We start from the raw sequence: 110,126 nt of genomic DNA, 5'->3' as shown, positions 1-110,126 counted from the left end.
CCGCGAGAACGTCATCGTCTCGCTGCATCCGCACAACGACCGCGGCACCGGCATCGCCGCGACGGAACTCGCCCTGATGGCCGGCGCGGACCGCGTGGAAGGTACGCTCTTCGGCAACGGCGAGCGCACGGGCAATGTCGACGTCGTCACGCTGGCGCTCAACATGTACACGCAGGGCATCGATCCCAAGCTCGACTGCTCCGACATCGAGCGCATCAAGGCGGTCTACGAATATTCCAACGAGATGGTCATCCCCGAGCGTCACCCCTATGTCGGCGAACTGGTCTACACGGCCTTCTCCGGCTCGCACCAGGACGCCATCAACAAGGGCATGAAGGCGATCAAGAAGGCCAACAAGCCGCTCTGGGAAGTGCCCTACCTGCCTATCGACCCGCAGGACGTCGGCCGCTCCTACGAGGCGATCATCCGCATCAACTCGCAGTCCGGCAAGGGCGGCATCGCCTATATCCTGCAGGAAGACTACGGCATCAACCTGCCGCGCAACCTGCAGGTGGAGTTCCGCGAGGAGATCCAGCGCATCACCGACGAGGAAGGCGTGGAGCTTCCCTCCAAGCGCATCCATGAGCAGTTCATGCAGCGCTACGTCACGCAGCCGGGCACGCGCCTGCGCTTCGTCGACCACCACACCTATCCCGACGGCGAGCAGAAGGGCACGCGCATCGTCGCGGCCGAAATCACCGACGGCGGCGAGGTGAAGCGCATCGAGGGCAGGGGCACCGGCCCGATCGACGGCTTCATCAATGCGCTGTCGATCTATCTCGGCATTCCCATGTCCGTCGCCGACTATTCCGAGCACTCGCTCCAGCACGGCTCGAACGCGGCGGCCATCGCCTATGTCGAGGTCGAGCATCCGGGCGGCAAGCTCTTCGGCGTCGGCATCAACACGAACATCGTGACCGCCTCGCTGGAAGCCATCGTCTCCGCCGCCAACCGGGTGCTGGCGACGCGCGGCTGATCGGCCGGTACGCATGAAATGACGAGAGCCCGGTAGCGTTGCTGCCGGGCTCTTTTTGTCGGCTTACGATTGTCGTGAGGGCGGCGGCCCCAAAGGCGACCGACCTAGATGGTCGTGGAAACCGCCTCGGCGATGCGCTCCAGGTTCGGGTCGGCCGAGGGGCCGACGACGACGTAGGAGGCGTTGCCCTTCTGCCAGGAGACGAGGCCGATGTCGTTGCGCATGCTTTCGGCAAGCGACGTCCTGCCGTCGACGGGCTCGCTCTGCAGGAAACAGATGGCGAAGACCTCGTTGTCGGCATCGCGGTAGAGGAGCTGCGCGGTCGGCTTGCCGCCGGCGACGAGCAGGCGGGCGCCCTCGAAGGTGAGCTTTTCCGCCGAAAGGTCGGGAAGCTGGAACTTCACGCCCGTGCTGGCCGAGAGCCATTCCACGATATGCGCCGCGTCGTTGGCCGGCACTTCCACCAGATGGCGCGCCTGGCGTGAATAGATGCGGTGGTAGTCGGCGATGTCGTCCAGCCAGGTTCGGGCCGGGGCGAACTGGTTGCTGGCGGCCTGGAAGGCGGTCTGCTTCTGCTCGGAGATCAGGTAGCCGACGGCGCCGCCGGACAGGAAGATCACCAGCGATGCGGCGAGCGCCTGCGGCCAGAAGGCGCTGCGGCGGCCTGCCGGCACGGCGGCGACGGGCGCGCCGGCAAAGCCGAGCTTCGGCGCCTCGCCCTCCTCGTTCCGGCCGGCTTCCTTGATGTTGCGCACGAGGTCGAGCGGGATCGGCTCCTGCAGCATCCTGTCGAAGGCGCGCGCGCCGAACTCGCTGCCGAGCTTGAGCTTCTCATAGACGGCGCGGGCCTCGTCGTCGGCGGCGAGAATGCCATTGATCTCTTCGACTTCGGCCTGCGGCAACTGGCCATCGAGATAGGCGGACAGCCGCACCTCGAGCGGGAGACCCTGTGTGCTTTCCACGATCAGGCCCTCCTTTCTGCCTGTTCGGAGATCATGGCCGCGAGCCTGATGCGGGCCGCCGAGAGCCGGCTCATCACCGTGCCGATGGGTATCCCGAGGATATCCGCCGCCTCCCGGTAGCTGTGCCCTTCGACATTCACCAGCAGGAAGACGCTCGAAAGGCCCTCCGGCATCGTCATGATCAATTTGTGCAACTGCTTGGCATAGACCGCCTTGTCGGCCGATGCGTCGACATGCAGGCTGTCCTGCTCGGCAACATCTACGGTGCCGGACCCTGTGCGGACCTTTCGCTTGCGGATCTCGTCCACCCAGAGATTGCGCGTCATGGCATAAACCCAGCTTTCCAGCCGGCCTTCCCCGTTCCAGAGATGGCTTCGCGTGATGGCCCTCTCGCATGCTTCCTGCACGAGGTCGTCGGCATCGCTGCCGTTGCGCGTCAGCGTCATGGCGAAACGGCGCAGCTTCGGCAGCAAATTGACCAATTCTCGCCGGAACTCATTCGATTCTGCCGTCGGACGCATTGCTTTTCCAAGGGAACGTTCGGGATCAAAACTCTATTCGCCCCCCGGCCGGGCAGCGACCGCCTGATATGAAACATTCTTCCCTTGGTCCGCAAGCATGAACGGCAATCCGGAACGCAGTTTCCCCGCGTTCCGCAACGTTTATTCCCGAGTTGGACGCGCGGTCAGTAGCTGGCGCGCTCGCCGCCCAGCGACTGGAGCAGGGCGCGGTAGGCCCAGGTGTTCTCGCCGCCGCGGTCGCGGATCTCGACGAGCTGGACGCGGGCGCCCTCGATGTCGCCCTGCTCGATCAGGGCCTGGCCCATATAGGAGCGGGCAAGAATGTAGTTCTCGTCCTTCTGCAGCGCCCGCCTGTAGTAGCTCATGCCGAGCTGCATGTTGCCGAGCTTGCGCGTGTTGTAGCCGAGATAGTTGAGGATGCGCGGATCCTCCTGGTCGCGGGCGGCGCGCAGGGCGCGCAGGGCATTTTCGTACTGGCCGGCATAGGCGAATTCGCGCGCGGCTTCATAGAGCTTGTCGTCGATCCGGCGCTCGCTCTTCTTCTGTTCCTCCGGCGTCTCGTCACCCGTGCCCTCGGCCGGCTTCATGTCTTCCGGCGCGATGCATTCCTTCTTCTCGTCGCTCCAGATCTTGCCGTCCGTGCAGGTCGTCGTGGTTTCGGTGGCGGCGGGCGGCGTGGTCGTGTCGGAATCGGCGGCGCGGGCAGCCGAAAGCGCCGTCAGCGAGACGGCGGCGCAGAATGAAAGCAGTATCGTGTGGCGGAGCATGTCTCTGATCCCTCCTGATCGGGCCGTTTGCCGGGCGCTGGCCGTGCGGGAGCGGCCGTTCATGCCGCCTTTTCGGGCGAGCCGCTCTGAGAAGGGAATACGGATGGCGGGAGGGATTTATTCGCCGTTTTTCACAGGCGCGTCGTCTCGGCAAGCGACAGGGCCAGCCCGTCCGGTGTCAGGGCATGGCGCTCGCGCTCGATGGTCCAGTTGCCCGGCGCGCCCGAGATCGAGAAGAGGTTGTAGCCGGCCGGCGGCTTGTGGCCGCCCGGCCCCTGCGAGGCCGAGGCGATGCCGACGACCGGAACCGGCTTCGTCTGGCCGGGCAGCCAGTTCACCGTGTTGAGATGGGTATGGCCGTGCAGGACGAGTTCCGCCCCGCCGGTCGAGATGGTCGCGGCGAAGCGGCGGATGCCGATCATGCGCTTGTGGAAGGCCGTCGCGCCGCGGATCGGCGGGTGGTGGATGAGCACGACGCGGAAGAGGCCGGCCTCGCCCGCCGCGCGCAGCATGTTCACCGTCTCCCGCGCCTGCCGGCTGCCGAAATAGCCCGACGCGGAAAAGGGCGGGGTGGCGACGGCCGTCGAACAGCCGATGATTGCCACCTGGCCGCGCACGCGCAGATACGGGAAGACGTGCGTGTCCTCCTGCCATTCGGCGGGGGCGGCGTCGCCGCGCATATAGGGATACCAGGCGCGCGTCGATTTCTCGTAGGCGCCGCGCACATAGGCGTCGTGGTTGCCGGGCACGACCGAGACGTTTTCCGGCGCGCCGGCCTCCGGCAGCCAGCGCTTCACCGCGGCGATCTCCAGCGAGGAGGCGAGGTTGACGAGGTCGCCGGTGATGGCGAGGTGATCGGGGGCCTGCCGCTCGATATCCTCGAGCACGATGTCCAGCGTGTTGGTGAAGAGGTGCCGGCGGCGGTTGCGATGCCAGTTCACGAAACCGGTGATGCGCTTGGAGAACAGTTCCAGGAAGGTGAGGGCCGGCAGCGGCCCGAGATGGACGTCCGATATATGGGCAAGTCTGAACATACCCTTCCTTAGAGCATAAGCCGGCCAAGGGAAACGCAAGGCGTGGATATTCCGGGCTCTTTGCCGCGATGAGCCTTGATTTGGCCGAAGGGTTCCGGCGAAGTGCCGCGATGGATGACGATGCCCCGCCGACCAGAAGCCCGTTCGTGAAGCTCGTGACGCGCGTGCTGCACGTCTATTTCGCGCTCTCGCGCGGCATGACCATGGGCGTGCGCGCGGCCTGCTTCGACGAGGCCGGCCGCATCTTCCTCGTGCGCCACAGCTATGTGCCCGGCTGGCACCTGCCGGGCGGCGGCATCGAGCGGGGAGAGACGGCGCTGGAGGCGCTGGCCAAGGAGATCTGGGAGGAGGGGAACCTCGTCATCGGCGCGCAACCGCAGCTCCTGCACATCTATTTCAACCGGCAGACCAGCAAGCGCGATCACGTCCTGCTCTACTGCTGCGATGGCGTCACGCAGACGGGGCCGCGCCTCAAGGACCGGGAGATCGTCGAGGCCGGCTTCTTTGCGCTTGACGCCCTGCCGGCCGCGACCACCGCGGCCACCCGCCGGCGGCTCGCGGAAATCGCAGGCGAAGCGCCCTTCGCGGATTTCTGGTAGGTCAGGCCGCCTTCAGCCGCTCGCGGCCATGCGGGGAGGCGAGGTCGATCTCCGGGCCGACCGGCACGATGCCCGTCGGGTTGATCGTGACGTGGCTGCGGTAATAGTGCTCCTTGATGTGGCGCATGTTGACCGTCCCGGCGACGCCCGGCACCTGGTAGAGCTCGCGCAGATACCCGTAGAGGTTCGGATAGTCGGCGATGCGGCGGATGTTGCACTTGAAATGGCCGACATAGACCGGGTCGAAGCGCACCAGCGTCGTGAAGAGCCGCCAGTCGGCCTCGGTGATGCGCTCGCCGGTGAGGTAGCGTTTCGTCGACAGCCGTTCTTCCAGGCTGTCCAGCATGGCAAAGAGCTTCGTGACATTGCCCTCGTAGGCCTCCTGCGTCGTCGCGAAGCCGGCCTTGTAGACGCCGTTGTTGACCGTGTCGTAGATGCTGTCGTTCAGCGCATCGATCTCGGTGCGCAGGGGCTCCGGATAGAAGTCCTCGCGCGAGCCGGTGATCCGGTCGAAGGCGGAGTTGAACATGCGAATGATCTCGGCCGATTCGTTCGAGACCATGCGGTTTTGCTTCTTGTCCCACAGGACCGGCACCGTGACGCGGCCGGAATAGTGCGGATCGGCCTTGAGATAGACCTCGTAGAGCGCGGACGCGCCGAACAGCGGATCGAGCGTGCCGCCGTTCTCGCCCTTGAATTCCCACCCCTTCGACAGCATCAGCGGATCGACGACGGAGACGGTGATGAGGTCTTCCAGCTTCTTCAGCTTGCGGAAGATCAGCGTGCGGTGCGCCCAGGGACAGGCAAGCGAGACATAGAGATGGTAGCGGCCGGCCTCCGCCGCAAAGCCGCCTTCGCCCGTCGGGCCGGGGGCGCCGTCCGGCGTGATCCAGTTGCGGAACTGCGAGACGGAGCGCTGGAAATGGCCCTTCGTCGATTTCGTATCGTACCAGACGTCATGCCAGACGCCGTCAACGAGCATGCCCATGATTGTCTCCTTCGCCGTTTCATCCGGCCTGAACGTGCGTTCATAGATAGCGCATGGGGCCGGGCTGGATAGGCGCTTTTTGGTGAACGGTGCGTTTTGCTCTTTGACAGATCGAAAATTTCTGCTATCCGCGCAGACCAGCACCGGCACTCCGGCCGGCGAGGAAGACGAGACGCATGTTCTATACGGGAACCCCACGACGACGCTGATGCTTCATGCTGCGCCCCCTTCGGCGGCGGCGCGATCACCCGCATCCACAGCTTCGTATCCGGTTCCCCGATCCATGAACATGCTCAAGCACGATATCGTCTACCTGACGGAAGATGCCTCCCACGACGCCGCCATCGAACTGATCAACGAGGAAGCCTTCGGCCCCGGCCGGCATGTCCGCGCGGCCGCGCGCATCCGCGAGCAGGGGCCGCACGACCTCTCGCTCTCCTTCGTCTGCACGGATGACGGCGAGACGATCGCCTCCGTGCGCATGACGCCCGTCATGGCCGGCGGGGTGAAGGCACATCTTCTCGGCCCGCTCGCCGTCAGGCCCTCGCACAAGAACCGCGGCATCGGCCGGGAGCTGCTGCGCATCGCCTGCGCCGCGGCCAAGCGGAAGGGCTCGGAGGCCGTGGTCCTCGTCGGCGACCCGCCCTATTACGGCCCGCTCGGCTTCGAGAAGGTGGCGTGGAACGCGCTGGCGTTTCCCGGTCCGGTGGATCCGGCGCGTGTGCTCGTCATGCCCTTCGCGGCGGATACGCATGAGCGGCTGAAAGGCGTCATCGCCTGGCGGGCGTGAAGGCCCCTCGCAAGGAAGACCCCTCCCTAAATCCCTCCCCACAAGGGGGAGGGACTTAAAGTGCCGCTCCGTCGGCAATCCCTTCTGGAACGGTGAGCAAGCCTTTGTCTTTCTCCCCCCCTTGTGGGGGAGATGCCGGCAGGCAGAGGGGGTGGCCCCGCGAAGCCGGGGCGTTACAGGAAGACCCCGGCAGGCAGAAGGATCTTCACCCCTTCAACTCCATGAAGCGGATGCGGTTCTGGAAGGGGTCGGTCACCGTCACCTCCAGCCGCGAGCCCTCGTCCTCCAGCCCCGGCTTCATGTAGCGGTAATCCTTGCCGATCAGCTCCTTCTGGAAGGCGCGGATGCCCGTCATGTAGACGACCATGTTGCCGCCGGGTGTGGCGTCGCCCGCATGTTCGGAAAGATGCAGCCGCAGCCCGCCGCGCGAGACCTGCGTGTAGAGCGGGAAGTTTTCGCCGTAGCGGTGCTCCCAGTCGACGGAAAAGCCGAGGAAGCCGAGGTAGAATTCATGCGCCTTCGCCACGTCGAAGATGCGCACGATGGGCACCGCCTGCTCGAAGGCGATGCCGCCTTCCGGCGGTTTCGCTTCGATCTTCGCGGAGAGGATGTTCCAGGTCTCCACGCCGAACTGGCGGGCGACGATTTCGAGGGCTTCGCTGTGGCTGATCTCGATATTGCGGGCGGCCAGCGTTTCCCGCATGGCTTTCGCCATGGCCTTGGCATCGCGAAAATCGCGCATGTCCGTTCCTTCCGTTCCGGCGAAGTCCCCGTCAGTGCCCGCATTGCCGACGCCTTCGCCCAACGATGAACGGTGGAGAAAGGTTGTTGAGGAGGCGTTCGCCATGCCTTCGGAAAAGGCGCGGGTCTGCCGGCCGCCTCCGGCCGTGCGGGGAGATTAGCGCAAATGCAGGGGAGGTCAACGCCCTTCGCGATACCACATGGCCGAGAAGGCGAGCAGCAGCAGGCCGACGCCGGCAAAGCCGGCGAAGAGCGGCAGCGAGTTGATGCCCTTCAGCACCGTCTCGTCCGTCATGTGCAGCGACAGCCGGTTCTCGTCGATGCTGCGCACCTGTCCGGAGACCGGCAGCAGCGGCGGCAGGGAGACGGCCTCGCCATTCTCGGCGACGAGCCGGCGGACCGTGCCCTTCGTGGCATCGGCGAGCGGCTTCAGCGTTTCGGTCGTCGAGATCGTCGCCTTGAATTCCGGGGCGTCGACCGCGCCGACATGGACGAGGGCGTTGAGGTCGCCATTGATGATCTCGTAGAGGCCCGTCTCGGCGGTCTGCACCTCGGCGCGGTAGAGGCCGGGCTCTGCCTCGGTGAGCGCCACGCGCTGCGTCTTGCCCGAGGGCAGCTTCAGCGTCGCCTCGCCCGGCGCGTCGCCGATGGTCTGGCGGTTGATCTGGAGCGTGCGGCCGAAGGTGCGCGCGGTCAGCGCCTCCTCCTCCAGCGCCGGTTCCTGCATCAGCCAGTGGGCGGTGCGCCGGTAGAGCGAGGCATGCGGGCCGCCGCCCTCGAAGCCGCGCGCCCAGAGCCAGCCCTGGTCGGAGAGGAGCATGGCGACGCGGCCCTTGCCGGCGCGGTTCAGCACCAGCAGCGGCTTGCCGTCATTGGCCTCCATGACGACATTGCCTTCCGGGCGCTCGACGTCGACGGTGCGGAACCAGCGGCCCCAATGGGGCGGCTCGTCGTTCGCGCCTTCGAGGCCGCGCGTGACGGGATGCTTCTTGCCCTGTTCGGAAAGCCGCGGATAGAAGGGCGCCTCGTTCATCGCGCCGGTCGGCGTCGCCGGCAGTACGGCCGAGAGCGGCGTGCCGGCGATGGAATCGTTGCCCGCATGCTCCGGCCCGGCCGCGATCAGCAGCGCGCCGCCATTCTCCACATATTGCGCGATGTTGTCGTAATAGAGGATCGGCAGCACGCCGCGGTGCTGGTAGCGGTCGAAGATGATGAGGTCGAACTCTTTGATCTTGTCGACGAAGAGCTCGCGCGTCGGGAAGGCGATCAGCGACAGTTCGTTGATCGGCGTGCCGTCCTGCTTTTCTGGCGGACGCAGGATGGTGAAGTGTACGAGGTCGATGGCCGTGTCGGACTTCAGCAGGTTGCGCCAGGCGCGCTCGCCGGCATGCGGCTCGCCGGAAACGAGCAGCACGCGCAGGTTCTCGCGGATGCCCTCGATGACGTGGACGGCGCGGTTGTTGGCGGTGGTGATCTCGCCTGTCACCGGCTCCACCTCGAACTCAAGGATGTTGTTGCCGCCGCGCGGCACGGTGAAGCCGAGCGGCTGCTCGGTGCCGGGCTGGGCGATCTCCGAGGCGATCTGGTTGCCATTGAGGCGGACGGTCACGCGGGCCGGCGTGTCCGGTCCCTTGCCGTCGTCCACCACGCGGAATTTCAGCTCCTGCTCCTCGCCGACGATGCCGAAGCGCGGCGCGCTGACCACCTCGATGCGGCGGTCGAACTCGTCCGGGCGGCCGGTGACGAGGGCATGGACCGGGGCGTCGAAGCTGGAGAAGGCGGAGGCCTCGGGAATGTCGTGCACCTGGCCGTCGGTGATGAGGATCGCGCCGCCGACGCGCGAGCGCGGCACATCGGCGATGGCGGCGTTCAGCGCGTCGAAGAGGCGGGTGGAGGGCGTGTCCGACTTGCCGTCGTCACCGGCTTCCACGATGCGCGGCTCGATGCGCGGATAGCGGGCGAAGCGCTCCTTGAGGCCTTCCAGCGCGGCATTGGTCTGAGCCGTGCGGTCCTCGTTGTCCTGGCTCTGGCTGCGGTCGACGATGACCGGCACGACGGTCGAGAGCGCCTCGCGATCCTCCTGCAGGAAGACCGGATTGGCGAGAGCGAGCACCAGGAGGGCGAGCGCCAGCGCGCGCAGGAAGGCGCCGCGCAGGCCGCGCCAGAAGCCGAGCGCGGCGAACGCGAGGCCCGCGGCGCCGATGAGGGCGATGGCGATCCAGGGCAGGAAGGGGGAGAACTGAAAGGTCATGTCACTGCCCCAGCCGTTCGAGCAGGGCGGGAACGTGCACCTGGTCCGCCTTGTAGTTGCCGGTGAGCATGTACATCATGATGTTGACGCCGGCGCGGAAGGCGTGTTCGCGCTGCACTTCGTCGGGCGGAATGGTCGGCAGGAGCGGCATGCCGTTGGCGTCGATCGCCCAGGCGCCGGCGAAATCGTTGCCGGTGATCATGATCGGCGACACGCCGTCGCCCGCGCGGGCGGGGCGTGACGGGTCCTCCTTGCGGTCGAGCTCCGCCTCGATCCACAGCGGGCCGCCGGCATAGCGGCCGGGGAAGTTGGCGAGCAGGTAGAAGGCCTTGGTCAGGACGTGATCGGCCGGGACGGGCTCCAGCGGCGGAATATCGAGATTGGCGAGGATCGCCTGCAGGCGCTCGGTGTTCGGGCTCGTCGAATTGCCGTCGAGCGAGACGAACTGGTCGCGCGTGTCGAAGAGCACCGTGCCGCCGTTGCGCATATAGGCGTCGATCCGGCTGATCGCGGTGCTGGAGGGCATTTCGGCCGAAGCGCTCACCGGCCAGTAGATGATCGGGTAGAGCGCCAGCTCGTCGCGCGAAATGTCGACGCCGACTGGCTCGCCGGGCTCCAGCGTCGTGCGGTAGGTGAGGAATTCCGTGAGGCCGGCAAGGCCGCGCTCGGAAATGCGGTCGACGTCGCTCTCGCCGGTGACGACATAGGCGAGATGTGTCGTATCGAGCCGCGACATCAGCAGCTCGTCCCCCGGCCTGGCATCGTTCGCACGGCTTTCGGAGGGCAGGCCCGCGAGCGTTCCGGCGGCGAGCGCCAGCAGTATCGCGGCGGTCACGCCGCGCTTCGGCACGCTGCGGGCCGCGGCGGCGAAGGCGCCGCCCATGAGGAGCACGATGGCGCAATCCGCCAGAAGCAGGAGGGCGGCGAGGGTGAAGAGATAGGGTTTCAGCGACCAGGTCTCCTTGCCGGCGAGCGGCTCGCGCTGGATGGAAGCGCCTTCGGGAAGCGCGAGCGGACGGATTTCATGGCCGGGCGGGAAGAGGTTGTGCGCGACATAGCCGTCCTCCGTGCCGTAGAGGCCGGGCGGGTTGTCGAAGCTGGCGATCTTCTTCGCGCCATCGACGACGAGCGGCCTTGCCTCGCCGGTCGCCGCGGCGAGCGTGCCACCCGCTGTCATCAGGCGGTAGGGCGGCAGGCCCTTCGCCTGTTCGCCGCCCTTCGCCGAGGCGCCGCTGCTGCGCGAGAGCTGCACGGTGCGGCGGAGCATTTCCACGAAATCGCCCGAGAGCGGCAGGTTGGACCAGCCGGTCTCCGCGCTGACATGGAAGAGCACGATGCTGCCGGCGCCGAGCGGGCCCGTCGTCACCAGCGGCGTGCCGTCGGCAAGGCTCGCCCAGGTGCGGTCGGCAAGGTCCGGCGTCGGCTCGGCGAGCACCTGGCGCTTGACGAGGATGTTTTCCGGCGCGCGCATGCCGAAGAAGGGGCTACCCGCCGGATAGGCCGATAGCGGCTGCGGCTCGGACCAGGAGAGCGCGCCGCCGAGCGCGCGCTCGCCCTTGCGCAGCATGACGGGCACCAGCGGGTCGTCGGCGGGCGCGGCGGCAAGGCGCGGGCCGGCGAAGCGGATCAGCATGCCGCCGCCTTCGATCCAGCGCTTCACCTTGTCCTGCACGTCGCCCGGCAGGCGGCCGATATCGGCCATGATGAGCACGGAAGGGTTCTGCTCGAGCAGTTCGGGGATCGCGACCGAGAGGTCGGCGATGCTCGGCTCGATCAGGTCGGCATAGGGCGCGAGGGCGCGGTTGATATAGTGCAGCGGCGAAAGCAGCGGCTGGGTATTGTCCACCACCTCGCCGGAAAGGAAGGCGACGCGGCGGCGGCGGAAGCCGTCGTCCAGGAGATAGGCGCCGCCGGCATTGGCGAGCCCGTCGATGGTGATGCGGGCGAAATCGTTGCGCAGCTCGAAGGGCGCGGTGATCGTGCCGGTCGTGGTCGTCGCACCGGCGGCGAAATCGGCGGTGCCGGCGGCGATCGGCCGGCCGTGGCCGTCATGCGCCGTCAGCGGCAGGCTGCGCGCCGGGCCGCCGTCGAGGCGGGTGAGGGTGACGGAAAGCGCATCCGCCCCGTTGGCCGCCGCGGTGACGGCGACGGCGGGTGCGCCATCGCCTGCGATCAGGCGGAAGTCGGCCGGGGAGAGGGTCTGCAGGGCCGCGACCGTGTCGTCGGTCGCCTCGCCCGCCATGCCGTCGGTGATGAAGGCGACGGTGCCGGGGCTTGCGCCGTCGAGCGCGGTGCGCAGCGCGGCGACGGCCGCCTTGCGGTCGGCCGGCAGCGGGCGCGGCTCGGCGGCGGCGAGGTGGTTGCGGGCCGTCACGGCATCGACCGGCACGGCATCCTGCTGGCGGTCGGCGGTCAGCACCAGCGAGACCGGCAGGTCGCGGCCTTCGGCATCGTCGATCAGCATGGAGGCGGTCTCGACGCGCTGCTTCCAGTCGGTGGCGGCGGCCCAGCTATTGTCCACGACGAGGACGAGCGGGCCGCCGGTCGCCAGCGTGCTGGTGCGCGGGTTGAAAACCGGGTCGGCGATGGCGAGGATGACGGCGGCGGCCATCAGCATGCGCAGCAGCGTCAGCCACCAGGGGCTCTGCGCCGGCGTCTCCTCGCGCTTGAGGATCGAGGCGAGGATGGCGAAGGGCGGGAAGACCTCGGTGACGGGCTTGGGCGGCGTCAGGCGAAGCAGCCACCAGATGACGGGCAACAGCACCAGCGCGGTCAGCACGGCGGGAAAGGCGAAGGCGAAAGCGCTCATCGGCCAATACCCTCCGTCTTCATCGCGGGCAAGCCGGAGAGATAGGCGTGCACGGCGACCAGCGCCTCGGAGGCGAGGCGGTCGGTGCGGTGGGTGATGAAGCTCCAGCCGAGATGGCGGAGATTGTCGGCGAGGGTCTCGCGCCGCGCGGCATAGGCGCGGGCATAGTCGTCCTTCAGCGTCTCGGCGCGGCCGGCCGTCAGCTTCATGCCGCTTTCGGGATCGGTGAACTCGGTGCGGCCGGCATAGGGGAAGAGTTCTTCCGCCGGGTCGGCGACCTCGACGACATGGCCGCGCAGGCCGCGCCGGGCGAGGGGGCCGAGGCGGTCCATCACGTCCGCGACGGGATCGAGGAAATCGCCGATCAGCACGATATCGCTGTTGCCACGGATCATGGCGGTGTCCGGCAGGCCATCGGCCGCGGGGTTGTGCATCAGGGCTGTCGCGAGGCGCTCGGCGGCGTTGCGCGCGGCGATCGGCTCCATGATGCCGGGGCAGCCGATGCGCTCGCCCGAGCGGGCGAGGATTTCGGCGAGCGCCAGCATGAGGACGAGCGCGCGGCTCTCCTTCGAGACGGCGCCGAAGGTGGACTTGTACATCATCGAGGGCGAAAGGTCGGCCCAGATCCAGACGGTGTGGGCGGCCTCCCATTCGCGGTCGCGCACATAGGTATGGTCGTCGCGGGCCGAGCGCCGCCAGTCGATGCGCGACAGGCTCTCGCCGTCGACATAGGGGCGGAACTGCCAGAAATTCTCGCCGATGCCGCGCTTGCGCCGGCCGTGCCAGCCGGCGATCACCGTGTTGGCGAGGCGCTGGGCCTCCACCATGCAGTCGGGAACGAGGGCGGCACGGGCCTGCGCCCGCGAGAGCACGTCGCGGGTCGGGGTCGGTTGGACGATCTGGCCGACGGATGCCATGCTTCTATCCTGTTCAGCCGCCCGCCTGCCGGACGAGATCGGCGATGACGTCGCGCACCGACATGCCCTCGGCGCGCGCGCCGAAGGTCAGCGCCATGCGGTGCTGGAGGACCGGCTCGGCAAGCGCCAGCACGTCGTCGACGGAGGGCGCGAGGCGGCCGTCATAGAGCGCGCGGGCTCTCGCGCAGAGCATCATCGCCTGGCCGGCGCGCGGGCCGGGGCCCCAGGCGACATGCCTGTCGGTGGAGGCGACGCCGTTGCCGGGGCGCGCCGAGCGCACCAGCGAGAGGATCGCGTCGAGCACCTTCTCGCTGACGGGCATCTGGCGGATGAGGGTCTGGATCTCGACGAGGCGGTCGGCGGAGATCGCGGCCCCCGCCTGCGCCTCGGTGACGCCGGTGGTTTCGAGCAGGATCTGCCGTTCGGCGGCAAGTTCCGGATAGTGCACGTCGACCTGCAGCAGGAAACGGTCGAGCTGGGCCTCGGGCAGCGGGTATGTGCCTTCCTGCTCCAGCGGGTTCTGCGTCGCCAGCACATGGAAGGGCTTCGGCAGGTCGTTGCGGGCGCCTGCGACCGTCACATGGTATTCCTGCATGGCCTGCAAGAGGGCGGACTGGGTGCGCGGCGAGGCGCGGTTGATCTCGTCGGCCATCAGGAGCTGGGTGAAGATCGGGCCGGGCACGAAGCGGAAGGAACGCTTGCCGTTCTCGTCCTGGTCCATCACCTCCGAGCCGAGGATATCGGAGGGCATGAGGTCGGGCGTGAACTGGATGCGGCTTGCGGAAAGGCCGAGCACCGTGCCGAGCGTGGCAACCAGCTTGGTCTTGGCAAGGCCCGGCACGCCGACCAGCAGCGCATGGCCGCCGGAGAGCACGGCGAGCATGGTCTGCTCCACGACGCTTTCCTGGCCGAAGATGACCTTGGCGACTTCCTGGCGGACGCGGGCGATATCGGAGAGCGCGCGTTCGGCGGCAGCGACCACCGCCTTCTCGTCGAGGCCCGCCTCGGAGGAATTCTGAACGCCCATGGTCGTCTCCAGTGCCGTTTGAAACCTTGGACGAATCGTGGCCCTGCCGCGCGCGTCCCTGTCCTGAGAGCTTATTAGCCCAGCCGTGGCTGACAAGCGGCCACGAAATGACTATCTCGTGTCTTAATCCACCTTTTCCTCTCGGGGAGATAGGGGTCAACCGGGACGGAACAATGGCAACAGGTGAAATTGGCGACAGCACGGATGCCGCGGGACTGGCCGCCCTGATCTCGCGCGCGAGCGCCGAGACCGGCGGACGCGGCCTGCCGCCCGTCGAGCGCTGGAACCCGCCGTTCTGCGGCGATATCGACATGGAGATCCGCGCCGACGGCACGTGGTTCTATCTCGGCACCCCCATCGGCCGCGCGCCGCTGGTGCGGCTTTTTTCCACGGTGCTGCGCAAGGACGAGGACGGGAAGACCTATCTGGTGACGCCGGTCGAGAAGGTCGGCATCCGCGTCGCGGACGCGCCCTTCCTCGCCGTCGAGATGAATGCGAGCGGGGAGGGCGCGGCGCAGGTGCTGACCTTCCGCACCAATGTCGGCGACGTGGTGGAGGCGGGAGTGGAGCATTCCTTGCGCTTCGTGATCGCCGGCGAAAACAGCGAGCTGAAGCCCTATCTCCTCGTGCGCGGCCGGCTGGAGGCGCTGGTCTCGCGGGCGGTGATGTACGATCTGGTCGAGCTCGGCGAGACGGTCGAGATCGACGGCGCGCCGATGTTTTCGGTGCGCTCGGGCGGCGTGGTCTTCCCGGTCATGCCGGCGGCCGAGCTGGATGCGTTGTCGCGATGAGCTTTGCGCCCTACAGCGCCGCGGAGTTCCGCCGCCGGGCCATCGAGCAGAGCCTGACGCTCGGCGAGGAGAGCTGGCGCGATCATGGCGACAGCCTGCTCAATCCCGGCGTCATTCCCCATCTGGAGGATATGAAGCTGCGCGATGCCGCCGTGCTGATCCCCGTCGTCGATCACGGCGAGGAGGCGCGCGTCATCTTCACCCAGCGCACGGCGACGATGCGCAAGCATTCCGGCCAGGTCGCCTTTCCGGGCGGGGCGGTGGACGCGGAGGACGAGGACGTCGAGGCGGCCGCGATGCGCGAGGCGGAGGAGGAGATCAGCCTCGACCGCCGCTTTGTCGAGCCGGTTGGCCGGCTGCCGCAGTACAAGGCGCTTTCCGGCTTCTCGATCACGCCGGTGCTGGCGGTCGTGCGGCCGGGTTTCGAGCTGATCCCGAACCCGGCGGAGGTGGAGACGGTCTTCGACGTGCCGCTCTCCTTCCTCATGGATCCGCGCAACCATGAACAGGGCAGCGGCATCTGGCTCGGTGGCGAGCGGCATTATTATCGCATGCCCTATGAAGGGCATAATATCTGGGGCATCACCGCCGGCATCGTGCGGGTGATCTATGAAAGGCTTTATGCATGACGTCTGTCTCGGGCGAGGCGTGGTTTTCCGATCCGGCGCTCGTGCGCGTACTGGCCTTGCTCAATAGCGACGGCGGCGAGGGGCGCGTGGCGGGCGGGGCCGTGCGCAACAGCCTGATGGGCCTGCCGGTGGCCGATGTGGATATTGCGACGACGCTGCGGCCGGAGGCCGTCGTCGAGCGCGCGAAGGCGGCGGGCATCAAGGCGGTGCCGACGGGCATCGAGCACGGCACGGTGACGCTGGTCATCGACGGCACCCCCTTCGAGGTGACGACGCTGCGCCGGGACGTTTCGACCAATGGCCGCCACGCGGACGTCGCCTTCGGCACGGACTGGCAGACGGACGCCGAGCGGCGCGACCTCACCATCAACGCGCTCTATGCGAAGCAGGACGGGACAGTGGTCGACCTGGTGAACGGCCTGCCGGATATCGAGAGCCGCACGGTCCGTTTCATCGGCGATGCGGCGACGCGCATCGCGGAGGATCACCTGCGCATCCTGCGCTTCTTCCGTTTCTTCGCGCTCTACGGCAGCGGCCGGCCGGATGCCGAGGGCCTGAAGGCCTGCGCGCGGGCGAAGGCGAGCCTTGCGAAGCTTTCCGCCGAGCGGGTCTGGTCCGAGACGAAGAAGCTGCTCGGCGCGCCCGATCCCGGCCGCGCGCTGCTCTGGATGCGGCAGGCGGGCGTGCTGACGGAAATCCTGCCGGAGACGGAAAAGTGGGGTATCGATGCGATCCCCGGCCTGATCGAGGCGGAAAAGGCCTTCGGCTGGAAGCCGGACGCGATGCTGCGCCTTGCCGCCATGGTGCCGGCCGACCGGGAACGGTTGAAGACGCTCGCCGGGCGCTTACGCTTTTCGAAGGCGGAGGCCGCGATGCTCGACCATTGGGCGGCCGCCCCCGAGATCGCGCCGAAACTTGCCGAGACGGCCTTCGACCGGCTGCTCTATCGCAATGGACCTTCGGGGCTGACCATGCGCCTCAAGCTGGCGCTCGCCGCCGCGCGCGCGCGCGGGCTCGGCGATCCCGAGGCGCTTGCCTTTTCCGGCCTCTGCCAGCGTCTTCTGGCGCGCGCGGAGAAATGGCGCAAGCCGTCCTTCCCGCTGACGGGTGCGGATGTGCTGGCCGCCGGTATTCCCGCCGGGCCGACGGTCGGCGCGGCGCTGTCGGCCATCGAGGACGAGTGGGTGGCCGGGAATTTTCATGAGGATCGGGCCAGGCTGCTTGCGCGGCTGGATGCCTTTGTGAAGGCTAATTAGCGCCCGAAAACCCCCTCTGTCTGCCGGCATCTCCACCACAAGGGGGGAGAAGGCAGGAGGCTTGCTCATCGTTTGAACTGGAATGCAGAGGGTGCTGCACGGTAAGCCCCTCCCCCTTGTGGGGAGGGGTTGGGGAGGGGTCTTGCCTCGCCGAATGCAATCCGGCCAGCGAAGAGCCTCCCTCCGTCAGGCGGCATCCGCCGCCTTTTCGTCGACGATGCGTTCCTTGATGTGCTCGACCATGCTTTCCCGGATGGTGGTTTCGCCATGGGCCGTGCGCATGTGCTCCACCGCGCGGCGGACGACTTCGGCGTCGTCATGGGCGCGCGTATGCCAGTCGCATCCGGGGACGAGTGAACCGCATTCAAAAAGTCTCATGACTATCTCCTGTCGTTTCAACGGGACGAGTATAGCAGATGAGGCCGTTCCGGCCAAACCGCGACGGGTCCGCGGCCGTATCGGCCGTCTTCGGAAACGGCGAAGGTTGCGTCCGGTTCCACGCCGTCAGGCGGCGTCCTCGTCCCTGGCCCAGCAGTCGAAGCAGGCGGACGAGCGGAGCGGCTCGGGCCTTGCCCTTCGCCCGGCGATGGCGTGGACGTTTTCGTGGGAAAGCCGCAGCCGGGCCTCCTCGACGAAATAGGCATGCGGCAGGTCCATGCCGCTCTCGGCGCGGATGGTTTCGGCGAAACGATCGAGAAAATCGGCGGATTGCGGGTCGAGGCCCGAATGCACTGCGTCTTGCATCGCATTGATCATGACTGCCTCCTCCGTGGAATCATGCTGGAAGCATTCTACCACGCAGGAAGGGCAAACCGTAATCACAAGCGTGCTAGGACCGATCGACATTCAGCCCATGCCGGCCTGCAAACGGCACTTTTCCGGGCTTCCGGTGCTCACGTACCGAAAGTACGCTGCGCTCCGGATCCCGGAAAAGCACCATTTTCGGCTCAGCCTGAGCTGAATGTCGATCGGTCCTAGCGGCTCACGGCCAGCGCACCACCGGGGGCATGGAGGAGAGGATGGAATCGACATTGCCGCCCGTCTTCAGGCCGAAGATCGTTCCCCGGTCGTAGAGCAGGTTGAACTCGACATAGCGCCCGCGTCGCACGAGCTGCTCGTCGCGGTCCTCCTCCGTCCAGCCCTTGTTGAAGTTGGAGCGGACGATCTTCGGATAGACCATGGCGAAGGCGCGGCCGACATCCTGCGTGAAGGCGAAGTCGGCATTCCAGCCGCCGAGCTCTTCCGGCGAATGCAGCCAGTCGTAGAAGATGCCGCCGGTGCCGCGCGGCTCGTTCCGGTGCTTGAGGAAGAAGTATTCGTCGCACCAGTCCTTGAACTTCGCATGGTCGGCGACGGGATGGCGGTTGCAGGCAATCTCCATCGCCTTGTGGAAGAGGGCGGTGTCCGGGTCGCTCATCACGCGGCGGCGGTCGAGCACCGGCGTCAGGTCCGCGCCGCCGCCGAACCAGCGGCTGGTGGTGACGACCATGCGGGTGTTCATGTGCACGGCCGGCACGTTTGGGTTCACCGGATGGGCGATCAGCGAGATGCCGGAGGCCCAGAAGCGCGGGTCTTCGCCGGCGCCGGGGATCTGCGTGCGGAATTCCGGCGAGAACTCGCCGTAGACCGTCGATGTATGGACGCCGACCTTCTCGAAGACGCGGCCTTCCATCATCGACATGCGCCCGCCGCCGCCTTCGCCGTCCTCGCGCAGCCAGTCCTTGCCGACGAAGCGGCCGGGCGGCAGATCGGAGAGGGGGCCTTCCAGCTCGTCCTCAAGGGCCTCGAAGCTGGCGCAGATGGCATTGCGCAACTGCTCGAACCAGGCGCGCGCCATGGCCTTCTTGTCTTCGATGTCCTCAGGCAGGCCCTTCGGCAGGTCTGGTCGTTCCATGATATTTCCCGCTGGGATGTTTCCCGCCGGCGGACGCACCGCCGAATCGCATTTCGGCCACAGTCGTTAAATTTGCCCTTTTTTGCAACCGCGGGGGCGAAATGAGCCGGCGGCGCGGGACTCGCAAAAGCGCGGGCGCTGGCCTATCTTCCTTTATTGAAAGTGCAGCAAGACGTTTCACGCGGCTTCGGGATGCAAGCGCCGGATCCGCCCTGGAGGAAACCTGCATGGCGCGCATTCCGGGACCGCCCCTCGAAGGCCTGAGGCGCCAGATCGAGCGCCGCCGCCGCGAAAAGCCCTTTCGCGGCGAGGGGCATTTCGTGCGCGAGACCTTCTGCCTCGAACGGCAGGCGGCGCGTGAGAAGGCGCGCGAATGGTTCGATCTCTGGCCGAAGGCCGCCTACTGGACGGAGGTGGAAAGCTGGCGGATGCTGGAGGGCGACCGCATCGAATTCACCATGCGCCGGCTGCCGAGCGCCGATTGAGGCGGGCCTGACGATACCGTGATCGGCAAGCTCGATTGACGGCGAACCCGTGCGCCCCTATCTTGCGGCCATCGTCATCAACAGAAAGGCGCCGTTGCGGTTCTCAAGCACGGCTCATAGTCCTTGTTCGAACTCGCGATCGCTGTCTTCCTCATTCTCCTGAACGGGGTTTTTGCCCTTTCCGAACTTTCCATCGTTTCCTCGCGCAAGCCGCGCCTCAAGACCATGGCCGCCCAGGGCTCGCGCGGCGCCGCATCGGCGCTGAAGCTTGCGGAAAACCCCGGGAAATTCCTCTCCACCGTCCAGATCGGCATCACGCTCATCGGCATCCTGGCCGGCGCCTTCTCCGGTGCCGCGCTCGGCGGGCGCCTGCGTGACATCCTCTTTGCCGAGGGCGTGCCGGACTGGCTCGCCGACCCGCTTGGCTACGGTATCGTCATCTTTCTCATCACCTTCCTGTCGGTCGTCATCGGCGAGCTGGTGCCCAAGCAGATCGCGCTGCGCAATCCCGAGCGCTTCGCGACGATGGTCGCGCCGGCCATGTCGCTGATGTCCAAGATCGGCGCGCCGGCCGTCTGGGTGCTGGACGCCTCGACGCGGGTGATCTTCCGCCTGCTCGGCCAGCACGAGATCTCCGAAAGCGTCGTCACCGACGAGGAGATCAAGACCATCGTCGCCGAAGCCGAGGCCGCCGGCGTCATCGAGGGCGGCGAGAAGCTGATGATCGCCGGCGTCATGCGCTTTTCCGACCGCGAGGCGCGCGGCCTCATGACCCCGCGCAACGATGTCGACTGGATCGACCTCGGCGATACGGTGGAGGAAATCCACCAGCAGCTCACCGAGAGCCCGCATTCGCGCATGCCGGTCGCCGATGGCGGGCCGGAAACCATCGTCGGCATCGTGCAGAAGCGCGAGATGCTCTCCGCCATTCTGACCGGCCAGCCGCTGGATATCCGCTCCTTCGTCCGCCCCGCGCCCATCGTGCCCGACACGATGGATGCGATGCGCGTGCTGGAGGCGCTGCGCAATTCGGAAGTGCCGATCCTGCTCGTCCATGACGAATACGGCCACTTCGAGGGGATCATTACCCCCGCCGACGTGCTGGAGGCGATTGCCGGCGTGTTCCGCGCCGATATCGAGGAAGGCGACGACGAATATGCGGTGCAGCGCGAGGACGGTTCCTGGCTCATCGCCGGCTCCATGCCCATCGATGAGATGGCCGACCGCCTCGGCCTGACTCTGCCGGCCCGCCGCAGCTACCAGACGGCCGCCGGCCTCGTCATCGAATCCCTCCAGAAGCTGCCGAAGACCGGCGAGATCACGGAAACCCAGGGCTGGCGCTTCGAGGTCGTCGACATGGACGGCCGCCGCGTCGACAAGCTTCTCGCCTCGCGGCTCGATTAAGCCGGATCGGGCTCGAGCAGTCTCGGGCCCGGGCCTTCCGCCGCCAGCGTATCCAGCGGATTGCGCAGCGGGCATTCGCGCATCGAAAGGCAGCCGCAGCCGATGCAGCCGTCGAGCTGGTTGCGCAGCTTGGTGAGCCGCGCGATGCGGTCGTCCAGCAGCGTGCGCCAGGTCTGCGAGAGCCTGCGCCAGTCCTGCGCGGTGAGCGGCCGGTCGTGCGGCAGCACGGAGAGCGCATCGGCGATCTCGGCCAGCGGAATGCCGGTGCGCTGGGCGACCTTGATCACCGCAACGCGGCGCAGGATGCTGCGCGGATAGCGCCGCTGGTTGCCGCGGTTGCGCTGGCTGCGGATCAGCCCCTTTGTCTCGTAGAAATGCAATGTGGAAACCGCGACGCCGCTGCGTTCGGCGACTTCGCCGACGCTGAGCTCGCGCGGCATGGCATCGTTCGGACATTTTTCCGTCATGGCTGTTGACCTCAACTTTACTTGAGGTTTTATACCAGCCGCTCCCTGCTTTTCCAACACGGAGCGAAACAGCATGACAGACAGACTGACCATTGCCCTCATCTATGGCAGCGGCCGGCAAGGGCGCTTTGCCGATACGATCGCGGGATGGCTGGAACCGGAGCTTGCCGGGTTCGGCCAATACGACGTCATCCGCATCGACCCGGCCGAGCTGGCCTTCACGCCCGGCGGCCTCGACGAAGCCTCGGCGGAGCGCGTCGAAAGCCAGATCCTGCAGGCGGATGCCTTCCTGATCGTCACGCCGGAATACAATCACGCCTATCCGGCGGCGTTGAAGGCGATCATCGATTGCTGCTTCCGGCCCTGGCACGCCAAGCCCATCGCCTTCGTCTCCTATGGCGGGGTCTCGGGCGGGCTCAGGGCGGTGGAGCAGTTGCGGCTGGTCTTCGCCGAGCTCCATGCCGTGGCGATCCGCGACACGGTGAGCCTTCCCCATGCCTGGACGCAGTTCGATCCCGCCGGCAACCCGTTCCGCCCCGGCCAGCTCAGCGGCCAGCTCGCCATGCTGATGAAGCGGCTGACCTGGTGGGCGAACGCGCTGAAGGCGGCGCGCATCGCGACGCGCTATGACGAGGTGGCGGCATGAGGCCCGATCAATACGCGACGGCCGAGGTCGCCCGCTCGCCGGAGGAATACCGGCGCAACGCGACGCTGCTTTTCGTCAGCACGCTCACCATCATGTCCGGCGCGACGATCTCCGCCTCGCTGCCGGGCATCGCGGCGCGGTTCGCCGAGGTGGAGAACGTCGCGCTGCTCAGCCGGCTCGTGCTGACGCTGCCGGCGGTGTTCATCGCGCTGTTCTCGCCGGCCGCGGGCTTTCTCGTCGACCGCTTCGGACGCAAGCCCCTGCTGCTCGCCTCGCTCGCACTCTTCGCCGTCGCGGGCGCCTCCGGGCTGGTTCTCGATACGCTGCCCGGCCTTCTTGCCGGCCGGGCGGTGCTCGGCATCGCCGTCGGCGGCATCATGACGGCGACGACGGCGCTGGTCGGCGACTTCTTCCAGGGGCCGGCGCGCGACCGCTACATGGGCCTGCAGCAGGCCTTCGTCGGCATCGGCGGAACGATCTTCCTGACGGGCGGCGGCTTCCTTGCGGAAATCCACTGGCGCGGGCCGTTCCTCATCTATACGGCGGCGATCCTGCTGTTGCCGGCGGCGCTGGCCTTCCTGCCGGAGCCGCAGCGCATGCGCCGGGCGGGGGCGACGGCGAGGGAGGCGAGGCTCGGCGGGCGAAGGGCGGCGCTGCTCGGCCTCCTGTTCCTCGCGGCGGCGATCAACATGATCGCCTTCTACATGATCCCGACGCAACTGCCCTTCCATCTGGAACGCCTCGGTTTTGCCGCGCCGAGCCTTGCGGGCACGGCCATCGGCGCGGGGCAGCTCGTCGGCGTGGCGAGCGCGCTCGCCTTCGCGCCCTTCAGGCGCCGGCTGGGAATCATGGGCGTCTTCGGCCTCGGCTTCGCATCCGCCGGGCTTTCCTTCCTCCTCCTGTCGATGGTGGAGAGCTATGTCGGCGTGCTTCTGGCCATGGCGGTCTCGGGCATCTGCATGGGCACGATCATGCCGAATTTCGCCGCGGCTGCGATGCTATTGGCGCCGCCCGCCCTGCGCGGGCGCGTTTCCGGGCTGCTCGTCTCCAGCATCTTCGCCGGCCAGTTCCTCTCGCCCATCGTCTCGCAGCCGCTGATCGGCCGCTTCGGATATGGAGGCGCCTATGGGCTCGTCGGGGCCGTGGTGCTGGCCATCGGCCTCGTCGCCTTCGCCGCGCGGCCGGCGCGGTCGGGCGATGGCTAGGTCAGGCAAAGCCCGTCTGGCGCAGCGCCTCGCCGCAGATCATCGCGGCGGAGAGCGCGACATTGATCGAGCGCTGGCCCTCGACCATGGGAATGAGCACCCGGCCGTCCGCCGTCTTGTGCACCCGGTTCGGCACGCCGGCGCTTTCGCGGCCGAAGAGCAGGATATCATCCGGCCGGTAGGCGAAATCCGTATAGAGGCCCGCCGCCTTCGTCGAGGCGAGCACCAGCCGGCGGCCGCTCGCCGCCCGCCATTCCTCGAAACGGTCCCAGCTGACATGCCGCGTCAGCGTCACGGCGGCGAGGTAATCCATGCCGGCCCGCTTCAGGCTGCGGTCGGAAATGTCGAAGCCCGCCGGCTCGACGATGTCCACCGCAAGGCCGAGGCACGCGGCGAAACGCAGGATCGTGCCGGTATTGCCGGCAATGTCGGGCTGGTAGAGGGCGATGCGCAGGTCGGACATGGCCTGTCGCCTAGCCCGGATGTGGCGGCATGGCAACAGGATTGGCGCGAGCGGCGATTTTGCGACAAAGCATCTGGAAAATTGCGCCGTTTCGCGCTAACCAGAGCGCATCTGAAACGCGAGACAAGGGAGGATCATGATGGATATCACGCATCGGCACCGCCTCCCGGCCGGATTCACGCCGCTTCTCGCCTAGGCATTTCGCCGCCCGGATTCCCAGATCGCCTTCATTTCAATTCGCCCTGTGACGCTTTCCGTCGCGCGGCAACCGACCGGAACCCCTTTCCGACAGCGCCCGTTTTGCGCCGTCCGCGCCGGTTCGGTCTTTCATTACGGAGAAAGCCATGTTCGGCTGGTTCGAAAGACGCTTGAATCCCTATCCCGCGGAGGCGCCCTCGCTTCCGCCCAAGGGGCTTTTCGCCTTCCTTTGGCACTATACCCGCCCCGCGGCGCCGTGGCTTTTCGTGCTCGGTTTCTGCTCGATGGTGCTCGGCATTGCGGAAGTGCTGCTCTTCCAGTTCCTCGGTAATATCGTCGACTGGCTGTCCGCGGGCGATCCGGGCACGTTCCTCGCTCGCGAGAGCGGCACGCTGGTCTGGATGGCCGTGCTGCTGCTCGTCCTCATCCCGGGCTTCGGCGCGCTGCACACCATGACCATGCACCAGGCGCTCGCGGGCAATTTCCCGATGATCGCCCGCTGGCAGATGCACCGCTACCTGATCCGCCAGAGCATGACCTTCTTCTCCAACGAGTTCGCCGGCCGCGTCTCGACGAAGGTGATGCAGACGGCGCTCGCCGTGCGCGAGACGGTGATGAAGATCATCGACGTCTTCATCTATGTGGTGAGCTACTTCGTCTCGATGATCGCGATCATCGCCTCGGCGGACCTGCGGCTCGTCGTGCCGCTGGTCGTGTGGTTCGTCTTCTATGTGAGCATCCTGCGCTACTTCGTGCCGAAGCTGATGGTGGTTTCGCGCGAGCAGGCGGATGCGCGCTCGATGATGACGGGCCGCATCGTCGACAGCTACACCAACATCGCGACCGTCAAGCTGTTCTCGCATGCCGGCCGGGAGGAGACCTATGCCCGCGAGGGCATGGACGGTTTCCTGCAGACCGTGCACAAGCAGATGCGGCTCATCACGCGGTTCAACATCCTGATCGATCTCAACAATGTCGTCGCGATGTTCCTGACCGCCGCCGTCGGCATCCATTTCTGGATGGCGGGCGACGTGACGGTGGGGGCAGTCGCCGTTGCCGTCGGCCTTTCCATGCGCATCAACGGCATGTCGCAATGGGTGATGTGGGAAGTGACCGCGCTCTTCGAGAATATCGGCACGGTCTATGACGGCATGGGCATGATGACCAAGCCGCACGACATCGAGGACAAGCCGCAGGCTCCGGCGCTGCCGGCCGCCAGGGGCGCCATCGCCTTCGACCGCGTCCGCTTCCACTACGGCAAGAACAAGGGCGTGATCGAAGACCTGTCGCTCAATATCGGTGCGGGCGAGAAGGTCGGCCTCGTCGGGCGTTCCGGCGCCGGCAAGACGACGCTGATGAACGTGCTGTTGCGGTTCTACGATCTCGAATCCGGCCGGATCACCATCGACGGCAAGGATATCGCGACGGTGACGCAGGACAGCCTGCGCTCGCAGATCGGCGTGGTGACGCAGGATACCTCGCTGCTGCATCGCTCGATCCGCGACAACATCGCCTATGGCAAGCCGGATGCGAGCGACGCGGAGATCATCGAGGCGGCCAAGCGCGCCAATGCCTGGGAGTTCATCGAGAGCCTCAGCGACCAGCAGGGCCGCTCCGGCCTCGACGCGCAGGTCGGCGAGCGCGGCGTGAAGCTCTCCGGCGGCCAGCGCCAGCGCATCGCCATCGCCCGCGTCTTCCTGAAGGACGCGCCGATCCTGGTGCTGGACGAGGCGACCTCGGCGCTCGATTCCGAGGTCGAGGCGGCGATCCAGGAAAACCTCTTCGCCCTCATGCAGGGCAAGACGGTGATCGCCATCGCCCACCGCCTCTCGACGCTGACCGAGATGGACCGCCTCGTCGTGCTCGACAAGGGCCGCATCCGCGAGATGGGCACCCATGCCGAGCTGGTCGCCAACGGCGGTATCTACGCCGACCTGTGGACCCGCCAGTCCGGCGGCTTCATCGCCGACGACACGGCCGAGGCGGACGCGGCGGCGGAGTAAGGAAACGACGGCGCCCCGCCCATGGCGGGGCGTTTTCATAACTGTTCTTATCTATTGGTATGAGCGCTTAGGAATGCTATCTTGCCGGCAAAGGAGCATTCCAATGGCGACGATCACCATTTCCCTGCCTGACACCTTGAAATCCTTCGTCGAAAGCCAGATTGAGGCGAAGGGATACGGCAATGTCAGCGAATATTTCCGCAGTCTCTTGCGCGATGCCCAGGAAAAAGAAAACGAAGCGCGGCTCGAGGTCCTCTTGCTGGAAGGGCTGGCTTCCGGCAACGGAAACGTGCCCGATGCTGCCTTCTGGTCGGACCTGAAGTCCGAGGCGGCTCAGCTTCTTGCAGCACGCCCCCGTAAAAGCGGTGTACGTTGAAAACGACTGTCCTCCCGTCCGCCCGTGCCGATATCCTCAAGCAGATCGGGTATTTCATCGATCTCGGACTGGATCCGGTGGCCGACCGCTTCCTCGCGGCCGTGCGCATGGCGATCGATCATGTCTCAAACACGCCGCATGCGGGGTCGCCGCGGCCGATGAAGAATCGCCGGCTGCTTGGCTTGAGGACATGGTCCATTGGCGGATTCGATGAGATAAAGCTCTATTATCTCGTAACGGACGACGAGCTTGTCATCGTGCGCGTCCTTCACGGGCGCCGGGACATCGAGGGTATTCTGGAGGTGTAGTCCCTTCGGCCACCTTGCCGATCTTTAATTTGCCCGCCGTGCAAAACGGCCTATATCGGGGGCATGATCTTCCGGCCGCTTTTCTCCTTCTTCGAGAACTGGATACAGCCCTTCGCGCGGCGGGATGACCTGCGGCCGCCGCAGGGGCTCTTTGCCTTCGTCTGGTTCTATGTGCGCCAGGCCAAGGCGCCGTTCGCGGCGCTTCTGGTGCTGGGCGGCATCACGGCGGGGATCGAGGCGGCGACGTTCTGGTTCGTCGGGCGGCTCGTCGACATGCTGGCGACGGTGAAGCCGGGCGAGGGGTGGGGCGGGCTTCTGGCCGCGCACGGGACGGAGCTCCTGATGATGCTCGGGCTCATCGGCGTGGTACGCTTCGTCGTCGCCTTCCTGACGGCGCTCGTCGACCAGCAGGTCATCACCCCCGGCTTCTACAATCTGGTGCGCTGGCAGTCCTATGTGCATGTCGCGCGCCAGTCGCTCTCCTTCTTCCAGAACGACTTTTCCGGCCGCATCGTCACCAAGGTCTGGTCGGCGGGGCAGGCGACGGGCGATGTCATCACCTCCTTCATGGAGAGCATCTGGTTCGTGACGATCTACACGGCCTCCACGCTCGTTCTGCTCGGCCAGCTCGACATGCGGCTGGCAGCGGTCCTCTTCGTCTGGCTGGCGGTCTTCGCGGTGCTGGCGCGCTATTTCGTGCCGCGCATCCGCGAGCATTCGCGCCTTTCGGCCGAGGCCGCCTCGATGATCAGCGGGCGCATGGTCGATGCCTATTCCAATATCCAGACCCTGAAGCTCTTCGGCCGCGACGAGGCGAACGACCGCTACATGCGCAGCGGCTTCGATACGTTCCAGGGCACGATCCTCGCCTTCACGCGGCTCCTGACGTCGCTGCGCGCCTCGCTCGCCTTCCTTTCCGGGCTGATGATCGCCGGCATGGCGGTGCTGTGCATCCATCTCTGGCTCGGCGGCATCATCAGCTCGGGCGCCGTCGCCTTCACCATGGCGCTGGTGCTCAGGCTCAACTTCCTGCTCAACCGCCTGATGACGCAGCTCAACAGCATCATGCGCAATATCGGCACGATCCAGAATTCGGCCGACCTCATCTCCCAGCCGATCGGCCTCGTCGACCGGCCGGACGCCGCCACGCTGACGGTCGCGCGGCCGGAGATCCGCTTCGAGAACGTCCGTTTCCACTACGGCCGCCCCTCGGGCGTCATCGACGATCTCTCGCTGTCGATCAGGCCGGGCGAGAAGGTCGGCATCGTCGGGCGGTCGGGCGCGGGCAAGTCGACCCTCGTCAACCTGCTGCTGCGTTTCTACGACCTGGAGGGCGGGCGCATTCTCGTCGGGGGCGAGGACATCGCCGCGGTCACGCAGGAGAGCCTGCGCGCCAATATCGGCATGGTCAGCCAGGATACGGCGCTGCTTCACCGCTCGATCCGCGACAACATCCTCTTCGGCAATCCGGACGCCAGCGAGGCGGAGATGATCGAGGCGGCGCGTAAGGCCGAGGCGCACGATTTCATCCTCGCGCTGGAAGACCAGCGCGGCCGCAGGGGCTACGACGCCCATGTCGGCGAGCGCGGCGTCAAGCTCTCCGGCGGCCAACGCCAGCGCATCGCCATCGCCCGCGTCATGCTGAAGGATGCGCCGATCCTCGTGCTCGACGAGGCGACGTCGGCGCTCGATTCGGAAGTGGAGGCCGCCATCCAGTCGAACCTGGAACGCTTGATGCGCGGCAAGACGGTACTCGCCATCGCCCATCGCCTCTCCACCATCGCCGCGCTCGACCGGCTGATCGTGCTCGATCACGGCCGCATCGTGGAGGAGGGCACGCATGGCGAGCTGGTGGCGCGGGGCGGGCTCTATGCGGATCTCTGGTCGCGCCAGTCGGGCGGTTTCCTCGGCCACGAGGCGGCGGCGCAATAGCAACGCCAGACGCCGTTTTTCCCTCGCTTTTTCAAGCCGGAAGCGCTGAAGGTTCAAGGCGATGCCTGCGGCTTGTCAAGATGCCCCGTTTTTCCCGCGACAATGTGCCCACCTCCTCTTGCCAAGGCTGGACATAATTTGCGATCAAGCATAGAACGCGCCGGATTGACGGGGAATCTATGGCCGTATTGTGTCCGGATCTTGCCGGTTTCCAAAGGGGCGTTGCGGTTTCCGCAGACATTGCGTGAGAGGATGGTTTAGCCGTGAGCGAACACGAGACAACAAGCGAATCCCTGGGCGAGCCCACTCGCCGCGACTTCCTTTACCTGGCCACCGGCATGGCGGGCGTCGTGGGCGGCGTGGCGGTTGCCTGGCCGTTCATCGACCAGATGCGCCCGGATGCATCGACGCTGGCGCTCGGCGCCATCGAAGTCGACGTCTCCAGCCTGACGCCCGGCATGTCCCTGACCGTCAAGTGGCGCGGCAAGCCCGTCTTCATCCGCAACCGCACGGACCAGGAAGTCGAGGAAGCCAAGGCCGTCGCGCTTGCCGACCTCAAGGACCCGGTTGCCCGCAATGCCAACATCGCGGCCGACGCACAGGCGACCGACCTCGACCGCTCGGCCGGGGAGAGCCGGGAGAACTGGATCATCATGGTCGGCGTGTGCACCCATCTCGGCTGTATTCCGCTCGGCCAGGCCGGCGACTTCGGCGGATGGTTCTGTCCCTGCCACGGTTCGCACTATGACACTGCCGGTCGTATCCGTAAGGGTCCGGCCCCGCAGAACCTCGCCGTGCCGACCTTCTCGTTCATTTCCGACACAGTCATCAAGATCGGTTGAGGGGACTACTGATAATGAGTGCTGAACATTCAACCTACCAGCCGACGACTGGCATCGAAAAATGGGTCGATTCGCGCCTGCCTCTGCCGCGCATGATCCATGACAGCTTCGTTTCCTATCCGGTTCCGCGCAACCTGAACTATGCCTACACCTTCGGCGCCATGCTGTCGGTGATGCTCGTCGTGCAGATCCTGACCGGCATCGTGCTCGCCATGCACTATGCGGCCGAAACGACCGTCGCGTTCAACTCGGTCGAGAAGATCATGCGCGACGTGAACCACGGCTGGCTGCTGCGCTACATGCACGCCAACGGTGCGTCCTTCTTCTTCATCGCGGTCTATCTGCACATCGCCCGCGGCCTCTACTACGGCTCCTACAAGGCGCCGCGCGAAATCCTCTGGATCCTCGGCGTGGTGATCTACCTGCTCATGATGGCCACCGGCTTCATGGGCTACGTTCTGCCCTGGGGCCAGATGTCCTTCTGGGGCGCGACGGTCATCACCGGCTTCTTCTCGGCCTTCCCGTGGGTCGGCGAGTGGATCCAGCAGTTCCTGCTCGGCGGCTTCGCGGTCGACAACCCGACGCTGAACCGCTTCTTCTCGCTGCACTACCTGCTGCCCTTCATGATCGCTGGCGTCGTCGTCCTGCACGTCTGGGCGCTGCACGTCACCGGCCAGACCAACCCGACCGGCGTCGAGGTGAAGTCCAAGACCGACACGGTCGCCTTCACGCCCTATGCGACGCTGAAGGACGCCCTCGGCGTCTCGGTCTTCCTGATCGTCTTCGCCTGGTTCATCTTCTACATGCCGAACTATCTCGGCCACCCGGACAACTACATCCCGGCCGACCCGCTGAAGACCCCGGCCCACATCGTTCCGGAATGGTACTACCTGCCGTTCTACGCGATGCTGCGCGCCATCACCTTCAATGTCGGCCCGATCGACTCGAAGCTCGGCGGCGTCCTCGTGATGTTCGGCGCGATCATCGTGCTGTTCTTCCTGCCGTGGCTCGACACCTCCAAGGTCCGCTCCGCCGTCTACCGTCCGTGGTACAAGCTGTTCTTCTGGATCTTCGTGGCGAACGCCATCATGCTCGGCTGGCTCGGCGCACAGCCCGCTGAAGGCATCTACGTCGTCCTTTCCCAGCTCGGCACGCTCTACTACTTCGGCTTCTTCATCGTCCTCATGCCGCTCCTCGGCCTGATCGAAACCCCGAAGCGCATTCCGAATTCGATCACGGAAGCGGTTCTGGAAAAGAAGAACGCTAAGCTGGCCAAGGCCTGAGACGAGCGACGAAAGGAACCATGACAATGAAAAAGCTTGTTGCAGGCATTCTGTCGCTCGCCCTCGTCGCCGGCCTCGGCGTCTCCCTCGCCACGGCGCAGGAAGACCATGCTGCTGCCGGCGGTGCGGAAGCGGAACACGCGACGCCTCACTATCCGATCCACCACCCGAAAGAGCAGAACTGGAGCTTCGCCGGTCCCTTCGGCAAGTATGACAAGGGCCAGCTCCAGCGCGGCCTGAAGGTCTACACCGAAGTCTGCTCGGCCTGTCACTCGATGAGCCTGGTGTCCTTCCGCACGCTGGAAGGCCTTGGCTACTCCGAGGCGCAGGTAAAGGCCTTCGCGGCGAACTACGAAGTGCAGGACGGCCCGAACGCGGACGGTGACATGTTCACCCGCAAGGCCATCCCGTCCGACCACTTCCCGTCGCCCTACGCCAACCACGAAGCGGCCGCCGCCTCGAACAACGGCGCGGCCCCGCCGGACATGTCGCTGCTCGCCAAGGCGCGCGGCATCACCCGCGGCTTCCCGCAGTTCGTCTTCGACATCTTCACTCAGTACCAGGAAGGCGGGCCGGACTACATCTACTCGCTGCTGACGGGTTACGACGAAGAGGTGCCGGCGAATATCGAACTTGCGGAAGGCACGCACTACAACCCGTATTTCGCTGGCGCAGCCGCGCTTGCGATGGCAAAGCCGATCTCCGACGACCAGGTCACCTATGACGACGGCTCGCCGCAGACGGTCGACCAGTACGCGCACGACGTCGCCGCCTTCCTGATGTGGGCCGCCGAGCCGCACCTGGAAGAGCGCAAGCGCACCGGCTTCATGGTCATGGTCTTCCTGGTGATCTTCACCGGCCTGATCTACCTGACGAAGAAGTCGGTCTACGCGAACAAGGAACATTGAGCGGCCTTTCCGCTCTGTCGAAAAGGCGGCCTTCGGGCCGCCTTTTTTGTTGTGGGGCACGCATGCACCTGCAATAACCGGGCGAAGCCCTCCGCAGTCGGGAAATCCCATGTCCAGTCTTGAGCAAGAACTCGTCGCCGCGATCCGCAACATCCCGGACTATCCCAAGCCGGGCATCATGTTCCGCGACATCACCACGCTGCTCGGCAATCCGCGTGCCTTCCGCCGCGCGGTGGACGAACTGGTGCATCCCTATGCCGGCATCGGCATCGCCAAGGTCGCGGGCATCGAGGCCCGCGGCTTCATCCTCGGCGGCGCCATGGCGCACCAGCTGTCGACCGGCTTCGTGCCGATCCGCAAGAAGGGCAAGCTGCCGCACGAGACCGTGCGCGTGGCCTACAGCCTGGAATACGGCGTGGACGAGATGGAGATGCACAAGGACGCCATCACGCCCGGCGAGAAGGTGATCCTCGTCGACGACCTGATCGCCACCGGCGGCACGGCGGAAGCGGCCGTCAAGCTTCTGCGCCAGATGGGGGCCGATATCGTCGCCGCCTGTTTCGTCATCGACCTGCCGGACATCGGCGGCCGCAGGAAGCTGGAGGCGCTCGGCGTCGAGGTGCGCACGCTGGTGGCGTTCGACGGGCATTGAGCGTGTTGGTCTGAATCTCTCGATTGGTTTGGGGTGTTCGGCCCCTCATCCGGCCTGCCGGCCACCTTCTCCCCGCAAGCGGGGAGAAGGAGATATGCCGCACCGGTTTCCCAAGCTTTCAACGCTGCGTGGGGCACGTCCTCTCTCCCCGCTTGCGGGGAGAGGGTTAGGGTGAGGGGCAAAAGGCGGCACGCCGGAAAAGTCCGGCCCGCCGCCGTCAGACGAACTCCAGCACCGTGCTCTCGAAGCGGATGACCGGCTCGCCGTTCTGGTTCCGGCCGGCGCAGAGGATCGTGTTCAAGCGCCGGTCCGTCCGCGAGGCGATCGCGCGGGAGCCGATGAGCGTCACCGAATAGGTGATCGTGTCGCCGGCGAAGACCGGCTTCAGCCAGGCGAGCCTGGTGAAGCCCGGGGAGGGGCCGAGTTTCGGCGGCTCGATGCCTTGGGCGGCAAGGCGCCTGCATTCGTCCGCCCAGAACGACACGAAGCATTTCATCCATCCGGCGCTGGTGTGCCAGCCGGAGGCGCAGAGCCCGCCGAAGAGGGCATTCCTCGCCAGTTCCGGATCGAGGTGGAAGGGCTGCGGGTCGAAATCCCGCGCGAAGCGCACGATGTCCTCGGCGGTGAAGGCGAGGCTTCCGACCTCGACGGCCTCGCCCGTCGGATAGAGCTCAGCCATGCGCATGGTCGGCACCCTTTCCGGCAAGACGCAGCATGTTGATATAGTCGCAGACCGCGACGATCTCGCCGCGCTGGTTCGTCACCTCGGCGCGCATGCGCACGATGCCGAGCTCCGGGCGCGAGCGCGAGACGCGGGCCTCCAGCACCTCGCAATGGCCGCCGAGCGTGTCGCCGGCAAGCACCGGGCGTTTCCATTCCATGCTGTCGACGCCGGGCGAGCCTTCCGAGGTGGAGCCGTCGAGATAGGCGTCGAAGAGCATGCGCATCATGATCGCGCTGGTGTGCCAGCCCGAGGTGGCGAGCCCGCCGAGGATGCTGGCACGGCCGGCTTCCTCGTCCATGTGCATCGGCTGCGGATCGAACTCGCGTGCGAAGGCGATGATCTCGTCCGCCGTCAGCGTCCGCTTCGTAAAATCGAAGCGGCGGCCCGGGGGAAAGTCTTCGAATGTATAATTGGCCACGTCCGGTCGTCCTGTTGCGGGCGAACAATGGCGAGCGCGGCGTTGTTTTGCAAGGGCTTGCCAGCCGGCGGGGCGTCGCTAGAGTTTGTCAGGTTCAGAATGAAACTGACAAACTCTAATGTGCGCGCAGGCGGCACGAGGAGACGGCGACACATGCAGAGCTTGAAATCCGTGCTCGACGGCGCGGCGGGAGAGGGCATCATCAGCGCCGGGCAGGCCGGCGCGCTGCTGCCCTATATGGAGGCACGCGGCGTTTTCCTGCGCGAGCCGCCGGAGGCGGACGCGCTCGATATCGCCGGCCGGGCCGAGGCGCGCGCCATCGCACCGGTCGAGGACACGGAGGCGCCGCGCTTCGTCCGCGGCTTCCATGACGTGCTGATCACCATCGGCGTCACCATCGTCATGGCGGGCGTCCTGGGCATCGGCTCCGTCCTGGCCGCGCTGCCGGTCATCGTCATCCTGGCGGAAATCCTGGTGAAGCGGCAGCGGCTTGCCCTGCCGGCGGTTCTGCTCACCGTCCTTTATGTCTATTGCATCTTCGTGGCGGTGATGCTGGCCTATGACGCGTATCTCGACGGGCAGGCGGATCCGTATCTGCGCTTCCTGCTTGTCGTGCTGCCCCTTGCCGTCCTGCTGCCGCCATTCTACTGGCGTTACCGCATTCCGCTGTCGCTGAGCCTCTGGTTCCTGTCGCTTGCGGCCACCGCGCTCGGCGTCGTCTTCCTCGCGCTGACGCGCCTTGCCGGCAGCGCCGACTTCATCGCGGACCGTCCCATGATCTCCGCGGCCATCTTCCTTGCCGCCGCGCTCGCGCTCTATGCGGTGGCGATGTCCTACGATCTGTCGGACCGTTTCCGCGTTTCGCGCCGCTCCGACATCGCCTTCTGGCTGCATCTCGTCACGGCGCCCGCGCTGCTCTATTCGACGCTCGCCTTCGTGTTCCTCGGCGACCTTGCCAACGACACGCTGTTCAGCGGCAGCAAGGGGCTGCCGGAAGCGCTGGCCGTCGTCGCCGTCGTCGTGGTGCTGATGGGGATCGGGCTCGTCATCGACCGGCGGGCCTTCGTCACCTCCGGCCTCCTGTCGCTGGGGCTCGCGACGGCGAGCCTTTTCAGGCATATGGAGGCGCCGCCGCAGAGCTATGTCTTCCTGACGCTGCTGATCGTCGGCCTCGTCGTGCTGACCATCGGCATCGGCTGGCCGCATTTCCGGCGCTGGGCGATGGCGCCGCTGCCGATCCCGCTCAAGGAAAGGCTGCCGCCCCTGCGGTGAGGGACGGCAGCCGTGGTCTCAAAGGAGCCGAAGCGCCTTACGTGTTGAAGCGGAAGTGGATGACGTCGCCGTCCTGCACCACGTATTCCTTGCCTTCGTCGCGGCCCTTGCCGGCTTCCTTGGCGCCGACTTCGCCCTTGTAGGCGATGTAGTCGTCATAGGCGATGGTGAAGGCGCGGATAAAGCCGCGTTCGAAATCGGTGTGGATGACGCCGGCTGCCTGCGGGGCCTTGGTGCCGCGCACGATGGTCCAGGCGCGGGTTTCCTTGGGGCCGACCGTGAAATAGGTGATGAGGTCGAGGAGATGATAGCCGGCGCGGATGAGGCGGTCGAGGCCGGCTTCCTCAAGGCCGAGGGCCGAGAGGAATTCGCTCGCTTCCTCCTCGGGAAGCTGGGCGACCTCGGATTCGATGGCAGCCGAGATGATGACGCATTCGGCGCCCTGTTCCTTCGCCATCGCGGCGACGGCCTCGGTATGGGCGTTGCCGGTCGCGGCGTCCGCCTCGGCGACGTTGCAGACATAGAGGACCGGGTGCGACGTCAGGAGGTTGAGGCTCTTCAGGACCTCGATCTCCTCCGGCGCCAGCGTCTTCAGGAGAAGGCGGGCGGGCTTACCCTCGTTGAGCAGCTTGATCACGGCTTCCATGACCGGAAGCTGCGCGATGGACTCCTTGTCCTTGCCGGTGGCGCGCTTGCGGGTCTGCTCGACGCGGCGCTCCAGGCTTTCGAGGTCGGCGAGCATCAGCTCGGTCTCGATGGTCTCGGCGTCGGCGACGGGATTGATGCGGCCCTCGACATGGGTGATGTCGGTGTCCTCGAAGCAGCGCAGCACATGCACGACCGCATCGACTTCACGGATATTGGCGAGGAACTTGTTGCCGAGGCCTTCGCCCTTCGAGGCGCCGCGCACGAGGCCGGCGATGTCGACGAAGGAAATGCGCGTCGGGATGATCTCCTTGGAGCCCGCGACGGTGGCAAGCGCCTTCATGCGCGGATCGGGAACCGCCACTTCGCCGGTGTTCGGCTCGATGGTGCAGAAGGGATAGTTCGCCGCCTGGGCGGCCGCCGTCTTGGTCAGCGCGTTGAAGAGGGTCGACTTGCCGACATTCGGCAGGCCGACAATACCGCATTTGAAGCCCATGGAGATGGTCCGTTCGTCTCAAGTAATTCGTTGCCACCGCTATGGGGGAAGGACGGGGCAGGGTCAAGGGCCTCGCGCCCGCGGGGCCTTGAAGTCGCCGGCCCTGCGGTGCACAATGGTCGCACATCGCTCGAAGCCAATGTTACGAGGAGCTTCCGATGAGCAATGGTGACACCGTCCTCAAGCCGAAAACCGTCACGAAGCCGAAGCTGGAGCGGCCGAGGCTCTATAAGGTCATCCTGGTCAACGACGACTATACGCCGCGCGATTTCGTCGTGCTCGTGCTGAAGGCCATCTTCCGCATGCCCGAGACGACGAGCTACCGCGTCATGATGACGGCGCACAAGATGGGCACGTCCGTCGTGGTCGTCTGTGCGCGCGATATCGCCGAGACGAAGGCGAAGGAAGCGACGGACCTTGCCAAGGATGCCGGCTTCCCGCTGCTCTTCCAGACGGAGCCGGAGGAATAGGTCTCCAGACCCCTCCTATCCCCGTCCCTAGTCGCCCTTGTTGCCGAAGAGCTTCTTCAGCATGTCGGCCATCGGGCCGCTGGTGGGCAGGGCCTTCGGCTGGGCGTGGTTGCGGGCCTGGCGGATATGGGACTGGCCGCCGGGTTTCTTCGCCGGCGTCTCCTTCTCCTCCGGCTTGCTGCCGGTGGCGAGCGCCAGCTTGTTCATGAGCTGCGAATCCTCGCCGTGCACCAGCATGTCGGCATTGATGCCCAGTTCGTCGAGCAGCGGATCGAGCCAGACGTGATCGGCCTTGGCGAAATCGCCGAGCACGTGGTTGGTGACGAGTTCCTTGGCGCCGGGATGGCCGATGCCGAGGCGCAGGCGCCGGTAGTCCTTGCCGCAATGGGCGTCGAGCGACTTGATGCCGTTGTGCCCGCCATGGCCGCCGCCGACCTTGATGCGCGCCTTGCCGGGGGCAAGGTCCAGCTCGTCGTAGATCGCCACGATGTCCTTCGGCGCCAGCTTGTAGAAGCGCATCGCCTCGCCGACGGATTCGCCCGAAAGGTTCATGAAGGTCTGCGGCTTGACGAGCAGCACCTTCTCGCCGGCAAGCTCGCCCTCGGAGATCTCCGCCTTGAACTTCTTCGACCAGGGCGAGAACGGGTTCTTGCGGTGGATGGCGTCGAGCGCCATGAACCCGATATTGTGGCGGTTGCCCGCATATTTTGCGCCCGGATTGCCGAGCCCGGCGATGATCTGCATGGAATGGTCCGCCAAAAGAACGTGGTCGGTCTTCACCACCGCGAAAGCGGCTGGAAGTCAACCGTCCGCGGTCATTTCTTGTCGTCGTTTTCAGCGGCGCGGGCGTTCGGCGGCAGGCCGTAGGCGGTGAAGATGCGGTCCTGTCCGCCGCTGAGGATCAGCTTGTCCAGCTCCGCCTGCAGGCGGGCGATGAGCGCGGGCGGCGTATCCTTCTGGCAGGCGATGCCATAGGTCTTGCCCGCCATCAGCATGGCCTTCTCGACGGGCTGGCCCTGGTTCACGAGGTTCTCGTAGGTCTTGATGGAGGTGGGCAGGAGGTCGATGCGGCCGGAAAGGAGCTTGCGGACGGAAAGGTCGATATCGGTGGCGAGGTCGATGTCCTTGACGCCGAGGTCCTCCATCACCTCCACGGCGAAGTCGCCGCGCTGCGAGCCGATCTTCATGCCGAGCGCTTCCTGCATGGTGGCCGGCCCCTTGCTGCCGTCCTTGCGCTTCAGCAGCACCATCTGGTCCTTCAGGAGCGGATTGACCCAGACGAACTGGCCTGCGCGCTCGCGGTTGTAGCCCGTCGTGAAGACGCAGTGCATCGGCTGGGTCTTCGCCATGGCGAAGGCGCGGGCCCAGGGCATGATCTCGATCGTGTAGTCGATCCCCGCGGCCTTCGTGATCGCGTCGACCTGCTCGACGCCGATGCCGGTGATCCTGCCCTCGTGCGAATAGTTGAAGGGCGGATATTCCTCGGTGACGAAATGGAGCGTTTCGGCAAGCGCGGTCGAGAGCGGGGTGAGCGAGAGGCAAAGCGTCAGGAGCAGCGTCTTCATCGTCCCGTCCCCGTTCTTCAGGAGGCCATGGCCCGGCGCTCGACCGCGCCGGGGACCGTGAATTCGCCCAGCTTCTCCAGGAGGGCGTCCAGCGGCAGGGGGCGGCTCATCAGGTAGCCCTGGCCGAACTCGACATCCATGGCCTGGAGGATGTCCCATTGCTCCGCCGTCTCGATGCCTTCCGCCACGACGGCGCAGCCCATCTGGTGCGAGATCGTGCGGATGCCCTCGACCAGCATGCGGCTCTTGCGGCGCACGTCCGGCTGGTCGGAGGAGAGCGAGCGGGTGAAGGACTGGTCGATCTTGACGATATCGACAGGGAAGCGGTTGAGATAGCTCAGCGAGGAATAGCCGGTGCCGAAATCGTCGAGCGCGATGCGGCAGCCGAGCTGGGAGAGGGCGTCGAGCACCTCGCGCACCAGCGGGTTGTCGAGCATCAGCACCGCCTCGGTGATCTCCACGACAATGCGCGACGGCGTGATGCCGTTTTCCAGGAGGAGCTGGGCGAGGCGGACGGGCAGGCCGGGTTCGAACTGCAGCGGCGAGAAATTCACCGCAAGGTAGCTGTCGGAAAGGCCCTCCAGCCCGGAGATGACCGAGAGGCTGCGGATGGACTTCGCCAGGATGCAGTCGCCGATCTGGCCGATCGAGCCGTTCTCCTCGGCGATGCCGATGATCTCGGCCGGCGGCAGCAGGCCGCGCTCGGGATGCTGGAGGCGCATCAGCGCCTCGAAGCCGGCAACGCGCCCGTCGGAGAGGCAAACGATGGGCTGGAGATGGGCGGTGAACCAGTCGTCCCGCAGGCCCTGCTCGATGAACTTCTCGATTTCCAGCCGCTTGCGGGCAATGTCGACCATGTTGCTGTCGAAGAGCTGAACGCCGTTCTTGCCGCTGCGCTTGCGGGCATACATGGCCATGTCCGACTTCTGCAGCAGGCAGGCGGCGGTGGAGGCGTGGTCGGGATAGACGGCGACGCCGATGCTGGCGCTGACCGTCAGTTCCGCGCCGTTGACGGTGAGCGGCGCGCGAAGGCTTACGATCAGCCGCTCGCTGACGTCGAGGGCGAACTGGTGGCCGTTGCGGGCCGAGAGCAGGATGGCGAACTCGTCGCCGCCGAGGCGGGCGATCACGTCGCCGGCGCGCAACTGGCGGCGCAGCAGCATGGCGACCTGGCAGAGCACGTCGTCGCCGGCGGCGTGGCCAAGATTGTCGTTGATCCACTTGAAGCGGTCGAGATCGACGAAGAGGCAGGCAAGCGGCTGGCCGAGCGTGTCGGCCTCCTCGATCATGTCGTCCAGCACGGATTCGAAGCCCTGCCGGTTGAGAAGGCCGGTCAGGTGGTCGGTGATCGCCTGGCGGTGGTTGCGGTTTTCCGCTTCCTTGAGGTCGGTGACGTCGGTCATGACCGACAGCGACAGAGGCTGGCGGCCGCTTTCCGCCGTCACGCCCGTCTCCAGGATCAGCACGTCCATCACGCTGTCGTCGGCGCGGCGGAAGCGCACCGTGACCTCGCAGATGCCGTCCTCCGTTCCCTGTTCGCGGCGGTCGCGGTAGACATCGCGCCAGTCGGCATCGACGAAGGCGGTGAATTTCTGGCCGATCACCTGCTCGCGGCAATAGCCGGTCGCCGTCAGCCAGTAGTCGCTGACGGCGGTGATGCGGTTCTGCCCGTCGATGGAGAAGAGCATGGCGGGGGTGAGGTTGTAGATGTCGGTGGCGCGGGCATGGGCGTGCTTCAGCTCCGTCTCCTCGCGCTCCAGCCTGCTCTGCATCTCGTTGAAGTTCTGGGCCAGCGCGCCCATCTCGTCGTTCGAGGTCCAGTCGACATGGTGGCGCGAGCCGAGGCGGCGCGTGGCCTCTATGGCGGCGGTCAGGCGCATCAGCGGCCGGATGATCGTGATGCGGTTGCCGATGATGGCCGCGGTGAAGAGCGTCGCCACGGCGAAGAAGAAGATGGCGAAGATCGTCATCTCGTCCGTCGAGAAGCGCGAGAATGGGCCCTCCTTGCGAAGCCAGATCTCCGCGGTGCCGACTTTCTTGGGGCCGTCCATGGCCTTGTGCAGGATATCCGTCACGACCACGGCGCGGGCCTCACCCGCGCCGGGCGCGACGGCGGGCATGCTGACGTCTATCGTGCCGGACGTGTCGCGCACGCGTACGTAGCCGATGTCGGATTCGGCCTGAAGATCGCCGACGATCTGGTCGATGCTTTCGCGGTCGAGGTCCCAGAGCGGCTTGCCGAGTGACTGCACGCTGCTCTTCAGGAGGACGTCGGTGTTCTGCAGGCGCTCGCGCGCGACGCGGTCGGAGGAAAGGACGAGGAACAGGACGAACAGCGGTGCGACGAAGACGAGCAGGGCACCGATGACGATGGCTATGAAGCGGCTCTCGACCGAATGCACTTTCATGCCGGCCGTCCCCCCGCGCTTGTCCGAAGCCAACCCATGATGCCCCTCTTTGGTCTTCGACTTTTCGCGAAATAGACTTTCATCAAAATCTTAAATGTTGCTGAAATACCGATCCGGAAAAGTGTTGAAAATTGAACCTTTCGAGGGCCGCACACGTCCCGCGGGCAAAGAAAAACCCCGTGCCGGAGGCACGGGGTTTCGAGAAAATCCCTTTGAAGAGGGGATTATTCTTCCGAAGCCGCGGCTTCTTCTTCCTTCACGCCGGCAGCCGGGACAGCGATCGTGGCGATCGTGAAGTCGCGGTCGGTGATGACCGGGCTGGTGCCCTTCGGCAGCTTGACGTGGGAGATGTGGATGCCTTCGCCGACCTTCAGGCCGGTCAGGTCGGCCGTGATGAATTCCGGGATATTGCCGGCAAGGGCGTGCAGCTCGACAGCGTGGCGAACGACGTTCAGGACGCCGCCGGCCTTGATGCCCGGGGACTTCTCTTCGTTGACGAAGTGAACCGGCACTTCGACGACGACGTGGGTGTCGCCCGAAACGCGCAGGAAGTCGACATGCATCGTGAAGTCGCGGACCGGATCAAGCTGGAAGTCCTTCGGCAGGACCTTGATCTTCTCGCCGTTGACGTCGATCGTGGCGACCGTCGTCTTGAAGCCGCCGGCGTGGATGCGCTGGGTCACTTCCTTGGTCGGGATGGCGATAGCGAGGGGGGCCTGCTTGTCGCCGTAGATAACTGCAGGAATAAGGCCGTTGCGGCGAAGTTCACGGGAGGACCCCTTACCAACCCGTTCGCGCGTTTCGGCCTTGAGCTCGTAGGTGTCGTGGCTCATGGCTTTACCTTTCGTATGTTACTGGAGAGTTTTCCCCGGCCGGAAGCGTCTCCGGCCGCGCAAAACTTGAGGATTTCGTGAAAGCCTCATCCGCCTTGCCTCCAAGGGTGTCTACGCGGACGCGGGCTCGATAGCCGAGAATGCCCGGAAATGCAAGGCCCGTGCCCGATCCATGCCCCGGATTGACATCGCGGCGCGGCAATTGGATGTTCGGGCCAAATCGGTTCGGCGCAGGAGGCCCTGATGAGAAAACAGATCCTGATGGCTTCGGCCGCACTTGCACTCGTATCCGCAAGTCCCGCTCTTGCCCAGGAGATTTCGCCTTCCGAGGCCGAAAGCATCCAGCAGCGCCTCACGCGCTACCTGCCGCAGGACATGATCGATGCGGGGCTCATCACCGTCAAGGCGGCGACCTCCTTCTACGAAATGCGCTTCAATCCGCAGGTCCTGCTCGACAAGACCAAAAGCGGCATGGTCAAGCTCGAGGGCCTGAAGCCGATGACGGCCTATCTGCGGCCTTCGGCGGACGGCACCTACCGCATCGAGGCGAACGACAGCTTCGACATCAAGGGCGACGTCGATCTTCCCGAGGGGCGCAGCTCGTTCTCCTATGTCATCGATTCGATGAAGCTCGACGGCGTCTACGACCCGGAGATCCTCTATTTCACCTCCGCGGACTGGGTGGCCCGGAAGCTCGCCTTTTCCAGCACCTCGCCCAGGGACAGCGTGACGGCGAGCTTCGGCGACACGACGATGCACGTTTCCGCCGAGAAGAAGGACGCGAACACGCTCGACATTTCCACGACCGGCGTGATGAACGCCTTCGCCGAGACGATCACCAGCGACCAGGCGGGCCGGGTGGAGATCGGCGCGGACAAGCTCGACATCGACGTCAGCATGGACGGCGCGCGCTACAAGGTGGTGCAGGACCTTACCTTCCTCGTGCTCGACAACATGCACAAGCAGCGGCTGGAGGCGCCGGAGGCCGCGCGTCTCAAGGAGCTGCTGCGCGCGGCGCTGCCGGTCTTCGACAATCTCACGGAGACGATCAAGGCCTCCAATGTCACGGTGGGCACGGACAAGGGCACCTTCGGCGCGGAGGCGGTCGACTACAATGTCGCGATGAACGGCATCGCCCATTCGACCCGCCTCGGCTTCGGTTTCGGCGTCGAGAAGCCGAAGCCGCCGGCCGGCCTGCTGCCGCCCGCCTATGAGGGGCTCCTGCCGGAGCGGGCGACCTTCAGGATGGCGGTCGCCGATCTCGACCTTGCCGGCGCCGTCAACTACCTCGTCGACCATGCGGACTTCACCAAGCCGAAGCCGCTGACCGACGAGGAGGGCAGGGAGATCGGCCGCATCGTTCTTCCCGGCGGGGCCATGACCCTCGAATTCGAGGATGTCTCGGCCGTCTCGCCGATCTACGACGTGCATCTCACCGGCAAGATGACGGTCTATCCCGACGACAAGGAACGCCACAGCGCCGACGTGACGATCACCATGCGCGACTTCGACAAGACCGTCGCCTATCTCCAGCAGAACGCTGCCGCGGTGCCGGAATTCGGCCAGGCGTCCTTCGGGCTCCTGATGATGAAGGGCCTTGCCCGCGATGCCGGCAACGGCGCGCAGGCCTGGGACCTTACGGTCGGCGAGGACGGCAAGGTGCTGATCAACGGCCGTCCGCTGTCGTTCCAGCAGTAGGATTATTTCCGAAGGCTTGCCACGAAGCGGGAGAGCGCCAGCATCAGGCCGCCCGCGATCAGCCCCCAGAAGGCGCCGGAAATGCCGGCGAAGGAAACGCCCGAGGCGGTGACGAGGAAGGTCACCGCCGCCGCTTCCCGCCCCTCCGTCTCGCGGAAGGCATTGAGCGCGGAGCCAGCGAAGGCGCTGATCAGCGCCAAGCCGGCGACGGCCTGGATGAGGATCGGCGGGGCGAGGGCGACGAAGGCGGTGACCGCGCCCGCCGCAAGGCCGAAGATCACGTAGAAGACGCCGGCATTGATGGCCGCCCAGTAGCGTTTCGCCGGGTCGGGATGGGCGTCCGAGCCGGCGCACATGGCGGCGGTGATGGCGGCGAGGTTGACCGCATGGCCGCCGAAGGGAGCCGAAAGCAGCGAGAAAAAGCCGGTGACGGCGAAGAGCGGGCCGGGATTGGGCGCGTAGTCGTTGACCTTCAGCACGGCGATGCCGGGAATGTTCTGCGAGGCCATGGTGACGATGAAGAGCGGCAAGGCGATGCCGACAAGCCCGGCGACCGTGAAGGCCGGCGTCACGAATTCGGGCTTCGGCAGCAGCGCCTCGGCAAGGCCGGCGAAGGCACCGTCGGGGATATCGATGCCGAAGGCGAGCACCGCGACGAAGGCGGCGAGCGCGGCGGGCACGGCATAGAGCCGGTTGATGCTGCCGACGACGACCCAGGCGAGCGCGATCGGCAGGCCGAGCAGCGGATTGAAGGCGATGGCCTTGACCGGCGCGAAGCAGAGGCCGATCAGCACCCCGGCCAGCATGGCATTGGCGAGCGTGGCGGGAATGGCGGCGACCATGCGGCCGAGCGGCTTCCACAGGCCCGCGACGACGATCAGCACCGCGCAGACGAGAAACCCGCCGACCGCCGTGGAGAACCCGCCCTCGACCGCGCCGGAGCTGGCGAGCAGCGCCGCGCCCGGCGTCGACCAGGCGATCGAGACGGGAAGGCGCGTCGCGAAGCTGAGCACGATGGCGCAGATCCCCATCGACACCGAAAGCGCCATCAGCCCCGAGGCGGCCTGCGCCTCCGTGGCGCCGACGCCGGTGAGGCCGTGCAGCACGACGGCGAAGGAGCTGGCGAAACCGACGAAGGCGGTGAGCAGGCCCATGAACAGGGCTTGGGCGGAAAAATCACGAAGCATGGCAGGATCGATAATGGAAAGGGACGTGCACTGGTAACAGGCGGGGCCGGGCTTGGGAACAGGGTTGTTCGTGGGGACCGTTGAGCGGGTGGGTTGCCCCTCACCCTAACCCTCTCCCCGCAGGCGGGGAGAGGGGACGTGGCCAACGCGCGGTTTTTGGTTGGGGAAACCATCGCGGTATATCCCCTTCGCCCCGCTTGCGGGGAGAAGGTGCCGGCAGGCGGATGAGGGGCTTGCCGCAGGCAAAACGAAAAGTTTTCCGGTGCCGCCCCCTTCATCCGGCCCTTCGGGCCACCTTCTCCCCGAGGGGAGAAGGGAAGGGCGGCAACGTCGAAGCCCGAATGCGATAGCCCCCCGCCCGTAGAGATGGGAGTGCCCCTAGGCACGATCCTTGTTTGAGGAAACCATCGCGGCATATCCCCTTACCCCGCAGCCAAGGAGAAGGCGGCCCGAAGGGCCGGACGAGGAGCAACGCCACCTCCCTCGCGCACTCCACCCCTTGAACCTTCGTCCGACTGGACCATCTGTGCAAAGCGGGGCTATAGTCATCAAGCGTTATATTCTGGCGCGATGATCGGTCGGATGCTTTCGGGAGGAGAGCGGATGTCTGTGCGTTTCGATCACGCAGATCATGTGCACACCGTTGCGGCCCATGCCTCGGCCGCGGCGAGTTCGCCGGTGGCGGCCTCGTGGCGGCGGTGCCTGACGCTGCATGGCCTTTCGCCGGAAGAGGCGCGCACGCCCTGGCGGCTGACCGAGGCCGAGTTCCGGCAGGCGCGCATCCGTTCCAGCGCGCTGATCGAGGAGGCGCGGGGCGAGATCGACCGGCTCTTCGCGACGGTCGGCAAGGCCGGCTGCTGCCTTTTGCTCACCGACGAGAATGGCATTGCGCTCGAACGGCGCGGCGCGGCGGGTGACGACCGCGATTTTCGCGGCGTCGGCCTCTGGTCCGGCACGGTCTGGAGCGAGGCGAGCGTCGGCACCAACGGCATCGGCACGGCGCTGGCCGACGAGCGGGCGGTGCTGATCCTGCGCGACCAGCATTTCCTGTCGCAGAACACTGGCCTTTCCTGCACGACCGCGCCGATCCGCGACCATAACGGCCGCATCGCCGCCGCCATCGACATCTCCACCTGCCGAGACGATGCGAGCGAGATGACCATGTCGATCCTCTCGCAGGCCGTGCGGGACGCCGCGGCGCGTATCGAGGCGGGCCTCTTCCGCCGCGCTTTCTCGGCCGCCCGCATCCTGCTCGTGCCCGTCGAGGGGCGCATGGCGCCGGCGCTGCTGGCCGTCGACCGCGACGATCTCGTGCTCGGCGCCACCCGCGCAGCCCGGCAGGTGCTCGGCCTCGACGACCGGCGCATCGCGACCGGCATCGCCGCTTCCGATCTCCTGCACGAGGACCGGTCGGAGGAGGGGCGGGACCTCGACGACGCGGAGCGCGCCGCACTCCGCCGCGTGCTGACGCGCGCCGGCGGCAATGTCAGCCAGGCGGCGGACCTGCTCGGCATCAGCCGCGCCACGCTTTACCGAAAGATGAAGAAGCTCTCGATCAACTGATGCTGCGGCGCAGCACAGTAGGCCCGCCGGGCCTGTCTCAAATCTGAAACAGTCACGCCCGCCATCGCCGGCCGGCCCCTACCGCGCCGGGCCGAAGCGCAGCACCATCCTTCCGACGGCCCATCCGGGCCTTTCAAGGGAGGAATTGACATGCTGCACCAGAAGATCGTCGAAAACCCGTACAAGGCGAAATACGGCAACTTCATCGGCGGCGAGTGGAGGGAGCCGCTCGCGGGCCGCTACTTCGACAACACCACGCCGATCACCGGCGGCAAGCTCTGCGAGATCGCGCGCTCGGACGCCGCCGATATCGAGCTCGCCCTCGACGCCGCCCATGCGGCCAAGGACAAGTGGGGCCGCACCTCCACCACCGAGCGCTCCAACATCCTGATGAAGATCGCCCAGCGCATGGAGGACAATCTCGAACTCCTCGCCAAGGCGGAGACCTGGGACAACGGCAAGCCGCTGCGCGAGACCATAGCGGCCGACATTCCGCTCGCCATCGACCATTTCCGCTACTTCGCGGCCTGCGTGCGCGCGCAGGAAGGCGGCATCAGCGAGATCGACCACGAGACCATCGCCTATCACTTCCACGAGCCGCTCGGCGTCGTCGGCCAGATCATCCCCTGGAACTTCCCGATCCTGATGGCCACCTGGAAGCTGGCGCCCGCGCTTGCCGCCGGCAACTGCGTGGTGCTGAAACCCGCCGAGCAGACGCCGTCGTCGATCCTCGTCTGGGCCGAACTCGTCGCCGACCTCCTGCCGCCGGGCGTGCTCAACATCGTCAACGGCTTCGGCCTTGAAGCCGGCAAGCCGCTCGCCTCCAACCCGCGCATCGCCAAGATCGCCTTCACGGGCGAGACGACGACCGGCCGCCTCATCATGCAATATGCCAGCCAGAACCTCATTCCGGTGACGCTGGAGCTCGGCGGCAAGTCGCCGAACATCTTCTTCGAAGACGTGATGCGCGAGGACGACGACTATCTCGACAAGGCGCTGGAAGGCTTCGCGATGTTCGCGCTCAACCAGGGCGAGGTCTGCACATGCCCGAGCCGTGCGCTGGTGCACGAGAAGATCTACGACCGCTTCATGGAAAAGGCCATCAAGCGCGTCGAGAAGATCGTGCAGGGCAACCCGCTCGACACGGCGACGATGATCGGCGCGCAGGCCTCCTCCGAGCAGCTCGAGAAGATCCTCTCCTATATCGACATCGGCCGGCAGGAAGGCGCGGAAGTGCTGACCGGCGGTGGACGCAACGATCTCGGCGGCGAGCTCTCCAGCGGCTACTACGTCAAGCCGACCGTCTTCCGCGGTCACAACAAGATGCGCATCTTCCAGGAGGAGATCTTCGGACCGGTCGTCTCGGTCACGACCTTCAAGGACGATGCCGAAGCGCTCGCCATCGCCAACGACACGCTCTACGGCCTCGGCGCGGGCGTGTGGAGCCGCGATGCGAACCGCTGCTACCATTTCGGTCGCGACATCCAGGCCGGCCGCGTCTGGACCAATTGCTACCACGCCTATCCGGCCCATGCGGCCTTCGGCGGCTACAAGCAGTCCGGCGTCGGGCGCGAGAACCACAAGATGATGCTCGACCACTACCAGCAGACCAAGAACATGCTGGTCAGCTACTCTCCCAAGGCGCTCGGCTTCTTCTGAGCGGCCGCTGTCCTTCTCCGCCCCTACCGGAGAAGGCCAACCGAAGGGCGGGACCTGTCCGCCCTGTCCAGCCCTGTCCCTCTCCCCGCTCGCGGGGGGAGGGAAAAGCACAGGAGGAGGCCGCGATGCCCGAAGCCCTGAACGAACCGCGCGTGGTGGCGACCGAGGCCGCGCTCGCGCTCATCCGCGAGATCCGGAAGGACTATCCGGACATCCTGTTCCACCAGTCGGGCGGTTGCTGCGACGGCTCCTCGCCCATGTGCTATCCGGCGGACGACTATATCGTCGGCGACCGGGACGTGAAGCTCGGCGAGATCGGCGGCGTGCCGGTCTATATCAGCGAAAGCCAGTTCGGCGCCTGGAAGCACACGCAGCTTATCATCGACGTGGTGCCGGGGCGGGGCGGCATGTTCTCGCTCGACAACGGGCGGGAGAAGCGCTTTCTCACCCGCTCGCGCCTCTTCGGCGGCGGGGAGGCCTGTCCGCTGCCGGAACGCTGAGCAAGGAAAAACCCCGCTGCCGGAACAGCGGGGCCTGATTTCTACACGATGACGCGATCAGTAGGCCGAGCATTCGCCCGGGCTGACGACGCGGTAGCCGGCGGCATCGGCCGAGCATGAATTGCCGAACGTCTTGCGGTCGCGGCCGCGCTGCGCGCAGACCGGCCGGTATTCCATGGTGCAGGCACGCTGGTTGTCGCGGTCGCGATCGCGGCCGTTGCCCCAGTCGCTGCCGTTGCCGCCGGGATTGCGGCCCTGGCACTCGCCGCGGCCGATCACGTCATAGCCGCTGCGGCGTGCCTCGCAGGCATTGGCGAAGGTCTGGCGGTCGCGGCCGTTCGCGCCGCAGACCGGCGCATATTCGCGCGTGCAGGCGCGGCCTTCGTCCGGGCGCGGCTCGGGGCGGCCGCCGCGGCGGCACTCGCCACGGCTGACGACGCGGTAGCCGTCCGCGCGCGCCGTGCAGGCATTGGGGAAGGTCTGGAGATCGCCGCCGCGCGCGCCGCACACCGGCATGTATTCCATGGTGCAGGCCTGCGGGCGCGGACGGGGGCGGCCGCCGCCTTCATCGACGTCGACGGAGCAGGCGACAAGTGTGCCGGCGGCAAGAAGGATGGCAATGCGTCCGGCCAGCCGGGACAGGAAAGGCGTCATCATGGAGTCCTCCAGGTGAATCTCGCCGAACCGTAACGCAAAAGTGATGCGTCCGGTATCGGGGCGAGCGGAAAAAACAGGGGATGGTTGCCAAAAGAAAAGGCCCGCGCAACCAGAGGTGCGCGGGCCTTTTCGAAAGGGTCGTGGCCGGATCAGTCGAAGAGGCTGGAAACGGACTCTTCGGCGCTGGTGCGGTTGATCGCCTCGCCGAGCAGGTTAGCGGTCGAGATCACGCGGATATTGTGCGCGGACTGGACGGCCGTCGTCGGCTGGATCGTGTCGGTGATCACCAGTTCCTTGAGCTTGGAGGAGGTGACGCGCGCCACGGCGCCGCCCGAAAGCACGCCATGGGTGATATAGGCGGTGACGCTGGTGGCGCCGTTCTTCAAGAGCGCCTCGGCGGCGTTGCAGAGCGTGCCGCCCGAATCGACGATATCGTCGATCAGCAGGCAGTCCTTGCCCGCGACGTCGCCGATGACGTTCATGACCTCGGATTCGCCCGGACGGTCGCGGCGCTTGTCGACGATGGCCAGCAGACAGTCGAGGCGCTTGGCCAGCGCGCGGGCGCGCACCACGCCGCCGACGTCCGGCGAGACGACCATGACGTTCTTCAGGTCATAGTTCTGCTTCACGTCGCGCGCGAGGATCGGCACGGCGTAGAGGTTGTCGGTCGGAATGTCGAAGAAGCCCTGGATCTGGCCGGCATGCAGGTCCAGCGTCAGCACGCGGTCGGCGCCGGCCTCGGTGATGAGGTTGGCGACCAGCTTGGCGGAGATCGGCGTGCGCGGGCCGGGCTTGCGGTCCTGGCGGGCATAGCCGAAATAGGGGATCACGGCCGTGATGCGGCGCGCCGAGGAGCGGCGCATCGCATCGATCATGATGAGCATTTCCATCAGGTGGTCGTTGGTCGGGAACGACGTCGACTGCACGACGAAAACGTCCTCGCCGCGCACATTCTCCTGGATTTCAACGAAGATTTCCTGGTCTGCGAAGCGCCGAACCGTGGCACGGCCGAGCGGAACATTCAGATAATTGCAGATCGCTTCGGCCAGAAGCCGGTTCGAATTGCCCGCGAAAACCTTCATCTATGGTCCGCCTGTTATTATGCTGATGGGGGGCGTTTAAGCGGCAAAATCCGTGAATGCAAGGGCCTTGCCCCTTCGGGAAAGCGATTCTTCGCATTTGGCTGTGATTTACCCTTTCGGACGGCTTAACCCCGCAGCGAGCCACGCCATTCGAGATAGTCCCGGATCGTCCTGCGGGCGATGTCCTCCATCGTGCGCGCAGGCACGACGGTCCAGGGATCGGCGGCGGTACCCGGCACGCTCTCCTGGCCCTGGATGCGGTGCAGCCGCGAGCCGCCGCCGTCCAGAACGTCCCAGACATAGACGACCGTGGTCTTGCCGCTGTCGTTCATGGCCGAGAAATAGCCCTTGAGAATGTATTCGGTGGAATTGTCGGAGGCGCTGCGGATCGTCAGGCCGCTCGAGCGCGCTTCGGCGCCGAGGCGCTTGGAGAGCGGCGTGACGGCCTCGACAGGCGCGCCGATGATCGGCAGGAAGCGGATCGTCCCGCCGGCCGCCGCCGCGGCGGGGGGCAGGGCCGCGACCTCTTCCGTGCCGCCCGACGTTTCGGCGGCGAGCGAGTTGCGGGCGAGATCCTCGTCCGCCGGCCCGCGGCGGCCGCCCTGGTTGCGGGCGAGCGCATCGGCCTGGCCCTGCAGCGTGCCGGCGGTGTCCTCGCCGGTCGAGCCGCCGATGCCGGAGGACGAGGTGAAGGCGGTCTGCTGCGTGGCGGTGGCGACCGGCATGGTGGTGACGGGCTTCGCCTCGGCGCTCATCTGGTCGAGATCGTTCTGCGTCACCGGCGGTGAATTGAAATTGCTGCCGACATCGACGCGCGGAATGAGCGCGTCGGTGCTGTTGCAGCCGGCAAGGGTGGCAATGAGACCGATCAGTGCCAGCCGCTTCGTCAGCTCGTGCATCGTCATCGTCCGTGTCCTCAGGAGGCTTTGGCCTCCTCTGTCCCGCAACGATTTATGGGTTCCGTCCCAAGGCCTGTCAATCGCAGGATCTTGCGGGTGTTCTCCTGTCAGACCTCGATGAAATCGAGGCCATAGCGGGACAGCGCCTTCGGCGTGTCGGTGGTGGTAAGATAGGTCTGGCCGAGCGTCATGGCCGTCGCGCTCTCCGAATCGAGGACGATCGTGTGCAGGAAGAGCGACATGTTCGGCTCGATTTCCTGCGGGTTGCCCATCAGGAACATCTGCGGATCCATCCAGGAGGGCGCAAAGCGCGCGCCGACGGAATAGCCGCAGGTGTTCAGCCGGTGGCGGGCAAGGCCGCGCTCGTCGACGATGCGGGCGAAGGTCTCGAAGACGGTGCCGAAGGTATGGCCGGGGCGCAGCACCATCTCCATCGCCTGCATGGCCTCGCGGCAGGCGCTGTAGAGTTCGCGGTGGCGGCTGCTCGGCTCGCCGATCAGCGCCGTGCGCATCATCGGCGCGTGGTAGCGCGCGCTGACGCCCGACCATTCGATGGTGAGCTGGTCGATCGCATCGAGCCGGCGGCGGCCGGACTTGGAGCGGCAGAGCAGCGCGTCGGCGCCCGAGCCGATGACGAATTCGTTCGCGGCGTAATCGCCGCCGCCGGCGAGCACCGCGTTCTGCAGCGCCGCCAGGATCGCCGCCTCGTCGGCGCCGGCGGCGATCAGCGGCAGGGCGGCGTCCAGCGCATCGTCGGAAAGGGCGGCCGCGCGCTCGACATAGGCGATTTCCGCCGGGCTCTTGATGAGGCGCAGGCGGCTGACGAGCGTTGAGGCGTCGACGATCTCGCCGAAGCTCTGGAGCTGGTTGTCGAGGAGGCGGGCATTGCGGCCGGTCAGGCCGTGCGTGTCGTATTCCACGCCGATGCGGCAGCCGAGCAGGTCGAGATCGGACAGGAGGTTCTTCAGGTCCATGGTCGGGTCCGCGTTCACGCGGTCGATCCAGACCTCGATCTTCTCGATATTGGAGGTGTGGCGCGCCTGGCGCAGGTCCGCCGAGCGGGTGAGCAGCACCATGCTTCCGTCGGCCTTTACGACCAGCGTCTGGAAGAAGAAGTAGCCGAACGTGTCGTAGCCCGTCAGCCAGTACATGCTCTCCTGCGCGAAGAGCAGCATGGCGTCGAGCTTTTCCTCCCGCATGCGGGAGGTCAGGCGCTGGAGCCGGTTGGCGTATTCCTCGCTGTCGAAGTGAAGTGCCATGGCGGTGTCTCCTTCGCTTGCGGGGTTTCAGCCCCTTATCATGATCGCTGAAATCTGGCGGCCGTAATCGGGTTCCTGCCGGTGGGTCGTGCGCCGGTAGGAGAAGAACCGCTCTTCGTCGGGATAGGTGCAGAGGTCGAGGTTCTCGGCCGTCACGCCGGCATCGGCGAGGCGCTGCGTCGTCAGCCCCGGCAGGTCGAACATGGCATGGCCGGGCTTTCCGGACGGCGTGAAGTAGCGCTCGTAAGCCTTGTCCACGCCGAGGAAGCGTTCGACGAATTCCGGACCGACCTCGTAGTTGCGGCGGCTGATCGAGGGGCCGAGGCTGGCAAGGATGCTGCCGCGCCTCGCGCCGAGCCTTTCCATGGCTGTTATGGTGTTTTCGAGCACGCCGTAGAGCGCACCCTTCCAGCCCGCATGGGCGGCGCCGACGACGCGGGCATCGGGATCGCAGAAGAGGATCGGGCCGCAATCGGCGGCGAGGACGCCGAGGACGACGCCGGGGGTGGCGCTGACCAGCGCGTCCGCCTCCGGGCGCGATCCGTCATAGGTCGCATCGACGGTGACGACATCGGGCGAATGGACCTGGTGCACCGTGGCGAGCCGGCCGGGCGCGACCGAGAACCAGCGCGCGACGCGGGCGCGATTCTCCTCGACCTTGCCGCGCTCGTCCTTCGAGCCGAGGCCGACATTGAGGCCGCGATAGATGCCTTCGGACACGCCGCCGGCGCGGGTGAAGAACCCGTGCAGGGCCGCTTTTCCGGCGCGTTCCGCAAGCAGCGGGCTTTCGATGGGCGTTGGGGGCGCTTGGTCCTTCATGGTCTCTCGGCTGGCTTCGGGCTGGGCCGCCAGGCAAGGATGTCGCCGGGGCATGCGGGGTCAAATCGGGCCGAATGTTGTCCGGCCTTGGCTTATGTGTCAATCGGGCTGACGGAACGGAAAGAGGGCGAGCGGCGCGCTGCCGACGGCCAGCACCTTGAAAAGATCGCCCATTTTCCCCGCGCCAGAACCTGCGAGACGGTCGACATCGGCAAGGATCGATTGCTGCGTCGCCTCGTCGCGGTTGCGGCCGAGCGCGGAGGCGCGCTCGCCGATGCCGAGGCCGACGAGGAAATCGCCCTGGTGCAGCATGCCGTGCACATGAAGGCCCGCGCCGACGGCGGCGCCCGCCAGCCGCTCGAAGTCCACATGGCTCGTCAGGTCCGCCTCGCCGGGATGGGCGAGCGGCGGGTCGAAATCATGCTTCAGCACGGCCTGCAGCGTATCGCCGAAGCCGGTGACGAAATGGCCGTAGTCGATGACGAGCGCGGTGCCGCCGCAGCGGGCGATGCGCTCGCCGATCGTCGCCATGACGGCTTCGCGGGCCGGGGCGATCTCGAAGATCGTGCCGTTTTCGGCCGTCCTGTGATGCTCCGGCAGCAGCGCCGGGTCGATGCCGGCGACGCCCGCGGCAAAGGTCAGTTCGTCCTCGGCATCGAGGCCGACCATGCGTTCGCGGAAGCCGGAGGCGGTCTTGATGAACTGGCGGATGGGGATTGCGTCGAAGAGCTCGTTGGCGGCGAGCAGCACGAAGCCTTCCGGCAGTTCCTCGAAACTGTCGTGCCAGGCGACGCGCGCGGCATGGGTGCCGAGCGTCTCGCGCTGGACGGTACGCAGTTTCGGGCTCGTCTCGATGAGATGGATCGTCGCGCTCTCGTAGAGATCGGGGGCGATGCGGGAGACGACGCGCAGCATGTCGGCCATCATCGTGCCGCGGCCGGGGCCGATCTCGGCGATGCGCACCGTCTCGGGCGCACCGTGCCTTTGCCAGGCATGGACGAGGAAGACGCCGAGCATCTCGCCGAAGAGCTGGCTGACCTCCGGCGCGGTGATGAAATCGCCGGCCTCGCCGAAGGGGTCGCGCGTGCGGTAGTAGCCATAGGCGGGGTCCGCGAGGCACAGGGCGAAATAGTCGGTCACGCTGATGGGGCCGTTGGTGCGGATCAGCGCCTTGATCTTGCGGGCGAGGGGCGTCGTCATGGGCGTTGGTCCGCTCAGGCCCTGGCGGGCTCGGCCCGGCGGGCGCGGACGATCGCCCACAGGCCGACGACGAGCATCGGCAGCGACAGCAGCATGCCCATGGTGAGCCACCCGCCGTAGAGATAGCCGAGCTGCGGGTCGGGCTCGCGGAAGAATTCCACGGCGATGCGCGACAGCGCATAGCCGCAGACAAAGAGGCCGGTGACGATGCCGGGCCGCTTCAGCGCGCCGAAGCGGTAGATGGCGAGCGCCAGCACGGCGAGCAGGACAATGCCCTCGAGGCCCGCTTCGTAAAGCTGGCTCGGATGGCGCGCGAAGGGGCCGGCTTCCGGGAAGACGACGGCCCAGGGCGCATCGGACAGGCGGCCCCACAGCTCGCCGTTAACGAAATTGGCGATGCGGCCGAAGAACAGGCCGATCGGCACCACGGCGGCGACGATGTCGAAGAGGCTCCAGATCGGGATGCGGTTGCGCCGGGCGAAGAGGATCATGGCGAGCGTCGTGCCGGCAAAGCCGCCGTGGAACGACATGCCGCCGTTCCAGACCTTTATGGCGCGCAGCGGATCGGCGGCGACATTCGGGAAATCGTAGAAGAGGATATAGCCGACGCGGCCGCCAAGGATGATGCCGACGGCGGCCCAGACGAGGAAGTCGTCGAGCATGGCGCGCGTCATCGGCGCTTCGCCCACCCACAGCCGCTGCGTCTCGATCAGCCGGCGGGCATAGAGCCAGCCCAGCATGATGCCGACGACATAGGCGATGCCGTACCAGTGGACGGCGACCGGGCCGATCGAGAAGGCGATCGGATCGATCTCGGGATAGGGCATGATGGCGAAGAGTTGCGCTATATTCGTCAAGGCTCGGATATTCCTGATTTGCGCGGAAGATGGCGAGGGCTTGCGGCAGGGTCAAGGCGAGAAATGGCATGCGATGGCCGCGCGGCGTCCGGATGCGCCGCGATCCACCGAAATCCGCCCCGGAAATCCCCCCGAAATCGCTTGCAAGCGGCGGCGCGAGACCCTACCTCAGTTCCAGCACGCGGGCGGCAGGCCCGCCAGGACCATCGATCCCCCAGGAGGGCAGACCATGACCACCGGTGCCAACCGCATTCTCGACGACTTCGCCAAGCTGATGACCGATGCCGCCGGCGCCGCGCAGGGCGTGCGCAAGGAAGCCGAGACGGTGTTCCGCGCCCAGGCCGAGCGCTTCATCAACGGCATGGACCTCGTCAAGCGCGAGGAATTCGAGGCGGTGCGGGAAATGGCCATCAAGGCGCGGGACGAAAACGATGCGCTTCTGAAGCGCATCGAGGCCCTCGAAGCGCGCCTCAATGCGGGTAGCTGACCCGTTTCAGGGCAGGTTTTCAACGACAGGACTCGGTTGGCGTGATTCACATCGCGCCAACCGTTTTTTTTAATAAATTTTTTACCCCTGTGGACACTTCCGAAAAGCTCTTTTCGCAGAGTCTCTTAAGCGACCGACCTGAATCTTTTTCACAACCTCTGTCCACAACCGGCCGGGGAAAACGGGAAGGCGGGGGCTGGCGTCGTGACTCCGCCGTTATACACTGATTTTAAATGATGATTCGAAACGGGCAACGCAAGCTTCGGGCAGGGTAAGTCGTCCAGATTGCGTAAAGTGCCGAGCAATCATTCAGTGTTGTATCCGGAGTACGGTTTGCCGCGTCGTGTGTGTGAGCGCGACGGCGCATGCCTTCCGGTCTTGAAGGTGATGCATGAGCTTTATGGAATTGGATATCGGGCGCCAGTCCAACCCGGTCGACATGATCGAGTTCGTCGCAGCCAACAATGACTGGACGTTTGAGCGGTCCGGCGAAGACGAGATCGCGATGACCGTCGAGGGCAGGTGGACGGACTATCACGTCTCCTTCTCCTGGATGGAGGAATTCGAGGCGCTGCATCTCGCCTGCGCCTTCGACATCAAGGTTCCCGAAAGCCGCGTCAACGAGGTGCACTGCCTGCTCTCGCATGTGAACGGCCAGGTGCTCATGGGGCATTTCGACCTGTGGCGCCGCGAGGACGTGGTGATCTTCCGCCAGTCGCTGCTGCTGGCCGGCGGCGCGGAGCCGACCAACCGGCAGGTCGAGGTGCTGCTTTCCAGCGCGCTCGAATCCTGCGAGGCCTATTTCCAGGCCTTCCAGTTCGTCGTCTGGTCCGGCATGGACGCCCAGTCCGCCGTCGACGCCGTGCTGTTCGAAACGGTCGGGGAGGCCTGAGGATGGCGGTGGCTGCGACGGGTCCCATCGTTCTCATCGGCGCCGGCAACATGGGCGGCGCCATGCTTTCGGGCTGGCTGAAGAGCGGCATTTCCGGTTCGTCCGTCATCGTCATCGATCCCGGCCCGCAGCCGGCCATGGCCAGGCTGATCGCCGATAACGGCGCGCGCCATGAAACCTCCGCGCCCGCGGGCGTGAAGGCGGGCGTCCTCTTCGTCGCCGTCAAGCCGCAGGTGATGGACCAGGTCCTGCCGCCGCTGAAGGGGCTCGTCGGGCCCGAGACCGTCGTGGTGTCGGTCGCCGCCGGCAAGACGATCGCCAATCTGGAAAGCCATCTCGGCGCGGCCGCCACCGTTCGCGCCATGCCGAACACGCCGGCGATGATCGGCCGCGGCGTCACCGGGGCCTTCGCCAATGCGCGCGTCACCGCGGCGCAGCGCGATTTCGTCCATTCCCTCCTCAAGGTCAGCGGCCCGGTCGAATGGGTCGCGAGCGAGGCCGATATCGATGCCGTCACCGCCGTCTCGGGCAGCGGGCCGGCCTATGTCTTCTATCTCGTCGAGTGCATGGCAGAGGCGGGCCGCAAAGCCGGCCTGCCGGCGGACCTCGCCATGCGGCTCGCACGGGAAACCGTCGCGGGGGCTGGTGAACTGCTTCACCAGTCCCCCGACGACGCCAGCCGCCTGCGCCAGAACGTGACCTCGCCGGGCGGCACCACCGCCGCCGCGCTCGCCGTGCTGATGGCCGAGGACGGCATGCAGCCGCTCTTCGACAAGGCCATCGCGAGCGCCCGCAAGCGCGCCGAGGAACTGGCGGGCTGAACTTTCATATGACCGGTTTGCCCCTCACCCTGACCCTCTCTCCGCAAGCGGGGAGAGGGGACGTGCCCCACGAACTGGGGGCGATCCGGGAAAGCGGTGCGGCATATCCCTTCTCCCTGCTTGCGGAGAGAAGGTGGCAGCAGCCGGATGAGGGGCTTGCAGACAGGAATTTGTCATGACCGAAACCATCACCTACGCCGATTTCGAACGCGTCGACATCCGCATCGGCACCATCGTCGAGGCGCTGCCGTTTCCCGAGGCGCGCAAGCCGGCCTACAAGCTGCAGATCGATTTCGGCCCCGAGATCGGCATCAGGAAGTCCTCGGCGCAGATCACCGTGCATTATACGCTGGAAGAGCTCGTCGGCCGCCAGGTGCTCGCCGTCGTCAATTTCCCGCCGCGCCAGATCGGCCCGGTGCGCTCGGAAGTGCTGACCCTCGGCTTCGAGGACGAGACGGGCGCGATCGTTCTTGCCGGCGTCGGCCAGGCGGTGCCGAACGGCAAGAAGATGTGCTGAGCGGGCGAGTATCCGCGGCGCCGGCCGGTCCGGCCGGGCGGCGGTGAAGTACGCTTGCCCGGCCGCAGGGCCCGTTACAGGGGCGGGCAAGGCAACCCGCCCGCCGTTCCTTCACGGTATCCGGGCGATACTGGAGGGGCCGGGCGTCTTCTTCCGCGGCGCAATATAAATCATACGATAGCACCGGAACGCCCGTAGAAGCTGAGGGATTTTTCGGCAATCGCCCGGAATTTGACCAAAGTTAGGCATCGCAAGGGCGCATCAAAACTTTTGCTTGCCAATTTGTCGCAAACACATCACTCTTGCGCCGTTCGGGCAATTTGCGAACACGGGAAGACCTTGAATAAAAGCGCGCCGGAGACGCGAAACAATTCCGGGCAGCCAACATCTGGACGGTCCTTGGACTATATGGTTGGCTGGCTGCGGTGAAAACAGGACCCTTTCCTCAACCTCGAGAACTGCCTGCCTAACGCCCTACGGGGCAAAACTGATGTGCTGCCCGCCGCCAAATATACGGGCAGAGAGAAAAGGACCTGACGCATGGCCGAAACTGGCATCGTAAAATTCTTCAACACCGAGAAGGGCTTCGGCTTCATCAAGCCCGACAACGGTGGTGCGGATATCTTCGTACACATCTCCGCCGTGCAGGCTTCGGGCCTGAACGGCCTTTCCGAAAACCAGAAGGTAAGCTTCGACACGGAACCCGATCGCCGCGGCAAAGGCCCGAAGGCGGTCAACCTGCAGATCGCCGGCTGAGCCGGAACTTTCTCAGGATTTTCAAGTTGGAGCCCGGCAGAGATGCCGGGTTTTTTCATTCAGCCTCCGTTCAGCCTCGTTTCTCTAGTTTGGTAGCATCATTCGACCGGCCAAGCCGGCGTCCAAAGGAAGTAAGGTCATGAACAAAGTCATCAAAGCCATCGTGCTTTCTGCAGTGGCCGCCGCCACGATGATCACCGCAACCGCCGGCATTGCCGAAGCGCGTGACCGTGACGGCTACTGGGGCAACGGCCCTCGTCCCTACTATCGCCGCCATCATCACAACAACGACGCGCTCGTGGGCGGCGCGCTCGGCCTTGCCACCGGCATGATCATCGGCGGCGCGATCGCTTCGCAGCCGCGTTACGAAGAGCGCCGTGTCTATGTCGAGCCGGATTACTATCCCGAGCCCGAGCGCCGCGTGATCTATCGCGAGGCTCCGAGCTACGAGCCCTGGACGCAGTCCTGGTACCGCTTCTGCTCGCAGCGTTACCGCTCGTTCGACCCGAACAGCGGCACCTATGTCGGCTATGACGGCCGCGAGCATTTCTGCACCGCCGGCTGATCGGCCGCCGGCTTGAATCGAAAGGCGGGTGCCGCGCGGCACCCGCCTTTTTCGTGTCTGCGGCGAGATTTCACGCCCTTACAGCCCGCGCAGGAAGGGATTGGTCCGGCGCTCCTCGCCGATCCTGCCGCCCGGCCCGTGGCCGCACAGGAAGCCGACCTCGTCTCCCAGCGGAAACACCTTGTCGCGGATCGATTCCAGAAGCTGCTGGTGGTCGCCGCCGGGAAGGTCGGTGCGGCCGATCGAGCCGTGGAACAGCACGTCGCCGAGATGGGCGAAACCCTGGCTGCGGTTGAAATAGATCACATGCCCCGGCGCGTGGCCGGGCGTGTGGTAGACCTCGAATTCGTGGTCGCCGAAGGAAACCCTGTCGCCGTCCTCCAGCCAGCGGTCCGGCACGACATTGCTGACTTTTATCGGCACGCCGAACATGGAGGCCTGCGCCTCCAGCCGCTGCAGCAGTTGCAGGTCGTCCTTGTGCGGGCCGATGATGTCGAGGCCGAGCGCCTCCTTCAGTTCCTTGGCGCCGCCGGCATGGTCGATATGGCCGTGCGTCAGCCAGATCGCCTTGAGGGTGATGCCGTTCTCCTCGACGGTCCTGAGGATCGCGTCGACGTCACCGCCCGGATCGACGACCACGCCTTCCTTCGTTTCGGTGTCGAAGAGGATGGTGCAGTTCTGCTGGAAGGGGGTGACGGGAATGATGCCCGCCTGAAGCATGCCCATGGGGTCCTCGCTCGATTGCCGCTCGTCGCTTCCCTATAGCCGCAAGCGCGGGCGAAGACCAAGCCTGAACTGGAGCAGGAAACCGTTCTAGCGGGCGCTCGCCATTTCCTGCGCCGGGCCGGTCGCCAGCGTCGGCGAGACGGTGGAGAAGAGCAGCATCGCCACGGCGATGTTGAAGGCGGCGTAGAGATAGACGACGGGACGGAGGCGCTTGGCGACCGGGTTCTGCGGCTTCGGGTTCGTTTGCATCGTTCTTCCTGCTGTTTCCGGCCGCTCCGGGCCCCATGCGATTTCTTCTACAACGAAGCAGGAATCCGCCCTGTTCCAACGGGAACAGGGCGCGGCGGGCGTCTGTTGCTTTCGCGCAACAGCGCTCAGAGCGGCAGGGCGGTGGTTTCCTTCAGCGTGTCGAGCACGATGGCGGTCTTGACGTGCGAGACGGATTCGTGCGGCAGCAGCACGTCGTTGACGAAGGCGGAGAGCGCCTTGAGGTTCGGCACGACGACCTTGATGATGTAGTCCATCTCGCCGGTCAGCGAATAGGCTTCCAGCACTTCCGGCAGGTTGGAGATCAGCCGCGCGAAGCGTACCGCATTGTCGCGGTTATGCGTGGAAAGCGTCACGGTGACGACGATGACGATGCCGAGGTCGAGCTTTTCCCGGTCGAGCTCGGCCCGGTAGGCGCGGATGATGCCTTCCTCCTCCAGCCGGATGCGCCGGCGCGAGCATTGCGAGGGGGAGAGGTTGATGCGCTCCGACAATTCGTTGTTCGTCAGGCGCGCATCCTCCTGCAGATGCGCCAGCAGCTTGCGGTCGAAATCGTCCATTTGCACGAATTGCCCTCCTGAATGAGTATCTGTGCACGAACATTGCATGGATTTGCCAAAGCGCAAGCACTATGCACGCACATTGCGTGAAAACCGCGCCATACTGTTCCTCACATCATTTTCGAGGAGGACGAACGATGGGCCCTTTCCCGCATGACGCACCGCCGGCCGAGATCACGGCGGAAAACCCGGCGGGGACCGACGGCTTCGAATTCGTCGAGTTCGCCCATCCGGAACCGGAAAAGCTGGAAGAGCTTTTCGCCCGCATGGGCTACAGCAAGGTCGCCATGCATCGCAGCAAGGCGATTTCCGTCTGGCGGCAGGGCGACGTCAACTATCTCGTCAATGCCGAGCCCGGCTCGCATGCCATGAAATTCGCGGATGTGCACGGTCCCTGCGCGGCCTCCATGGCGTGGCGCGTGGTCGATGCGCGGCATGCCTTCGAACATGCGGTCTCCAAGGGCGCGACGCCCTATGAAGGGGACGACAAGGCGCTCGACGTGCCGGCCATCGTCGGCATCGGCGGTTCGCTGCTCTATTTCATCGAGGCGTATGGCGCCAAGGGCTCGGCCTATGACGCCGAATTCGAATGGACCGGCGCGCGCGATCCGAAGCCCGAGGGCGTCGGCTTCTATTATCTCGACCACCTGACCCACAACGTCTATCGCGGCAACATGGACAAGTGGTGGGATTTCTACCGCGAGCTCTTCGGCTTCAGGCAGATCCATTTCTTCGACATCGACGGCCGCATCACCGGCCTCGTATCGCGCGCCATCACCTCGCCCTGCGGCAAGATCCGCATTCCGTTGAACGAATCGAAGGACGAGACGAGCCAGATCGTCGAGTACCTGAAAAAGTACAAGGGCGAGGGCATCCAGCACATCGCCGTCGGCACGGATGCGATCTACGACGCGACCGACAAGCTGGCCGGCAACGGCCTGAAATTCATGCCCGGCCCGCCGGACAACTACTACGACCGCTCCTATGTGCGCGTCGTCGGCCATGAAGAGCCGGTCGAGCGCATGAAGAAGCACGGCATCCTCATCGACGGCGAAGGCGTCGTCGACGGCGGCATGACGAAGATCCTGCTCCAGATCTTCTCGAAGACCGTGATCGGCCCGATCTTCTTCGAGTTCATCCAGAGGAAGGGTGACGAAGGCTTCGGCGAGGGTAATTTCCGCGCGCTTTTCGAGAGCATCGAGGAAGACCAGATCCGCCGTGGCGTCATCGCAGCAGAATAACAACCGCGGCACTCAAGCCAACGCGGGGAAGGAAGGGGCGGCCGCATCGCGGCCGCCTCTTTTCGTTGGATAAAACTCCGGTGCAGGAGGCGCACGGATAAATTGACAGCGGCCAAGACTCTCCGCACGTTAGGGAAGCCGAGTCTTTCGGCACCGGCGCGGGCTCCAGATCGCGGCCGGCAACGAGGCAGGTGTCCGGTCCCGGAGCACTCTTCATTCCGGGCGCACCTTTCGGAGGGGAAGTCATGGAAGCATTGATGCCCATCATCACGCAGCTCATCGCCGGCGCCATCGGGGGCAACGCCGCGGGCGCCGCCCTGAAACAGGTGGCCGTGAGCGTGATCGTGCGAACCATCGTCGGGGCCATCGGCGGTGTCGGCGGCGGCCTTCTCCTGCAGATGGTTGGTGGTGAAGCCGGTCTTTCAGGCCTTGTCGCCAATGGCATCGGCGGTCTGGTCGGCGGCGGCGTGCTCACCGCCATCGTCGGCGCCGTGCTCGGCAAGAAGGCGGCCTGAACGAGAAAGGCGGCCCGCAAGGGCCGCCGTTTTCCCCGGCGGACCCTTTTCCGCCCGCGCGCGCCATCCCGGCCTGCCGCGCCCCTTGCTTTTTCCCTTTCTTCTTTCAAGTTGATTGTTCCGCCGGTTACGGTCTAACCAGAGACGGCAGAAGCGTAATTTGCGCCCGGCAAGGAGAAATTCCGGATATTCTCCGGCACTGGCGCGAAATGGGGACGGCAAGGCATGAAAGGAAACGACAACGTGGCTCGACAGGCGCCGGAGAAGAACGGCTTGGGCGCGCTGCACGAGGACGCCATGACCGGCGACGGCCGCATCGACTTCGAGATCATCGAAGGCCTGTTCTTCGCCTATCGCGACTTCATTTCCGACCCGGATGCCATCCTGGAGAAAAGCGGCTTCGGCCGCGCCCATCACCGCGTCGTGCACTTCGTCAACCGCGAGCCGGGCATGACCGTCGCCGACCTGCTCGACACGCTGAAGATCACCAAGCAGAGCCTTGCGCGCGTCTTGAAGCAGCTCATCGATTCCGGCTATATCCAGCAGGTGGCCGGCCCCGAGGATCGCCGCCAGCGCAAGCTCTACCCGACAAGGGCCGGACGGGAACTGGCGCTCGCGCTCGCCGAGCCGCAATCCCGCCGCATCGCCCGTGCATTCGAGGAGATGAATGCGGGCGACCGCCGGGTGGTGATCCGGTTCCTCACCGGCATGCAGAACGCCCGGAACGATTGAGAATTTGACCCTGGAGGTGAAGACGATGACCGCGGCCGGTACGCCCTCCGACGATGCATCCCATCTTCTCGTCGTCGACGACGACACCCGCATCCGCGAGCTTCTGAACCGCTACCTGGTGGCAGAGGGCTTTCGCGTGACGGTGGCGGGCGACGCCGACGAGGCCCGCCGCAAGCTGCGCGGCCTCGATTTCGACCTCATCATCATGGACGTGATGATGCCCGGCGAGAGCGGGCTTTCGCTGACGAAGAGCCTGCGCGAGATCCGTCCCGTGCCGATCCTGATGCTAACGGCGCTTGCCGAATCGCGGGCGCGCATCGAGGGACTGGAGGCGGGGGCGGACGACTATCTGTCAAAGCCCTTCGAGCCGCGCGAACTGGTGCTGCGCATCAACAATATCCTGAAGCGCAACGCCACGCCGGCAACGCCGAAGATCGAGCAGGTCATGTTCGGCCCCTACACCTTCTCCATCGTGCGCAAGGAGCTGAAGCGCGGCAGCGATCCGATCCGCCTCACCGACCGCGAGCAGGAGATCATGCTGCTCTTCTCGCTGCGCGCCGGCGAGACGATCCCGCGGCACGAACTGATCGGCGAGGAGACCGAGGTCGGCGAGCGCACCATCGACGTGCAGATCAACCGGCTGCGCCGCAAGATCGAGGAGGACCCCTCCAACCCGGTCTGGCTGCAGACGGTGCGCGGCATCGGCTACCGGCTGAGCGTGGAACAGGGCTGAGCGTGGAACGCCCGGCGGAAAGCGCGGTCCGATGACCACTTTCGAGACATTGCGGCGGGACCTCGAACGCGCGCCGCTCGCCGGCTGGCGGCGCTTCGCCCGCTGGCTGCGCCGCCGCATGCCGACAGGTCTCTACGCCCGGTCCCTCCTCATCATCATCCTGCCCATGGTGCTCTTGCAGGCGGTGGTCGCCTTCGTCTTCATGGAGCGCCACTGGCAGCTCGTCACGCAGCGCCTTTCACAGGCGGTCACGCGCGACATCGCGGCGATCATCGACCTCATCGATACCTATCCGGAAGACCCGGCCTACGCCCAGATCATCCGCATCGCGCGCGAGCGGCTTGACCTGATCGTATCGATCGAGCCGGGCACGGAGCTGCCGCCGCCGCGCCGGAAACCCTTCTTCAACATTCTCGACGAGATCCTCAGCGACGAGATCGTCCGCCAGATCCGCCGGCCGTTCTGGATCGACACGGTCGGCGACAGCGGCGTCGTCGAAGTCCGCATCCTGCTCGACAAGAAGGTGCTGCGCGTCTATGCGCGGCGCAACCAGGCTTATGCGTCCAACACGCATATCTTCCTGCTCTGGATGGTCGGCACGTCGCTGGTGCTGATCGGCATCTCCATCCTCTTCCTGCGCGGCCAGATCCGGCCGATCCTGACGCTGACGCAGGCGGCGGAGAGTTTCGGCAAGGGACAGAAGATGCCGGAGGGCTTCGCGCCGCGCGGGGCCAACGAGGTGCGCCGCGCCGGCCTTGCCTTCATCCTCATGCGTGAGCGCATCGAGCGGCAGATGGAGCAGCGCACCGCCATGCTGACCGGGGTCAGCCACGACCTGCGCACCATCCTCACCCGCTTCAAGCTGCAGCTCGCGCTTGCCGGCGACAATCCGGACCTGCAGGGCCTCCACAAGGACGTCGAGGACATGCAGAGCATGCTGGAGGGCTATCTTTCCTTCGCCCGGGGTGACGCGGAGGAGGATGTCGGCGAATTGCGGCTTTCCGACCTCTTCGAGCGGCTCGCGATGGAGGCCGAGCTGCACGAGCGCGCCTTCAGCAGCGAGATCGACGGCGACGACGAGGTGGTGGCCCGCCCGAACGCCTTCAGCCGCCTTATCGGCAATCTGGTGTCGAACGCCTTCCGCTATGCCAAGACGGTGCGAGTGGAGGCGCGGCACAGCGCCAAATGGCTGACGATCACCGTGGACGACGACGGCCCGGGCATTCCCGAACGCTCGCGCGAGGATGTCTTCAAGCCGTTCTTCCGTCTCGACGAGGCGCGCAATCTCGACGCATCCGGCACGGGCCTCGGCCTTGCCATCGCTCGCGACATCGCGCGCAGCCACGGCGGCGACGTCACGCTTTCCGACAGCCCGCTCGGCGGCCTGCGCGCGACGGTCCGCGTTCCGGCCTGACGGACGGCTTCAGGCCTCCACGGCGACGTTCGCGCGGCGGGGACGCAGCAGCTCCGGCACGAGCTCGACCGCCAGCATGGCGGCGAAGATGATGGCGCAACCGGCATAGCCGGCGGGCGTGATCGTCTCGCCGAGCAGCATCACGCCGAAGGCGGCGGCGAACAGGGCCTCGCTGGAAAGGAAGATGGCGGCCTGCGGGGCGGTCGTGTAGCGCTGGGCGACGTTCTGGAAGATGAAGGCCATGCCGCTGGAGAACAGGCCGGAATAGAGGATTTCCGGCAGCGCGCCCTTGATGGCGGCGAGGCTCACGGGCTCGAACAGGAAGCCGGCCGTGCAGCCGAGCACCGCGCAGACGGCGAACTGCACGAGGGAAAGCGCGAGCGGCCGGCCGGAGCGGGCCGCATGGACGCCGACGCAGATCATCTGCACCGACCAGAGCACGGCACACAGGATCGTCAGCATGTCGCCGGCCGTCAGCGCCGCGAGCGCGCCGCCCGATAGGAGAAAGATGCCGAAGGAGGCCATGAGCGCGGCGGGCCAGACGACCCAGTGCGGCCGGCGGCGCAGCGCCAGCACGGTGAGGATCGGCGTGAAGACGACATAGAGGCCGGTGAGGAAGCCGGAATTGGTGACGGTGGTGGTCAGGAGGCCGATCTGCTGCGCGGCGGCGGCGGCAAAGAGCGCAATGCCGGTCAGCACGAAGCCGGCAAGGTCGCGCCGACGAAGGGGGCCTGCCGCGCGGGCCTTTTCCCACAGCGCGAAGGGCGCGGCGACGACGGTGGCGAGGATGAAGCGCAGGCCGATGAACCAGATCGGCCCCAGCGTCTCCATCGCCGTCGACTGGGCGATGAAGCCCGCGCCCCAGATGGCGCCGGCCAGCAACAGGAGAAGGTTCGCCTGAACGCGCGTCATGTCTCTTGACCCTGTGATGGGAGATAGGCGGGCGTCAACGCGCCCGCGGCCCTGCTAGCAGGTGCTCGACTTTCAGGCAAGGGGCGCGGGTTCAGTCCGTGGTGGTGACGCGGGAAACGCGCAAGAGCGCACCGTCGGCATCGTCCGTCAGCAGCAGGAGAGCGCCGTCCGGGGCGACGACCACGTCGCGGATGCGGCCATATTCGCCGGCGAGCATCCGTTCCTCGGCGACGATGGCGCCGCTGTCGTCCCGTTCGAGGCGGGCGACGAGCTGGTATTTCAGGGCGGCGACGATGAGGTTGCCATCCCATTCCGGGAACATCGCGCCGCGATAGACGGCGATGGCGCCCGGTGCGATGGACGGGTCCCAGTAGTAGAGCGGCTGCTCGTAACCCGCGGCGGACGAGCCGAGGTCGAATTCCGCGCCCGAATAGTGCCGCCCGTAGGAGACGAGCGGCCAGCCGTAGTTGCGGCCGGGCTGCGGGTTGTTGATCTCGTCCCCGCCGCGCGCGCCGTGCTCGGCGCTGAGCAGGGTGCCGTCCTTGGGGTCGATGGTCAGCCCCTGCGGGTTGCGGTGGCCCTTGGACCAGATTTCCGCAAGGCCCTCCGAGCTGCCGCGGAAGGGATTGCCGGCAAAGGGGCTGCCGTCGGGATTGATGTGCAGGATGGAGCCGGCATGGTCGCGCGGATCCTGCGCGCGGGCGCCGTCGCCCCTGTCGCCGATGCCGAAGAACAGGCTGCCGTCCCTGGCGATGGCGATGCGCGAGCCGAAATGCTCGCCGCGCCCGGTGAGGCGGTTCATCAGGAAGATGCGGGTCGTGTCTTCGAGCTTCGTGCCGTCGTCCGAAAGCCGGGCCCTCGCGACGGCGGTGCCGATGCCGCCGTTGCCGCGGGCGCTGTAGGTGAGGAAGAGGGTGCGGCTCGCCGCGAAATCCGGCGCGAGCGCGATGTCGAGCAGGCCGCCCTGGCCGTTTGTCGCCACTTCCGGCACGCCGCTGATCGGCGCGGAAATGTGGCCGTCGCGGATCAGGCGGAGCGTTCCGCCCTTTTCGGAGACGATATAGGCGCCATCGGGCAGCACTTCCACGGACCAGGGATTCCTGAGGCCCGTCGCCACGGTCTCGACGGAAAGCTCGGCCTTCTTGCTGGGGAAATGACGGGTTTCAGCGGCGGAAGGGGCAGGGGAGAATGCAAGGGCGAGGAGGAATGCCGCGGCGGTGACCGCCAAAGCGCTTTTCCGGTAGGTCTTTTCCTGTCGCATGCCCGTCTCCCATCCTTGTGCCGATAACTGGCCCAGACGCGGGCGGCTTTCAAGAGCGTTCGGGCCGGAGGGGGCAGGAAGACGCGAAAGCGCGGCTCACTTTTGCGTGGGTTCGACCTTTTGCGCGGGATCGACCTGGGGCGCGGCCTTTTCGATGCTGGAGGTCTTGATCGTGTCGACGGCGACGGCCGGCGGCGACATGAGGCCGACGACCATGACCACGCAGGCGGCCAGCGCCGTCATGGCGATCAGGAACATGGCGCGCGATTCCCGCGCCTTTGGCGATCTGCCGATCTTGTCTTCGTCGAGAAACATCGTTTTTCCCCTGTCTCGGTTTTTTCCCGTTGCAGTACGAAAAGGCCTGCCGAAATCGGCGCGACAAGGACCGAATTGCGGCAAGGCACGGCATTTATTGCGGCGAAAAGATGGCATGGTAAAAAAGACGGATTTTCAGCATGTTCGGCCGAATAGACGGCCGCTTCGCGCCGTTCTAGACGCCCCTCCTGCCGAACTGGCGCGCGGGGCGCTGGGGGTGGGTTTCCGCCGGGGCATGGGTGGCCTCCGCAGGCATCCGCGAAGGCGGTTCCCCGGTCTCGGGAAAGGCCGTGTTGAAGCTCGTCGGGGCGATCTCCGGCCGGGCCAGCAGATAGCCCTGCATCAGCGGCCCGCCCATCTCGCGGCAGAGCGCGATCATCTCCGGCTCCTCGATGCCGGCGACGATGGCGCTTATGCCCTTCTGGGCGAGCTGGCCGACGACGATGCGCAGCAGCGCGAGGCCCGCGGAGTTTTCCGCAAAGCCGTGCAGCCATGCCGTGTCGAAGGTCACGAATTGCGGGCGCAGGCGCTCCAGGCGGTCAAGGTCGCGGTCCTCGCCGGCATAGTCGTCGATGGCGATGGAAAAGCCGCTTTCATGCAGGCGTGCGGCGAATTCCGCCAGCCCGTCGGGATCGTCCAGCGGGTGCTCGTGGATTTCGCAGGCGATGGCCTCCGGCGCCATGCCGGCCTGATGGGCCGCGAGCCGCAGCCGCTCGACCTCCTGGCGCATCGCCTGGGGCGTGCCGTAGAATCCGGTCTGGAAATTGACCAGGAGCGCGATGCCCTGCCGGCCGAGCGCGCCCGTATTGAGGATGTGCAGGCTGCGGCATAGGCCATCCACCGCCGCGCGCTCCTCTTCCGGCACCGTGCGGAAGAAATCCGTCGGGGCGATGGGCTCGCCCTTGATGCTGGCGCGGATCAGGCCCTTGAGGGCGGCGATCTGCAGGTGCCCGTCCTGATGCTCGCAGAAGATCGGCTGGAGGGCGGACTGCAGCAGGTAGGGGCCATAGATCGCGCTGAAGGCGCCGTCCGGCTGGCGGACGAGATTGGAGAAGATGCTTCTTTCGCTCATGCAGCGCACCATCCGCTGGAACGATGTCGTGATGAAATAATAGGGCCGAGCCGTTAATGCGGGATTAATCTTTCGCGTAAAAATTTTCGGTGTTTCCCGTGGCCTCAACTTTCTGGTGTGACGGTTGCATGGTGGTGCGGCGATCCATTCGCATCGCTGATGGCGCCCATGAAATTTTGCGGTGTCGCCCGCATTTCCCGCTTTTTTCGCCCTTCGCGCTTGCAAGACCGGCCCACATTCGACATAGACCTAACCGCTATGGAGCCCGCGCTCCGGGTCCATGGCCTCAAGCCGTCTTTGAACCCGATGAGGACATCTCCATCATGGCCTTTCTTGCCGACGCTCTTTCCCGTGTGAAGCCTTCCGCCACCATCGCCGTTTCCCAGAAAGCGCGCGAGCTGAAAGCGAAAGGCCGCGATGTCATCGGGCTCGGCGCGGGCGAGCCGGACTTCGACACGCCGGACAACATCAAGCAGGCCGCCATCGAGGCGATCAACCGCGGCGAGACGAAGTACACGCCGGTTGCCGGCATTCCGGAACTGCGCGAAGCCATCGTCAAGAAGTTCAAGCGCGAGAACAATCTCGACTACACCGCCGCGCAGACGATCGTCGGCACGGGCGGAAAGCAGATTCTTTTCAACGCCTTCATGGCGACGATGAATCCGGGCGATGAAGTCGTTATCCCGACACCTTACTGGGTGTCCTACCCGGAAATGGTCTCGCTGTGCGGCGGCACGCCGGTCTTCGTCGCCACGACGCAGGAAAACAAGTTCAAGCTGAAGGCGGAAGACCTTGAAAAGGCGATCACGCCGAAGACCAAGTGGTTCATCTTCAATTCGCCGTCCAACCCTTCGGGCGCGGCCTACAGCCACGACGAGCTGAAGGCGCTGACGGACGTGCTGATGCGCCATCCGCATGTCTGGGTGCTGACCGACGACATGTACGAGCACCTGACCTATGGCGACTTCAAGTTCGCCACCCCGGTCGAGGTCGAGCCCGGCCTCTACGACCGTACGCTGACCATGAACGGCGTTTCCAAGGCCTATGCGATGACCGGCTGGCGTATCGGCTATGCGGCCGGTCCGCTCGCCCTCATCAAGGCCATGGACATGATCCAGGGCCAGCAGACGTCGGGCGCCTGCTCGATCGCCCAGTGGGCGGCCGTCGAGGCGCTGAACGGCACGCAGGACTTCATCCCGGAAAACAAGAAGATCTTCGAGGGCCGCCGCGATCTCGTCGTCTCCATGCTCAACCAGGCGACCGGCATCGAGTGCCCGTCGCCGGAAGGTGCCTTCTACGTCTATCCGTCCTGCAAGGGCCTGATCGGCAAGACCGCGCCGTCGGGCAAGGTCATCGAGACGGACGAGGACTTCGTCTCGGAACTGCTGGAAGCCGAAGGCGTCGCCGTCGTGCACGGCTCGGCCTTCGGCCTCGGCCCGAACTTCCGCATCTCCTATGCGACCTCGGAAGCGCAGCTGGAAGAAGCCTGCAAGCGCATCCAGCGCTTCTGCGCGGCCTGCAAGTAAGCCATTTCACTTCGTGAACGAGAACCCGCCGGAGACGGCGGGTTTTTTGTTTCCGCCAGTGAAATTTTCGCCTTCGTTCCCGATATAATGAAGCGATACGGAAACACCGGAGCAGCCTCATGAAAGCCACGTCTCTCTCACTCGTCGCCCTTCTCGCGCTCACCGCGGCGACCTCCGCGTTTGCCGCCGACAATTATGGCGAACGGAGCGAGGAAGCGCCGCGCGGCAAGATCGTGGTCAGCGAGCGGCCGGCCATGATGTCGGTCTGGGATTATTTCTTCAACAATCCCGAGAAGTACCGCTCCATGCGCAACGGTCCCGGCGAGTACCATGTCGGCGGCATGCGCCGCTAAAGGCCGATCAAGGTCAGCATGACGAAGGTGGCGAAGAGGATGAAATGCGTCATCCCCTCGATGGCGTTCGTCTCGCCGTCGTTGAGGTTGATGGCGGCAGCGATCAGCGTGATCGTCGCCATGACGGTCTGCGTCGGCGACATGGCCATGATGAAGGGCTGGCCGGTATAGAGGGCGATGGCCTCCATGACGGGCACCGTGAGGATGACCGTCGAGAGCGAGGCGCCCATGGCGATGTTGACGACCGATTGCATGCGGTTGGCGAGCGCGGCGCGCAGCGCCGTCAGTATTTCCGGCGCGGCGGAGATCGCGGCGACGATCACGGCCATCAGCGCCGGGGGCGCGCCGGAGCCCTTGAGCCCGGCGCCGAGCAGCACCGACATCACTTCCGCGAGCGCGCCGATCAGCACCACGCCGATGACGATGACGGCGATGGACAGGCCGGCCGGCTCGTCTTCCTCCGGCTCCGTGCTCTCGTGGGCCTCCTTCCGCCCGGCGCGCGGATAGGCGTAACTGAAGAAATAGGAATGCGCGCCGACCTGCATGCGCAGGAAGAGCGCATAGAGCGCGATCATCGCGCCGATGGTGAAGGCGGAATAGAGGTGCCAGCTTTCGCGCGGCACGAATTCCGGCACGACCATGGAGATGCCCATGGCGGTCAGGATCATCACGCCGTAGGTCTTTCCCGAATCGTCGTTATAGGGCTGCTCGCCGTGGCGGATGCCGCCGAGGAGGGCGGCAAGGCCGAGGATGCCGTTGATGTCCAGCATCACCGCCGCGTAGATCGTGTCGCGCACCAGCGTCGGCGAGGTCTCGCCCTGCATCATGATGGCGAGGATCACCACCTCAACCAGCACCGCCGACAGGGTGAGGATCATCGTGCCATAGGGATCGCCGACCTTGGAGGCGAGGATTTCCGCGTGGTGGGCGATGCGGGTGGAAACGAGGACGATCGCGACGACGAGGGCGAAGGCGGCCGCCAGCACCGGCAGGCGGCCCATCTCCAGCAGGCTGTGTTCGCTCGCATAGGCGAGGATGGCGGCGGCAAGGCCGACGAACAGGAAGCGTTCCTTCAGCAGGCTGGACAGCATGGGCAGGCGGCTCCCTGTGGTTGCATCTTGCGTAGATGTAGCCAAGACCCGCAAAAAGGAAACGCCCGCGGGGAGAAAACCGCGGGCGTTTCTGCATGGTTCTTTCGGGGATGCCTTGATCAGGCGACGTTTTCGAGGGCCGGATAGTCCGTATAGCCCCTGGCGCCGCCGCCGTAGAACGTGTCCTTGTCCGGCGGGTTGAGCACCGTGTCGTTCTTCAGCCGCTCCACGAGGTCGGGGTTGGCGATGAAGAGCTTGCCGAAGGCGACGAGGTCGGCCCGGCCTTCCTCCACGGCGTCGATGGCCAGTTCCCGGTTGTAGCCGTTGTTGACCATCCAGGCGGCCTTGCCGCCGGCCGCCTTGTAGGCCGCGCGCAGGGCTTCGTAGTCGAAGGGCTTGTCACCCTGCTGGTGATCGCGCGGGCCGCCGGTCGCGCCTTCGATGATGTGGATATAGGCGAGGCCGTGCCTGGCAAGGCCCTCGACGACATGGGTGAAGAGCGGCTGCGGTTCCGGGTCGAAGGCATCGTTGGCGGGCGTCACCGGCGAGATGCGGATGGCGGTGCGGCCGGCGCCGATCTCGGCCACTATGGCGTCGACGACCTCGAAGAGGAAGCGGGCGCGGTTCTCGATGGAGCCGCCGTAGTCGTCCGTGCGCCTGTTGCTGCCGGAGCGCAGGAACTGGTCGATGAGATAGCCGTTGGCGGCATGGATCTCGATGCCATCGAAGCCGGCGTCGATCGCGGCGCGGGCCGCGCGGCGGTAATCCTCCACGATGCCGGCAAGCTCGGCGCGGTCGAGGGCGCGGGGCTCGGAGGTCTCGGCGAAGGCGCCGCTGCCGTCGGCATTGATGAGATAGGTCTTGGACCTGGCGATGACGGCGGAGGGGGCCACCGGCTTGCCGCCGTTCGGCTGGAGGCTCTCATGCGAGACGCGGCCGACATGCCACATCTGCACGACGATCTTGCCGCCGGCCCTGTGCACGGCGTCCGTCACCTGCCGCCAGCCGGCGAGCGCTTCCGGCGTATAGAGGCCGGGCACGTCGGCATAGCCCTGGCCCTGCTGGGTGATGGGCGTGCCCTCGGTGATGATGAGGCCGGCGGAGGCGCGCTGCTCGTAATAGGTCGCGTTCAGCGTGTTGGGCACGGCGCCCGGCGACCGGTTGCGCGTCAGCGGTGCCATGACGATGCGGTTGGCGAGCTGGATATCGCCGATCCTGATGGGGTCGAAGAGCGAGGTCATGGAAGGATCCTTGTTCTGGCTGGGAGATGTGACACCGTCTGCGGCAAGGGCCGGCGGAAGCCGGACTTGCTCAAAGGGCGCCGTTGATGTGGTGGAGAAAGGCCGCGATCTTTTCTTCGTCGCGTTTGAAGAACACCCACTGGCCGACCTTGCGCGTCGTCACGAGGCCGGCGCGCTGGAGGGTGGCGAGATGGGCGGAAACGGTGGACTGCGAAAGATCGCAGCGCTTTTCGATCTGGCCGGCGCAGACGCCGAATTCCAGCGGATGCTCCTGCCCGGCGAAATGCCGCCGCGGCTCCTTCAGCCAGCCGAGAATCTCCATCCGCTTGGGATGGGCGAGGGCCTTGAGGATTTCGTCGGTGTCGAGCGTGGTCATCTCTATCGTGATCCGGCGATGGTTATATCGTCTGATCTCGATATCGGGTTCGCCATTCGGCGATACAAGAGGCGCGGGCAAAAAAAGAGGGCCACGAGCGAAGCCCGGGCCCTGCAAGTTTGAAGGTCAAAAACCTCCAGAGGGGAACAGCCAGCGCGCGGTGCTGGGAGGAGAAAGACCGCGGATGCGCCGGCTGTTTTAGATATGGGGGAGGGGCCGGCATTCTTCAAGAGAAGCGCTTGCCAAGTTTTCCGGGGAGGGTGGAAATTCCGTTCCGGCGAACGGAAGGCAAAAAAAGAGGGCCACAAGATCAACCTGGGCCCTTTATAGTTTTGAAGGTAATTAAACCTCCAGAGGGGAACAGCTGGTGCGGTGGCACTGGGAGGAAAAAGCCACCGAAATGCATCAGCTGCGCGCCATATGCTGGTTTTTTGGGCACGCATCAATCTTTTAATGTGCATGCCAGCCATGCGCGGGGCGCAGGCCTTGCCGAAAACCGTCCTCAGAAGTTCCAGTTGCGCGCCTTGGCGACGATGAAGTCGCGGAAAACCTTGAGCTTTGCCGCATTCTTCATCTCGCTCGGATAGCAGAAATAGGTATCGAACGAGGGAATATCGGCGCTCACCGGCAGCTGGATAAGTCCCGGGTCGCGGCCGACGATGTAGTCCGGCAGCATGGCGATGCCGATGCCGAGGAGGCAGGCGCGCTTGATCGAGGTCTGGCTGTTGATCTGCAGCACGGAGGGGCGGGGATTGTCGGAATCGCGCCCGGCGATCTCCAGCCAGTTGACGTCGAGCAGGTAGCTCGGCGCCGGCTCGCCGAAGGTGATGATCTTGTGGTTGTCGAGATCGTCGATCGACTGCGGCTCGCCGTAGCGGTTGATGTAGGAGGGGGCGGCGTAGAGGTGCATGTGCACCGTGAACAGGCGGCGCTGGATGAGGTCCGACTGCTGCGGCTCGCGCAGGCGGATGGCGCAGTCGGCATGGCGCATGTTCACGTCCAGCTCCTCGTTGTCGAGGATGAGCTGCACCTGCATGTCCGGGTAAAGCGCGAGGAATTCCTGCACCTTGTCCGTCAGCCAGCCCTGGCCGAGGCCGACGGTGGTGGTGATGCGCAGCTTGCCGCTCGGCTTCTCGGTGTTTTCCGTCAGCTGCACGCGCACGCTTTCGAGCTTCATCAGCACGTCGTGGGCGGCGCGATAGAGGATCTCGCCCTGCTCGGTGAGGATCAGGCCGCGGGCATGGCGGTGGAAGAGCTTGATGCCGACATCCTGCTCCAGCGCGCTCACCTGGCGGCTGATGGCCGATTGAGACAGGTGCAGCTTGTCTGCGGCGTGCGTGAACGAGCCGGCCTCGGCCGCGGCATGAAAAATCCGCAGCTTGTCCCAATCGAGCGGCATTCTATCCCCCATATGTCTGTGCGGCCGGGAGTGTGTGCCTCCCGCCCGGTCGCTGATACTACTGTTCCCACGCGGGAGGTCGGATGCGAATCCGCCCCCCTTTGTTGGCGGCTTCTACTCGGCCGCAATTGCGACAGGCATATGACCTGCAAGGTATTTTTCGGTTTCGAGGGCCGCCATGCAGCCCATGCCGGCGGCCGTGACCGCCTGGCGATAGATGTCGTCCGTGACGTCGCCTGCGGCAAAAACGCCCGGCACGTCCGTCGCGGTGGAATCGGGCGCGGTCCAGAGGTAGCCGTTCGGCTTCTGGCGCAGCTTGCCCTTGAAGAGCTCCACCGCCGGCGCATGGCCGATGGCGACGAAGACGCCGTCCGTTTCCACGTCGCGCGTCTCGCCGGTCTTCACGTTGCGCAGCGTCACGCCGTTGACGGAGGCCGGCATCGGGGGCTTGGGCTCTGCGCCGAGATATTCGACGACCTCATGGTCCCAGACGACCTTGACGTTCTCCCTGGCGAACAGGCGCTCCTGCAGGATCTTTTCCGCGCGGAACGAATCGCGGCGGTGCACGACCGTCACGGTTTTCGCGAGGTTGGCGAGGTAGAGCGCTTCCTCCACGGCCGAATTGCCGCCGCCGACCACGATGACGTCCTTGCCGCGATAGAAGAAGCCGTCGCAGGTAGCGCAGGCCGAAACGCCGAAGCCCATGAACTTGTGCTCGGTGTCGATGCCGAGCCACTTGGCCTTGGCGCCGGTGGCGATGATGAGCGCGTCGGCGGTCCATTCGGTTCCGCTGTCGGTGGAGATGCGGAAGGGGCGTACGTCGAGGTCGACATTGGTGACGAGGTCGTTGACGATCTCGGCGCCGACATGCTCCGCCTGCTTGAGCATCTGCTCCATCATCCAGGGGCCCTGCACCGGATCGGCATAGCCCGGATAGTTTTCCACATCCGTGGTGATCATGAGCTGGCCGCCCTGTTCCATGCCGGCGATCAGCACCGGCTCCAACATGGCGCGGGCGGTGTAGATGGCGGCAGTGTAGCCGGCAGGCCCGGAGCCGATGATCAGCACCTTGACGTGGCGGGAAGCAGGGCGGGCGGACATGGTCGTTCCTTCCGGGGCCATCGCCCCAATCGGCCCTCCGCGCGGTCTCGCGCATGGCAGGGCCAGCGTGTCTTTGTTCGATCCTCATTTATGAGGGGAGTCGAGGGAGTTTCAAGAGCGCGCGGCGGTTTGCCAACAGACAAGCAAAGCCCCGTGACATATTTGTGCCGCTTGGGGTAACAATGTTGCGCCAATACGGCGATTCGGGTTACTTCCGGTCGCCATTCCGAAAGGTTTCAAAAGCTCCCATGTTTCGTGCCGAACTCGACGCCATCGACATCCGCATCCTGAAGGAACTGCAGGCCGATGGCCGGATGACCAATGTGGAGCTGGCCGCCCGGGCCGGCATTTCCGCCCCGCCCTGCCTTCGCCGCGTGCGCAAGCTGGAGGAGGCGGGCATCATCGAGGGCTACACGGCGATGCTGAACGCCCCCGCGCTCGGCTACGACCTCGTCGCCTTCTGCATGGTCGGCCTCAAGCACCAGTCGGAAGCCAACCTCAAGGCCTTCGCTGCCGCGACCGGCGAATGGCCGATGGTCCGCCAGGCCTGGATGGTCTCCGGCGACAGCGACTTCCTGCTCCACTGCGTCGCCGAAAACCTCACCCGCTTCCAGGACTTCGTCATCGAGGAACTCACCGCCAATCAGCAGGTGGACACGGTGCGGACGATGCTGACGATCCGGCAGGTCAAGAAGGTGGGGCTGGTGGAGCTTTGAGGGACTGAAAGGCCTTCGGCCTACTCAGCCAGCCCGACGCTTTCCCAGGTGACGGCCGTGTTCCTGCCGATCGCACGCGCGGCCTTCCGGCCGAGGACGCGGTCGAGGTGCTTCGGCGCCAGGCCGAAGCCCGGGCGAACGCTTCGGACGGCGTCTTCCGTGATCGTCTCGCCGGCGGCAATGTCCTTGACGAAGTACAGGGAGCGCCGGAACTTGACGTTGTCCTGTTCGCTCGACTTGCGGGCATAGTTCACGGCGCCGAGTGCGCTCCATGCCGTCTTGCAGCCATGCACGAGAGCGGCCATTTCCGCCGGCTCCAGCGAGAAGCTGTCGTCCGGGCCGCCGCCCGAGCGATCCAAGGTGAAGTGCTTCTCGACGATGGAGGCACCCATGGCGATGGCGGCAATGGCGGTGACATTGTCGAGCGTATGGTCGGACAGGCCGGTGACGGCGCCGTAGCGGCCGATCATGTCGGTGATCGTGCGCAGGTTGTAGTCTTCGGCCGGAGCGGGATAGCCGCTCACGCAGTGCAGGACGGCAATCTCCTTCGCGCCGCCGTCACGGGCGGCCTGCAGCGCCTCGCCGATCTCCTCCGCATCGGCCATGCCGGTCGAGATGATCAGCGGCTTGCCCGTCGATGCCGCGTAACGAATAAGCGGCAGGTCCACCGCCTCGAAGGAGGCGATCTTGTAGGCCGGCGCGCCGAGGTCTTCGAGAAGATCGATGGCCGTGTTGTCGAAGGGAGACGAGAAGATGGTGATCCCGAGGGCGCGCGCGCGCTCGAAGAGCGGCTTGTGCCATTCCCACGGCATGTGGGCCTCTTCGTAGAGCTTGTACAGGCTCTTTCCGTCCCACAGGCCGCCGCGGATCTGAAACTCCTCCGCCTCGCTGTCGAGGGTGATCGTATCGGGGCGATAGGTCTGGAGCTTGATGGCGTCCGCCCCCGTCTTCTTCGCCTCCTCGACGATGGCGAGCGCCGTTTCGAGCCTGCCGTTATGGTTGGCGGAGAGCTCGGCGATGATGTAGGGCGAGTAGGCGGGACCGATTTCGCGGCCGGCGATGGTAATGCGGGGCGTCATGTCGTCATCCTTGCTGGCTGTCGCGCCATTCGGTGTTCAGAAGGCCGAACAATATGATGTCGTGCCAGTTCGTGCCGTCGAAAAAATGTCGGCGCAGGCGTCCTTCCTCGGTGAAACCGAGGGCGGTGTGCATGCGGATCGACGCGGCATTGTCGTCTATGGCCTGGCCCGCCACGCGTTCGTAACCCAGCGTGTCGAATGCATGGGTGAGCGCCATCTGGCCAAGCCTGCGGCCGGTTCCCTTTTCCGCGTCCGGTGCCGTGTAGAAGCCCCAGTCGGCAACGCCCCGGGACAGGGCGGGAGAGAACTGCACGAAGCCCCGCGGCCGGCCGCCGCATTCGAATATCAGCAGCGCACGCAACGGATCGGCTGCGCATTTCTCGAACCATTTTCGATGGTCCTCGGCGGCGATTTCCTCCCGCGTGAACATGAAATCCCGGACGGACGGATGATTGCGCCATGCGCGCACAACATCGAGATCCTCGTGGGTCATCGATCTCAAGGTGTCGTGCGTCATTGCCAGTTCTCGCTCTCCATTTCGCTCGCAACCCGCGGGGCTCCCAGACCGTCGACGATTGCCGCGGCCGCCTTGCTCATCGCCGGCAGCATGCCGTCCCGGACGATCTTCTCGATCTGCGCCGGCAGGGACTGTCTCAGGTCGTCGGATGCGCCGATCGTGACCGATGCGCCGGCATCCTCGAGCTGCCTTGCGCCGTTGACCTGGTTGTCGGCCATGACGACGATCACGCTCGGAAGGCCCAGCGCGCATCGTTCCCAGGCGCCGCCGCCTCCGCCGCCGACCGCAAGATCGCTGCGGGCAAGGAGAGTTGCTATATCGGGTGGATCGATTGCAAGTTCAACGGGGAAGGGAGCCGTGGCGGCATGCTCTGCCACGACATCCCGCCACGGCGCCGTCGGGCCGAGAATGACGGTGACGTGAAACAGGGCCGCATCGGAGCAGCCGGCCAGCGCATCGAGGATGCGGGCAGAGAAGTTGTCCCGGTCGACGCCGCCCATCGACACGACGATCCGTTCCGGCCGAATACGGTTCTGCCTCCATGCGAGCGAAGCCGCCCTGCCATTCGCGAAATTCGGGCGTAGGAGGGCGTAACGGCTGCCGAGCAACAAACGGGTGTCGGGAGGCGTCAGCCGGGCATATTCTTCTTCCTGGCGACCCAGCGTCTGGTCTAGCAGCAAATCGCAATCGTGCGGGCGATCGGCGAGGTCGTCGATGACCATGATCTTCTTTGCCAAGGGGCGGATTGCCTGCTGCCAGCGCCTGTCGATGGCGTAATGATCCGTGACCAGCCATTCGGTGCCGCTTTCGAGCAGTGCCTTTACCTCCGCTATTTCCTGCTCGAGCGAGACACCCAGCCAATTGCCGTGCGCGAGATCCGCCGGCCCCTGCTTCCCGCCTGCGGGCGAAGGGAGGACGGACAAGCCGTAGCCGCGATCCGTGATGAGCCGTGAAAGGAAGCCGGCATGCTCGCGGCAAATGAATGCAATGTCGCTGCCGCGCGCGCGCAGCTCATCCGCCAGCGTCAGGCAGCGCATGACATGGCCGAGGCCGATCTCTGTCGATGCGTCGGCCCGAAAGACGATACGCTTCGCCATTCCTCAGCTCTCGGTCTTGGCGATGACGTCCAGGGCGGCATACATCGCTTCCGCCTGCCGCCAGTCTTCCGGCGTGTCGATATCCTGAACGCGCACGCGGGGCATCAGGTGGATGCGCGACCGCGGCCCGAAGATCGGTGCACCGCTCAGCCAGGCCTGCGTCCGCCCCCAATAGAACTGGCCGGCATCGTGATAGGCCGGTTCGAGGTCCTGCGAGCGGGTCGTCATATGTTCGGGATGGAACATGCCGACTTCGCCTTGCGGGCCGACGCGGATTGCCCGCTGGATGGGAAAGGGGAAGTCGGTGGCCGAAAAGACGTAGTCGGCGCCGGTTGCCGTCATCAGGTTGCCGGCAGCCTGGAGATCGCCGGCCTGCATGAACGGCGCGGTGGCGTAGATGCAGCATGCGAGGTCGATATCGTCGCCCTGTTCCAGCAGGAAGGTGAGCGCGTGTGCGATGACCGGCGTCGTTCCCGCATGATCGTTGCTGAGTTCGGCCGGTCGAAGAAAGGGAACCTCCGCCCCTTCGGCCCGCGCCACTCCGGCAATTTCCTCGTCGTCCGTCGAAACGACGATCCTGTCGAAACACTTGCTTTCCTGCGCCGTGCGGATCGACCGGGCAATCATCGGAATGCCTGCGAAAGGCTTTATGTTCTTACGCGGGATGCGCTTAGAGCCGCCTCGCGCCGGGATGATCGCGATCTTCATGCCGCAAGCGTGTCCTTCAGGGCGTCGACGACGCGCCGCTGGTCGTCTTCCGAAAGCGTCGGAAACATCGGGAGGCTGATTGCCGAGGCATAGTAGGCTTCGGAGGCGGGGAAGTCGCCCGGCGCAAAGCCGAACTTGCTGTAATAGGGCTGGGTGTGAACCGGAATGTAGTGCAGGTTGACGCCGACGCCGCGCGCGCGCAGGCCTTCGAAAACGGCACGATGCCCTGGACGCTCCAAGGCTTCGGGCGCAAGACGGATCACATAGAGGTGGAGGGCGGAGCGGCCGTCGGGATGACGCAGCGGGGTAAGGATCGGCAGGCCCGCCAGGAGAGCGCCGTAGCGGTCGGCAATGGCATGGCGACGGGCGACATAGTCGTCCACCCGGGTCATCTGGCTGACGCCGAGGGCGGCCTGTAGGTCGGTTATCCGGTAATTGTAGCCGAGCTCGACCTGCTGGTAGTACCAGGGGCCGTCGGGGGCGTGGGTCATCAGCCGCGGGTCACGCGTGATGCCGTGCGAGCGGAAGAGCCGCAGGCGTTCGGCAAGCCTCACGTCATTCGTCATCGCGGCGCCGCCTTCGGCGGTGGTGACGATCTTGACGGGGTGGAAGCTGAAGACGGTGATGTCGGAATGGGCGCAATTGCCGATCGGCGCGCCGAGATAATGCCCGCCGATCGCGTGGGAAGCATCTTCGATGACCCGAACGCCGAATTTGCGGGCAAGGGCTGCGATGGCGGCCATGTCGCAGGACTGGCCGGTCATGTGCACCGGCACGATGACCTTGGGAAGGCGGCCGGCCGCTTGTGCGGCTTCAAGCTTCGTCTCGAGCGCGCGCGGGCACATGTTGAAGGTCGCGGGGTCGATATCGACGAAGTCGACATCCGCGCCGCAATAGAGCGCGCAGTTGGCCGAAGCCACGAAGGTGATCGGCGAGGTCCAGAGCAGATCGCCGGGGCCGAGCTCCAGGGCAAGACAGGCGATATGCAGGGCGGAGGTGGCGGAATTGACGGCCACGCCGAAGGCGGCGCCGCAATAGTCCGTCAGGGCCGTCTCGAACCGTTCGACCGCCGGGCCCTGCGTGAGGAAATCCGACTGGAGGGTTTCGATGACCGCGTCTATGTCGGCCTGCGATATATCCTGGCGGCCGTAGGGTATCATCAGATCGCCCCGATCTTGGCCTGGTTGTCGCGGATCCACGCCTGCAGGGCCTCGATGCTCATCCATTCCCTGTTGTTGTCGGAGGTGTAGCTGAAGCCTTCGGGAACGCGCACGCCATCCTTGATGCGCTCGCCGGTCGTGTGCCAGTTGTGGATTGCCGGCAGGATCTTGAAGTGCTCGGGATATTCGTAGGTGTAGTAAGCGTCTTCCTCGCTGATCATCTGCTCGTGCAGCTTTTCACCGGGACGGATGCCGACGATCTTGTGGCTGGCTTCGGGCGCGACTGCGCGGGCAAGATCCGAGACCTTCATCGATGGGATCTTCTTGACGTAGATTTCGCCGCCGGCCATGTCGTCGAAGGCGTGCCACACCAGTTCGACGCCCTGCTCCAGGCTGATCATGAAGCGGGTCATGCGCTCGTCGGTGATCGGCAGTTCGCCCGTGTCGCGGATCGACAGGAAGAACGGGATCACCGAGCCGCGCGACCCCATGACATTGCCGTAGCGCACGACCGCGAAGCGCGTGTCATGGCCGCCTGCATAGGAGTTTCCGGCGACGAACAGCTTGTCAGACGCAAGCTTGGTGGCGCCGTAGAGATTGACCGGGCTCGACGCCTTGTCGGTGGAAAGGGCGACCACGCGGCGGATCTTCCGGTCGATGCAGGCGTCGATCAGGTTCATCGCGCCATTGATGTTCGTCTTCACGCATTCGAACGGGTTGTATTCGGCGGTCGGCACGATCTTGGTGGCGGCTGCGTGGACCACGAACTCGATGCCGTCCAGTGCCCGGTACAGCCGCTCCTTGTCCCGCACGTCGCCGATGAAGAAGCGCACGCGCGGATCGTTCTGGAACTTCTTGGCCATGTCCCACTGTTTCATCTCATCTCGGGAGTAGATGACGATGCGCTTGGGATTGTACTTGGCGAGGGTCATCGGGACGAAGGCGTTTCCGAAGGAACCCGTGCCACCCGTTACGAGAATGGATTTGCCTTCAAGCATGTTTACGCACCTGCCTTGGCCCTGTCGGGCATTGTTCGATGGGTGTTCTATTGAGGTTTCATGGTCCCAAGGTCAAGGCACGAGTTATCGATTGCCGCCAGGGCAAGCAAAATCTACGGCTTCCTGGGGAGCACGTTCAGCATGAAGTTTTCAACGGCTTCGGCTGCATGCACGAGGTTTGCTTCAAGGTTGCCGAATTGCCTCAGTAGGGGCTCGTCGACCGTTTTGGAAGAATCCCCGAGCGTTGCAATGAAGTTCTCGGCGTCATCGACGCCTGCAATCTGCGGCAGATGGCTAAAAAGCGGCGTTTGCTCGGCGAAGACCGCTGCTGGCTTTCCCTGATATATGCAATCAAGCACCGTGGTGGAGACCGGCGATATCATGCCATCCACAATATCCAGTGCGTCGTGAATGGTGAAGCCTTTCATCGCGCCGCGATACTGATGGGAAAACATCAGGTTGTCATGCTGCTTGCGCAACGCTCTATCATGCGAGCGGTGGTTTCTGCGCACCTTGCCTCGATGCGAGCGAATGACGATCCCGAGATCAGGATGGCGGCGCAGCAACGTGTCGACCATGTCGTAAAAATGATCGATATGGTCTTTCTGAAAGCGTCCGAACCCCCAGCGGAACGATTGGCAAATCAGCAGCCGCTTGCTGTAGCGTCCCACCCAATCTGCAAGTGCGGGAGACGCGGTCTGCTTGGGCAGCGCATTCTGTTTCGTGAAGCCGACTGGTACGACATGCTCCGCAGTTTCCGGTGCAAACAATTCGCTGTTCATTCCCAAAGGCTCCCAAAGTAGAAGCAGATCGGAATGGTAGCGCATTGGCTCCGGTATCAGACGGGCATTGACACCCACCTGATAAACTCCGTGCTGGAGAAAGATCGAAGGTTTGCCAACGCGGACAATGTACTTTCCTCGCGTCCTGCGAGACCACGGTCCCCAGGAAGGGTCGGATATTCCCAGTAAGGCGTCGGCATTGCGAATAGGTTCCTGGAAGAGAAACTTCATCCGCCATTTAGAGGCTGCTTCTGGCCGATGCCCGTAGTGTTCGAACGCTGCTTTCAGGCGCGGCTCATTGCGTAGAAGCTTCGCGTAGATGATTGTTCGGACATCGATCCTGCCGCGCGCCGCCAGCACGGCAAGAAGCGGATACATGCTTTCGAAATCCGGCATGCCGTTGAGATACGTAAGCAGCACGGGCTTGCGCGCCATTCGGAACGTCTCCGTCTCGTCGACTGAAAGTGTATCAACCCCAGCTGACGGCGAGGATTTCGTAGGCCTTGGAGCCGCCGGGGGCGTTGACTTCGATCGAGTCGCCGACTTCCTTGCCGATGAGGGCGCGGGCGATGGGGGAGGAGATCGAGATGCGGCCCTGCTTCACGTCGGCTTCCTGGTCGCCGACGATCTGGTAGATCTTCTCTTCCTCGGTGTCCTCGTCGACGAGCTTGACCCTCGCGCCGAACTTGATCTTGGAGCCGGACATCTTGGTAAGGTCGATGACCTCGGCGCGCGCGACGAAATCTTCCAGCTCCGTGATGCGGCCTTCATTGTGGCTCTGGGCTTCCTTGGCGGCGTGGTACTCGGCGTTTTCCGACAGGTCGCCATGGGCGCGCGCCTCGGCGATCGCCTCGATGATTCGCGGACGCTCTTCCTGCTGACGCCAGCGCAGTTCTTCCTGCAGCTTGACGAAACCGTCCTGAGTCATCGGTACCTTTTCAACCATTTTATTCCCGTCCTTCAGACCGCGCCGCCCGGCTTCCCAGCCATGCGGACGCAAAAGAAAACGGTCTCCGGAGAAGATCCCCGGAACCGTCGGAAGCGTTTGAACGGCCCTTATAGCAGATTGCATTCCCCGAAAGCCAGTTTTTTCGCCGCTGCTTCCGCACCACCCGCAGCGGCCGGAACAATCGCCCGGTGCTGCCGTTAGCGCTCTATCGCGGGAGGCGTGCATGGTAATCGACGGGACGGTTCATCTGGAAGGCAGGATCAATGCGCACCGGCGCCTGCTGGTCGAACTCATCTCGGTCATCGCCGCCATGCCCGAGGCGCGCGACGTGCTCGTCGCCATGGCCCGCGACAGCGAAACGGTTCGCGACCACGAGGAGGATCCCGGCATCGAGCCGGATGTCGCCTTCGCCGCCCAGCAGATCGCCGACGATGAAATCCGCGCGATCCTGAAGGCCGCGATGGCGCGCCTCGAAACCAGATCATGAGGAATGGACGATGGGTGTGATCGAGAAGATTTCCGGTTATTTCAAGCAGCTTGCCGGCGAGGTGTCCGGCAACCAGGCCATGCATGACGAAGGACGCCGGGAGGTGGCGGGCGTAAGCCATCCGGACGTGCAGGCGGTGCAGGCCGAGGCGCACGCGCCACCCGCTGCGGACGGCATTATTGCGGCGGAGAACGGAGAGGAGCGGGCCGTCCATGCGGATGCGGCGCCGCAGTTCGTGGTTTCGCGGGCCGGCGCCGGCAATGACGGCGTTTCCAGCGCCAAGCCGCGGGTCATCACCGGCAGCGACGACGCCACGGCGCACCGCACGCCGCCCGGCATGGCGGAGCCGGCCCGCGACTGGTCGGCGGGCTTCGACGAGACCGCGCCGCGGCAGGACACCGGCGCGCCGGCCGCCAATTATTCCGACACGGAGCAATTGAAGCTCTTCCGCCTCGTTCCCATCGCGGCGGCGGGCGACCAGAACTGGGACCTTGCGCCGAACCAGGGCGAGGTGGTGGTGCGCGCCCGCTCCAGCGGCGATGCGCGGGTCGTTGCGGCGGAGGCGGAGCTTGACTATCTGGAGATCGACGCGCTGCCGGGCGACGGCAATTCCACGACCTCGTCCAGCGCCTTCCGCAGCGAGAAGCTCTACACGGTCGTCGACGAGACGGACCCTGCCTATCCGGTCGAAGGGCCGCGCGGGGTCGTGGCCGGGAAGGTCCGTGTCGACAATATCCGACCCACCGAACTTTGAGGAGAGAGCGATGAGCCCGAGCCAGTCCGCCCGCACGGCAGAAAAGCAGCGCGACATCCAGGAAGAGGTGGCCAAGGCCGACCGCAAGGGCAGGAGCGAAAAGCCCGGCGCCATGCAGGCCGGTGCGCGGCCCTATCCCGCGCCGCCCTTTCCCGAGCAGCACCAGCCGAAGCCCGGGAGGGAGGCCACGCTCGATCCGGCGCCGATGTACGACGCTCCCTTCTACAAGGGTTCGGAAAAGCTGAAGGACAAGGTGGCGCTCATCACTGGCGGGGATTCCGGCATCGGGCGGGCGGTCGCCGTGCTCTTTGCGCGCGAGGGGGCGGATGTCGCCATCGTGCATCTTGCGGAAGGGGAGGATGCGCGGGAGACGATCGCGGCCGTGGAGGCGGAAGGCCGGCGCTGCATCGCCTTTGCCGGCGACGTCAAGGACAAGGCGTTCTGCGTGCAGACGGTGAAATGCGTGGTGCGGGACTTAGGGCGGCTCGATATCCTCGTGAACAATGCCGCCTTCCAGGTGCACACGAAGGATATCGCCGACCTTTCCGAAGAGCATTTCGACGAGACGCTGAAGACCAATCTCTATGGCTATTTCTTCATGGCGCAGGCCGCGGTGCCGCATATGAAGGTGGGGTCGGCGATCGTCAATACCGGCTCGGTCACGGGGCTGGAGGGCTCCAAGGACCTCATCGACTATTCGATGACCAAGGGCGGCATCCATGCCTTCACGCGTTCGCTCGCCGGCCAGCTCGTGCCGCGGGGCATTCGCGTCAATGCCGTGGCGCCGGGGCCGGTCTGGACGCCGCTCAACCCTTCCGACAAGGCGGCGGAGGACGTGGCGAAATTCGGTGCGCAGACGCCGATGAAGCGGCCGGCCCAGCCGGAAGAGCTGGCGCCGGCCTATGTCTTCCTCGCCTCGCCGCAATGCTCCAGCTATATCACGGGAGAAGTGCTCCCGATCATCGGCGGCTATTGAGCCGCCGATGATCCATCCTCCATTGACTCTGGCTTTCAGAACATATAGTGAACAAATATGAAGAAATCGCTGCAACAGCGCTTGGCCATCCTGTCGGATGCCGCCAAATACGATGCCTCCTGCGCGTCCAGCGGCACGGTCAAGCGCGACTCCGTGAAGACCGGCGGGCTCGGCTCGACGGAAGGGGCAGGCATCTGCCATGCCTATGCGCCGGACGGCCGTTGCATCTCGCTGCTCAAGATCCTGCTCACCAATTTCTGCATCTTCGATTGCGCCTATTGCATCAACCGCTCGTCCAGCAACGTGGAGCGCGCCCGCTTCACGCCGGAGGAGGTGATCTGGCTGACGCTGGAATTCTACCGGCGCAACTATATCGAGGGCCTGTTCCTGTCGTCCGGCATCATCCGCTCGCCCGATCACACGATGGGCGAGATGGTGCGCGTGGCGCGGGAGCTCAGGACCGAGCATGGTTTTCGCGGCTATATCCACCTGAAATCCATTCCCGACGCCGCGCCCGAGCTGATCGAGGAGGCGGGGCTTTACGCCGATCGCCTGTCGCTCAATATCGAGCTGCCGACGGATGCCGGCATCGGGCGGCTCGCGCCGGAAAAGCGGCCGGAGGGCATCCGCCGCGCGATGGGCGAGCTTCGCCGCAAGATCGAGGCGGCGGCGGAACCCACCCTGCAGTCGAAACGGCGCAAGCGCTTCGTGCCCGGCGGCCAGAGCACGCAGATGATCGTGGGTGCCGACGGGGCCGACGACGCTACCATTTTGAAGACCAGCGCCCGGCTTTATGGCAGCTACGGCTTGAAGCGCGTCTATTATTCCGCCTTCAGCCCCATTCCCGACGCGTCCCGCGCGCTGCCGCTGATCAAGCCGCCGCTGGTGCGCGAGCATCGGCTCTACCAGGCGGACTGGCTCTACCGCTTCTATGGCTTCGGCATCGACGAGATCACGGCCTCGACCGGGGGCATGCTCGATCTCGACATGGATCCGAAGCTTGCCTGGGCGCTCGCCAACCGCCACGCCTTTCCGGTCGATGTCAACCGGGCGGAGCGCGAGCGGCTGCTGCGGGTTCCGGGCTTCGGCACGAAGTCGGTGGACGCCATCCTGTCCAGCCGTCGGTTCCGCCGCCTGCGGCTGGAGGACCTCGCCCGGCTCGGCGTTTCCCTGCGCAGGGTGCGAGCGTTCATCGAGGCGGAGGGCTGGGTGCCGCGTCGCCTTGCCGATAGGGACGACCTGAAAGCCGTCTTCGCCCCCAGGCCGGAACAGCTTTCGCTGCTCTGATGCACAGGGTTTGCCTTGTCGGGCGGGGCGATTTTTCCGAATGGCGGGACGCGGCCCGCGCGCTCGCTGCCGCCGGCCTTTCGCCGCAGCAGGTGGACTGGCGGATCGGCGGGATGGAGGAGGAGCTGTTCGAAGCCGCGCCGGATCTGCCGGGGCCGGATCCGGCGGCCGCGCCGCTCACCGTTCCCGCGGGTTTCCTTTCCCTGGCCGAGGCGGTCGCCTGCCATACGGAGCCCGGCCGCTTTCATCTCCTGTACCGGCTGCTCTGGCGCCTGCAATCGGACAAGCGCCTGCTGGAGCTTACGGCGGACAAGGATGTCGCCTGGGCGCGGCTTCTGGCGAAGAACGTGCATCGCGACAGCCACAAGATGACGGCCTTCGTGCGCTTCAAGGAGATCGCCGGGCAGGCGGAGGGGCGCCGCCGCTTCTTCGCCTGGTTCGAGCCGTCGCATTTCGTCGTCGCCCGGACCGCGCCGTTCTTCCGTCGGCGCTTTGCCGACATGGACTGGATCATCGCCACGCCGCGGGGAACGGCGAGCTGGGATGGCGAAAGCCTGATCTTCGACACGCGCCCCGGCGAAAATCCCGGCCATGGCGATCCGACGGACGAACTCTGGCGCACCTACTATGCCAGCATCTTCAATCCGGCCCGGCTGAAGCTGAAGGCCATGCAGGCGGAAATGCCGAAGAAATACTGGCGCCACCTGCCGGAGGCGGATCTGATCCCGGACCTCATCGCCAATGCCGAGGCGAATGTGCGGGCCATGGCCGAGCGCGCCGCCAGTGATCCGCCGCCCTTCCACCATCGCCTGCAGGAGGCGGCCCGCACCTTGGCGCCGCCCATGCCGGCAAACGCCGGCACGATCGGGGCCTTGCGCGAGGAGGCGCGGGGCTGCACGCGCTGTCCGCTGCATTGCGCCGCGACGCAGACCGTTTTCGGGGAGGGGCCACCGGAGGCGCGGATCATGATGGTGGGCGAGCAGCCGGGCGACCAGGAGGACCTTGCCGGGCGTCCCTTCGTCGGCCCGGCGGGCCGTGTCTTCGACGCGGTATTGAAGGAGGCTGGCATTGCCCGCGAGACGCTTTACCTCACGAATGCGGTGAAGCACTTCAAATATGTGCCGCGCGGCAAGCGCCGCATTCACGAGAAGCCGAACCGCGGCGAGATCGAGCATTGCCGCTGGTGGCTGGCGAAGGAGATGGAGCTGGTGCGGCCGAGCCTCGTCGTCGCGCTCGGGGCCACCGCGCTCTATGCGCTGAGCGGGCAGCAGGGACCGCTGAGCCGGCTGCGCGGCAAGCCGATCGCCATGCAGGACAATATCGTGCTCTACCCGACCGTCCACCCCTCCTTCCTGCTGCGCCTGCCCGACGAGGCGGAGCGCCGCCGCCAGCACGGCCTCTTCGTCGAGGACATGAAGACCATAGGGCATCTGGCGGAAAGACTCATCGCTCAATGAAAAAGCCGGGTAATGTTGCCCGGCTCAGCTTGCTGACAAACCGTCTCACCTACCGCCGTCATCCTCGGCCTTGTGCCGAGGATCTGCCAGCGCATTGAAAATCGAGGGGTTGCAGATGCCCGGGACAGGCCCGAGCATGACGGAAGAGAGGGCTTCGTCTGAGCCGGGCAACGCGCCCGGCTTTCAGCATTTCGAAGAATCGGCCTCAGAAATACGACTGAAGCGGACGTACTTCCAACTGGCCCTGCTTGAGCGCCTTGATCGCCTGGGCGGCGGCTTTGGCGCCGGCCATGGTGGTGTAGTAGGGCACCTTCTGCATCAGGGCGGCGCGGCGGAGCGACTTCGAGTCCGAGATCGCCTTGCTGCTGTCCGTCGTGTTGATGACGAGGCTGACCTGGCGGTTGCGGATGGCGTCCTCCACATGCGGACGGCCCTCCTGCACCTTGTTGACCTTGATCGCCTCGATGCCCTTTTCGGCGAGGAAGCGGGCGGTGCCGGAGGTCGCCATGACCTTGAAGCCGATGTCGGTCAAGAGGCGCACGGCCGCCAGCACGCGCTCCTTGTCCTCGTCACGCACGGAGACGAAGACCGTGCCCTCGCGCGGCAGGTCGACGCCGGCGCCGAGCTGCGACTTGGCGAAGGCGAGCGCGAAGTCGGTGTCGAGGCCGATGACCTCGCCGGTCGAGCGCATTTCCGGGCCGAGCAGCGTATCGACGCCCGGGAAGCGGGCGAAGGGGAACACGGCTTCCTTGACGGCGATGTGCTTGAGGTTGCGCGGGTCCGGCTTCGCGCCATAGGCGGCAATCGCCACGTCGAGACTTTCGCCGGCCATGACGCGGGCGGCGATCTTGGCGATCGGCGCGCCGATGGTCTTGGCGACGAAAGGCACGGTGCGCGAGGCGCGCGGGTTGACTTCCAGCACGTAGATCGTGCCGTCCTTGATGGCGTATTGCACGTTCATCAGGCCGCCGACGTTGAGCGCCTTGGCGAGGGCCTTGGTCTGGCGCTCCAGCTCGTCGACGATTTCGCTGGAGAGCGTGTGGACCGGCAGCGAGCAGGCCGAGTCGCCCGAATGGATGCCGGCTTCCTCGATATGCTCCATAATGCCCGAGACGAAGACGTCCTTGCCGTCGCAGAGTGCGTCGACGTCGACTTCCGTCGCATTGGTCAGGTAGCTGTCGAAGAGCAGCGGATTCTTGCCGAGCAGGGTGTTGATCTGGCCGGTCTTGTCGTTCGGGTAGCGCTGCTTGATGTCCTCGGGAACGAGTTCGGGCACCGTATCGAGCAGATAGGTCTGGAGCTGGCCTTCCGAATGGATGATCTGCATGGCGCGGCCGCCAAGCACGTAGGACGGGCGCACGACCAGCGGGAAGCCGATCTCGGCCGCGACGAGGCGGGCCTGCTCGACGGAATAGGCGATGCCGTTGTTCGGCTGGGCGAGGTCCAGCTTCTGGAGCAGCTTCTGGAAGCGGTCGCGGTCTTCGGCAAGGTCGATCATATCAGGGGCGGTGCCGAGGATCGGGATGCCGTTCTTCTCCAGCGCTTCGGCGAGCTTCAGCGGGGTCTGGCCGCCGAACTGCACGATGACGCCGACGACTTCGCCGTTGGTCTGCTCGGCCTTCAGGATCTCGATGACGTCCTCGGCCGTCAGCGGCTCGAAATAGAGACGGTCGGAGGTGTCGTAGTCGGTCGAGACGGTTTCCGGGTTGCAGTTGACCATGATGGCTTCATAGCCGGCATCCTTCAGGGCGAAGGCGGCATGGCAGCAGCAATAGTCGAACTCGATGCCCTGGCCGATGCGGTTCGGCCCGCCGCCGAGGATGACGACCTTCTTGCGATCCGAAATGCCGGCTTCCGAGCGCGTCGCGCCGGCAAATGGCGTCTCGTAGGTCGAGTACATGTAGGCGGTCGGCGAGGCGAATTCGGCGGCGCAGGTATCGATGCGCTTGAAGACCGGGCGGACATTCAGGCCGTTGCGCAGTTCCGCCACTTCCTTCGGGCGCTTGCCGGAGAGGGTGGCGAGGCGCGCGTCGGAGAAGCCCATGGCCTTCAGCATGCGCAGGTTCTCGGCGTCGGCCGGAAGGCCGTGTTCGCGGATGCGGGCCTCCATGTCGACGATGGCCTTGAACTGCTCGAGGAACCACGGGTCGATCTTGGAGCCTTCGTGGACTTCCTCCGGCGTCAGGCCCATGCGCAGCGCCTGGGCGACCATGCGCAGGCGGTCCGGCGTCGGGGTGGAGATGGCGGCGCGGATGGCATTGTTGTCGTTACCGTCGCCAAGGCCGGGGATTTCGATCTCGTCGAGGCCGGTGAGGCCCGTTTCGAGGCCGCGCAGGGCCTTCTGGAGCGATTCGGCGAAGGTGCGGCCGATGGCCATGACCTCACCGACCGATTTCATGGCGGTGGTCAGCGTCGGCTCGGCGCCGGGGAACTTCTCGAAGGCGAAGCGCGGGATCTTCGTCACGACATAGTCGATGGACGGCTCGAAGGAGGCCGGGGTCGCGCCGCCGGTGATGTCGTTCTCCAGCTCGTCCAGCGTGTAGCCGATAGCGAGCTTCGCCGCGATCTTGGCGATGGGGAAGCCGGTGGCCTTGGAGGCGAGCGCGGAGGAGCGCGAGACGCGCGGGTTCATCTCGATGACGACGAGGCGGCCGTTTTCCGGGTTGACGGCGAACTGCACGTTGGAGCCGCCCGTCTCGACGCCGATCTCGCGCAGCACCGCGATGGAGGCGTTGCGCATGATCTGGTATTCCTTGTCCGTCAGGGTCAAGGCCGGGGCGACGGTGATCGAGTCACCCGTATGCACGCCCATCGGGTCGATGTTCTCGATGGAGCAGATGATGATGCAGTTGTCCGCCTTGTCGCGGACGACTTCCATCTCGTATTCCTTCCAGCCGAGGACGGATTCCTCGATGAGGACTTCCGTGGTCGGGGAGGCGTCGAGGCCGGAATTGACGATCTCGAAGAATTCCGAGCGGTTATAGGCGATGCCGCCGCCGGTGCCGCCGAGCGTGAAGGACGGGCGGATGATGGCCGGCAGGCCGATCGTGTCGAGCGCCTGCGCGCCGATCGCCATGGCGTGGCTCATGTAGCGCTGCTTGCGGTCGGTCTCGCCGAGGTTCCACTGGTTCTCCAGCTCGTCCAGCGCCTTGTCGAGCGCGTCGCCCGAAAGCTCCGCCTTCAGCTTGGCGCGCTCGGCCTCGTGGAGCTTGCGGTCCTTGTCCTTGATCTCGGTGGCGTTGGCGAGCATGGACTTCGGCGTTTCGAGGCCGATCTTCGCCATGGCCTCGCGGAAGAGAGCGCGGTCCTCGGCCTTGTCGATGGCCTCGGGCTTGGCGCCGATCATCTCGACATTGTAGCGGTCGAGCACGCCCATGCGCTTGAGAGAAAGCGCGGTGTTCAGTGCCGTCTGGCCGCCCATGGTCGGCAGCAGCGCGTCCGGGCGCTCCTTGGCGATGATTTTTGCCACGACCTCGGGGGTGATCGGCTCGACATAGGTCGCGTCGGCGAGGCCCGGATCGGTCATGATCGTCGCGGGGTTGGAGTTGACGAGGATGACGCGGTAGCCTTCCTCCTTCAGGGCCTTGCAGGCCTGGGTTCCGGAATAGTCGAATTCGCAGGCCTGACCGATGACGATCGGCCCCGCGCCGATGATGAGGATCGATTTCAAATCTTGGCGCTTGGGCATCTCTCTATCCGTTCTTCCGCGTGCGCGAAAAACCGGCCATGGTGATGGGTTCACCGGCCGGGCGCGCATCTATGGTCGTTCAAAGGCTAGAAGCGGCTTATAGGCAAAGGAAGGGGCGAGCGGAACCCCGAAAATCGCCGAATCGACAGGAAAAGTGCGGGGGCTTTGCGCTGCCGATCCGGGGTGTCGCGGGCGTGGGCAGGCATCCCCTGTGCATACGGCAAAATATGAATATCAAGGGAGATGAATTTTCATACTCTGCTGGTGTGCCCCAGGCTTGGGATTTGCAATGGAAGAAGCTGAAGAGCAGTTTGCCGTGTCACCGTATTTGAAGCTGATGCGGGGCGTCTGGTTCACGATACTAATCCTCGGCACCACGGTTCCCGGGGTGAATATGTTATTGAACTTTCATTTTTTACCTTCGGTGGAGTTCTCCCAGAATACCTTCATTCTGCGTATTGTCGTAGGTCTCCTGTCGGCTACGTTATCCGCGTGGGTCATGGTGGCGGATAAGAGCATCCACCGGGATATTGGAGAGGGAAAAAAGGTTTTCCTACAGTTGATGAGCCCATTTATCGGCTTCCTGTGCGGACACACCGCCATAGTTTCCGTGGCCCTCCTATTCAGCTTGATCGCCGGAGGACCAATAGAGCTTGAGTTTACGGTAGCGGCAACGGACCAAGCCAGCAGCCGGTGGTGCCACTTCCCTGTCAGCCTGGAAGGGGTACCAGTCATTTTTCAACAGGTATGCTTTGCGTCAGAGGAACAACGTTCCTCGTTTACGCCTGGTGCGTGTGCCGTTGCCATTGGGAGAGGAACACGTTTCGGCGTGAACGCGGGTCACCTCCGGCCAATGGATCGGCCGTGTAAAGGCAGGACGGGCAGCGCAACCTGACTCCGCGACATAGACAGGAAAAGTGCTGGGACTTCCTTTGCCGATCTAAGGTGTCGCGGGCGTGGCGAGGGCAGGGCCTATTCGCCGGCCAGAATGCCCGGCAATTCCGCGAGGATGCCGTCCCGCGCGCGCAGGCTGGTGCGCGGTTCCTGTTTCTTCTCGTCCTGTATCAGCCGGGCGAAGACGACGGTGCGGTCCTCGCGGCGTGCCCAGCCGACATACCAGCCCCAGGGGCGGCCATAGTTCGGCGTGGTGCCGTCCGGCTTCTTCGAATAGGCCATGCCGGTCTTGCCCTGCGCCCGCCAGCCGTCGGCGATGTCGCGTCCCTCGACGATCTCCATCGCCGCATCCATCGCCTCGGCGGAGACGGGCAGCTCATGGTTCACCAGCTTGCGCAGGAATTCCACCTGCTCGCGCGGGGAGATCTTCAGCGAGGAGGCGATCCAGGCACGTTCGAGGCCGTTGTCCTTGCCGGGGTCGCCGGTCATGTCGGCATTGCCGTAGCCGAAGGCTTCGGCATAGTCGCGCAGCCGCTCGTAGCCGAGGAATTCGGTGATGCGCTGGGAGTACCAGACGACGGAATATTCCAGCCAGCGCCGTGGCGTCGTCGGCTGGCGCCAGTTGTCGCCGCCCCAGTCGGGATAGCCCTTGATGAAGGGCAGCACCGGCTCCTCGGCATTTTCGAGGAAACCGGAATCGTAGCCCATTACCGCGAGCGGCACCTTGAAGGTGGAGGCGGGGGTGACGCGCGTCTTGCAGTCGCCCTTTTCCAGGATGATCTCGCCGTTTTCCGCATCGGCGACGATGCTACAAATAATGCGGGCCTCGACGGGCATGGCGAAGCCGGCGGCCAGCAGGACGCCGGCCGCGAAGGGACGCAGGTCCATCACGTTTTCCTCTATTTCCGAATGACTTGTGCATCATGGATAGCAATGCTTTCATGGCCTGACAAAAGATGAATACTGGTCTCAGCCATTAGGAAAATTGGGGCATTGCTATGGTTCGGCCTTATCTGCCGCTGAATGCCTTCCGCGCTTTCGAGGCCTCCGCCCGCCATCTTTCCTTCACGCGGGCGGCCATCGAGCTGAATGTCACGCAGGCGGCCGTCAGCCATCAGGTGAAGAGCCTGGAGGAGCAGATGGGCGTCGTGCTCTTCAAGCGCCTGCCGCGCGGGCTGATGATCACCGCGGAGGGGGAAAGCCTCCTGCCGGTGCTGCGCGACAGTTTCGACCGCATGGCGGATGCGGTGGAGCGTTTTCGCGGCGGGCATGTGCGGGAGATATTGACGGTGGGTGCGGTCGGCACCTTCGCTGTCGGCTGGCTGCTGCCGCGCCTTGCCGGCTTCCGCGAGCGCCATCCCTTCGTGGAGGTGCGGCTTTCCACCAACAACAACCGGGTGGACCTTGCCGCCGAAGGGCTCGATTTCGCCATCCGCTTCGGGGCCGGCGCATGGCATGGGACGGATGCCGTGCGTCTCTTCGATGCGCCGCTGTCCGTGCTCGCCATTCCCGCCGTCGCGCGCGACCTCAAGGAGCCGGCCGACCTGCTCGGACTGACGCTGCTGCGCTCCTATCGGCGCGACGAGTGGACGCGCTGGTTCGAGGCGGCCGGGCTGCCGCGCACGCCGCCGCCGCAGAACGCCATCGTCTTCGACACCTCGCTCGCCATGATGGAGGCGGTTTTGCAGGGCGCGGGCGTCGGCCTCGCGCCGCCGCTGATGTTCTCGCGGCTCTTGGCCGCCGGGGCTGTCGTCCAGCCTTTCCGCACCAGCGTCGCGCTCGGCAGCTACTGGCTGACCCGCCTGCAATCGCGCAGCCTCACCCCCGCCATGTCCGCCTTCGCCGCGTGGCTGGCGGAGACGGTGAAGGAGGAGGGGCTGGAGTGAATCCCATCAGGCGAGGTTGCGGCGGCGCTCCAGCTCGGCGTCGGTCGGCGTCTCGAATTCAAAGGAGCCGATGGCGACATCGCCGGCGCGGGCATAGCGGCTCATGACGATGCCGGTGTCGCTGGTGCGCGAATCGATCAGCGTCAAGGCGCGCGGGAAGGAGGCGTCGCCGAAGAGCCGCTTGCCCTTGCCGAGGATGACCGGGAAGACGGAGACGTGGATCTCGTCGACGAGGTCGTTCTCGAACAGCGCTTTCAGGAATTCGGTGGAGCCTTGCGTCAGGAGGTCCGGCCCGTCGCCGCTTTTCAGCTTGCGCACGGCGGAGACCGCGTCCGGGCCGAGCACATGGCTGTTCTGCCAGGTGGGTTCGAAGGCCGGGTTACGGGTCGCGACATATTTGTCGATGCGGTCGAAGAGCGGGCCGATCGGGTCGTCCTTCTCCACATAGGGCCAGTGGGCGGCGAAGATGTCGTAGGTCTTGCGGCCGAGCAGCAGGTCGAACGGCTTTGCGAAGAGTTCGCCGATGAAGGCGCCCATCTTCTCGTCGAAGGCAGCGGCCGCCCAGCCGCCGAACCGGAAGCCGCCGACGGGATCCTCGTCCGGCCCGCCCGGCGCCTGCATGACGCCGTCGAGGCTGGTGAATGCGCCGACAATGATCTTTCGCATGAGACTTCTCCTGGCACGGTTGACTGACGGATACCTAGAGACGAACGGCGCGACGGCGAGCCGACAGGCGCCGGAAAAAATTCAGCCCCAGCGGGTGCGCACCGCCTCCGTCCGGCTGCGGCTCACCGGAATCTCGCTGCCGTCCTTCAGGAGGATCGCCAGCTTGCCTTCGGAGCGCAGCAGCCTTTCGACATGCGCATCGGCAACGAAATGCGAGCGGTGCACCTGCAAGCCCGGCGTGCCGCCGACTTCCTGCACGGCATCGGAAAAGCGCAGCAGGATCAATTCCCGCCCGCGGCTGGTCGTCACCTCGGTATAGTGGTCGGCGACGGTCATGTGCAGGATCGGGCCGCGGTTTTCCGGCCTGAGGCGGCGCAGCAGCGGCACGTCTGCCCGCTCCTCCTCGCTCGGCGCGGGGACGGAGGAGAGCGCCTCGGCCTGCCGGCTGCTCATCGTCAAGTAGGTGAGGGCGCAGAAGAGGGCGGAGAGGAGGAGGCCGGTCGCGATGCTTGCGGCAAGGTCCAAGACCGTCGGCGTGCCGCCGAAGGTCGCGAGGCTGATCGCATTCGTCGCAAGCCCGACCGGCACGCCGGCGACCAGCGTGCCGAGCGCCATGCGGCGGCCAAGGCCCGGGATACGGTCCCGCAGCAGCGTGTTGACGAGCACGATGGCGGTGACGGCGATGGCCCAGGCGACGGCGTGCAGCACGAGCCAGAAGCCGAGGCGGGGGATGGCGGCCAGCCGCTCCGCGGTGCCGTAGGGACCCGTCACCCAGAAGATCAGCACCACCGCGCCGAAGGTCGCCCAGAACCGCGGCGCGCGCAGGAAGACCTGCAGTTCACGAAGCGCGGATTGCAGCAAGGGGCGTTCCACGAAGTTTTCCGTCCGTTCGGGCCAAAGCGTTTGAAGCGGCCCGATCATTGGCGGAAGACGGGGCCGAATTCAACCGTCCCCGGAGCCCGCCATGACCTTCGAGCCGCTTGCCAATGCATCCTTCGCCGTCCAGTTCCACGTCGCGACCGTGCTGCCGGCCGCCGTGCTCGGCGCCGTCCTCCTCGCCCGCCCGAAGGGCACGCCGGCCCATCGGCTGCTCGGAAAAATCTGGCTTTTCCTGATGGTTACGACGAGTTTTTCGACCTTCTTCATCCATGGAATCAACACATTCCACGGCTTCAGCCCGATCCATCTCCTTTCGCTCTACGTCATCCTCGCCAGCGTGCCGGCCGTCATGGCGGCGCGGCGCGGCAATATCCGCGCGCACCGCGCCCAGGTCGCCGGCATGTATTTCGGCGGCATCGTCGTCGCGGGTCTCTTCACCCTCGTTCCGCACCGGGTGATGGGGGCGATGATCTTCGACGGGTCGTCTGGCCTTGCAAGCGGGCTTGCTGCCGCCGCCGTCAGTTTCCTGCTCGTCGCGGCGGGGGCGCTCGCGGTGCGCGAAGCCGGCTGGGGCGGGCTTCTCCGGCGGCGCTGAGGGGCCGCTTTTCGTTTTGCAAGGCGCCCCGGCAGGCCCTATAAGTCGTTGCTGAGGAACGAATTCATGCGATGAACGTTCGTCGGCAATTCAATGCGGGGAAATGCGCCATGGAATGGAAAGGTCGTCGCCAGTCGGGCAATATCGAGGACCAGCGCGGAGCCGGTCCCTCGATGGGAGGCAGCAATCCCTTCGGCCGGGGCGGCGGGTTCCGCATTCCGATGGGTGGCGGCGGCCGGTCCGGCGGCGGCATGAGCATCGGCACCATCATCTTCCTCGTCGTCATCTATTTCGTCTTCAAGGCGATGGGCATCGACCTCCTGCAGGTCATGGGCAATGGCGGGCAGGTCAGCATGCCGGGCTTCGAGCAGACGGAGAGCGCCAGCCGCCGTTCCTCGCCGCAGGAGGAAGAGACCAAGGAATTCATGGCGACGGTGCTCGCAGAGACCGAAGACACCTGGAACGGCATCTTCAAGGCAGCGGGCGAGACATACGAGGAGCCCAAGATGGTGCTCTTCTCCGGCTCCGTCAAATCCGCCTGCGGCTTCGCCTCGGCGGCGTCCGGGCCGTTCTATTGCCCGGGCGACCACAAGGTCTATCTCGACATGAGCTTCTTCGACGAGCTCGCCAACAAGTTCGACGCGGCCGGCGACTTCGCCCAGGCCTATGTCGTCGCGCACGAGGTGGGCCACCACGTCCAGAACCTCACCGGCATCCTGCCGCGCTTCAACCAGCAACGCCAGCGCATGAGCGAGGCGGAGGCGAACCAGATGTCCGTGCGCGTCGAGCTGCAGGCCGATTGCTATGCCGGCATCTGGGGCAAGTACACGCAGCAGAAGGGGCTTCTGGAAAGCGGCGACCTCGATGAGGCGCTGAACGCCGCCACCCAGATCGGCGACGATACGCTGCAGAAGCGTATGCAGGGCTATGTCGTGCCGGAGAGCTTCAACCACGGCACCTCCGAGCAGCGCCGCCGCTGGTTCAAGCGCGGCTTCGACAGCGGCCGCCTGGATGCCTGCAACACCTTCCAGGGCGATCCCTGACGCCACTCGACTTCTCTGAAAAGCCCTCCGGCCGCTGAGGCCGGAGGGCTTTCGCATGATCAGGCGTGCTTTTCGCTGTCCATATGGGCGAGCTGGGCGGCCGGGTAGCGTTCGCCCGCGGCCGCGCCCTTCGGCATGGCGGCCTCGATGGCGGCGAGATCGGCTTCGTCAAGCGTGACCTGCTGTGCGCCCAGCGCCTCGGCGAGCCTGTCGCGGCGGCGGGCGCCGATGAGCGGGACGATATCCTCGCCCTGTGCCGCCACCCAGGTGATGGCGAGCTGTGCGACGCTCGCGCCCTTTTCCTCCGCCACGCGGCGCAGCGCCTCGACGAGCGCCAGGTTGCGGTCGACATTGCCGTCCTGGAAGCGCGGGCTCGCGGCGCGGAAATCGCCGCCCGTGACCGTACCCTTCTGCCAGTGGCCGCTGATGAGGCCGCGCGACAGCACGCCGTAGGCGGTGAGCGGGATGCCGAGTTCGCGGCAGGTCGGCAGGATGTCGTCCTCGATGCCGCGGGAGATCAGCGAATATTCGATCTGGAGGTCGGCGATCGGGTGCACGGCGGCGGCGCGGCGGATCGTCTCCGACCCTACCTCGGACAGGCCGATATGGCGGATGTAACCGGCCTTCACCAGATCGGCGAGCGCGCCGATGGTCTCCTCGATCGGCACCGCCGGATCGAGGCGGGCCGGGCGGTAGATGTCGATATGGTCGGTGCCGAGCCGCTGCAGCGAATAGGCGAGGAAGTTGCGGATCGCCGCCGGGCGCGAATCGTAGCCGGCCCAGATGCCGTCGGGGCCGCGCAGGGCGCCGAACTTCACACTGATCACCACGTCCTCGCGGCGCCGCTCCTTCAGCGCCTCGGCGATGAGCATCTCGTTGTGGCCCATGCCGTAGAAGTCGCCGGTGTCGAGAAGGTTTATGCCGGCGTCGAGCGCGGCGTGGATGGTGGCGATGCTCTCCGCCCGGTCGGCCGGGCCGTACATGCCGGACATGCCCATGCAGCCGAGCCCGATGGTGGAAACGCGCGGGCCGGTCTTGCCGAGGTTTACGGTCTTCATGGTCTTCTCCTGTTGTCTGCCTTCGGTTCGACCGTCTTTTATCGCATCGGTCTTTGTGCGATAATCCGGTCTTCCTCGAACAGCTTGTGCGATTTTCCGAACAATGAGCCAGATCCCCCTTGCCGATCTCGATGCCTTCGTCGCCATAGCGCGGGTGCAGAGCTTTCGCGCGGCCGCCAAGCTGCGCGGCGTTTCCGCCTCCGCCCTTTCCGAGGCGATGCGCCGGCTGGAGGCGCGGCTGAACCTGCGCCTCTTCAACCGCACCACGCGCAGCGTGACGCTGACGGATGCCGGCGAGCGGCTTCTGGAACGGCTGGCGCCGGCGCTCGGGGAGGTCGAGGCGGCGATCGACGGCGTCAACAGCCTGCGCGACAGTCCCGTCGGCCGCCTGCGGCTCAACGTGCCGGGCATCGTCGCCCGCTTCGTGCTGCCGCCGATAGCCACGGCCTTCCTCAAGGCCTATCCGGGCATCACGCTGGAGGTCGCGTCGAACGACGCCCTCGTGGACGTGCTGGCCGAAGGCTTCGACGCCGGCATCCGCTACGAGGAGGCGCTGCACCAGGACATGATCGCCGTGCCGATCGGGCCGCGCCGCCAGCGCTATGTCGTCGCCGCCGCGCCCTCCTACATCGCCGAGCATGGCGTTCCGGAGCATCCGCGCGACCTGATGCAGCACCGCTGCATCCTCCATCGCTTCGCCAGCGGCCGGGTGCTGCCCTGGGTGTTCGAGCGCGGCGAGGAGCGCATCTCCATCATGCCGCCAGCCTGCCTCATCTCCGAGTCGAGCGAGGTGGAGCAGCATGCCGCCGCGGCCGGCCTCGGCATCCTGTGCACCTTCGAGGAATTCCTTGCGCCGAACCTCGCCTCGGGCGCGCTGCAGGTCGTCATGGCGGACTGGATCCAGACGTTTTCCGGCCCCTTCCTCTACTATCCGAGCCGCACGCTGATGCCCGCGCCGCTGCGCGCCTTCGTGGATTTCGTCAAGGCCAATCCCTGGCCCGATTGAGGCCCGGCATCAGGAAATCGCATCGGAACCATCAAAACTTTTGAGATGTTCACGGATTGTTTCGCTGGAGAAAGTGAAATAGAACTCGCCGCCTGACATTTTCGCCCCCTGCGGGCGCCGTTCATTCTTTCGAGGTCAATCCATGGTCGATGCCAGGTCCACCCGGCGCGGGCTCTTTCTCGTCTTCATGATCATGTTCCTCGACGTGATCGGCATCGCCATCATCATGCCGGTCCTGCCGACCTATCTGCGCGAGCTGACGGGCGACGACATCAGCCAGGCGGCCATCGACGGCGGCTGGCTGCTGCTCGTCTATGCCGGCATGCAGTTCCTGTTCGCGCCGCTCATCGGCAATCTTTCGGATCGCTTCGGCCGGCGGCCGGTGCTGCTGGCCTGCATCCTGACCTTCGCCATCGACAATCTCATCTGCGCGCTGGCGGTAAGCTACTGGATGCTCTTCGTCGGGCGGGTGCTGGCGGGCATCAGCGGCGCGAGCTTCAGCACGGCGGCCGCCTATATCGCGGATGTGTCGAACGACGAGACGCGTTCGAAGAATTTCGGGCTGATGGGCATCGCCTTCGGCACCGGCTTCGTCATCGGGCCGGTGATCGGCGGGCTTCTCGGCGAGTTCGGGCCGCGCATCCCCTTCTACGGCGCGGCCGCGCTCGCCTTCCTCAATTTCGTCGGTGCGTGGATCCTGCTGCCGGAGAGCCTTGCGGCGCACAATCGCCGCCCCTTCGAGCTTGCCCGCGCCAATCCGCTCGGCACGCTCATGCAGATGCGCAACTATCCCGGCGTGCTGTGGGTCGGCGTCGTCTTCCTCTGTTATGGCTTGGCGCATGCCGTCTATCCGGCGGTCTGGTCCTTCGTCGGCGCCTATCGCTACGGCTGGAGCGAGGGGCAGATCGGCCTGTCGCTCGGCATCTTCGGGATCGGCGGGGCGGTTGTCATGGGCTTCGTCCTGCCGCGCATCGTGCCGAGGATCGGCGAATACCGCACGGCCGTCCTCGGCCTCGTCTTCTCGGTCGTCGCGCTTTCCGGCTATGCCGCGGCCTGGCAGGGCTGGATGATCTATGCCGTCATCGTCCTGACGGCGCTGGAGGCGCTGGCCGATCCGCCGCTGCGGTCCATCGCCTCCGCCCGCGTGCCTGCCTCGGCGCAGGGCGAGCTGCAAGGGGCGCTGACCAGCGTTTCCTCGATCACGACCATCATCGGACCGCTGATCTTCACGCAGGTCTTCAGCCATTTCACCGCACCGTCCGCGCCCGTCGCCTTTGCCGGCGCGCCGTTCGCGGTGGCGGCGCTCATCCTCCTCGTGGGCCTCGCGATCTTCCTCGTCAAGCTGAAGGGGGCCGGTGTCGGCCCGAGCGGGAATTTCGCCCCGGAAAGCGCCTGAAGCGCTTTCAAACGTGACATTTCGACGAAATTTTCGTCCGGAAACGGTCCCGGAGCGCCGTTTCCGCGCATTTTTGATGACGTTATCAAATCTATTCGATTGATCGCGACCGGAACTTGTGATCGGAAGCGAGGCGAAAGTGAGAACTATCATGCACATGGCAACGCATCGCGAGGACAACGGTTGGGGGCGGCATTTCCGGGCGACCCTGACGCTCGGCGTGCCGCTGATCGGCGCCCAGCTCGCCCAGCTCGGCATCCACACGACGGACGTGGTGATCCTCGGCCGGCTCGGCGCGGCGCATCTCGCGGCGATCGTGCTGTCCAGCCAGTTCTTCTTCACCATCTTCATCCTCGGCTCGGGCTTTGCCAATGCCGTCATGCCCATGGTGGCGCAGGCCTATGGCCGGGGCGACACGGTTTCCGTGCGCCGTTCCGTGCGCATGGGCATGTGGGTGGTGCTCTTCTATGCGGCGCTGATGATCCCGCTCTTCTACAATGCGGAGAACATCCTGCTCTTTGCCGGCCAGAAGCCGGAGGTCGCCGCGCTTGCCGGCAGCTACCTGAAGATCGCGCAATGGGGCATCGGCCCGGCGCTGCTCTTCATGACGCTGCGCGGCCTCGTCAGCGCGCACGGCCGGGCAGGCATCGTGCTCTATGTCACGATCGTCATCCTGACGGTGAACGCCTTCTTCGCCTATGCGCTGGTGCTCGGCCATTTCGGCTTTCCGGCCATGGGCATGGAGGGCGCGGCCATCGTTTCGGTCGGCGTGAACGTGCTGAGCTTCGTGCTGATCACCGCCTATATCCAGGCGCAGCCGGACATGCGCCGCTACGAGCTTTTCGTGCGCTTCTGGCGGCCGGACTGGGGGGCGCTGCGCGAGGTCGTCTATCTCGGCCTGCCGATCGGCCTCACCATGCTGGCGGAAGTCAGCCTCTTCACCGGCGCCTCGCTGCTGATGGGCAATATCGGCACGCTGGAGCTTGCGGCGCACGGCATTGCCCTCCAGCTCGCCTCCGTCGCCTTCATGGTTCCGCTCGGCCTTGCGCAGGCGGGCACGGTGCGCGTCGGCGTGGCGCACGGGCGCGGCGACCATCTCGGCGTCGTGCGCGCGGCCTGGGCGGTGCTCGTCATCGCGGCGACCATTGCGGTTGGCGGCGGCCTGCTCTTCGCGCTCATCCCGACGAAGCTCGCCTCGATCTTCCTCGACAAGGCGGGCAGGGATTCGGCCGCGGTTCTCGCCATCGCCGGCCCCTTCGTGGTGGTCGCGGGCCTCTTCCAGCTCGTCGACGGCCTGCAGGCGATTGCCGCCGGCCTGCTGCGCGGTCTGAAGGACACGCGTATCCCGATGCTGCTGGCGCTGGTCTCCTACTGGCCGGTCGGCTTCTTTGCCGCCTGGCTCTTCGCCTTTCCGGCGGGGTTCGGCGGCATCGGCATCTGGTTCGGCTTCCTCGCCGGCCTCTCCACCGCCTCCATCCTGCTCAACCTGCGCTTCTACCGGCTGGTGAGGCAGAGGGGCGCCTGACGCCCGAGGGTGGCGATAAGAAAAGCCCGCCGGATCGCTCCGGCGGGCTTTTCACGTCGATGGTGGGCGGATCGCCTGCTTACGCGCGTTCCGGGATGGCTTCCTCGCCCTTCCTCTCGCGCACCAGGTTGATGAAGCGGCGGAAGAGGTAGTGGCTGTCCTGCGGACCGGGGGAGGCTTCCGGGTGGTGCTGCACGGAGAAGACCGGCTTGCCGACAAGGCGTAGGCCGCAATTCGTGCCGTCGAACAGGGAAACGTGGGTCTCCTCGACGCCGTCGGGCAGGGACGACGAGGCGACGGCGAAGCCGTGGTTCATCGAGACGATCTCGACCTTGCCGGTCGTGTGGTCCTTCACCGGATGGTTCGCGCCGTGGTGGCCCTGGTGCATCTTCTCGGTCGTCGCGCCGACGGCAAGGCCGAGCATCTGGTGGCCGAGGCAGATGCCGAAGACCGGAATGCCCGTCTCGATCAGCGTCTTGATCACCGGCACCGCATATTCGCCGGTCGCCGCCGGGTCGCCCGGGCCGTTGGAAAGGAAGATGCCGTCCGGCTTCAGCGCCAGAATGTCATCGGCGCTGGAGGTGGCCGGCATGACCGTGACCTTGCAGCCGAGGCCCGTGAAGAGGCGCAGGATGTTGCGCTTCACGCCGTAGTCGAGCGCGACGATGTGATACTTCACGTCGCTGTCGGCAAGGTCCTCGTAGCCTTCGTTCCACACCCACGGCTTCTGGCTCCAGCGCGAGGACTGGCCGGAGGAGGCGGGCTTGGCGAGGTCGAGGCCGACGAGGCCGCCCCAGGCCCTGGCTTCGGCCTTCAGCGTCTCGATGTCGAAGACGCCGTTCGGGTCGTGGGCGATCACCGCGTTCGGCGCGCCGTTCTCGCGGATCCAGGCGGTCAGCGCGCGCGTGTCGATGCCGGAAAGGCCGATGATGCCGCGGGCCTTCAGCCAGGCGTCGAGGTGCTTTGCGGCGCGGTAGTTCGACGGCTCGGTGATGTCGGCCTTGAAGATCGTGCCGACGGCGCCGTGGCGGGCAGCCGGCGTCAGGTCCTCGATGTCCTCGTCATTGGCGCCGACATTGCCGATATGCGGGAAGGTGAAGGTGACGATCTGGCCGAGGTAGGAGGGGTCGGTCAGGATTTCCTGGTAGCCCGTCAGCGCGGTGTTGAAGCAGACTTCCGCGGTCACCTTGCCGGTGGCGCCGATGCCCTTGCCTTCGATCACGGTGCCGTCGGCAAGGACGAGGAGGGCGGTGGGCTTTTCGGAGGTCCATGCGGGGGTCGAGGTCATGAGTATCCCGTTTCCGGCACCGGGCGCCGGCTTGAAGGCCGGGAGCTTGGGCACCATTTAAGATCGCAGGCAAAGGCGCGCGGAAACCCGCGTTGGTTCGCCCTGATTGCCGATTTTCGTGCAGGTGCCGGAAAATAGACAAAGCGCGGGGCGGGGTCAACCGTCGCCTGTGGATTGCGCGGAATTATAAAGCATGGAAAATCAATCGCTTGCGTAATCCGTTTGCCGTCAGGCCCCTGGCCGGTCTATGAGCATGCACAATCGAACGACGAGAAAGGCCGCGCCGCGCACCCCGCGGGCAGGCCTCATATGGAGAAAATGATGCGCGAGACCATCGCAAACGCCCTCAAGGATGCACTCAAGGCCAGGGATGCCTGCCGTGTCTCCACGCTGCGCCTGATCCAGGCCACGCTGAAGGACCGCGACATCGCCAACCGCGGTGCCGGCAAGGGTCCGGTGGAAAACGACGAACTGCTGCAGATCCTCGCCAAGATGATCAAGCAGCGCGAGGAATCCGCCAAGATCTTCGCGGAAAACGGCCGCCCGGAACTTGCCGCCCAGGAGCGCGAGGAAATCACCGTGATCCAGGGCTTCATGCCGGAGCAGCTCTCCGACGAGAAGGTGAGGGCGCTGATTTCCGGCGTGATCGCCGAGATCGGCGCGCAGGGCTTGCGCGACATGGGCAAGGTCATGGCCGTGCTCAAGGAGCGCCATCCCGGCCAGATGGACTTCGCCAAGGCATCCGGCGTGGTGAAGGACCTGCTGAAGTAAACGGCGGCTTTTTTTGCAATCATGAAGGCGGCCGATGGCCGCCTTTTTCGTTTCCGGCCTGCGGCTTGCAGGAACCAAAAGGAAGGAGCAAAGTTGAGCTCGCAGCAATAGGAGCGTGACGATGCGTCGTCGAACGTCACCGCCCGCCCCGGCGAAGTGCATGTGGTGCCGCCGGATTGTCTAGCGTCGAGGTTCCCGGTGGCCGTTCCATGAAACGGAGGCCGAACCCATGCGTGCGACGTTTCTTCTTTCCCTCGCAGCCATCGTCCTTGCCGGGCCGGCCCTCGCGCACGATGCGCCGAGCGGCTGGCAGTACGAGCAATATTGTTGCAACGGCAGCAACCACAATGGTGACTGCCAGATGATCCCGGCGACCGCCGTGCGCATCGTCCACGGGGACTATCAGGTGACGCTGGCGCCGGGCGACCACCGCCTCGCCACCCGCCGCCATATCTTCCTCCTGCCGCAGGGCACAGCCCGGCGTTCGCAGGACGGCGAGTACCATCTCTGCCTCTACCCGACCGAGGATACGCCCCGCTGCTTCTACGCGCCCGACATGGGATTTTGAGCCTGAGCCTGTGAATTGCCGTGGCGCCGGGCGGTAATGCTGGCGGTGGGCCCCGCGCATGGTTATATGAACCTCGACCGAGGTACCCATGCGCTTTTCCAACGCCTTCCTAGACGAGATTCGCGACCGCGTCCCCATTTCGGACGTGATCGGCCGACGCGTGACCTGGGATCGCAGGAAGACCAATGTCTCGCGCGGGGATTACTGGGCCTGCTGCCCGTTCCATGGCGAGAAATCGCCGTCCTTCCACTGCGAGGACCGCAAGGGCCGCTACCATTGCTTCGGCTGCGGCGTCTCGGGCGATCACTTCCGCTTCCTCACCGATCTCGACGGCCTGTCCTTCCCCGAGGCGGTGCAGCAGATCGCCGACCTTGCGGGCGTCGCCATGCCCCAGCCGGACCCGCAGGCCGAGCAGCGCGAGAAGGAGCGCATGGGCCTCGTCGAGGTCATGGAGATGGCGGCCCGCTTCTTCGAGGACCAGCTCCAGACGCCGGCCGGGGCGAAGGCGCGCGCCTATCTGCGCGACCGCGGGCTGACCGGCCGCACCATCGAGACCTTCCGCCTCGGCTATGCGCCCGAGAGCCGCAACGCGCTGAAGGAGTTTCTGGCGGGCAAGGGCGTGCCGAAGGAGGCGATCGAGGCCTGCGGCCTCGTCGTGCACGGGCCGGAAATCCCCGTCTCCTACGACCGGTTCCGCGACCGCATCATGTTCCCCATCCTCTCGGTGCGCGAAAAGGTCATCGCCTTCGGCGGCCGTGCCATGTCGCCGGACGCGCCGGCGAAATACCTCAATTCCAACGAGACCGAGCTCTTCCACAAGGGGAGCGTGCTCTACAACCACGCCCGCGCCCGGAAGGGGGCTCAAGGCGCTGACGGCGCCGGCACGATCATCGCCGTCGAAGGCTACATGGACGTGATCGCGCTCTACCAGGCGGGCATCGAGAACGCCGTCGCCCCGCTCGGCACGGCGCTTACCGAGAACCAGCTCGATCTGCTCTGGAAGATGACGCCGCAGCCGGTGCTCTGCTTCGACGGCGACGGGGCGGGCATCCGCGCGGCGAACCGGGCGGCCGACCTCGCGCTGCCGTTCATCAAGCCGGGCCGCACGGTGCGCTTCGCGCTGCTGCCCGACGGCAAGGACCCGGACGACCTCGTGCGCCACGAGGGCCGCGCGCCCTTCGACAAGGTGCTGGCGAACGCCCGCCCGCTCGCCGACATGATCTGGAACCGCGAGGTCCAGGGCTCGGCGCTGGACACGCCGGAAAGCCGCGCCGAACTCGAATCGCGCCTGCGCCAGATCACCGCGGGCATCGCCGACGAGGACGTGCGCCGCCACTACCAGCAGGACATGCGCGAGCGGCTGAACGCCTTCTTCCGCCCCGCCCAGCGACAGGGCGGCGGCAGCTTTTCCGGCAACCGGCAGGGCAGGGGCGGCGGCCGCGGCGGGCCGCAGGGCAATATGGTCCCCTCCGGCATTTCCGACCGGCTCGCTCGTTCCGCGCTTGTGCGCGGCGCGCAGGAGCTGCCGGCCCTGCGCGAAAGCGTGCTGGCGCTCACCGTCGTCAACCATCCGGGCCTTCTCTTCAGCGACTATGACGAGATCGCCATCATCGAATACGAGAACCGCGACCTCCAGCGCCTCTGGTCGGCCCTCATCGGCATTGCCGGCTCTGTCGGCGCGCGGCTCGACCGCGCCCGGCTGGTCGAGGAGCTGGAAGCCGCCGGCTTCGACACCCTGCTCAAGGGCCTCGACCAGCAGATCCGCAATTCGCGCCTGTGGACTGCGACGGAAGACGCCGCGCCGGAGGATGCCCGCGAAGGCTATCTCCAGGCGCTCGCCCTCCATAAGCGCACCCGCGCGCTCCTCTGGCAGCGCCGCGAACTGGAACGCGAACTCGCCGTCTCGACGGATGAGGGCGACGACGAACGCGTGCCGCAGATCCTGCGCGCGCTTCAGGAAGTGCAGATGGAGACCGTCCGGATGGAGAACCAGGAAGCCATCATCGAAGGCTTCGGTGTGCTCTCCGGCCGGGTGAAGGGGCCGGCGGGGAAGTAGGTATGAGAAGAATGCCGCAGGCCGCATCGACTGGCGCGCAGCGCCGTCACAGGCGAACGGTCGCTGTAGTCTTGTTGTTGGCGGTGGTGTTTGCTCTGTCAGGCTGGAGGCTGATCGGCTTCTATAACTGGTCCTGGAATCAAAAACTCGAACTCAGGGTGATGACGCCCGACGGGGAAGTAAGCGGCAGCTCCGTCATTCAGGCCTCCTACGGCTTCTGGCCCAAATGGTATGGTCTGGGGGATTTCATGGGAGCCAGCAACCATGCCCACTCCGGCGAAGCGGCGTTTGTCGAGGTTGCTCCGGGCAGGTATCTCTTCGCGATAATGAGCCAAAACGACCCCGAGATGGCCTATGAGACATTTATCGGGCCGATCACGACGTCGCGCGAGGAACGGATCGAGGGTTTCGATCGTCTCTATCGCATGCGGGAAACCCGCGCATTGCCGCGCGAACTCTATCCGACACTCGTGACTTTTCGGGATATCAACGATCCGGCAAGCGTTCAGAAGGTTGATCCGGATGATTTGGAAGCGAGTTTTGGGCCGGGGTATGCATTGTATGGTGTAAATATATCAATTACTGGAGATCCGGTAACCAAAAGAAAAGTAAACAATGTTCTTCCTTGGATTGAAAATTACTATGATCGTTTGCTTGATGGGCAAAGATTACAGTCTTTGAAACGGGACGCTCCTTTTGCAAACTCCCTAGCGTCCGGCTCCTTCAATACGGAGAGTGAATGATGGGAGTAATCAAGGGTTTTCTGGAAACACGCTGGCTAGTTTGCTGTACAAGAGAGCACCACTAGAATTTCGGGTCTCGATGCTGGCGGGGCAGTGATAGAAGAGTCCTTCGGATCGGCCCTTGCCGCTTGGCTCCGGCCTTCTAGCGTGGGCGCCACTATATCCCATGCGTCGTGAGTGCTCCCTTTTGGTCTGTACAGTTTTCTTGCAACCTGCCCTTGAAATTCGAACAAAGCAAGAACATTGTGCGTGACGGCAAAAGTCGTCGGTCGGGTGGTTGCCGATGGTCCCGTGCTTGGCCAGAATGGAGGGAGAAAGTGCAGGTCATGATTCAGGCAAATCCCTCCGGTTCCCTCTCCGCCCTGTTCGATGCGCAGGTCGCCGATCCGCTCGACGTGCTCAAGCGCGTCTATGGCTACGACGCCTTCCGCGGCAAGCAGCAGGCGGTGGTGGAGCATGTGACGGCGGGGGGCGATGCCGTGGTGCTGTTTCCGACCGGGGCCGGCAAGTCGCTGTGCTTCCAGATTCCCGCACTCTGCCGCCAGGGCGTCGGCATCGTCATATCGCCGCTGATCGCGCTGATGCGCGACCAGGTGGAGGCGCTGAAGCAGCTCGGCGTCAAGGCGGCGGCGCTGAATTCCTCTCTGACGCGGGACGAGTTCTTCGCCGTGCGCGACGCCATGCGCAGCGGCGATCTCGACCTTCTCTATGTGACGCCCGAGCGCATCGTCACGGACGGCTTCGCCGATCTCGTCGCGGAGGCCCGCATCGCGCTCTTCGCCATCGACGAGGCGCATTGCGTCTCGCAATGGGGGCATGATTTCCGGCCGGAATACCGCACGCTCGGCCTGCTCGGCGAGCGCTATCCCGGCGTGCCGCGCATCGCGCTGACGGCGACGGCCGATCCGCATACGCGCGAGGACATCATCGAGCGCCTCGGGCTCGAGGATGCCGAGGTCTTCACCACCAGCTTCGACCGGCCGAACATTTCCTACGAGATCGCCGAGCGCGATCAGGCGCGCCAGCAGCTCCTGCGCTTCCTGTCGCGCCACGAGGGAGAGAGCGGCATCGTCTATTGCCTGTCGCGCGCCAAGGTGGAGGACACGGCCGCGTGGCTGAACACGCAGGGCATTCGCGCATTGCCTTACCATGCCGGGTTCGACCGGGCGGTGCGCGACGCCAACCAGGATGCTTTTCTCAAGGAAGAAAATCTCTGCCTCGTCGCCACCGTCGCCTTCGGCATGGGCATCGACAAGCCGGACGTGCGCTATGTCGCCCATCTCGACCTGCCGGGCTCGGTGGAGGCCTATTACCAGGAGACCGGGCGCGCGGGACGCGACGGCCTGCCCTCCGAGGTCTGGATGGCCTATGGCATGGCCGACGTCGTGCAGCGGCGCAGGATGATCGACGAGGGCGGGGCGGCCGAGGAGGTGAAGCGCATCGAGCGTGCCAAGCTGACGGCGCTGCTCGCCATCTGCGAGACGGCAAGCTGCCGGCGCAAGGCCATCCTCGCGCATTTCGGCGAGGCCCATCCCGGTCATTGCGGCAATTGCGACACCTGCCGCAACCCGGTCGAGACCTGGGACGGCACGGAGGCCGCGATCAAGGCGCTCGCGGCGGTCTATCGCACCGGCGAGCGGTTCGGCGCGGGGCACGTCATCGATGTGCTGATGGGTACGGTCAACGAGAAGACGGAGCGCTTCGGCCATACGGAAATGCCGGTCTTTGGCGCGGGCAAGGATATCGCGCCGCGCGTCTGGCAATCGATCTTCCGGCAATTGCTGGCCATGGGCCTCATCAGCGTCGACCATTCCGCCTATGGCGCGCTGAAGCTGGAGCCGGAGGCGCGCGCCGTCTTCCGCCACGAGCGGGAGGTGCTGTTCCGCAAG

110 protein-coding genes and 1 pseudogene (2 of these 111 cut by a window edge) are annotated in these 110,126 nt (G+C 65.5%); 55 read left to right on the top strand and 56 right to left on the bottom strand.

Translation table 11 applies throughout. The features are described from left to right. Window positions 1-976, top strand: partial view of a 2-isopropylmalate synthase gene (gene leuA, locus ACZ1A1_RS12670; protein ID WP_313193511.1) — the 3' portion only. 731 nt of this gene lie to the left of the window's left edge; the window shows 976 of its 1,707 coding nt (coding positions 732-1,707); the start codon falls outside the window, past its left edge; its stop codon occupies window positions 974-976. A 104-nt stretch (window positions 977-1,080) separates the two neighbouring features. Here leuA and ACZ1A1_RS12665 read toward each other — a convergent pair whose 3' ends face one another. From ACZ1A1_RS12665 to ACZ1A1_RS12650, 4 genes are all read right to left on the bottom strand, one after another. Continuing rightward, window positions 1,081-1,938 carry an anti-sigma factor family protein gene (locus tag ACZ1A1_RS12665; RefSeq protein WP_463620225.1) on the bottom strand — a complete coding sequence of 286 codons (858 nt, stop codon included), beginning with the start codon at window positions 1,936-1,938 and terminating at the stop codon, window positions 1,081-1,083. A 2-nt stretch (window positions 1,939-1,940) separates the two neighbouring features. Beyond that, entirely contained in the window at window positions 1,941-2,459 is a 519-nt protein-coding gene (locus ACZ1A1_RS12660) for an RNA polymerase sigma factor (protein ID WP_313193509.1), read from the bottom strand. Between the two features lie 164 nt (window positions 2,460-2,623). After that, window positions 2,624-3,235, bottom strand: a complete 612-nt coding sequence (locus tag ACZ1A1_RS12655; RefSeq protein WP_463620416.1) for a hypothetical protein — start codon at window positions 3,233-3,235, stop codon at window positions 2,624-2,626. 122 nt (window positions 3,236-3,357) lie between these two features. Continuing rightward, window positions 3,358-4,260, bottom strand: coding sequence for a metallophosphoesterase family protein (locus ACZ1A1_RS12650; protein ID WP_415213613.1), 903 nt, complete (start codon window positions 4,258-4,260; stop codon window positions 3,358-3,360). A gap of 110 nt (window positions 4,261-4,370) precedes the next feature. Between ACZ1A1_RS12650 and ACZ1A1_RS12645 the strand changes: the two genes are divergently transcribed. Continuing rightward, a complete protein-coding gene (locus ACZ1A1_RS12645; RefSeq protein WP_463620224.1) occupies window positions 4,371-4,859 on the top strand; it encodes an NUDIX domain-containing protein in 489 nt (162 codons plus the stop codon). Between the two features lies 1 nt (window position 4,860). Here the strand turns inward: ACZ1A1_RS12645 and ACZ1A1_RS12640 are convergent, their stop codons facing one another. After that, entirely contained in the window at window positions 4,861-5,847 is a 987-nt protein-coding gene (locus tag ACZ1A1_RS12640; protein ID WP_463620223.1) for a glutathione S-transferase family protein, read from the bottom strand. A 286-nt stretch (window positions 5,848-6,133) separates the two neighbouring features. Between ACZ1A1_RS12640 and ACZ1A1_RS12635 the strand changes: the two are divergent. After that, window positions 6,134-6,637: pseudogene (locus ACZ1A1_RS12635) on the top strand (GNAT family N-acetyltransferase); the annotation flags it as partial. A gap of 205 nt (window positions 6,638-6,842) precedes the next feature. Here the strand turns inward: ACZ1A1_RS12635 and ACZ1A1_RS12630 are convergent. The 5 genes from ACZ1A1_RS12630 to ACZ1A1_RS12610 form a co-directional block, all read right to left on the bottom strand. After that, a complete protein-coding gene (locus tag ACZ1A1_RS12630; protein WP_454635003.1) occupies window positions 6,843-7,379 on the bottom strand; it encodes a glyoxalase superfamily protein in 537 nt (178 codons plus the stop codon). Between the two features lie 177 nt (window positions 7,380-7,556). Continuing rightward, window positions 7,557-9,629 (bottom strand): hypothetical protein, encoded by a 2,073-nt coding sequence (locus tag ACZ1A1_RS12625; protein WP_463620222.1) that lies wholly within the window; start codon window positions 9,627-9,629, stop codon window positions 7,557-7,559. 1 nt (window position 9,630) lies between these two features. After that, window positions 9,631-12,438 (bottom strand): DUF4159 domain-containing protein, encoded by a 2,808-nt coding sequence (locus ACZ1A1_RS12620; protein ID WP_463620221.1) that lies wholly within the window; start codon window positions 12,436-12,438, stop codon window positions 9,631-9,633. Then, window positions 12,435-13,355 carry a DUF58 domain-containing protein gene (locus tag ACZ1A1_RS12615; RefSeq protein ID WP_415214301.1) on the bottom strand — a complete coding sequence of 307 codons (921 nt, stop codon included), beginning with the start codon at window positions 13,353-13,355 and terminating at the stop codon, window positions 12,435-12,437. The genes ACZ1A1_RS12620 and ACZ1A1_RS12615 overlap by 4 nt, the downstream gene beginning before the upstream one ends. A gap of 13 nt (window positions 13,356-13,368) precedes the next feature. Continuing rightward, window positions 13,369-14,382, bottom strand: a complete 1,014-nt coding sequence (locus ACZ1A1_RS12610) for an AAA family ATPase (protein ID WP_463620220.1) — start codon at window positions 14,380-14,382, stop codon at window positions 13,369-13,371. A gap of 173 nt (window positions 14,383-14,555) precedes the next feature. On the opposite strand from ACZ1A1_RS12610, the gene ACZ1A1_RS12605 reads away from it, so the two are divergent. Genes ACZ1A1_RS12605 through ACZ1A1_RS12595 form a run of 3 tightly spaced genes read left to right on the top strand, consistent with a single transcriptional unit; the run spans window position 14,556 to window position 17,058 of the window. After that, window positions 14,556-15,173, top strand: a complete 618-nt coding sequence (locus ACZ1A1_RS12605) for a DUF1285 domain-containing protein (protein ID WP_463620219.1) — start codon at window positions 14,556-14,558, stop codon at window positions 15,171-15,173. Next, on the top strand, window positions 15,170-15,802 hold the full coding sequence (locus tag ACZ1A1_RS12600) for a CoA pyrophosphatase (RefSeq protein WP_463620218.1): 633 nt from the start codon (window positions 15,170-15,172) through the stop codon (window positions 15,800-15,802). The genes ACZ1A1_RS12605 and ACZ1A1_RS12600 overlap by 4 nt, the downstream gene beginning before the upstream one ends. Continuing rightward, window positions 15,799-17,058: a CCA tRNA nucleotidyltransferase gene (locus tag ACZ1A1_RS12595; protein WP_463620217.1), complete on the top strand. Its 1,260-nt coding sequence runs from the start codon at window positions 15,799-15,801 to the stop codon at window positions 17,056-17,058. Before ACZ1A1_RS12600 ends, ACZ1A1_RS12595 begins: the two co-directional genes overlap by 4 nt. 186 nt (window positions 17,059-17,244) lie before the next feature. Here ACZ1A1_RS12595 and ACZ1A1_RS12590 read toward each other — a convergent pair whose 3' ends face one another. From ACZ1A1_RS12590 to hemF, 3 genes are all read right to left on the bottom strand, one after another. Further along, on the bottom strand, window positions 17,245-17,436 hold the full coding sequence (locus ACZ1A1_RS12590; RefSeq protein WP_119256993.1) for a DUF1059 domain-containing protein: 192 nt from the start codon (window positions 17,434-17,436) through the stop codon (window positions 17,245-17,247). 126 nt (window positions 17,437-17,562) lie between these two features. Beyond that, on the bottom strand, window positions 17,563-17,814 hold the full coding sequence (locus ACZ1A1_RS12585) for a hypothetical protein (RefSeq protein ID WP_313193497.1): 252 nt from the start codon (window positions 17,812-17,814) through the stop codon (window positions 17,563-17,565). A 226-nt stretch (window positions 17,815-18,040) separates the two neighbouring features. Next, window positions 18,041-18,952: an oxygen-dependent coproporphyrinogen oxidase gene (hemF, locus tag ACZ1A1_RS12580; protein WP_415214306.1), complete on the bottom strand. Its 912-nt coding sequence runs from the start codon at window positions 18,950-18,952 to the stop codon at window positions 18,041-18,043. A gap of 227 nt (window positions 18,953-19,179) precedes the next feature. Between hemF and ACZ1A1_RS12575 the strand changes: the two genes are divergently transcribed. Then, the gene (locus ACZ1A1_RS12575) at window positions 19,180-19,437 is read left to right on the top strand and encodes a hypothetical protein (RefSeq protein ID WP_313193495.1); all 258 of its coding nucleotides are present in this window, start codon (window positions 19,180-19,182) and stop codon (window positions 19,435-19,437) included. A gap of 123 nt (window positions 19,438-19,560) precedes the next feature. Next, window positions 19,561-20,841 carry a hemolysin family protein gene (locus tag ACZ1A1_RS12570; RefSeq protein ID WP_463620216.1) on the top strand — a complete coding sequence of 427 codons (1,281 nt, stop codon included), beginning with the start codon at window positions 19,561-19,563 and terminating at the stop codon, window positions 20,839-20,841. Here the strand turns inward: ACZ1A1_RS12570 and soxR are convergent. Beyond that, window positions 20,838-21,308, bottom strand: a complete 471-nt coding sequence (soxR, locus tag ACZ1A1_RS12565) for a redox-sensitive transcriptional activator SoxR (RefSeq protein WP_313193493.1) — start codon at window positions 21,306-21,308, stop codon at window positions 20,838-20,840. The genes ACZ1A1_RS12570 and soxR overlap by 4 nt on opposite strands. A 73-nt stretch (window positions 21,309-21,381) precedes the next feature. Between soxR and ACZ1A1_RS12560 the strand changes: the two genes are divergently transcribed. Together ACZ1A1_RS12560 and ACZ1A1_RS12555 are read left to right on the top strand one after the other, a co-directional pair. Next, window positions 21,382-21,954 carry an NADPH-dependent FMN reductase gene (locus tag ACZ1A1_RS12560; RefSeq protein ID WP_463620215.1) on the top strand — a complete coding sequence of 191 codons (573 nt, stop codon included), beginning with the start codon at window positions 21,382-21,384 and terminating at the stop codon, window positions 21,952-21,954. Further along, window positions 21,951-23,159, top strand: coding sequence for an MFS transporter (locus ACZ1A1_RS12555; protein ID WP_463620214.1), 1,209 nt, complete (start codon window positions 21,951-21,953; stop codon window positions 23,157-23,159). Before ACZ1A1_RS12560 ends, ACZ1A1_RS12555 begins: the two co-directional genes overlap by 4 nt. 1 nt (window position 23,160) lies before the next feature. Here the strand turns inward: ACZ1A1_RS12555 and ACZ1A1_RS12550 are convergent, their stop codons facing one another. Next, a complete protein-coding gene (locus tag ACZ1A1_RS12550) occupies window positions 23,161-23,622 on the bottom strand; it encodes a tRNA (cytidine(34)-2'-O)-methyltransferase (RefSeq protein WP_463620213.1) in 462 nt (153 codons plus the stop codon). Window positions 23,623-23,966: 344 nt separating this feature from the next. Between ACZ1A1_RS12550 and ACZ1A1_RS12545 the strand changes: the two genes are divergently transcribed. The 8 genes from ACZ1A1_RS12545 to ACZ1A1_RS12510 all read left to right on the top strand — a co-directional run bounded on the left by ACZ1A1_RS12545 (window position 23,967) and on the right by ACZ1A1_RS12510 (window position 32,124). After that, window positions 23,967-25,823 carry an ABC transporter ATP-binding protein gene (locus ACZ1A1_RS12545; protein WP_463620212.1) on the top strand — a complete coding sequence of 619 codons (1,857 nt, stop codon included), beginning with the start codon at window positions 23,967-23,969 and terminating at the stop codon, window positions 25,821-25,823. Between the two features lie 103 nt (window positions 25,824-25,926). Further along, on the top strand, window positions 25,927-26,199 hold the full coding sequence (locus ACZ1A1_RS12540; protein WP_463620211.1) for a type II toxin-antitoxin system ParD family antitoxin: 273 nt from the start codon (window positions 25,927-25,929) through the stop codon (window positions 26,197-26,199). After that, window positions 26,196-26,507, top strand: coding sequence for a type II toxin-antitoxin system RelE/ParE family toxin (locus tag ACZ1A1_RS12535; protein WP_463620210.1), 312 nt, complete (start codon window positions 26,196-26,198; stop codon window positions 26,505-26,507). The genes ACZ1A1_RS12540 and ACZ1A1_RS12535 overlap by 4 nt, the downstream gene beginning before the upstream one ends. Before the next feature lie 63 nt (window positions 26,508-26,570). After that, window positions 26,571-28,439: an ABC transporter ATP-binding protein gene (locus tag ACZ1A1_RS12530; RefSeq protein ID WP_463620209.1), complete on the top strand. Its 1,869-nt coding sequence runs from the start codon at window positions 26,571-26,573 to the stop codon at window positions 28,437-28,439. 263 nt (window positions 28,440-28,702) lie between these two features. Continuing rightward, the gene (petA, locus tag ACZ1A1_RS12525) at window positions 28,703-29,281 is read left to right on the top strand and encodes a ubiquinol-cytochrome c reductase iron-sulfur subunit (protein ID WP_313193487.1); all 579 of its coding nucleotides are present in this window, start codon (window positions 28,703-28,705) and stop codon (window positions 29,279-29,281) included. 14 nt (window positions 29,282-29,295) lie between these two features. Continuing rightward, complete coding sequence (locus ACZ1A1_RS12520) at window positions 29,296-30,564, top strand: cytochrome b (protein ID WP_313193486.1); 1,269 nt, start codon at window positions 29,296-29,298, stop codon at window positions 30,562-30,564. Window positions 30,565-30,590: 26 nt separating this feature from the next. Continuing rightward, entirely contained in the window at window positions 30,591-31,472 is an 882-nt protein-coding gene (locus tag ACZ1A1_RS12515; protein ID WP_313193485.1) for a cytochrome c1, read from the top strand. 109 nt (window positions 31,473-31,581) lie between these two features. Then, the gene (locus ACZ1A1_RS12510) at window positions 31,582-32,124 is read left to right on the top strand and encodes an adenine phosphoribosyltransferase (protein WP_313193484.1); all 543 of its coding nucleotides are present in this window, start codon (window positions 31,582-31,584) and stop codon (window positions 32,122-32,124) included. A gap of 217 nt (window positions 32,125-32,341) precedes the next feature. Here the strand turns inward: ACZ1A1_RS12510 and ACZ1A1_RS12505 are convergent, their stop codons facing one another. Both ACZ1A1_RS12505 and ACZ1A1_RS12500 read right to left on the bottom strand, forming a co-directional pair. Beyond that, window positions 32,342-32,809: a MaoC family dehydratase gene (locus ACZ1A1_RS12505; RefSeq protein ID WP_463620208.1), complete on the bottom strand. Its 468-nt coding sequence runs from the start codon at window positions 32,807-32,809 to the stop codon at window positions 32,342-32,344. Next, a complete protein-coding gene (locus ACZ1A1_RS12500) occupies window positions 32,796-33,266 on the bottom strand; it encodes a MaoC family dehydratase (protein ID WP_463620207.1) in 471 nt (156 codons plus the stop codon). Before ACZ1A1_RS12500 ends, ACZ1A1_RS12505 begins: the two co-directional genes overlap by 14 nt. 153 nt (window positions 33,267-33,419) lie before the next feature. Between ACZ1A1_RS12500 and ACZ1A1_RS12495 the strand changes: the two genes are divergently transcribed. Next, window positions 33,420-34,538 carry a hypothetical protein gene (locus ACZ1A1_RS12495; protein ID WP_463620206.1) on the top strand — a complete coding sequence of 373 codons (1,119 nt, stop codon included), beginning with the start codon at window positions 33,420-33,422 and terminating at the stop codon, window positions 34,536-34,538. A gap of 37 nt (window positions 34,539-34,575) precedes the next feature. Here the strand turns inward: ACZ1A1_RS12495 and ychF are convergent, their stop codons facing one another. Further along, window positions 34,576-35,679, bottom strand: a complete 1,104-nt coding sequence (gene ychF, locus ACZ1A1_RS12490) for a redox-regulated ATPase YchF (protein WP_463620205.1) — start codon at window positions 35,677-35,679, stop codon at window positions 34,576-34,578. 158 nt (window positions 35,680-35,837) lie between these two features. On the opposite strand from ychF, the gene clpS reads away from it, so the two are divergent. Then, complete coding sequence (gene clpS, locus ACZ1A1_RS12485) at window positions 35,838-36,149, top strand: ATP-dependent Clp protease adapter ClpS (RefSeq protein WP_415213925.1); 312 nt, start codon at window positions 35,838-35,840, stop codon at window positions 36,147-36,149. A gap of 27 nt (window positions 36,150-36,176) precedes the next feature. Here the strand turns inward: clpS and pth are convergent, their stop codons facing one another. The 4 genes from pth to ACZ1A1_RS12465 form a co-directional block, all read right to left on the bottom strand. Further along, on the bottom strand, window positions 36,177-36,893 hold the full coding sequence (pth, locus tag ACZ1A1_RS12480; RefSeq protein ID WP_463620204.1) for an aminoacyl-tRNA hydrolase: 717 nt from the start codon (window positions 36,891-36,893) through the stop codon (window positions 36,177-36,179). A gap of 71 nt (window positions 36,894-36,964) precedes the next feature. Then, window positions 36,965-37,714, bottom strand: a complete 750-nt coding sequence (locus tag ACZ1A1_RS12475) for a substrate-binding periplasmic protein (RefSeq protein WP_313193479.1) — start codon at window positions 37,712-37,714, stop codon at window positions 36,965-36,967. A 17-nt stretch (window positions 37,715-37,731) separates the two neighbouring features. After that, window positions 37,732-40,122 carry a putative bifunctional diguanylate cyclase/phosphodiesterase gene (locus ACZ1A1_RS12470; RefSeq protein ID WP_463620203.1) on the bottom strand — a complete coding sequence of 797 codons (2,391 nt, stop codon included), beginning with the start codon at window positions 40,120-40,122 and terminating at the stop codon, window positions 37,732-37,734. A gap of 224 nt (window positions 40,123-40,346) precedes the next feature. Further along, window positions 40,347-40,955, bottom strand: coding sequence for a 50S ribosomal protein L25/general stress protein Ctc (locus tag ACZ1A1_RS12465; RefSeq protein WP_313193477.1), 609 nt, complete (start codon window positions 40,953-40,955; stop codon window positions 40,347-40,349). A 243-nt stretch (window positions 40,956-41,198) separates the two neighbouring features. Here ACZ1A1_RS12465 and ACZ1A1_RS12460 point away from each other — a divergent pair, with 243 nt between their 5' ends. Beyond that, window positions 41,199-42,653 (top strand): hypothetical protein, encoded by a 1,455-nt coding sequence (locus tag ACZ1A1_RS12460; RefSeq protein ID WP_463620202.1) that lies wholly within the window; start codon window positions 41,199-41,201, stop codon window positions 42,651-42,653. A 2-nt stretch (window positions 42,654-42,655) separates the two neighbouring features. Here the strand turns inward: ACZ1A1_RS12460 and ACZ1A1_RS12455 are convergent, their stop codons facing one another. Next, window positions 42,656-43,840: a benzoate/H(+) symporter BenE family transporter gene (locus ACZ1A1_RS12455; RefSeq protein ID WP_463620201.1), complete on the bottom strand. Its 1,185-nt coding sequence runs from the start codon at window positions 43,838-43,840 to the stop codon at window positions 42,656-42,658. A gap of 603 nt (window positions 43,841-44,443) precedes the next feature. On the opposite strand from ACZ1A1_RS12455, the gene ACZ1A1_RS12450 reads away from it, so the two are divergent. The 3 genes from ACZ1A1_RS12450 to ACZ1A1_RS12440 all read left to right on the top strand — a co-directional run bounded on the left by ACZ1A1_RS12450 (window position 44,444) and on the right by ACZ1A1_RS12440 (window position 47,562). After that, entirely contained in the window at window positions 44,444-45,403 is a 960-nt protein-coding gene (locus ACZ1A1_RS12450) for a helix-turn-helix domain-containing protein (protein ID WP_463620200.1), read from the top strand. Window positions 45,404-45,553: 150 nt separating this feature from the next. Continuing rightward, entirely contained in the window at window positions 45,554-47,062 is a 1,509-nt protein-coding gene (gene adh / locus ACZ1A1_RS12445; RefSeq protein ID WP_463620199.1) for an aldehyde dehydrogenase, read from the top strand. 125 nt (window positions 47,063-47,187) lie between these two features. Further along, entirely contained in the window at window positions 47,188-47,562 is a 375-nt protein-coding gene (locus tag ACZ1A1_RS12440) for a DUF779 domain-containing protein (RefSeq protein WP_463620198.1), read from the top strand. Between the two features lie 57 nt (window positions 47,563-47,619). Here ACZ1A1_RS12440 and ACZ1A1_RS12435 read toward each other — a convergent pair whose 3' ends face one another. The 7 genes from ACZ1A1_RS12435 to lgt all read right to left on the bottom strand — a co-directional run bounded on the left by ACZ1A1_RS12435 (window position 47,620) and on the right by lgt (window position 54,305). Then, window positions 47,620-48,216, bottom strand: a complete 597-nt coding sequence (locus tag ACZ1A1_RS12435; RefSeq protein ID WP_463620415.1) for a Kazal-type serine protease inhibitor family protein — start codon at window positions 48,214-48,216, stop codon at window positions 47,620-47,622. A gap of 152 nt (window positions 48,217-48,368) precedes the next feature. After that, window positions 48,369-49,301: a ribose-phosphate pyrophosphokinase gene (locus tag ACZ1A1_RS12430; RefSeq protein WP_119257023.1), complete on the bottom strand. Its 933-nt coding sequence runs from the start codon at window positions 49,299-49,301 to the stop codon at window positions 48,369-48,371. A 125-nt stretch (window positions 49,302-49,426) separates the two neighbouring features. Then, window positions 49,427-50,200 carry a hypothetical protein gene (locus ACZ1A1_RS12425; RefSeq protein ID WP_463620414.1) on the bottom strand — a complete coding sequence of 258 codons (774 nt, stop codon included), beginning with the start codon at window positions 50,198-50,200 and terminating at the stop codon, window positions 49,427-49,429. Between the two features lie 107 nt (window positions 50,201-50,307). Beyond that, a complete protein-coding gene (locus ACZ1A1_RS12420) occupies window positions 50,308-51,459 on the bottom strand; it encodes a M24 family metallopeptidase (RefSeq protein WP_463620197.1) in 1,152 nt (383 codons plus the stop codon). A 27-nt stretch (window positions 51,460-51,486) separates the two neighbouring features. Then, on the bottom strand, window positions 51,487-52,278 hold the full coding sequence (pgeF, locus tag ACZ1A1_RS12415) for a peptidoglycan editing factor PgeF (protein ID WP_463620196.1): 792 nt from the start codon (window positions 52,276-52,278) through the stop codon (window positions 51,487-51,489). Between the two features lie 99 nt (window positions 52,279-52,377). Beyond that, entirely contained in the window at window positions 52,378-53,478 is a 1,101-nt protein-coding gene (locus tag ACZ1A1_RS12410) for a class I SAM-dependent methyltransferase (RefSeq protein ID WP_463620195.1), read from the bottom strand. 14 nt (window positions 53,479-53,492) lie between these two features. Next, complete coding sequence (gene lgt / locus ACZ1A1_RS12405; protein WP_463620413.1) at window positions 53,493-54,305, bottom strand: prolipoprotein diacylglyceryl transferase; 813 nt, start codon at window positions 54,303-54,305, stop codon at window positions 53,493-53,495. 259 nt (window positions 54,306-54,564) lie between these two features. On the opposite strand from lgt, the gene ACZ1A1_RS12400 reads away from it, so the two are divergent. The 6 genes from ACZ1A1_RS12400 to ACZ1A1_RS12375 all read left to right on the top strand — a co-directional run bounded on the left by ACZ1A1_RS12400 (window position 54,565) and on the right by ACZ1A1_RS12375 (window position 58,373). Further along, window positions 54,565-54,822 (top strand): accessory factor UbiK family protein, encoded by a 258-nt coding sequence (locus tag ACZ1A1_RS12400; RefSeq protein WP_257948998.1) that lies wholly within the window; start codon window positions 54,565-54,567, stop codon window positions 54,820-54,822. Between the two features lie 391 nt (window positions 54,823-55,213). Then, complete coding sequence (locus tag ACZ1A1_RS12395; protein ID WP_313193467.1) at window positions 55,214-55,714, top strand: type III secretion system chaperone family protein; 501 nt, start codon at window positions 55,214-55,216, stop codon at window positions 55,712-55,714. A gap of 2 nt (window positions 55,715-55,716) precedes the next feature. Then, window positions 55,717-56,535, top strand: coding sequence for a pyrroline-5-carboxylate reductase (gene proC / locus ACZ1A1_RS12390; RefSeq protein WP_463620194.1), 819 nt, complete (start codon window positions 55,717-55,719; stop codon window positions 56,533-56,535). A 175-nt stretch (window positions 56,536-56,710) separates the two neighbouring features. Further along, entirely contained in the window at window positions 56,711-57,052 is a 342-nt protein-coding gene (locus ACZ1A1_RS12385) for a tRNA-binding protein (RefSeq protein ID WP_463620193.1), read from the top strand. Between the two features lie 540 nt (window positions 57,053-57,592). Continuing rightward, a complete protein-coding gene (locus ACZ1A1_RS12380; RefSeq protein WP_023515606.1) occupies window positions 57,593-57,808 on the top strand; it encodes a cold-shock protein in 216 nt (71 codons plus the stop codon). Between the two features lie 139 nt (window positions 57,809-57,947). Next, on the top strand, window positions 57,948-58,373 hold the full coding sequence (locus ACZ1A1_RS12375) for a BA14K family protein (RefSeq protein ID WP_463620192.1): 426 nt from the start codon (window positions 57,948-57,950) through the stop codon (window positions 58,371-58,373). Between the two features lie 78 nt (window positions 58,374-58,451). Here ACZ1A1_RS12375 and ACZ1A1_RS12370 read toward each other — a convergent pair whose 3' ends face one another. The 3 genes from ACZ1A1_RS12370 to ACZ1A1_RS12360 all read right to left on the bottom strand — a co-directional run bounded on the left by ACZ1A1_RS12370 (window position 58,452) and on the right by ACZ1A1_RS12360 (window position 59,926). Then, the gene (locus tag ACZ1A1_RS12370) at window positions 58,452-59,093 is read right to left on the bottom strand and encodes an MBL fold metallo-hydrolase (RefSeq protein ID WP_463620412.1); all 642 of its coding nucleotides are present in this window, start codon (window positions 59,091-59,093) and stop codon (window positions 58,452-58,454) included. Window positions 59,094-59,186: 93 nt separating this feature from the next. After that, window positions 59,187-59,348, bottom strand: coding sequence for a hypothetical protein (locus tag ACZ1A1_RS12365; RefSeq protein ID WP_313193463.1), 162 nt, complete (start codon window positions 59,346-59,348; stop codon window positions 59,187-59,189). A gap of 125 nt (window positions 59,349-59,473) precedes the next feature. Continuing rightward, window positions 59,474-59,926 carry an Lrp/AsnC family transcriptional regulator gene (locus tag ACZ1A1_RS12360; protein ID WP_313193728.1) on the bottom strand — a complete coding sequence of 151 codons (453 nt, stop codon included), beginning with the start codon at window positions 59,924-59,926 and terminating at the stop codon, window positions 59,474-59,476. 137 nt (window positions 59,927-60,063) lie between these two features. Here ACZ1A1_RS12360 and hppD point away from each other — a divergent pair, with 137 nt between their 5' ends. From hppD to ACZ1A1_RS12335, 5 genes are all read left to right on the top strand, one after another. Further along, a complete protein-coding gene (gene hppD, locus ACZ1A1_RS12355; protein WP_463620191.1) occupies window positions 60,064-61,167 on the top strand; it encodes a 4-hydroxyphenylpyruvate dioxygenase in 1,104 nt (367 codons plus the stop codon). Between the two features lie 245 nt (window positions 61,168-61,412). After that, the gene (locus ACZ1A1_RS12350; protein ID WP_313193461.1) at window positions 61,413-61,682 is read left to right on the top strand and encodes a hypothetical protein; all 270 of its coding nucleotides are present in this window, start codon (window positions 61,413-61,415) and stop codon (window positions 61,680-61,682) included. A gap of 297 nt (window positions 61,683-61,979) precedes the next feature. Beyond that, a complete protein-coding gene (locus ACZ1A1_RS12345; RefSeq protein WP_203319779.1) occupies window positions 61,980-62,414 on the top strand; it encodes a MarR family winged helix-turn-helix transcriptional regulator in 435 nt (144 codons plus the stop codon). Window positions 62,415-62,439: 25 nt separating this feature from the next. Next, complete coding sequence (locus ACZ1A1_RS12340) at window positions 62,440-63,147, top strand: response regulator (protein ID WP_415213647.1); 708 nt, start codon at window positions 62,440-62,442, stop codon at window positions 63,145-63,147. A 31-nt stretch (window positions 63,148-63,178) separates the two neighbouring features. Continuing rightward, window positions 63,179-64,561 carry an ATP-binding protein gene (locus ACZ1A1_RS12335; protein ID WP_313193460.1) on the top strand — a complete coding sequence of 461 codons (1,383 nt, stop codon included), beginning with the start codon at window positions 63,179-63,181 and terminating at the stop codon, window positions 64,559-64,561. A gap of 9 nt (window positions 64,562-64,570) precedes the next feature. Here ACZ1A1_RS12335 and ACZ1A1_RS12330 read toward each other — a convergent pair whose 3' ends face one another. The 4 genes from ACZ1A1_RS12330 to ACZ1A1_RS12315 all read right to left on the bottom strand — a co-directional run bounded on the left by ACZ1A1_RS12330 (window position 64,571) and on the right by ACZ1A1_RS12315 (window position 68,121). Next, the gene (locus ACZ1A1_RS12330) at window positions 64,571-65,473 is read right to left on the bottom strand and encodes a DMT family transporter (protein ID WP_463620190.1); all 903 of its coding nucleotides are present in this window, start codon (window positions 65,471-65,473) and stop codon (window positions 64,571-64,573) included. Between the two features lie 91 nt (window positions 65,474-65,564). Next, window positions 65,565-66,734: a PQQ-dependent sugar dehydrogenase gene (locus tag ACZ1A1_RS12325; RefSeq protein ID WP_463620189.1), complete on the bottom strand. Its 1,170-nt coding sequence runs from the start codon at window positions 66,732-66,734 to the stop codon at window positions 65,565-65,567. 96 nt (window positions 66,735-66,830) lie between these two features. Further along, window positions 66,831-67,049 (bottom strand): hypothetical protein, encoded by a 219-nt coding sequence (locus ACZ1A1_RS12320; RefSeq protein WP_415213643.1) that lies wholly within the window; start codon window positions 67,047-67,049, stop codon window positions 66,831-66,833. 175 nt (window positions 67,050-67,224) lie between these two features. Further along, window positions 67,225-68,121 (bottom strand): EAL domain-containing protein, encoded by an 897-nt coding sequence (locus ACZ1A1_RS12315; RefSeq protein WP_463620188.1) that lies wholly within the window; start codon window positions 68,119-68,121, stop codon window positions 67,225-67,227. 323 nt (window positions 68,122-68,444) lie between these two features. On the opposite strand from ACZ1A1_RS12315, the gene ACZ1A1_RS12310 reads away from it, so the two are divergent. Continuing rightward, window positions 68,445-69,647: a pyridoxal phosphate-dependent aminotransferase gene (locus tag ACZ1A1_RS12310; protein ID WP_119257040.1), complete on the top strand. Its 1,203-nt coding sequence runs from the start codon at window positions 68,445-68,447 to the stop codon at window positions 69,645-69,647. A gap of 119 nt (window positions 69,648-69,766) precedes the next feature. Then, on the top strand, window positions 69,767-70,000 hold the full coding sequence (locus tag ACZ1A1_RS12305) for a hypothetical protein (RefSeq protein ID WP_313193454.1): 234 nt from the start codon (window positions 69,767-69,769) through the stop codon (window positions 69,998-70,000). Here ACZ1A1_RS12305 and ACZ1A1_RS12300 read toward each other — a convergent pair. The 5 genes from ACZ1A1_RS12300 to trxB form a co-directional block, all read right to left on the bottom strand. Beyond that, window positions 69,997-71,091: a calcium:cation antiporter gene (locus ACZ1A1_RS12300; protein ID WP_463620187.1), complete on the bottom strand. Its 1,095-nt coding sequence runs from the start codon at window positions 71,089-71,091 to the stop codon at window positions 69,997-69,999. The two genes, ACZ1A1_RS12305 and ACZ1A1_RS12300, sit on opposite strands and share 4 nt — an antisense overlap. Window positions 71,092-71,210: 119 nt before the next feature. Then, window positions 71,211-72,332 carry an alkene reductase gene (locus ACZ1A1_RS12295; RefSeq protein ID WP_463620186.1) on the bottom strand — a complete coding sequence of 374 codons (1,122 nt, stop codon included), beginning with the start codon at window positions 72,330-72,332 and terminating at the stop codon, window positions 71,211-71,213. A gap of 70 nt (window positions 72,333-72,402) precedes the next feature. Beyond that, window positions 72,403-72,708 carry an ArsR/SmtB family transcription factor gene (locus tag ACZ1A1_RS12290; protein ID WP_463620185.1) on the bottom strand — a complete coding sequence of 102 codons (306 nt, stop codon included), beginning with the start codon at window positions 72,706-72,708 and terminating at the stop codon, window positions 72,403-72,405. 502 nt (window positions 72,709-73,210) lie between these two features. Then, on the bottom strand, window positions 73,211-74,107 hold the full coding sequence (locus ACZ1A1_RS12285; protein ID WP_119257044.1) for a LysR family transcriptional regulator VtlR: 897 nt from the start codon (window positions 74,105-74,107) through the stop codon (window positions 73,211-73,213). 114 nt (window positions 74,108-74,221) lie between these two features. After that, entirely contained in the window at window positions 74,222-75,208 is a 987-nt protein-coding gene (trxB, locus tag ACZ1A1_RS12280) for a thioredoxin-disulfide reductase (protein WP_463620184.1), read from the bottom strand. A gap of 248 nt (window positions 75,209-75,456) precedes the next feature. Here trxB and ACZ1A1_RS12275 point away from each other — a divergent pair, with 248 nt between their 5' ends. Next, window positions 75,457-75,924 (top strand): Lrp/AsnC family transcriptional regulator, encoded by a 468-nt coding sequence (locus ACZ1A1_RS12275; protein ID WP_119257046.1) that lies wholly within the window; start codon window positions 75,457-75,459, stop codon window positions 75,922-75,924. A 20-nt stretch (window positions 75,925-75,944) separates the two neighbouring features. On the opposite strand, the gene pseI is transcribed toward ACZ1A1_RS12275, so the two are convergent. The 8 genes from pseI to greA form a co-directional block, all read right to left on the bottom strand. Next, on the bottom strand, window positions 75,945-77,003 hold the full coding sequence (pseI, locus tag ACZ1A1_RS12270; RefSeq protein ID WP_463620183.1) for a pseudaminic acid synthase: 1,059 nt from the start codon (window positions 77,001-77,003) through the stop codon (window positions 75,945-75,947). A gap of 4 nt (window positions 77,004-77,007) precedes the next feature. Beyond that, on the bottom strand, window positions 77,008-77,520 hold the full coding sequence (gene pseH, locus ACZ1A1_RS12265) for a UDP-4-amino-4,6-dideoxy-N-acetyl-beta-L-altrosamine N-acetyltransferase (RefSeq protein WP_463620182.1): 513 nt from the start codon (window positions 77,518-77,520) through the stop codon (window positions 77,008-77,010). After that, on the bottom strand, window positions 77,517-78,617 hold the full coding sequence (gene pseG, locus ACZ1A1_RS12260) for a UDP-2,4-diacetamido-2,4,6-trideoxy-beta-L-altropyranose hydrolase (protein WP_463620181.1): 1,101 nt from the start codon (window positions 78,615-78,617) through the stop codon (window positions 77,517-77,519). Before pseG ends, pseH begins: the two co-directional genes overlap by 4 nt. A 3-nt stretch (window positions 78,618-78,620) precedes the next feature. Continuing rightward, a complete protein-coding gene (gene pseF, locus ACZ1A1_RS12255; RefSeq protein ID WP_463620180.1) occupies window positions 78,621-79,325 on the bottom strand; it encodes a pseudaminic acid cytidylyltransferase in 705 nt (234 codons plus the stop codon). Then, the gene (gene pseC / locus ACZ1A1_RS12250; protein WP_463620179.1) at window positions 79,322-80,485 is read right to left on the bottom strand and encodes a UDP-4-amino-4,6-dideoxy-N-acetyl-beta-L-altrosamine transaminase; all 1,164 of its coding nucleotides are present in this window, start codon (window positions 80,483-80,485) and stop codon (window positions 79,322-79,324) included. Before pseC ends, pseF begins: the two co-directional genes overlap by 4 nt. Next, window positions 80,485-81,483, bottom strand: a complete 999-nt coding sequence (pseB, locus tag ACZ1A1_RS12245) for a UDP-N-acetylglucosamine 4,6-dehydratase (inverting) (RefSeq protein WP_463620178.1) — start codon at window positions 81,481-81,483, stop codon at window positions 80,485-80,487. Before pseB ends, pseC begins: the two co-directional genes overlap by 1 nt. Window positions 81,484-81,596: 113 nt before the next feature. Next, window positions 81,597-82,700 (bottom strand): hypothetical protein, encoded by a 1,104-nt coding sequence (locus ACZ1A1_RS12240; RefSeq protein WP_463620177.1) that lies wholly within the window; start codon window positions 82,698-82,700, stop codon window positions 81,597-81,599. 34 nt (window positions 82,701-82,734) lie between these two features. Continuing rightward, window positions 82,735-83,211, bottom strand: a complete 477-nt coding sequence (gene greA / locus ACZ1A1_RS12235; protein WP_415213630.1) for a transcription elongation factor GreA — start codon at window positions 83,209-83,211, stop codon at window positions 82,735-82,737. A 226-nt stretch (window positions 83,212-83,437) separates the two neighbouring features. Between greA and ACZ1A1_RS12230 the strand changes: the two genes are divergently transcribed. From ACZ1A1_RS12230 to ACZ1A1_RS12210, 5 genes are all read left to right on the top strand, one after another. After that, window positions 83,438-83,701 carry a hypothetical protein gene (locus ACZ1A1_RS12230; RefSeq protein ID WP_463620176.1) on the top strand — a complete coding sequence of 88 codons (264 nt, stop codon included), beginning with the start codon at window positions 83,438-83,440 and terminating at the stop codon, window positions 83,699-83,701. Window positions 83,702-84,137: 436 nt separating this feature from the next. Beyond that, complete coding sequence (locus tag ACZ1A1_RS12225; RefSeq protein ID WP_415213121.1) at window positions 84,138-84,455, top strand: hypothetical protein; 318 nt, start codon at window positions 84,138-84,140, stop codon at window positions 84,453-84,455. 10 nt (window positions 84,456-84,465) lie between these two features. After that, window positions 84,466-85,431 (top strand): SDR family oxidoreductase, encoded by a 966-nt coding sequence (locus ACZ1A1_RS12220; protein ID WP_463620175.1) that lies wholly within the window; start codon window positions 84,466-84,468, stop codon window positions 85,429-85,431. A gap of 57 nt (window positions 85,432-85,488) precedes the next feature. Then, window positions 85,489-86,718 carry a putative DNA modification/repair radical SAM protein gene (locus ACZ1A1_RS12215; RefSeq protein WP_463620174.1) on the top strand — a complete coding sequence of 410 codons (1,230 nt, stop codon included), beginning with the start codon at window positions 85,489-85,491 and terminating at the stop codon, window positions 86,716-86,718. Next, window positions 86,718-88,175 carry a UdgX family uracil-DNA binding protein gene (locus tag ACZ1A1_RS12210; protein ID WP_463620173.1) on the top strand — a complete coding sequence of 486 codons (1,458 nt, stop codon included), beginning with the start codon at window positions 86,718-86,720 and terminating at the stop codon, window positions 88,173-88,175. The genes ACZ1A1_RS12215 and ACZ1A1_RS12210 overlap by 1 nt, the downstream gene beginning before the upstream one ends. A 205-nt stretch (window positions 88,176-88,380) precedes the next feature. Here ACZ1A1_RS12210 and carB read toward each other — a convergent pair whose 3' ends face one another. Beyond that, the gene (gene carB / locus ACZ1A1_RS12205; protein ID WP_463620172.1) at window positions 88,381-91,863 is read right to left on the bottom strand and encodes a carbamoyl-phosphate synthase large subunit; all 3,483 of its coding nucleotides are present in this window, start codon (window positions 91,861-91,863) and stop codon (window positions 88,381-88,383) included. A gap of 289 nt (window positions 91,864-92,152) precedes the next feature. Between carB and ACZ1A1_RS12200 the strand changes: the two genes are divergently transcribed. Beyond that, window positions 92,153-92,758: a hypothetical protein gene (locus ACZ1A1_RS12200; protein ID WP_463620171.1), complete on the top strand. Its 606-nt coding sequence runs from the start codon at window positions 92,153-92,155 to the stop codon at window positions 92,756-92,758. A gap of 77 nt (window positions 92,759-92,835) precedes the next feature. Here ACZ1A1_RS12200 and blaOXA read toward each other — a convergent pair whose 3' ends face one another. Continuing rightward, the gene (gene blaOXA / locus ACZ1A1_RS12195; RefSeq protein ID WP_463620170.1) at window positions 92,836-93,645 is read right to left on the bottom strand and encodes a class D beta-lactamase; all 810 of its coding nucleotides are present in this window, start codon (window positions 93,643-93,645) and stop codon (window positions 92,836-92,838) included. 110 nt (window positions 93,646-93,755) lie between these two features. On the opposite strand from blaOXA, the gene ACZ1A1_RS12190 reads away from it, so the two are divergent. Continuing rightward, on the top strand, window positions 93,756-94,643 hold the full coding sequence (locus ACZ1A1_RS12190; protein WP_463620169.1) for a LysR family transcriptional regulator: 888 nt from the start codon (window positions 93,756-93,758) through the stop codon (window positions 94,641-94,643). 6 nt (window positions 94,644-94,649) lie between these two features. Here ACZ1A1_RS12190 and ACZ1A1_RS12185 read toward each other — a convergent pair whose 3' ends face one another. Both ACZ1A1_RS12185 and ACZ1A1_RS12180 read right to left on the bottom strand, forming a co-directional pair. Beyond that, window positions 94,650-95,309, bottom strand: coding sequence for a dihydrofolate reductase family protein (locus ACZ1A1_RS12185; RefSeq protein WP_463620168.1), 660 nt, complete (start codon window positions 95,307-95,309; stop codon window positions 94,650-94,652). An 81-nt stretch (window positions 95,310-95,390) separates the two neighbouring features. Then, window positions 95,391-96,230, bottom strand: coding sequence for a LytTR family DNA-binding domain-containing protein (locus ACZ1A1_RS12180; RefSeq protein WP_463620167.1), 840 nt, complete (start codon window positions 96,228-96,230; stop codon window positions 95,391-95,393). Window positions 96,231-96,273: 43 nt separating this feature from the next. Between ACZ1A1_RS12180 and ACZ1A1_RS12175 the strand changes: the two genes are divergently transcribed. Beyond that, window positions 96,274-96,783 (top strand): DUF2306 domain-containing protein, encoded by a 510-nt coding sequence (locus ACZ1A1_RS12175; RefSeq protein ID WP_463620166.1) that lies wholly within the window; start codon window positions 96,274-96,276, stop codon window positions 96,781-96,783. A gap of 110 nt (window positions 96,784-96,893) precedes the next feature. Then, the gene (gene ypfJ, locus ACZ1A1_RS12170) at window positions 96,894-97,826 is read left to right on the top strand and encodes a KPN_02809 family neutral zinc metallopeptidase (protein WP_463620165.1); all 933 of its coding nucleotides are present in this window, start codon (window positions 96,894-96,896) and stop codon (window positions 97,824-97,826) included. 59 nt (window positions 97,827-97,885) lie between these two features. Here ypfJ and ACZ1A1_RS12165 read toward each other — a convergent pair whose 3' ends face one another. Further along, on the bottom strand, window positions 97,886-98,884 hold the full coding sequence (locus ACZ1A1_RS12165; RefSeq protein ID WP_463620164.1) for an aldo/keto reductase: 999 nt from the start codon (window positions 98,882-98,884) through the stop codon (window positions 97,886-97,888). A gap of 103 nt (window positions 98,885-98,987) precedes the next feature. On the opposite strand from ACZ1A1_RS12165, the gene ACZ1A1_RS12160 reads away from it, so the two are divergent. From ACZ1A1_RS12160 to ACZ1A1_RS12150, 3 genes are all read left to right on the top strand, one after another. Further along, complete coding sequence (locus ACZ1A1_RS12160) at window positions 98,988-99,890, top strand: LysR family transcriptional regulator (protein ID WP_463620163.1); 903 nt, start codon at window positions 98,988-98,990, stop codon at window positions 99,888-99,890. Window positions 99,891-100,032: 142 nt separating this feature from the next. After that, window positions 100,033-101,286, top strand: a complete 1,254-nt coding sequence (locus ACZ1A1_RS12155; protein WP_463620162.1) for a TCR/Tet family MFS transporter — start codon at window positions 100,033-100,035, stop codon at window positions 101,284-101,286. Between the two features lie 151 nt (window positions 101,287-101,437). Further along, entirely contained in the window at window positions 101,438-102,811 is a 1,374-nt protein-coding gene (locus ACZ1A1_RS12150) for an MATE family efflux transporter (protein ID WP_463620161.1), read from the top strand. Window positions 102,812-102,890: 79 nt separating this feature from the next. Here ACZ1A1_RS12150 and carA read toward each other — a convergent pair whose 3' ends face one another. Continuing rightward, window positions 102,891-104,099 carry a glutamine-hydrolyzing carbamoyl-phosphate synthase small subunit gene (carA, locus tag ACZ1A1_RS12145; RefSeq protein WP_463620160.1) on the bottom strand — a complete coding sequence of 403 codons (1,209 nt, stop codon included), beginning with the start codon at window positions 104,097-104,099 and terminating at the stop codon, window positions 102,891-102,893. 321 nt (window positions 104,100-104,420) lie between these two features. On the opposite strand from carA, the gene ACZ1A1_RS12140 reads away from it, so the two are divergent. From ACZ1A1_RS12140 to recQ, 5 genes are all read left to right on the top strand, one after another. After that, complete coding sequence (locus ACZ1A1_RS12140; RefSeq protein ID WP_463620159.1) at window positions 104,421-104,870, top strand: GatB/YqeY domain-containing protein; 450 nt, start codon at window positions 104,421-104,423, stop codon at window positions 104,868-104,870. A 229-nt stretch (window positions 104,871-105,099) separates the two neighbouring features. Further along, complete coding sequence (locus tag ACZ1A1_RS12135) at window positions 105,100-105,438, top strand: hypothetical protein (protein WP_463620158.1); 339 nt, start codon at window positions 105,100-105,102, stop codon at window positions 105,436-105,438. 88 nt (window positions 105,439-105,526) lie between these two features. Next, window positions 105,527-107,494, top strand: a complete 1,968-nt coding sequence (gene dnaG, locus ACZ1A1_RS12130) for a DNA primase (protein WP_463620157.1) — start codon at window positions 105,527-105,529, stop codon at window positions 107,492-107,494. A gap of 11 nt (window positions 107,495-107,505) precedes the next feature. After that, complete coding sequence (locus tag ACZ1A1_RS12125; RefSeq protein WP_463620156.1) at window positions 107,506-108,237, top strand: hypothetical protein; 732 nt, start codon at window positions 107,506-107,508, stop codon at window positions 108,235-108,237. A 326-nt stretch (window positions 108,238-108,563) separates the two neighbouring features. Continuing rightward, window positions 108,564-110,126, top strand: partial view of a DNA helicase RecQ gene (recQ, locus tag ACZ1A1_RS12120; RefSeq protein WP_463620411.1) — the 5' portion only. It continues 300 nt past the right edge of the window; only the first 1,563 of its 1,863 coding nucleotides appear in the window; the start codon lies at window positions 108,564-108,566; its stop codon lies off the right edge, out of view.

The sequence above is a fragment of the Shinella sp. R2-11 genome, assembly GCF_055330205.1.
This window is presented reverse-complemented; position numbering and strand designations above follow the sequence as displayed.

Coding starts and splice junctions, on each gene's coding strand:
- ACZ1A1_RS12660 (WP_313193509.1), bottom strand. CDS start 2,459: ATGCGTCCGACGGCAGAATCGAATGAGTTCCGGCGAGAATTGGTCAAT.
- ACZ1A1_RS12650 (WP_415213613.1), bottom strand. CDS start 4,260: ATGTTCAGACTTGCCCATATATCGGACGTCCATCTCGGGCCGCTGCCG.
- ACZ1A1_RS12645 (WP_463620224.1), top strand. CDS start 4,371: ATGGATGACGATGCCCCGCCGACCAGAAGCCCGTTCGTGAAGCTCGTG.
- ACZ1A1_RS12640 (WP_463620223.1), bottom strand. CDS start 5,847: ATGGGCATGCTCGTTGACGGCGTCTGGCATGACGTCTGGTACGATACG.
- ACZ1A1_RS12630 (WP_454635003.1), bottom strand. CDS start 7,379: ATGCGCGATTTTCGCGATGCCAAGGCCATGGCGAAAGCCATGCGGGAA.
- ACZ1A1_RS12625 (WP_463620222.1), bottom strand. CDS start 9,629: ATGACCTTTCAGTTCTCCCCCTTCCTGCCCTGGATCGCCATCGCCCTC.
- ACZ1A1_RS12620 (WP_463620221.1), bottom strand. CDS start 12,438: ATGAGCGCTTTCGCCTTCGCCTTTCCCGCCGTGCTGACCGCGCTGGTG.
- ACZ1A1_RS12615 (WP_415214301.1), bottom strand. CDS start 13,355: ATGGCATCCGTCGGCCAGATCGTCCAACCGACCCCGACCCGCGACGTG.
- ACZ1A1_RS12610 (WP_463620220.1), bottom strand. CDS start 14,382: ATGGGCGTTCAGAATTCCTCCGAGGCGGGCCTCGACGAGAAGGCGGTG.
- ACZ1A1_RS12605 (WP_463620219.1), top strand. CDS start 14,556: ATGGCAACAGGTGAAATTGGCGACAGCACGGATGCCGCGGGACTGGCC.
- ACZ1A1_RS12600 (WP_463620218.1), top strand. CDS start 15,170: ATGAGCTTTGCGCCCTACAGCGCCGCGGAGTTCCGCCGCCGGGCCATC.
- ACZ1A1_RS12595 (WP_463620217.1), top strand. CDS start 15,799: ATGACGTCTGTCTCGGGCGAGGCGTGGTTTTCCGATCCGGCGCTCGTG.
- ACZ1A1_RS12590 (WP_119256993.1), bottom strand. CDS start 17,436: ATGAGACTTTTTGAATGCGGTTCACTCGTCCCCGGATGCGACTGGCAT.
- ACZ1A1_RS12585 (WP_313193497.1), bottom strand. CDS start 17,814: ATGATCAATGCGATGCAAGACGCAGTGCATTCGGGCCTCGACCCGCAA.
- hemF (WP_415214306.1), bottom strand. CDS start 18,952: ATGGAACGACCAGACCTGCCGAAGGGCCTGCCTGAGGACATCGAAGAC.
- ACZ1A1_RS12575 (WP_313193495.1), top strand. CDS start 19,180: ATGGCGCGCATTCCGGGACCGCCCCTCGAAGGCCTGAGGCGCCAGATC.
- soxR (WP_313193493.1), bottom strand. CDS start 21,308: ATGACGGAAAAATGTCCGAACGATGCCATGCCGCGCGAGCTCAGCGTC.
- ACZ1A1_RS12560 (WP_463620215.1), top strand. CDS start 21,382: ATGACAGACAGACTGACCATTGCCCTCATCTATGGCAGCGGCCGGCAA.
- ACZ1A1_RS12555 (WP_463620214.1), top strand. CDS start 21,951: ATGAGGCCCGATCAATACGCGACGGCCGAGGTCGCCCGCTCGCCGGAG.
- ACZ1A1_RS12550 (WP_463620213.1), bottom strand. CDS start 23,622: ATGTCCGACCTGCGCATCGCCCTCTACCAGCCCGACATTGCCGGCAAT.
- ACZ1A1_RS12545 (WP_463620212.1), top strand. CDS start 23,967: ATGTTCGGCTGGTTCGAAAGACGCTTGAATCCCTATCCCGCGGAGGCG.
- ACZ1A1_RS12540 (WP_463620211.1), top strand. CDS start 25,927: ATGGCGACGATCACCATTTCCCTGCCTGACACCTTGAAATCCTTCGTC.
- ACZ1A1_RS12530 (WP_463620209.1), top strand. CDS start 26,571: ATGATCTTCCGGCCGCTTTTCTCCTTCTTCGAGAACTGGATACAGCCC.
- ACZ1A1_RS12520 (WP_313193486.1), top strand. CDS start 29,296: ATGAGTGCTGAACATTCAACCTACCAGCCGACGACTGGCATCGAAAAA.
- ACZ1A1_RS12515 (WP_313193485.1), top strand. CDS start 30,591: ATGAAAAAGCTTGTTGCAGGCATTCTGTCGCTCGCCCTCGTCGCCGGC.
- ACZ1A1_RS12510 (WP_313193484.1), top strand. CDS start 31,582: ATGTCCAGTCTTGAGCAAGAACTCGTCGCCGCGATCCGCAACATCCCG.
- ACZ1A1_RS12505 (WP_463620208.1), bottom strand. CDS start 32,809: ATGCGCATGGCTGAGCTCTATCCGACGGGCGAGGCCGTCGAGGTCGGA.
- ACZ1A1_RS12495 (WP_463620206.1), top strand. CDS start 33,420: ATGCAGAGCTTGAAATCCGTGCTCGACGGCGCGGCGGGAGAGGGCATC.
- ychF (WP_463620205.1), bottom strand. CDS start 35,679: ATGGGCTTCAAATGCGGTATTGTCGGCCTGCCGAATGTCGGCAAGTCG.
- clpS (WP_415213925.1), top strand. CDS start 35,838: ATGAGCAATGGTGACACCGTCCTCAAGCCGAAAACCGTCACGAAGCCG.
- pth (WP_463620204.1), bottom strand. CDS start 36,893: ATGCAGATCATCGCCGGGCTCGGCAATCCGGGCGCAAAATATGCGGGC.
- ACZ1A1_RS12475 (WP_313193479.1), bottom strand. CDS start 37,714: ATGAAGACGCTGCTCCTGACGCTTTGCCTCTCGCTCACCCCGCTCTCG.
- ACZ1A1_RS12470 (WP_463620203.1), bottom strand. CDS start 40,122: ATGAAAGTGCATTCGGTCGAGAGCCGCTTCATAGCCATCGTCATCGGT.
- ACZ1A1_RS12465 (WP_313193477.1), bottom strand. CDS start 40,955: ATGAGCCACGACACCTACGAGCTCAAGGCCGAAACGCGCGAACGGGTT.
- ACZ1A1_RS12460 (WP_463620202.1), top strand. CDS start 41,199: ATGAGAAAACAGATCCTGATGGCTTCGGCCGCACTTGCACTCGTATCC.
- ACZ1A1_RS12455 (WP_463620201.1), bottom strand. CDS start 43,840: ATGCTTCGTGATTTTTCCGCCCAAGCCCTGTTCATGGGCCTGCTCACC.
- ACZ1A1_RS12450 (WP_463620200.1), top strand. CDS start 44,444: ATGTCTGTGCGTTTCGATCACGCAGATCATGTGCACACCGTTGCGGCC.
- adh (WP_463620199.1), top strand. CDS start 45,554: ATGCTGCACCAGAAGATCGTCGAAAACCCGTACAAGGCGAAATACGGC.
- ACZ1A1_RS12440 (WP_463620198.1), top strand. CDS start 47,188: ATGCCCGAAGCCCTGAACGAACCGCGCGTGGTGGCGACCGAGGCCGCG.
- ACZ1A1_RS12435 (WP_463620415.1), bottom strand. CDS start 48,216: ATGACGCCTTTCCTGTCCCGGCTGGCCGGACGCATTGCCATCCTTCTT.
- ACZ1A1_RS12430 (WP_119257023.1), bottom strand. CDS start 49,301: ATGAAGGTTTTCGCGGGCAATTCGAACCGGCTTCTGGCCGAAGCGATC.
- ACZ1A1_RS12425 (WP_463620414.1), bottom strand. CDS start 50,200: ATGCACGAGCTGACGAAGCGGCTGGCACTGATCGGTCTCATTGCCACC.
- ACZ1A1_RS12420 (WP_463620197.1), bottom strand. CDS start 51,459: ATGGCACTTCACTTCGACAGCGAGGAATACGCCAACCGGCTCCAGCGC.
- pgeF (WP_463620196.1), bottom strand. CDS start 52,278: ATGAAGGACCAAGCGCCCCCAACGCCCATCGAAAGCCCGCTGCTTGCG.
- ACZ1A1_RS12410 (WP_463620195.1), bottom strand. CDS start 53,478: ATGACGACGCCCCTCGCCCGCAAGATCAAGGCGCTGATCCGCACCAAC.
- lgt (WP_463620413.1), bottom strand. CDS start 54,305: ATGCCCTATCCCGAGATCGATCCGATCGCCTTCTCGATCGGCCCGGTC.
- ACZ1A1_RS12400 (WP_257948998.1), top strand. CDS start 54,565: ATGACCACCGGTGCCAACCGCATTCTCGACGACTTCGCCAAGCTGATG.
- ACZ1A1_RS12395 (WP_313193467.1), top strand. CDS start 55,214: ATGAGCTTTATGGAATTGGATATCGGGCGCCAGTCCAACCCGGTCGAC.
- proC (WP_463620194.1), top strand. CDS start 55,717: ATGGCGGTGGCTGCGACGGGTCCCATCGTTCTCATCGGCGCCGGCAAC.
- ACZ1A1_RS12385 (WP_463620193.1), top strand. CDS start 56,711: ATGACCGAAACCATCACCTACGCCGATTTCGAACGCGTCGACATCCGC.
- ACZ1A1_RS12380 (WP_023515606.1), top strand. CDS start 57,593: ATGGCCGAAACTGGCATCGTAAAATTCTTCAACACCGAGAAGGGCTTC.
- ACZ1A1_RS12375 (WP_463620192.1), top strand. CDS start 57,948: ATGAACAAAGTCATCAAAGCCATCGTGCTTTCTGCAGTGGCCGCCGCC.
- ACZ1A1_RS12370 (WP_463620412.1), bottom strand. CDS start 59,093: ATGCTTCAGGCGGGCATCATTCCCGTCACCCCCTTCCAGCAGAACTGC.
- ACZ1A1_RS12365 (WP_313193463.1), bottom strand. CDS start 59,348: ATGCAAACGAACCCGAAGCCGCAGAACCCGGTCGCCAAGCGCCTCCGT.
- ACZ1A1_RS12360 (WP_313193728.1), bottom strand. CDS start 59,926: ATGGACGATTTCGACCGCAAGCTGCTGGCGCATCTGCAGGAGGATGCG.
- hppD (WP_463620191.1), top strand. CDS start 60,064: ATGGGCCCTTTCCCGCATGACGCACCGCCGGCCGAGATCACGGCGGAA.
- ACZ1A1_RS12350 (WP_313193461.1), top strand. CDS start 61,413: ATGGAAGCATTGATGCCCATCATCACGCAGCTCATCGCCGGCGCCATC.
- ACZ1A1_RS12345 (WP_203319779.1), top strand. CDS start 61,980: ATGACCGGCGACGGCCGCATCGACTTCGAGATCATCGAAGGCCTGTTC.
- ACZ1A1_RS12340 (WP_415213647.1), top strand. CDS start 62,440: ATGACCGCGGCCGGTACGCCCTCCGACGATGCATCCCATCTTCTCGTC.
- ACZ1A1_RS12335 (WP_313193460.1), top strand. CDS start 63,179: ATGACCACTTTCGAGACATTGCGGCGGGACCTCGAACGCGCGCCGCTC.
- ACZ1A1_RS12330 (WP_463620190.1), bottom strand. CDS start 65,473: ATGACGCGCGTTCAGGCGAACCTTCTCCTGTTGCTGGCCGGCGCCATC.
- ACZ1A1_RS12325 (WP_463620189.1), bottom strand. CDS start 66,734: ATGCGACAGGAAAAGACCTACCGGAAAAGCGCTTTGGCGGTCACCGCC.
- ACZ1A1_RS12320 (WP_415213643.1), bottom strand. CDS start 67,049: ATGTTTCTCGACGAAGACAAGATCGGCAGATCGCCAAAGGCGCGGGAA.
- ACZ1A1_RS12315 (WP_463620188.1), bottom strand. CDS start 68,121: ATGAGCGAAAGAAGCATCTTCTCCAATCTCGTCCGCCAGCCGGACGGC.
- ACZ1A1_RS12310 (WP_119257040.1), top strand. CDS start 68,445: ATGGCCTTTCTTGCCGACGCTCTTTCCCGTGTGAAGCCTTCCGCCACC.
- ACZ1A1_RS12305 (WP_313193454.1), top strand. CDS start 69,767: ATGAAAGCCACGTCTCTCTCACTCGTCGCCCTTCTCGCGCTCACCGCG.
- ACZ1A1_RS12300 (WP_463620187.1), bottom strand. CDS start 71,091: ATGCTGTCCAGCCTGCTGAAGGAACGCTTCCTGTTCGTCGGCCTTGCC.
- ACZ1A1_RS12295 (WP_463620186.1), bottom strand. CDS start 72,332: ATGACCTCGCTCTTCGACCCCATCAGGATCGGCGATATCCAGCTCGCC.
- ACZ1A1_RS12290 (WP_463620185.1), bottom strand. CDS start 72,708: ATGACCACGCTCGACACCGACGAAATCCTCAAGGCCCTCGCCCATCCC.
- ACZ1A1_RS12285 (WP_119257044.1), bottom strand. CDS start 74,107: ATGCCGCTCGATTGGGACAAGCTGCGGATTTTTCATGCCGCGGCCGAG.
- trxB (WP_463620184.1), bottom strand. CDS start 75,208: ATGTCCGCCCGCCCTGCTTCCCGCCACGTCAAGGTGCTGATCATCGGC.
- ACZ1A1_RS12275 (WP_119257046.1), top strand. CDS start 75,457: ATGTTTCGTGCCGAACTCGACGCCATCGACATCCGCATCCTGAAGGAA.
- pseI (WP_463620183.1), bottom strand. CDS start 77,003: ATGACGCCCCGCATTACCATCGCCGGCCGCGAAATCGGTCCCGCCTAC.
- pseH (WP_463620182.1), bottom strand. CDS start 77,520: ATGACGCACGACACCTTGAGATCGATGACCCACGAGGATCTCGATGTT.
- pseG (WP_463620181.1), bottom strand. CDS start 78,617: ATGGCGAAGCGTATCGTCTTTCGGGCCGACGCATCGACAGAGATCGGC.
- pseF (WP_463620180.1), bottom strand. CDS start 79,325: ATGAAGATCGCGATCATCCCGGCGCGAGGCGGCTCTAAGCGCATCCCG.
- pseC (WP_463620179.1), bottom strand. CDS start 80,485: ATGATACCCTACGGCCGCCAGGATATATCGCAGGCCGACATAGACGCG.
- pseB (WP_463620178.1), bottom strand. CDS start 81,483: ATGCTTGAAGGCAAATCCATTCTCGTAACGGGTGGCACGGGTTCCTTC.
- ACZ1A1_RS12240 (WP_463620177.1), bottom strand. CDS start 82,700: ATGGCGCGCAAGCCCGTGCTGCTTACGTATCTCAACGGCATGCCGGAT.
- greA (WP_415213630.1), bottom strand. CDS start 83,211: ATGGTTGAAAAGGTACCGATGACTCAGGACGGTTTCGTCAAGCTGCAG.
- ACZ1A1_RS12230 (WP_463620176.1), top strand. CDS start 83,438: ATGGTAATCGACGGGACGGTTCATCTGGAAGGCAGGATCAATGCGCAC.
- ACZ1A1_RS12220 (WP_463620175.1), top strand. CDS start 84,466: ATGAGCCCGAGCCAGTCCGCCCGCACGGCAGAAAAGCAGCGCGACATC.
- ACZ1A1_RS12215 (WP_463620174.1), top strand. CDS start 85,489: ATGAAGAAATCGCTGCAACAGCGCTTGGCCATCCTGTCGGATGCCGCC.
- ACZ1A1_RS12210 (WP_463620173.1), top strand. CDS start 86,718: ATGCACAGGGTTTGCCTTGTCGGGCGGGGCGATTTTTCCGAATGGCGG.
- carB (WP_463620172.1), bottom strand. CDS start 91,863: ATGCCCAAGCGCCAAGATTTGAAATCGATCCTCATCATCGGCGCGGGG.
- ACZ1A1_RS12200 (WP_463620171.1), top strand. CDS start 92,153: ATGGAAGAAGCTGAAGAGCAGTTTGCCGTGTCACCGTATTTGAAGCTG.
- blaOXA (WP_463620170.1), bottom strand. CDS start 93,645: ATGGACCTGCGTCCCTTCGCGGCCGGCGTCCTGCTGGCCGCCGGCTTC.
- ACZ1A1_RS12190 (WP_463620169.1), top strand. CDS start 93,756: ATGGTTCGGCCTTATCTGCCGCTGAATGCCTTCCGCGCTTTCGAGGCC.
- ACZ1A1_RS12185 (WP_463620168.1), bottom strand. CDS start 95,309: ATGCGAAAGATCATTGTCGGCGCATTCACCAGCCTCGACGGCGTCATG.
- ACZ1A1_RS12180 (WP_463620167.1), bottom strand. CDS start 96,230: ATGATCGGGCCGCTTCAAACGCTTTGGCCCGAACGGACGGAAAACTTC.
- ACZ1A1_RS12175 (WP_463620166.1), top strand. CDS start 96,274: ATGACCTTCGAGCCGCTTGCCAATGCATCCTTCGCCGTCCAGTTCCAC.
- ypfJ (WP_463620165.1), top strand. CDS start 96,894: ATGGAATGGAAAGGTCGTCGCCAGTCGGGCAATATCGAGGACCAGCGC.
- ACZ1A1_RS12165 (WP_463620164.1), bottom strand. CDS start 98,884: ATGAAGACCGTAAACCTCGGCAAGACCGGCCCGCGCGTTTCCACCATC.
- ACZ1A1_RS12160 (WP_463620163.1), top strand. CDS start 98,988: ATGAGCCAGATCCCCCTTGCCGATCTCGATGCCTTCGTCGCCATAGCG.
- ACZ1A1_RS12155 (WP_463620162.1), top strand. CDS start 100,033: ATGGTCGATGCCAGGTCCACCCGGCGCGGGCTCTTTCTCGTCTTCATG.
- ACZ1A1_RS12150 (WP_463620161.1), top strand. CDS start 101,438: ATGCACATGGCAACGCATCGCGAGGACAACGGTTGGGGGCGGCATTTC.
- carA (WP_463620160.1), bottom strand. CDS start 104,099: ATGACCTCGACCCCCGCATGGACCTCCGAAAAGCCCACCGCCCTCCTC.
- ACZ1A1_RS12140 (WP_463620159.1), top strand. CDS start 104,421: ATGCGCGAGACCATCGCAAACGCCCTCAAGGATGCACTCAAGGCCAGG.
- ACZ1A1_RS12135 (WP_463620158.1), top strand. CDS start 105,100: ATGCGTGCGACGTTTCTTCTTTCCCTCGCAGCCATCGTCCTTGCCGGG.
- dnaG (WP_463620157.1), top strand. CDS start 105,527: ATGCGCTTTTCCAACGCCTTCCTAGACGAGATTCGCGACCGCGTCCCC.
- ACZ1A1_RS12125 (WP_463620156.1), top strand. CDS start 107,506: ATGCCGCAGGCCGCATCGACTGGCGCGCAGCGCCGTCACAGGCGAACG.